Origin of the sequence: Scopulibacillus darangshiensis (assembly GCF_004341035.1) — a bacterium.
GTDB classification, from domain to species: domain Bacteria; phylum Bacillota; class Bacilli; order Bacillales; family Sporolactobacillaceae; genus Scopulibacillus; species Scopulibacillus darangshiensis.
On record NZ_SLXK01000003.1, the window covers coordinates 113,712 to 216,450 of the forward strand.

A 102,739-nucleotide genomic window follows, 5' to 3' on the forward strand; every position below is an offset into this window, starting at 1 on the left:
CCGGTGCAATCGGGGTTATTGCAGCGGCTAATGCCACTTTTGCCAGCCAATTAATAATACTTGCCGTTTTTGGCGCCGCGATGATGTATTGTTTAACACTCGTGTCATTGTTTATTTTAAGACGGAAAGAACCTAATCTTAACAGACCGTTTAAAGTCTCTTATCCATGGGTCCCCGGCATCGCCATTGTGATGGGTGCGATCTCGTTATTTTGTGTTGTCTATTACAGCATTTTGCCGGAATCCCTGCCGTTATTCAGCCTGAATGTCCCGTTACTAGCCATTGTGGCGATCATTTTCGCTTTCGCTATCGGCTACTACTATTTTGTGGGGCGGCATCGTTTACTTCCAATGGAAGAGGAATTTGGCTTGCTTGACATATTGGATGATGAAGATGCCGAGGAACAGCCGACATATGGAAAAAAGAACACAGGGAATTAAGACAGGAATGTTATAAAATTATTCTTTGAGAAGCATGGGGGATAGAAAATGTCGCAAATTTTAGGGGACAAAGAACAAAAGGAAAAAGAGGCGTTAGTGAAAAAAGTCATGGCATTCAGGAGGCATCTTCACCGCCATCCAGAATTAAGCTTTTCCGAATACAAAACATCCGAATATGTTGCTGAAATATTGGAAGACGCAGGAATTGAAGTGGAGCGGCATGTGGCAGGAACAGGTGTGGTCGGCTTAATTAAGGGGCATGCTCCCGGTAAAACCATCGCGCTGCGGGCGGATATGGACGCGCTTCCTATAGAGGAACAAACTGGATTGGACTTCGCATCCGCAAACTCCGGTGTGATGCATGCATGCGGCCATGATTTCCATATGGCCATTTTGCTTGGGGCCGCCCTTTTTTTAAACGAGAATAAGGAAAAAATTCACGGTGCGGTAAAGCTAATTTTCCAACCCGGGGAGGAGAAATTAACAGGGGCAAAGAAAATGATCGAGGCCGGCGTCCTTGAAAATCCTGCGGTGGATGCGATCATCGCCTTGCACTGTTGGCCGGAATTGCCAGCGGGTATGATCGGGGTAAGAAAAGGGCCGATCACAGCGGCTGCTGATTTTATTGAGATTGACATAAAAGGAAAAGCTGGACACGCCGCCCACCCCGAACAATGTGTTGACCCGATTGTCATTGCCGGGCACATAGTGTCAATCCTTCAAACTGTTATTTCAAGAGAGGTCGCACCCACAGATCCAGCTGTTTTAACGATTGGACAGATTTCAGGTGGCACAGCACCGAATGTTATTCCATCAGAAGTCAAACTTACAGGAATGATTAGAACCGTCAACCCTGAGCTTCAGAAAAAAATGCCAGGCATGATAAAGCGGATTGTCACTAAAGCAGCGGAAAGTATGAACGGTGCAGCGGACGTTAGTTATACGTCTGCAACCCCGCCGTTAATCAGCGATGACAATATGGTAGCACTAATTGACGATGTCGTTACGAACATACTCGGGAAAGACCGCTTAGTGTATCTTGAAAACCCTTCGTTAGGCAGTGAAGATTTTTCATTTTATGCTGAAAATAAACCAGGTGTCCTCTTTCGGTTAGGAACACATAACGAGACCGAAGCGTCAAAGTTCCCTTTGCACAATTCCCGTGTTATTTTTGAAGAAAAGGCCCTCATGACAGGTGTTTCCGTCATAAGTGAGGCAGCAGTCCGCTATTTGATATAAAAATAGGGGCCAGGCCCTGGCCCCTTTTTCAGGCGACAGTATTTTTCTGCATTTGCTGTTCATTTTTTGAAAATACCCTCATTCTCAAAAATGGCATGATCCAGCGATCTAAACCAATTCTAGCGGAATTAAAGCCGGCAATTATAATAATTAATTCAAAAATAACCATTTGAGGATTTGTACTGGTCGCACCGGAAAACATATAAGCAAAGTTCATAGCGAGCCCTAAGAAAGCGGACAAGGTCGTAAATGTGCCTAGAACAAGACCGAGCCCCACTAGAAATTCACCCCAAGGAACCAATACATTGAACAGGCCAATGTTCGGAAGGGCGAATCCATTTAGAAATTCAGCCCACCATGTTTGGACGGACGGGTGTTCCCCTGTTGCTTGTGTGACTGCCCCATGCAAGAAACCGCCTGCATCAAACCCGCCGCTTAATTTACCTAACCCGGCTTGTATCCACTGATATCCTATGTATAGGCGAAGGACCGCCAGTATGCATGAAGCATAAATATTATCTTTCAACCATTTACCCATTTGAGATCGCCACCTTTGCTTTTAATTGATAACGATTATCATTATTAATTAAAATATTGTAAATGTCAATACCCTTAAAAAGAAAAACAAAACTTGATTTTGTCTTAAAATAAGATAATAATTTAAGGAAATACTTACAAACAAAAAGGAGAATGATGGCTATGGCGGAAAAGACATTTAAAGTCGTCGATGAAACTGGGATTCACGCGAGACCGGCAACCCTGCTCGTTAGTGAGGCAAGCAAGTTCCAGGCTGATATTCAACTCGAATATAACGGCCGCAAAGCAAATTTAAAATCAATAATGGGCGTTATGGCAATGGGTGTTCGCCAAGGTGCAGACATCAAGATTATCACTGAAGGCAGTGATGCGGAAGAAGCGCTTGAAGCGATCGATTCGAAACTTAGGAGCACAGGACTCGCTGAATAAAAATATGGCACACAAAAAACAGAACGGCGGATAGATAGCGTTCTGTTTTTTTTGTTATTTGTGCAATTATGGAAATAAAAACGGATAACTGGTCTGGAAGAACAAATGGATAAAAAGAGGAGAGGAAACGTCTTCGTAAAAGGGCGATGAAAGACAAAACGCACCCGGAAATTGTGGGAAATGTCTTTCATGAAGGCGATGAAAGACAAAACGTGTTCGGAAATCGCGGGAAATGTCCTTCATGAGGGTGGCTTTTTTTTGGTTATTCGTCACCCTTTCCTTACTGTTCACTTTTCCTATATGATGAGAATACTAACTAGATTTTCATTCGGCCTTTATTTTATGACTCGGGTGGTTTTATATTTATGACTCAGACACTGAAAAAACCTTGGCTGCTTATCGTGACGGTAGCTCTTGGAACACTTTTGAATCCGCTGAATTCATCAATGATTGCAGTAGCTTTGACAAGAATGCAAGAGGATTTTAATTTGGATTTTACTGACTTATCCTGGCTGATCTCCACATTTTATTTGGCGAGCGCGGTTGCACAACCCGTCATGGGGAAGCTAGGCGATATGTTTGGCTATAAGCGTCTATTCCTAATGGGATTAATTCTCGTTGCTGCAGCATCAGTCTTTGCCCCTATGTCGCCAAGCTACGGATTGCTGCTTGTCTTTCGAATGCTACAAGCTGTAGGAAGCTCGGCCCTTTTTCCAAGCGGTATGGCGATGATCCGAGCAAGTATTACAAAGCATCAGGCGAAGGCGCTTTCGGTGCTGGCTGTTTTTTCATCAACATCGGCTGCTTTTGGTCCGTCAATTGGCGGCTTCTTAATCCACTCTTGGGATTGGCAAGCGATCTTTTTTATCAACTTTCCGTTTATTATTGCATCGTTTTTGTTATCCATTTTTGTTTTGCCAGGTGGTCGAAGGGTTCATATAGAGCTGAAAAGAATCGACTTCGGAGGCATCGCTTTATTCATTGTCAGCATTGTGATGATTCTGTTGTTCTTGCTTTCATTTTCGGGACATATCCGCTGGTGGACGCTTCTTGTCGCGATTGTCGCCGTCATTTGCTTTTATTTTTATGAAAAGAGGCGGAAGGAGCCTTTTATTGACCTTTCTTCATTAAAAGCGAACGTTAACGTCTCGTTTATCTATTTGCAATTTATCCTGGTAAACTTAATTTTTTACACGATTTTCTTTGGGATCCCCACCTTCCTTCAGCAAGCTCAGCATTATAATGAAAGGGATACAGGGCTAATTATGCTTGCGGTTGCGGGATTTGGCGTCGTGATTTCACCAGCAGCCGGCCAGTGGATCGACAGGAGCGGTTCAAAACCGCCGCTTTTGGTCGGAGCTGTCACCATTTTAGCTGGGACGGCCATGCTTCTGACTGTTCATGATGACACATCGATTTGGTGGATGATTGTTGTTTTATCTGTCTTTGGCATCAGTAATGGCTTTAACAACATATCCATGCAGACAGCGCTCTACTCTTTTGTTAAGGCTGAAGAAACCGGTTCGGCTTCGGGGCTGTTTATGACGAGCCGTTATATGGGGACCATCCTTTCCTCGAGCTTAATTGGCATCTTTTTTAGTGAGAAAATTAACAGCAGTCATTTGCATATCATCGCTTATATCTGCCTAGCCGCAAGTTTGTTGATTTTAATTCTCACCATTAGGATGCCCGGAACCCATCGGCAAAGGGTGATAAAGGGGAGGGCACCCCGTAGGAATAATTGAGTTAATCAAGAAAACCTGTTATGATGTAAGAAGCATTTATTGTTTAAAATTGTAAAAGAATGCTAGAAGAAATACTTATTAACAACAGGAGGTGGCTGCCATGCTTGAAGCGCTGTTTAACATACCAAATGATCCCGCATTTTACACCTTGACATTGACGTTGTTTTTCAGCTTGTCATTAAGCGTGACATGGACCTTTCTGTTCAAATATTATGATTCAGATTCCCTGAGGCATCCTAAGTTTGTTGATGCAAAATATAGTGCCAGACTGGACGCGCAAAATCACATCGCCACAAATAACTCGGTCCGGGATTGGATTTCGCAATATATAAAAAGAAAGGTAAGTCCTGGCGACGATTCGGACGATCATCATTTCCTCCTCAATATCTCATAAAATGCAAACATTATTTTGAGGAGGACGATTATGATAGGTTTTTTCCATCACTATTTTGTTGAACCCTTTGCAAGTCTGATTCACCTTACCGCATCATTCTTTGATGGCAGCTATGGTATGGCAATTATTATCATCACGCTGGTGATTCGCCTGATCCTTTCACCATTTATGCTGAAGCAATATAAGAATCAACAGCAGATGAGAGTGAAGATGGACCTCATCAAGCCGGAAATGGATGAGATTAAGAAACGCATGAAGGAAGAAAAGGATCCCGCGGTTCAAAGGAAAATGCAACAAGAAATGCTTGAGCTTTATAAGAAGCACAATATGAGTCCGTTATCTTTCGGTTGCCTGCCGATCTTGATTCAAATGCCGATACTCATGGGCTTCTATTACGCCATTCGTGGGTCTAAGGAGATAGCGTCCCATACATTCCTATGGTTTAATTTGGGACATCCCAATATTATTTTGGCGATTGTGGCAGGTATTATATACTATCTGCAATTTAAAGTGCAGCAGTCTAATATGCCCAAAGCACAGGCACAATCGATGAAATGGATGGGCTTGATTTCACCGATCATGATTTTGTTTGTATCTATTAATGCGCCTGCTGCCCTGCCGTTATATTGGTCTGTTGGCGGCCTGTTCCTGATTGGACAAACACTCTTTGCTAAGGCATATTTGACCAAAAAGGAACCTGAAAAAGCGATTCAAACATAAAGAAAACTTGGCTTATCGCCAAGCTTTAATGGCGAAAGCCTTAGTTGCCCTTATACTTTATTCCGCTTTTTTGCTTTAGCGAACTTAAACATTCTTAAAGTATAAAGAAAGACCCAGAAGCCGGGGGAGAACCCGCTTCTGGGTTTTTTTAGTTAATCAGAAAGTATAACTTTCTGACGCACATAAGGGCAACTAAGCCTTTGGCTACGCCTATTAAAGGCTTGCCAATCGGCAAGTTTTCTTTAGGTTAGGCAACCATTAAAGGCTTTTCAGCAGCAGTTTCTTCAACAATGGTGTGATATAGCTAGGGATATCCGCGATGGTTGGGATCACCAGGCTTTGATTTCCATAAATCGTGGCCATTGTTTCTTTCTCTCTCTCCTGCGGCTCGCCATTTGATAAAAAGACACCGATCACTTCAATGCCTCTTCTTCTTGCCTCAATGACCGCTTCATGTGTATCGACTATACCGTTTTCGCTGTATGAAAAGGCTGAAGGTTCACCATCGGTAAAAATAAGCAGAACCTTGCGCTTTTCCTGCCTTCGGACTAGTGCCCTGACAGCAAGCCTAATGGCAAATCCGTCACGGTTATCTTCCTCCGGTTCCAGTTGCATCATGTGTGGCCCTTGTCCTGGAATCAGGGAACGATCATAGCTGATGACTTGGTAAAATGTGTTGGGTTGTTCTTGATCATCGGCAGACAGGGCATCCTCCCAAAATCCTGTAACAGAATGGGGAATATTGAGAGATCGGAGTGTCTCATGAAACAATGTCAGACCGGCTTTTGTTTCATCCATTTTATCAAACATTGATGCCGAACAATCGACAAGCAGGGAAAAGGCGGCATCCCATTGATTCGATTCCTCCTCCTTTTTATAAAAAAGGCGGGGGTTGTCATCCGTAAGAACTCTCAGCAATTTTTTATTTAAGCGGCCAAAATGCAGATCTGTCCTCGGGGCGGTGTGCTTTTGCTCAATCGCTTTCTTGATTGACTGCTGTAGCGGCTTTTGGACAGGTAAAATGTCTGCTTTGATGGCCTTATAGACATCAATTTCTTCAGGAGTGGGTTTCCTCCGTGGTTTCATAATGGCTTTTGCACGGCGGTTTGCGTCACCCAAGCTTTGGGATGATGATAATTTGGCAATGGGTTTGTCACCGCTATCCAACCCTTCCTGATCATCATAATTCTTCCCGTCGGAATCACGGGATGCCCCTTGTACACCCGCAAAAGCTTGATCACCGGAATCTCCTTGTCTTTCCCCTTCACCGATCAAATCTGTTTTCGTCCCTTCATCAAGGTCGAACTGCAGCATACTGTCACCTTCTTGCTCCTGTTCTTGCTGCCATGTTGGCATTTTTTCCTCATGCGCATCCTTTTCTTCTTTGTCTTCCGTTTCTTTAGACGTTGTACTCGCCAGTTCATTTTTCTTCTGACTAGGAGATTTGTCATCAGCTTGATTATGACTTTCTTCATGCATTGTAAAGTAGGATGCTGTCATATCGCCAAAGTCATCTGAAAGCTCTTCACAAAAGAACTGCACAGCTTTTTCAACCGCTTTTGTGTCAGGGAGTTCCCGGCAATGAAGGGCGACTTCCCTCATAGCTGGCTTGTACTTTGCGATTGCTCCGGGCAGGATCGTGGGTTTTTCTATCAGCTGAAGATAGAACGCGCAAAACAAAACATCAAGCCATTCTTTGCGTTCCTTATGATAGTTATAGCGCTCACGGAACCTTCTTTGGAATAAATCACGTCTAGCCTGAAAAGCATGGATCATGCCTGGGCGTTTCGCAAGAGCAGCTTCCTCAATTCTAATATCTTCTAAAAGACAGAACAGCTGCTTCCTAAAAGAGGGGGTGACCATTTGTTTTAGCTTATCAAAATAATCATTCACAATATGATAATCGGTAAAATGGGCATTTCCGAAAGCACGCAAATAAATATCACTTTTCATGCCATCTATTGAATGATTGTCAAGAAGGCGTGTCCAATAATGACTGACTGTAACAAGGTCCTGATCCTTTTTATAGTAGGAATGGAACGCAAAATCGACTTCCAAGCTACTGGAATGAGCTAGAGTTTTGGCCAAGTCGGTCAATTTTATTTTCAAAAAAGGATCGACGCGTTTTTCCATAAAATCAAGGAATTTCATTCGGTTTCATCCTTTAAACGATTCTGGGGATGAGACATCCTCATCGCCCAAATATCGTTTCACTAATATTGGCAACTGCCGCTTTTTCCCGGGTCTCATCCAATTTATCAACAATCGCCCGGCGGATCGCCCGCTGCGGCGGCATGTAGACAGATAAATCGCAAGCATCCAATAGAGATCGGGTTGAGGCGCCTTCCTCAGAAATTTGTCCTTCTTTTACCTTTGATGTCAAATCATGGCTGAGCGCCACAAATTGAGCAAGAAGGTCCTCTTCATCAAGCAGGGATTGGGATTTTAGCATCATCTTAAGGGCATCACCCTGCAGATATGGGACGTCAATCACAACAAAGCGATTTTTCAATGCCTCGTTCAACGGAGTGGTGCCGACATAACCTTCATTAATCGCCGCGATCACACCAAAATCGTTTTCCGCCCTTACCGTTTCACCCGTAAAAGGGTTTAAAACCATTCTTCTGTAATCAAGTGCCCCATTTAGAATGGGCAGTGTTTCGGCCTTGGCCATATTGATTTCGTCAATATAGAGAAGGTGTCCCTTCTTCATTGCCAGCTCTACCGGTCCTGAGACGAAGGTGATATGTGCTTTGCCTTCTTCATCGTAAGTCAGCGTTTTATAGCCCAAAAGCGCTTCAGCATCCAAATCAACAGAGCAGTTGATAGAATGCATCGGCTGATGAAAAAGATAGGATAAATGTTCAGCTAATTTGGTTTTGCCTGAACCGGTGGGTCCCTTCAAAAGCACGTTTTTCCCTAAGGAAAGGGCGATGGCAGCATCTGTTATAATTTTTTCGTCCGGTGCGGTGTAGCCTTTATTGCCAATGAGACCAAGGTCTTCAGCACCTGTTTTTTTTCGGTTCTCTTCATTTATACTAAATACCCGGTCTTTGATTACTGAGGGTAAATCATGTAAATCCATTTGTTGGTCAAGCATGGTGAATCCTCCATTTCCATGTTCCAAAAGTCAATCATATCATACTATAAGTGAATGGTTGGATGCCATTTATCAAAATTTCAACCTGTTGCCACAAGAATGACACCAATGACCATTAAACTAGCAAAAAGAATTTGCTTTTTGCCTGCACTTTCTTTAAGGAAGACCACCCCGAATATGACACCTATTAATATACTAACCTCTCTGATAGGAGCGATATGACTGACCGGTGCTATCGCAAGCGCTGTTAAAACGAGTATGTAGGCTAAGGAACTTAATGTCCCGACACCAAGTGCGTGCCACCTATAATGATGCCACACAGCCTTTATCTTATCTCTTTGCAATAATGCTGAAGGGGTTAGAAGAATGAATTGTCCAAGGGTATTGAAATAATCGTAAATGAGCGGTGCGATGAGAAGGGTGCTGACGGCGTATTTGTCCCAAACTGTATACATTCCGATAAACAGACTGACTAATAAGCCATAGGCCACACCTGTAAGGTTGGCATGGCCTTTTATCACATTCATGCCTCCGGAAATCAAAAACACGGAGAGCACGATGATGACAGTGCCTGATAAAACAACCAGCGAAGGCCGTTCATTGTAAAAAATAACAGCCAAACCCGTGGCGATCATCGGTCCGACGCCTCTTGCTATAGGATAGACAACTGAAAAGTCACTTTTAGCATACCCTTTTTGCAAGGTTAAAAAATAGAAAATGTGAATGATCGTTCCGATGGTAACAAAAAGCCAGTCAATTGTACTGAAATGAGGCTTAGTCCATATAACTAAGCCAATGGCAAGGGGGGTGTAAATGACCGTGCCCATCAAAGTCAGCAGCCAAATAAAGATATGACCGCCGCCCGCTTTCTTGGAAATGAGATTCCATGTTGCGTGAATAATTGACGAAAGCAGGACCAATACCAAAGCTAACGTGTCCACGAGTGTCACATCCTAACTTCTAAAATGCGATTTTGGGATTATATATTTAATTGATATGTTGCGCCGAAGACCTCTATTATTTGCTTTTGGCCATTCCCTGAAACAGCGGCTAAAAAGGGACGCTCCCCTCGTGTATGCAAGACATCTTTAACCACTCCGGGACCGATTGGCGTGCAAAATATAAGGCGGGTCCCTTCCAGATCGACCTCGGCACATTCAGCTTGGAGCAGGGTGTTTTTACATTTTTGGGTGACACGTAAATCAAACCAGTTTTCCCAGTTCGATAAGGTCTTCTCCAAATCATGAACAGCGACAGCCACCCTTTCCAGTGATGCCCTTTGGGCAGCATGTTGCTTAAGTATGCCCTGGCATTTAAGAGCTGCTCTGCGGTCTTGATCAGACTGCTGCCAATCAATGATAAATGGCAAGTTGTATCGGTCTGGGGATGCCGGATCTTCGATGAAAAGCATCGTCCATTCTAAGAGTGTCCCATCACTTTTCTTACGGCTGCCAGCGACAGGTCCATGACATACGAGACCCCTGCTTTTAAGTTCAGCTGCTGTTTTTGCCATATTATTGGTCCTTAATGCGATCCGGTAAAAGCCTTCCCCTGACGCTTGTTCGGCCACCAGTTGCTGGATAAGGGTGTTATCCTGAACACTGCCCGCAATGTCCTTGTTATCGAAACCAATCCATTCAATATAGGACAAATCAAAATGGCAGATGCCGTTGTATGTCCCCCAATTAGGATGGCGGCCGCCGTTCAACGCATGGAAACCGAGCGCTTGCAGTTTTTGTACTGCTTTTTCCGGCCTTTCAGTCATATGGACAAGGTGGTCAAATGATAATGTCATGTCAATTCCTCCTTTTTCGTGCCTGGCACTAAAAAAAAAGATTGCTCACTAAAGTGTTGTAACCTATAATAAGTATAGTAGTTTAGTAGATATAATGAAATAATGATTTGAGAACAGGCTCAGCAAAGTAATATTTGCTGATTAAAAGGGAAGCCCGGTGAAAGTCCGGCACGGTCCCGCCACTGTAAATGCGAGCAACCTACCAAAAAGCGTCACTGTCATTTTTTTAAATGTATGGGAAGGCGTAGGAAGTGATGACCATGAGTCAGGAGACCTGCCTGTTCGAAAACGCCAAAAACCTACGAGGATAGGAAGGTGGTACAGCGGACGGATATTACTGGAAAGGACCCAGTATTTACATTTGCGCAGGCCAGCATCTCCTATAAGGGGATGTTTTTTAATTTGCAAAATTTTAACATATATTCATAATGAGGAGCTATCACATGAAAAAACGATTATGGTTACTGCCAATATTCCTAATTATCCTTGTCCTTGCAGCTTGCGGGGGGCAAAAAACAGAAGGCCAGTCAGATAAAAAGGCCGAAAGTCAGAAGCATGCCGAACAATCCAAGCAAGAGTTTCCGGTGACGGTAACGGATGCGAACGGCAAAAAGCTTACTATAAAAGAAAAACCCAAACGGATCGTTTCCCTTATTCCCAGCAATACTGAAACAGCGTTTGCCCTAGGTCTTGGTAAAAAAATTGTCGGTGTGTCCGATTATGATAATTATCCTAAAGCAGCGGCAAGCAAAGAAAAAGTTGGCGGCAAGGATATTAATATTGAGAAGGTCGTTTCTTTAAAACCGGATCTTGTTCTGGCTACTGCTTCTAATGCCCATAATTCAAGTGCTGGGTTGAAACAACTGCGTCAAGCCGGCATTGAAGTTCTCGTGGTTAATGATGCGGCATCATTTGCAGATGTCTATAAATCTATTCATTTGATTGCCAAAGCAACTGGAACAGGAAAAAAGGCTAAAGAAATTATTGATGGCATGAAAGAAAAAGTCGCAGAAATAAAAGTGAAGGCTGATAAGATCCCGAAGCAGGATCGTGTAAAGGTATGGATCGAAGTCTCAGCTCCGCCAAATATTTTTACAGCCGGCTCAGGGACGTTCATGGATGAAATGCTTGATATTATAAATGCCAAGAATATTGCAGCTGAAAAAAAAGGCTGGGTGAAATATTCAGGTGAATCGGTTGTAAAAGCCAATCCGGATGTCATTGTGCTGACATATGGTTATTATGTTAAAGGCGCAGTTAAGCAGGTCTATAACCGAAGCGGTTGGAGCGGCGTCTCCGCTGTTAAAAATAAAAGGGTATATAATGTAGAATCAGATCTCGTTTCTCGTTCGGGCCCAAGGCTTGCCGAGGGATTAGAAAAAATGGCCGAGGCGGTTTACCCGGACGTTTTCAAAAAATAAGCTATGTTAAATTCAGTGATTGCCGCAACATTTGCAGTTCTTTTAGACAAGATGATCGGCGACCCAAAATGGCTGCCGCATCCAGTGATTTTGATCGGCAAAATAATCAGTTTGTTTGACCAGAAATGGAATAAAGGGGCCTGCAGGAAGATCAAAGGGATGTTATTTCTCGCTATCTTAATTCTGATTGTATTTATAGCAGCTTATGCCATATTAACCGCTGCCTACCGGATTCATCCCATGATTGGGATAATCATCGAAACGGTGATGATTGCAACAACCATTGCCCAAAAGGGATTGAAGGATGCAGCATTGAACGTTTACAAACCGCTCGCCCGCGGGGAGATAAATCAGGCTCGAAGGGACTTAAGTATGATAGTTGGCAGAGATACAGAAGGGCTTGCTGAGCAAGAAATTACCCGGGGTGCGATCGAAACTGTCGCTGAAAATACAAGTGACGGCATCACGGCACCGCTGTTCTGGGCCATGGTCGGCGGGGGTCCGTTTGCGATGATCTATAGAGCTGTTAACACGTGTGACTCAATGGTTGGCTACAAAAATAAGACGTACGAACAATTTGGATTTGCCTCTGCCAAAATGGATGATATTCTCAACTGGATTCCAAGCAGGGTGACAAGTCTGTTAATGGTCATAGTCAATCGTCCGGCGGCAGGCCAAACTCGCAAGGCGTGTTGGATGGTTGTAAAAAGGGATGCGAAGAAGCATCCAAGTCCAAACAGCGGCTGGGGAGAGACGGCAGTGGCCGCTCTTCTCGGCATCCAATTGGGAGGGGAAAATCGCTACCAAGGGGTTGTCTCAAACCGGGCTGTTATGGGCAGAAAGCTTGTTTCATTACAAAAGGAACATATTATTAAGTCTATTGCGATTATGAATAGCACAACGATTTTTTTCGTCATGTTTCTTTGGGTGATGACTGGTTTGTCGCTGCTTATTTATAATTGGATGGGAGTTGTCCTGCAATGAAGCTGCCGGCACACGGCGCAAATCCAACACACCTTTTGGAGGCGCTTGGCTTAGAACAGACAAACCATGCTTTGGATTTTAGCGTTAATATCAATCCATTGGGTCCGCCCGCGATTCTTAAAACAGTGTGGCATGAATTATATCAACACATTTCGGGATACCCGGATCCAAACGCTAGGGAGCTAAGGGACCTGATATCTCAAGAAACAGGGTTGAAATCAACACAGATATTGGCGGGGAATGGGGCAGCAGAACTGATCCAGCTGCTGGCAAGATTTTTAACCGGGAGCGAGGTTCTCGTCGTTGATCCCACGTTTTCTGAATACGCATCATCTTGCAAATCACTCCATTGTCGGATTGAATCCTTTGCCCTCTCTGAAAAGGAGAGGTGGCAATTAAGAGCTGATCTGATATTACCACATTTACAAGGGAAGAGGGCACTGTTTCTTTGTCACCCCAATAATCCAACAGGCGCCATCTATTCCTATTCCGAAATCTTAAAACTTATTCAAGGAGCACAGAAGGCTGGCGTTATGGTCATCATTGACGAAGCCTTTTACGATTTTTGTGAGAACGATATCACAGTTGCCCCGCTCGTCAAACTGTACAAAAATTTAATTGTGCTTCGATCCTTGACGAAAATGTATGCCATTGCCGGTATCAGGCTCGGTTATCTCCTGGCTGATGAACAAGTTATTAATAAGCTTAAAGCCTGCCAGCCGCAGTGGAGTGTTAACGCCTTAGCACAGTCGATCGGCAAAATGTGCATACAAGACCAAGAGCACCGAAAAACGACAGTGGATTATATAGCTCAAGAGAGAGACCGTGTCACAACCCGCCTCAGGGAACTTGATTATGTCATCTCTGACAGCTCGGTCAATTACTTTCTTTTTCGAGACCGAAAAAAACAGCGGTTGGATCATTTAATTGTCTATCTTATTAAAAACGGTGTCATTCCTAGACATACAGCTAATTTCATCACTTTGGATAATCAATATTTAAGATTTTCTATTAAAATGAAGGAAGAAAATGATCAATTGCTTGCCATTCTAGAGAAGTGGCGCTATGACAGTTTCGTAGACAAAAGGGTGTGATCATAATACTTATATTTGTTACCGGAGGGGTAAGAAGCGGCAAAAGTTCTTTTTCGGAAAAGCTTGCCGTTCAGACAGCTCCAGATTCTGACCATTTGCATCTTATTGCAACGAGTGAAAACAATGACAAAGAAATGGCTGATAGAATTAGGCATCACCGGGAACTGCGACAGTATAGCGGAGTGGAGTGGCAAACATGGGAACAGCCGCGCGCGCTTAATGAATTGGCTAATCGCTTCAATTCAGATGATGTTATCCTGCTTGATTGCTTAACGACATGGTTAAGCAATCAACTCTTCGACCCTGGATTAGACGAGACCGAATGGAAAAGGGAAGCTTTCCAGAAAGATGTGTACACAGATATTTTGGATAGTATAAAAGCAATTGAAGAGAATGGCTCAATGCTTATCATTGTTTCGAATGAACTATTCTTCGACCCGCCTGCAAACCATCACGGCGTCACGGTTTACCTTAGGCTATTAGGGCTTCTGCATCAACAGCTTGTTTCGATTTGTGACCAAGCTTTTCTGATAGAAAATGGCTGTCCCGTGAAAATGAAAGGTTAGCGCCATTCATAAGGAAGGAGGAACAACCATGAAAGGGATCATGCTGCAAGGAACATCTTCAGACGTTGGAAAAAGTGTCTTGGCTACGGCATTTTGCCGGATCTTATCCCAGCTCGGCTATCGTGTTGCCCCCTTTAAATCGCAAAACATGTCAAATAACTCCTATGTGACGGATGATGCAAGAGAAATTGGCCGGGCCCAAGGTGTCCAAGCTGAGGCTTGCGGCATTAAGGCCACGGTACATATGAATCCTATTTTGCTAAAACCTAGAAGTGATCAGACATCTGAGGTCGTATTGCTTGGAAAATCATTTAAGACCTATTCAGGAAGCGATTACCGGAGCAGATTTTATCAAAAAGGATGTGAGGTGATCAATGAATCACTTGCTATCCTTAGCCAAGCTTATGATTTAGTCGTCATTGAGGGTGCGGGAAGTCCTGTGGAAATCAATTTGAATGACCGCGAATTAGTAAATATGAGGGTTGCCGAAATGGCCGATGTCCCTGTTTTTCTCATCGCCGATATCGAACGGGGCGGGGTATTTGCAAGCATCGTCGGTACACTTGAATTGCTCCAGCCTGAGCATAGGGAGCGCGTTAAAGGCATTATCATAAATAAGTTTCGGGGAGACATTGCTTTGTTTGAAAGCGGCGTGACCTGGCTTGAGGAACGGACTGGGATTAAGATTGTCGGTGTTGTTCCGCATCTTGACAATCTTAAAATTGAAGGCGAAGATGCCTTGTCCATGACCGCAAAATTTGAAACGGCCGGTTCAAAGCCTTTGGACATCGCCGTGATCAGATTGCCTCACGTTTCTAATTTTACGGATATTGAACCTTTCTTATATGAGGATGAAGTTTCAGTTCGTTTTGTGGAAACGTTAGATCAATTTGGACATCCCGATGCGGTGATTATCCCTGGGACAAGGAGCACTATTAATGATTTGCGTTTGCTTAAAGCCCGCAAGCTAGACCGCCGAATTATCCATTATGCGGATCAGGGCGGTTGGATTATTGGCCTTTGCGGCGGCTACCAGATGCTTAGCAAAAGAATAGCGGATAAAGCTGGAACTGATACGGGTTTGGCCGGCAATGAAATCAGCGGACTTGGCTTATTGCCGATGACGACAACCTTTTTTGCTGAAAAAACAACAGTTAAAAGTAAAGGTCAGCTTCATCCGCTGACAGGTTTGCAAGGGATCGTTATTAAAGGGTTCGAAATTCACCTTGGGGCGACATCGTTTGATAAGAATTGTCAGGGTGTCGTACCTTTTATATGTCATAATGACGGCAGTGAGGAAGGAGCTTATGCCCGTGATGGCCGAATAATAGGCAGCTATTTTCATGACCTCTTTTATAATGATGATTGGCGAAATCATTGGCTGAACAACATACGGAAGGAAAAGGGGATATCGCCAAAACAAGTGACGGTCCAAAATCAGCGCGAAGCTGGTTATGACAGACTTGCAAGCCAGATCCGGCAGGCGCTTGATATTGATTACGTTGTCAAGGTGATGGAGGATTGGCAGAAGGAGCGCGAACATCGATGCGGAAGTTAAGGGAAAGCGTGGATGGGTTACTGCTCGCATTGCAATTTTTCACCATCTTCCCGGTGTCTAAAGACATCGATCTTGACAATGGCCGCCTGAGGTGGTGTATCCGGGTTTATCCGCTAATCGGATTGGGGTTCGGCCTGATTTTAGCTTTAGTCCTATGGCTCATGCAAGGATACACCCCTTTTTCTAGCCAGATTATGGCGCTAATAATATTGACACTATCCATTGCTTTAACGGGAGGCCTGCATATTGACGGTTGGATGGATTGCAGTGATGCCTACTTTTCTTTTCGTGACCGTAACAAGCGTCTTGAGATTATGAAGGATCCGCATGTAGGAGCATTTGCCGTCTTATCATTGTTATTTATGTTAGCTTGGCGATTTCTGCTCATTGGTGAAACAATCTATGATGTTAAGCTTACTGATTTAGCTCTTATTATCCTAATTCCCTTTTTATCTCGAACTGTGATGGGTTATGTGATGATATTTACCGAGCCGGCAAAAAAAAATGGGCTGGCAAGCTTTTTTAAGAAGGCAATATCCGCACGTGACAGCTTTTTTTATTTAGGTTATGCGATCGTTTTGTTTATTTTAGCAATGCTCTGCTCGCAGCACCTAGTTTTTCAAGTGGTTGTACTAATGGCAGCAGCAGTTATATTTGGACTTGCTGCACACCGGTTTATAAGCAAACAATTCGGTGGCATAACGGGGGATACACTTGGTGCGACTGTTGAAGGAGGGGAAACGTGGCTATGGATGATCTTGTGGCTGTTACATGTCTTCGTCACGGCTTAACCGAAAAAAATAAGAAAAAGGCTTATATCGGCTGGATGAATGCGCCGCTTAGTGCTGAAGGAAAACAGCGTTTGAGAAAAGGGTTGGCAAGCTATCCCGCGGCTGATGCTGTTATTTCCAGTGATTTGGCCAGATGTCTTGAGTCAGCGGCTCTGATTTACCCTCATCAACCAAAAACAATTGATCGCGGGTTTCGAGAAATGAGTTTTGGCGATTGGGAGGGGAAGACATATGAAGAATTGAAGGACTTGGATGTGTATCGGGCCTGGCTTGAAAATCCGCTCCAAACAAACCCGCCAAACGGTGAACGTTATTCAGTATTCAAATGCCGTGTTATAGAAAGCTGGAAATTTGCTGTAAAGGCCTTCAATGATACCCAAATTAAGCATTTGGTCATTATATCACATGGCGGACCGGTCAGAGTGTTGCTTGAATCGTTCGCACCTGAAAGCAAACCTTTTTGGGAATGGAAGGTTGAGCCTGGCGCCGGTTACAATTTATTTGGCATAAGAAGGCAAATAGTGGAGGGGAAGCGATGCACTTCGTTACAGGCGGTGCCTATAATGGCAAACGCAAATGGGTAACCGGACATTATGGGTTGGCCAATCGATCAGATAGCCTTTGGCTGTCAGCCTATCCCCCGTTGAAGGCAGACATCCTGTCATATAGGAAGGTTGCTACGCTAGATACCTTAGCCGAAACAGAGGGCTTTCAACCGATAACGGTCATTGAAGGTTTGGAACGCTTTATTCAGCAGTTACTTGCGCAAGAGAAGAATGATGATCTTTGCCGTGAGAGGTGGAGGAGTGTTTTTCACATGTGGCGGCGCTGGGAAATCGAGAACAATCAACGCCGTATTGTTATAATAGGAACAGATGTAGGAAAAGGTGTTGTGCCTGTTGAACGTTCACTTAGACGTTTTCGAGATTATGTTGGCTGGTGCTATCAGGATATAACAGACTTCTCAAAGCGGGTCGATGTTATTTGGTATGGGGTAGCAAACACATTGAAAATGGAGGGGAAGTAACATGAGAATTTACACAAGAACGGGTGATAAAGGGCAAACAAGCATTATCGGCGGACGGGTAGATAAGGATGACCTCCGTGTCCAAGCTTATGGTACAGTCGATGAAGCCAACTGTTTTGTCGGCCAAGCGATGGCGGAGCTTGATCAAGAAACTTTTCATGATATTCTTGAAGATTTGGAAAAAATTCAGCATGAAATGTTTGATTGTGGCGGTGATTTGGCTAATAAAGCCCACAAACGGCCATACAAACTTCAAGAAGAGATGATTGATTATCTCGAAAAGAAGATAGATAAATATACCGAGTCAACACCAAAGTTGGAACGGTTTATTTTACCTGGAGGAACGAAAGCGGCAGCTGCCATTCATATTGCGAGAACTGTCACAAGGCGGGCTGAACGCCTGGTAGTCAGCTTGGTGAAGGAAGACGATAATGTCGCTCCTTTAGCACAGCGTTATCTTAACCGTCTTTCTGATTACTTCTTTGCATTAGCCAGGGTTCTGAATCATCGCGCCGGCCAAAAGGACGTGGAATATATCAGAAGTGCCAAAGTTTTTCGCGATGGAAAGCGGAAGGAAAAAGAATGATGACGATACAAAAGCTTGATAAACAAAGAGGAGAAGAAGTCCGGCAATACCATCAGACATTAACAAAACCGCAAGGCAGTCTTGGAAGATTAGAAGAATTGGCTGTACAGTTGGCAGAAATAACCGGCCAAGTGTTTCCGGCTGTCACCCCGCCCGGTGTCATCGTATTTGCCGCCGATCATGGCTGTACATCGGAAGGCGTTTCAGCATACCCAAAAGAAGTGACGGCGCAAATGGTTACGAACTTCTTATCAGGCGGGGCGGCGATCAATGTGTTAAGTCGGTCGATCGGCGCTGCTTTGAAAATCGTTGACATTGGCGTGGCAGCCGACATTGATGGTATAGAGTTAAGCACGCGAAAAATCAAACGCGGGACAAACAACTTTTGTGTTGAAGACGCGATGACAAGAGAAGAAGCGATTGAAGCCCTTAATATCGGTAGGGAAGAAACAGAAATGATGATCCGTCATGATGCTATTAAATGTCTTATTACCGGTGAAATGGGGATCGGCAATACGACATCCAGCAGTGCGATCATGGCTGTTTTAAGCGGAAAACCGATTGAGACGATAACAGGACCCGGCACTGGCATTGATACCGAGAAAATCAAGCACAAACAGCAAGTTATAAAAAAAGCTATAAGATTGAGAAGTCCGGATCCAGACGACCCAATTGATGTGCTGGCAAAAATCGGAGGTTTAGAAATTGGCGGTATGGCTGGTGCCATGCTTGCTGCAGCCGCTCACCGCATCCCTATTCTTGTAGACGGTTTTATCAGCACGGTAGCAGCGACTCTTGCAGAAAGGATTTCGCCTGGGGCGGCTGATTACATGATTATCGGGCACCTTTCAACAGAGCCCGGCCATGATTTAGTCATTCAAATGCTAGGCAAAATGCCTTTGCTGGATCTCGGCATGAGATTGGGGGAAGGGAGCGGTGCCGCTTTAGCTTTTCCGCTGCTAGAAGCTGCAACGAATATTTTAAGCGGGATGGCAACGTTCGATTCCGCAGGAGTAACCAACAAAGAATAAAAATGACGGGAACACGCCGGAAAATACATCCAGGCGTGTTTTCTATTGACCGTCAAAAAAAGCATTAACCACTTCTTCGACTTTTTCCGGATCAGGATCCATTCCGGTAAATTTAAATGGCATTTCCTTAATGAATACCCCGTTTTTATAGACATGAACAGCAGCCTTTTGCAGCATCACACTGTATTCTACATCGAATGTATAACCATTTCTTTGTATGGCACCCATAGTCTAATCTCCTTTCATTGCTATTTTTCCAAACAAATGCATCGTTATTCAATCATCGATCTGACTATCAACCGGTTTGAAAAGTATGAAAAGTTAGATTTATGTTAAAATAGAGTGATGAAAATAAAAAGGATGGGGATAACTTGAAAATGAACGGAGACAATTTCTCATGTTCCGAACTTCTTGAGATTATTCTGGATAATACATATGAGGGTGTTGTTGTTGTAAATAAAGAGGCGAAAATAACGAAAATGAACCGTGCATATAAAAACTTTCTAGGGGTAAAGGATAAAGATATTATCGGACAGCCAGTAACAAATATTATTGAGAACACCCGAATGCATATAGCTGTCCAGACAGGTATAGCAGAAAGAGAAAAAATTCAAGAGATACAAGGGCAAAAGATGGTTGTTCATCGCATCCCAATGTTCCAAAATAATGAAGTTTGCGGCGCCATCGGGATTAATATCTTTGAAGGTGTATCAGATTTGTATCAAATTTTGGATAATGTGAGTAAATTAGTGAGGCCATCCAACAGCCCGGATCGGTGTGATGAAGATCCGGATGAAAGCCCATTGACATTTGAACCGATTATTGGGGAAAGCAATCTATTAGTTGAATGTAAAAGCATGGCAAGAAGAGCAGCAAAAACAAAGGCCACAGTTCTTATTACTGGGGAAAGCGGTACGGGAAAGGAGCTGTTTGCAAAAGCGATCTATCAACTGAGCTCATTTGCTGATGGTCCTTTTACCAGTGTGAATTGTGCTGCTATTCCAGAAAATCTGCTAGAGTCTGAACTCTTTGGTTACGAAGAAGGCGCATTTACCGGAGCCAAAAGAAACGGCAAAATAGGTAAATTTGAACAGGCGGATAACGGGACGTTATTCTTAGATGAAATAGGTGATATGCCAATTCATATGCAAACGAAAATCTTAAGGGTCCTACAAGAGAAAGAAATTGAAAAAGTCGGCAGCAATAAAAAGAAAAAAATTAATGTCAGAATCATTGCTGCCACAAACCAGAATCTTGAACAAATGGTCAACAAGGGAACATTTCGCAAAGATCTGTATTACCGCCTGAATGTGATTAACCTCAATATCCCTCCCATTCGTGAAAGAAAAGCGGACTTACCGATTCTAATTACCCATTATCTTAATAAATTTTGCAAAGAATATGGCTTCCTAACAAAGTCCCTGACCCAGCCTGCTGCAGAAAAATTGATCAGTTATCACTGGCCCGGAAATGTCAGGGAAATTATTAATGTCTCTGAACGCCTGGTAACGCTGGTTGAGGATGACATGATCCATTTCGACGATTTGCCTGATGATATAAAACAGTATGGCTTTCGAAAACCCCCTTTATTGGCTGATGCCCATCGTTCACTTGATTTTAAAAAAGATAAATTGGAAAATGAAAAGGCTATGATCGAAACGGTCTTAGGCAGGGTTAACGGAAATAAATCAAAAGCAGCCGCTATTCTAGGCATTCACCGGTCAACACTTTATAAAAAGTTAAAAAGGCATGATGACTATGTAGAAAAAAGGCGACATTAAAAGCGACAATGTTGCCTTTTTTCTACACTAATGAGAGGGAGACTTCGGAAAAATACAATAACTGCTTTTGGCATAGCAATTGCATGTTCAAACGTAATCACAAATAAAGGGGGAGAGTTATGACAAGCTATAAGCTGCAAATGCCGAAAGCAACATTCTACGGTGCGGGGGCATTGCAACACTTGGGTGCGGAAGCTAAAGGTTTAGGGGACAAAGTTTTAATCATCAGTGATCGCATGATGGAAAAGCTGGGGTATGTCCGAAAATGCGAAGAATACCTTGAATGTTCAGGACTTGCGCATGTTAAATACTTGGATATTAGCTCAGAACCGACAGACATCTTCGTCTACGAGGCTCTGGAGCTGTTAAAGCAGGAAAACTGCGATGTGCTCGTTGCAGTAGGTGGAGGCAGCTGCATAGATACAGCTAAAGCTGTCTCTATATTAGCAACGAACGGCGCTGTGATCAGTGATTACATGAATAATAAGAGGGTGGCTGAAAAGAGGGGAATCCCGATCATAGCCATTCCAACGACAGCCGGTACTGGATCTGAGGCAACCGATGTCACGGTGATAACAAATACCAAAACAGATACGAAAATGATGATCAAGCAGCCGGCATTTTTGCCAGAAAAAGCTATTGTTGATCCGGAATTAACACTGTCATCACCACAAGGTGTCACATCAGCGACTGGGATTGATGCACTCACCCATGCGATTGAAGCTTACCTCTCCCGGCAGCATCAGCCATATACAGATCAAATTGCTCTATCCGCCATTAAGGTGATCATGGAGAATATCGAGAGCGCCTATAGCAATGGAGAAGATATTAGAGCCCGGGAAGGAATGGCCTACGGTGCCATGCTTGCTGGGATGGCATTCTCCAATTCATCCGTTTGCTTAGTCCATGGCATGTCACGTCCGATCGGTGCATTATTCCATGTGCCTCATGGCATATCAAATGCCATGCTGCTTCCCATCGTGCTCACATACAGCCAAGAGGGTTGTATTGACCGATTAGCAGGCATTAGCCGCTTCCTTTATGAAGATTTGAAAGGGCTTTCAAAATTTGAGCTTGCAGAAAAATTTGTTCATGACGTAAAAAAGCTTTGTTTTGCGTTAGATATTCCGAGCCTAAAAGCATGGGGGATTAATGAAAAAAGTTTTTATGGGTCACTGGACAAAATGGCAAGTGATGCTATTGACAGCGGTAGCCCGGCTAATAATCCGAAAGTGCCGACAAAAGAAGACATTATGAACCTTTATAAAGAAGCCTATCATTATGTTTTTGAATCCAAGGCGTATTTAAAACATTAAGGGGGTACACGGATGTTAAGTGCAATAGGTCTTATTGTTTCCTTGGGACTGCTCATTTACCTGACAATGCGGGGAATTAACATTATTGTCGCGGGTATTATTTGTTCTGTGGTCGTTGCTGTGACAGGGGGACTTAATTTAGAAACGGCGATGGCTAAATATTACATGGACGGTTTTACCGGCTATTTCGCTTCATGGTTCTTAATCTTCCTGTTGGGAGCGGTGTTTGGCAAAGTTATGCAGGATACGAAAGCCGCCGACTCGATCGCTGATTGGGTTAGCAGAAGAATGGGGCCGGGCCGTGCTGTTTTTGCGGTTGTCGCTGCCTGTGCCATCATGACATACGGCGGTGTAAGCTTGTTTGTCGTCGGTTTTTCGGTTTATCCGATTGCCGTGTCATTGTTTAAAAAGGCGAATTTACCGCATCGGTTTATCCCGGCAGCGCTTGTATTCGGTTCCGTCTCTTTTACAATGACATCCCCGGGATCTCCCGAAATCCAGAACTTAATCCCAACCAAGTTCTTTCATACGACACCAACCGGCGGTGGCGCGATTGGCTTTATCATTGGTTTTCTTATTTTAATTGCCGGCGGCTTTTGGCTTGGGTATATGGTGAAGAAGGCGGTTGCCAAAGGGGAAGGGTTTGATTGGTCACTTAGCTCATCAAAAGAATCATTGGAGGAAGTATCAGCGGCAGGTGAAAAGGCAAATGTTGAAGATACAGGAGAAAAGACGCCGCTGCCGAATCCATTCCTATCGATCTTACCATTGATTATGGTTATTATAATTTTAAATATTACTGCACAATGGCTTTCTTCTACCTCAGCTGCGATGGTGTCCCTTTTACTGGGGATTTTATTAACCTGGGTGTTAAATCTGAAATTTGTCCCCCATTATTGGCCATCATTGGCCAGCGGTTCGCAAAATGCATTAGTGGCTGCAGCCAACACTTGTGCAGTAGTGGGTTTCGGAAGTGTCGCGGCCAAGGTTCCGGCCTTTCAATCAATAGTTGATTCTCTTGTTGATATTCCCGGTCCGCCTCTTGTTGGCCTTGCCATCGGTATTTCTCTTATTTGTGCTATTACTGGGTCAGCATCCGGGGGTCTTGGCATTGCCTTGCCGATCTTAGCGCCGATCTATTTGGCAAAAGGACTGGATCCCGGTGCCATGCATCGTATTTCAACATTAGCATCTGGTGGATTGGATTCTTTGCCCCATAATGGTTATATCGTGACAACGATTAGGACAATTTGCGGGGAAACCCACAAACGTTCTTATAAGCCGGTCTTTTATTTAAGCGTTGCCCTGCCGACTGCGGCTTTGATTCTAGCTGTCATTTTATATTCGATTTTCTAATAGCATGCCTGCGGCAGGAAAGAAAACGCGAGAGCCTCTTGGCTTTCGCGTTTCTTTCTCTATATATTTTTTTCCGCGCATGGTTTTTGCTTGTGGCGTAACTTGTTTTCCAAATTAACGAGCCATTTGGTTTTGGAAACGGAATAAAGGATGAGAGATGCCCAAATGAGAACAAAGGCTGCAAGTTGATCCTGATTAAACGTTTCATGGTACACAAATGTGCCGAGAATCAGCATCAGTGTTGGAGCGATATATTGGAAAAAGCCGATCATAGATAGCGGAATGCGATTAGCTCCGCTGGCAAAAAGAAGCAGTGGTACAGCAGTGACAATACCCGCCCCGATTAATAATGCGGACAATCCGGGTGCAGCAAGACCGAAGTTTGTGTTTCCGCCTTGAAAGCCAAGTAAATAGATTAAAGCAAACGGTGTGATGACTAGTGTTTCGATCGTCAGCCCAGTCATGGCTCCCAGATGGACAAGTTTTTTTAACAGGCCATACAGGCCAAAGCTAATGGCAAGGACCAGTGCAACCCAAGGCATTGTTCCAACGTGCCACGCCATGACAAGCACACCGATGAAAGCAATCGCAAAAGATATGATTTGCCAAAATGATAATTTTTCCTTTAAAAAGATCATGCCTAGCAGGACACTGACAAGAGGATTAATATAATAGCCAAGGCTTGCCTGAACAACATGGTCATGTCCAACTGCCCATATATATGTGTACCAATTGATGCTGATCACAACCGAAGCAGCGGATATGATCAACAGCTTCTTGGGTGTTAAGAGCATCGCGCGAAGCTCTGAAGCAAAACGTTTTAATTTGCCTGTGAAAAGTAATATAACAATCATAAAGATAAAGGACCATACAATACGCTGGGCTAAGATCTCGCCTGCTGGAGCGCCATCAATTAATTTCCAATAAATCGGCATAACGCCCCAAAGGACATATGCAGCGATGGTCGCAATCGCCCCAAGCATTTGGTCATTAGCGTGCTCTGATTTCATTATTTGCAAACCTCCTTCTGCCTTTACATGATGCCAATAAGAATAGTTTAGAAGGCTAATATAAAAAACACAAGAAAAATGTTTTAAGAATCGAAAAAAAATAGCGCACCCCATTATGAGGTGCGTAAAGGAGATCCGTATAATAGTGAAGCCCCGTTAAACTTCAAATGTCCAGTTGAATGGATCATCAGCCCTCCCCAATTGGATTTTTGTTATTGTGTCATAGATCTGAAAGGATAATTGGCCGATTTTATTGTCATTAACCGTTATGCTTTCATTCCCCCATTTTAATTCGCCAACAGGTGAAATGACAGCTGCGGTACCTGAACCAAACACTTCTTCTAGATCACCATTTGCGTGAGCTTTAAAAATATCTTCCAGAGAAATGCGTTCCTCGCGGACAGGAACATCCCAATGTTTTAACAGCTCAATCACAGAGTCTCTCGTAATGCCGCTGAGAATGCTGCCATTTAGCTTAGGGGTGATGACCTCGCCATTTATTTTAAAGAAGATGTTCATACTGCCGACTTCTTCGATATATTTTTTCTCCTTAGCGTCAAGCCATAACACTTGCTCAAAGCCAAGTTCTTCGGCATTATTTTGCGCTTTTAGACTTGCCGCATAATTGCCGGATGTTTTAACATGGCCAACTCCTCCTGGCACCGCGCGGACATAATAGTCTTCTACATAGATCTTAACAGGATTTAACTGGCCGGAATAATAAGCGCCAACTGGTGATAAAATGACCATGAATTTATAGGAATGAGAAGGTCTTACCCCCAAATACGGTTCAGTAGCAATGATAAATGGCCGGATATAAAGGGAAGTTCCTTCACCATTTGGTATCCAATCTTTTTCTAATTCCACCAATTGGTGGATCGCATCCATTACCAAATCCTCATCCAAGGTAGGAATACTCATTCTTTCACAGGATAAATTAAGCCTCTTAATATTTTTAAGCGGTCTGAATAACAGTGCCTTCCCATCATCTGTTCTATAAGCTTTTAACCCTTCAAAAACAGCTTGCCCGTAATGAAATACCATAGCGGACGGATCGAGCACCAAAGGTTCGTAAGGTGTAATTTTTGGACTGTGCCAGCCTTTTTCTGTCTCATAGTCCATCGTAAACATATAATCCGAAAAGTACTTTCCGAATCCCAAGGCATCAACAGATGGCTTTTCCTTTTGGCTACTCGTTTTAACACGTTCGATCATTTGATTCATGGTGAGCATCTCCTTCTCGCGGCTCTATCTGATTTTTTATAGACGATTATATCAATTGTTATAATAAAAACAAAGTGTTAAATGTCTGGAAATTTATAAAAGCCTGATTGAATGAAGCATCATAAGATTTAAAAAAAGGGTATATAGGGCGTTAGAGCGAAGTAGGAATGAAAGGATTGAGGGGTGTTATTATGGATGAAGAGGACCGAAAAAAGCCGTTCAATGATGCAATGGAACATTTAACGAAAATTGACGGCTACCCAACGGAACATTCAAGTCTCAACAAATTACCCAAACCTATTCGGTATCTTGGTTACTTTTTTATAGGGTTCACCCTAGTTGCTTTTATTATGGCATTGATCGGCAATTTTTTATTATAATTTTCTTTTTCTGTTAGAGAATATTTTCAGTATCGTGGCGAAAATAAGGGCGCTCACAGATGTGAAAAATAAATAGACACCAATTGCTGCCAAGAATAACCCGTGCCAGCCGCCAACAAGAATAAAGCTGATGGGAAAAAGAACAAGAGAGAATATGAGCATAGGGATGAATATGACGTAACTGAGATTTTTTCGGTTCGTCCTTTTCTTTTGTATATGATGAAATAAGCTGACAACAAATATAGCACAGATCATGCATATTATAACGATTTCAATCTCCAAGAACGTCCACCTCACTTTTCCCTTTTTTATAGGGCTATTCCTAATGGCAAACCACTATGCCAGGTAACGGAATTTACTGAATTATCCCATCATTTGTTTGGTGAAGGAATTTAGTCCTATTTTAAAGAACTTATTATTTTATTAACAGTAATCTGTCAAAAGGAAATGAAAGGGAAGGGGTGTTAATAATGCCTGAAATTAAGCCTTATGGGTCATGGGAATCACCAATTTCAACAGATCTAATTGTTTCCGATGCGGTAATGTTATCAGAGGTTCAGCTTGAAGGGAAGGATATTTATTGGTTAGAATTCCGGCCTTCTGAAGGTGGTCGGGGTGTCATTGTCCATCAATCTGCAGATGGTATTAAATCTGATGTGACGCCAAAACCATGGAATGTGCGGACAAGGGTCCATGAATACGGCGGCGGCAACTTTTTCGTTAATGACAAGACGGTTTATTTTTCAAATCTTGAGGATCAGCGGCTATACAAGGTTTCAAAGGGGCAGGAGCCAGTACCGATTACACCCGTAGGACAAATGAGATATGCCGATGGTATTTTTGATAAAAAGAGAAATCAGGTTATTTGTGTTCGCGAAGACCATTCATCCTCAAATGGGGAGCCTAGGAATGAAATTGTGAGGATAGGCATAGATGATGGGGAAGTACACGTTTTGTTATCCGGGAATGATTTTTATGGCTCACCAAGGCTTAATTCTGACGGGTCAAAGCTCACATGGCTGACATGGAACCATCCGAATATGCCTTGGGATGGCACGGAATGTTGGGTTGCAGCCTGCCATGATGATGGTACTTTGGGGAATGCCAAACGGGCAGCCGGCGGACAAGAAGAATCTATTATTCAGCCAAAATGGTCGCCAAATGGCAAATTGTATTTCGCATCAGATCGTTCGGGCTGGTGGAACCTGTATGTCTATGATAACGAAAAGATAAGGCCGATTCTAAGCATGGAGGCTGAGTTTGGGACGGCGAGGTCCACTCTAGGAACCTCCTCATATGATTTTATTTCAGCCAAAGAAATCCTATGTTCTTATACACAAAACGGCAAATGGTCAATGGGACGTTTGACCATTGACGATGGCGAGATGTCACCAATAGATCTTCCTTATAATTTTATAGGAAGCATAAGAATAAGCGGTGCTACGGCGGCATTTATTGCTGGTTCGCCGATAGAATCCAACGCAGTCGTAGCGCTTAGCCTGCCGACAATGGAGCAAACGATCCTGCAGCGTTCGTTCACTGTCACTATTAGTGAAGGTTACCTGTCTGTACCCGAAATGATCGAATATCCAACTGAAAATGGTCTCACTGCTCATGCCATCTATTATCCGCCGAAAAATAAAGATTATAGAGCAGAAGAGGGTGAACGGCCGCCGCTTTTAGTAAATAGTCACGGAGGCCCCACATCCGCGGCGGCATCTACTTTAAGTCTGGCACTTCAATATTGGACGAGCCGGGGATTTGCTGTCCTGGATGTCAATTATGGCGGGAGTACCGGCTATGGCCGTGCTTATCGCGAGCGTCTGAATGGCCAGTGGGGCATTGTCGATGTTGAAGATTGCATCAATGCTGCCCGTTATCTCGTGGATCAGGGGAAAGCGGATCCGGATAGGACAGCGGTGCGGGGCGGCAGTGCCGGCGGCTATACAACATTATCGGCGCTCACCTTCTATGACTTTTTTAAGGCGGGAGCGAGTCTTTTTGGTGTCAGTGATTTAGAGCTGCTGGCCAAAGATACTCATAAATATGAATCTAGGTATCTAGATAACTTAATTGGTCCTTATCCGGAAAAACAAGAGATTTATAAGCAACGTTCACCCATCCATTTGGCCGATAAACTTTCAAGTCCGGTCATTTTCTTCCAAGGCACTGAGGATAAGGTAGTGCCAGCAAATCAGGCTGAACGAATGGCAGATGCTTTGCGTGAAAAAGGTGTTCCTGTTGCCTTAATCATGTTTGAAGGTGAGGGGCACGGATTCCGTAAAGGGGAAAATATCAAGCGGTCGATGGAAAATGAACTGTATTTTTATTCTCAAATTTTTGGTTTTGACGTCGATCGGTCCATTATACCAATCGGGATTGACAATTGGCGGTCATGAACCAATGGTCTTGAAAGCATATATAAATAAAGGCGGCGAATGAGAGATGAGCATAACATTAAGAGACTATTTTCCTGAAACCGATGAAAAGACAGTGATCGACTTTCATTTAGAATTAATGAAGGAGCACTTTAGGCTTTGGGCGGAAATTAACGGTGAGCCTTATAATAAAGAGCAGTCGGATCAGGCATTGGTTGATAGGGCTGAAGCGGATTCATACGCTAAGGAATTGCGAGAGAAGTATAGCAAGAAAAGCTGCCGGATGTGGGTCTTGGTTGACGCCCCGGAAGAAGTTCCCGTTGGTTTCCTTTACGTTGAAATTCGCCCGAACTGGCATACTGGCAAGCTTAGCGGCGTGATTAACGAAATATACATTGATCCGAATTATCAAGGGAGGAGACTATCTTCCCAATTGATAAAGGAAGGGGAAGCATGGTTTCGGGAAGAAGGCATCAGCCGCAGAGAGGTTTTCTGTACCAGCAATAATCTTGCTGCTGTTAAGCTTTATGCCTCATTTGGCTATAAGGTGGCTGATTATCGGATGACAAAATGGGATGGGACCGAATAATATGAAAAAGATCTATTTGATAAGACATTGCCGTGCTTATGGTCAAGCGGAAACGGCTGATTTAACGGAAGAAGGAAAGCTGCAAGCAAAGGAACTAGCAGAAGCTCTTAAACCGAAAGATATTCAATACATTGTAAGCAGTCCGTATGTGAGGGCGATGGAAACCATCGCCCCGTTTGCAACGGAGGCCGGTATCCCAGTTGTTGCCGATGAACGGTTGATTGAACGAATCTTAGCGGATGAGCCTCTGGATGATTGGTATGAGCGGTTAAAAGCAACCTTTACTGATTTGAATTTAAGTTATCCAGGCGGTGAATCATCACAGGAGGCGATGAGTCGAGGTGTCGCTGTTATTGAAAGCATTATGGGACGCACCGAATCCTCGGCAGCAGTTGTCACCCATGGCTGCCTTTTGGCATTAATTTTAAAACATTTTAATCAGGACCTAGGATTTGCTGATTGGGAAAAGTTAACCAATCCGGATGTTTATGAATTAAATATTGAGGGACGGAAAGTGAACATTAAAAGATTGTTGCATTGAAGCAAGCCGATGAATACAACTTAGGAGGACATCATGAAAATTACTAAGATGACATTGGAGGAAGCCTTTGAACTCACCCAGTGGCGTTACGAAGAACCATATAATTTCTATGACCTGGATGACAGCGCCCAAACAATCAACGAATTTATGGATGGGTCGTGCTACTCTGCACGGGATGAACATGACGCGCTGATTGGCTTTTACTGTTTCGGCATTAATGCACAAGTGCCCGGGGGAAGAAAAGAAGGACTGTATCAGGGAGAACACGTCATTGATATTGGTCTCGGCATGAAGCCGGAACTGACCGGAAAGGGGTTAGGGCTGTCCTTTTTCCAAACAGGCATGGACATTGCAAAAAATGAGTATAATCCGAAAGGAATCAGACTTAGCGTCGCTTCATTTAACAAGCGCGCAATCAAGCTGTACACGAAAGCAGGTTTTAAACAGGAAGGTGAGCCCTTCCTCAGCCGAGGCAATGAGTTTATTATAATGACTTTGGATTTACAGCCGAATCGCCCTTAGGCGTTCGGCTTGGGTTTTTTTTGCGAGGAGATCTTGTAGGGTTGAAGAAGTGACGCAAGCTATAGTGTTATCGACATCACTATGATAAATTAATGGTAAGATCGAGTATGGGACGGAGGGATAAAATGGCGGACATAACAATTAAAAAACTGAACAACCTCACCGAACTGGAAGCGGTCAAGCAATTAGAGGAACATGTCTGGAAATCAGACATTATACCGGTTCATCAGACTCTGACAGCAGCAAAAAATGGCGGGATCATACTTGGCGGATATGATGGGGACAGGCTGGTCGGTTTCAATTATGGGTTCCCTGGATTTAAAAACGGCAAGATCTATTTATGCTCCCATACGACAGGAATACATAGTGACTACAGAAGACAGGGGATCGGTTATGCTCTAAAGGTTAGACAAAGGGATGAAGCGCTGGCACAAGGGTATAAATTGATTACCTGGACGTTTGATCCGCTGGAGAGTGTAAATGCTACGCTTAATCTTACCAAGCTGAATGGGATAGGTGCATCATACGTAGAAAATCTCTACGGTGAATTGGACGATGCTTTAAATAATGGCTTGCCGACCGACCGCTTTCTTGTGGAGTGGTGGATTGACAGCCCCCACGTACGTGAAAAGGGGAGGGTTCAAGACCAGTCCCCACTGCTTGCCGGGCTCAAACAGCAGGCCGGCTTCCCCGCTCTGGATGATAGAGACGGCGGCCCGTTAGACCAAAGTGATTCATGGCTCGTGCCGCTGCCCACCATGTTTCAAAAGATAAAAAAAGAAGCGCCGGATTTGGCGAAAGACTGGCGAATGAAAACCCGAGCTCACTTCCAGCGGTTGATAGCCAATGGTTTTGTTGCGGCTGAAATATTAAAGGGCCAAGACCCGAATGTATGCCATTATCTCTTTGTTAAAAGGTCACAATTAAATTTATGATAGGAGTCTAGTTATGGCAGTGATTCCACTAGAAAAAATAATATTGCGTAAAGTTAAAATGCGGATGAAAAACCCCTTTACAACAAGTTTCGGAACACTGCAGGACAAGGAATTTTTCATTGTTGAAGCTGTTAACAAGGAAGGCCAAAGCGGCTGGGGAGAATCCGTTGCGTTTTCCGCTCCGTGGTATACGGAAGAGACGGTCAAAACAAATGAACATGTGATTAAGGATTTTCTGATACCATTATTGCGTAAACGACCGCTTGAACATCCCGATGAGGTGAGCGAACGTTTCTCCCCGATACGGAGAAACAATATGGCAAAGGCAGCTCTCGATGGAGCGATTTGGGACCTTTATGCAAAGGAACAAGGCCTGCCGCTTTCACTAGCCTTGGGCGGTGAGAAAAAGCAGATTGACGTCGGTATCAGCATCGGCATCCAAAAAGATATTAGCTTGTTGCTTGGAAAGGTCGGTGATGCGATCGCTAAAGGTTTCAAGCGGATCAAAATAAAGATCAAGCCCGGCTTCGATGTTAATGTGATAAAAAGAGTGCGTGAGGCTTTTCCGGAAACACCGCTGATGGCGGACGCCAACTCAGCTTATACTTTAAAAGACATTGATCATCTAAAACAGTTGGATCACTATAATCTAATGATGATAGAACAGCCGCTTTTACATGATGACATTGTCGATCATGCAGCATTGCAAAAGGCATTAACGACCCCAATTTGTTTGGATGAAAGCATCCATTCTTTGGATGATGCCAAACACGCGATATCTCTTGGCAGCTGTAAAATAATAAATGTAAAAATAGGCCGGGTCGGCGGTTTGACTGTCGCCAAACAGATTCACGATTATTGCAGAACTAAAGACATGCCCGTCTGGTGCGGTGGGATGCTTGAGGCCGGTGTAGGGCGGGCCCACAATATCGCTCTGACCTCATTACCCCAATTCATCTTGCCGGGTGATACCGCGGGATCATCGCACTATTGGGAAAGGGACATCATTGAACCTAAAGTCATTGTTCGTGATGGCGTTATAGAAGTTCCGCAAACACCCGGCATTGGCTATGCGATTGATCAAGAGGCGTTAGACGCTTTTACAGTTTCAAAGGATGTATTTGATGTTTAAATAAAGAAGGGGCTAGGACCGGGACTAAAGACTCGGTCCTGATCTAGACCCAACACACCTTCCTGGACTAGGCGAAGAACACCAATAGCTGAGACCATCTTGCTTATTGGGCTGGCATGAAAGAGGGTATTAGCATTAACTTTACGATGTGTCCCAGCTTCCAACACCCCGTAGCCCTCGCTTCTCACTATTTTGCCTTTTTGGAAAACAGCTATTTCAATACCAGGAACATGAAAATGATTCAGTACCGCTTCTATGTCCTAAGGCTGACTTTCTTCTTTTTCCATTAAATTTACTCCTCCACAACCTTTTAAGAATATTCTACACTTTTATTAATCAAATGTACAGAATATATGTTCGTATCCTTTGAAAGTATTTTATAAACAAGTATAGGGAGGACAATCCCTTTAAAAAATCGAACACTTTAAGTGGGGGTTATTTTAATGTACGATTTTCTAAGGAGAGATTGATATGCAGCTACTTACTGATTTAAGATCTATCATTAAAGACGACACAAGAGTGACAGCTAACGAAACGGTTATTAACAACCACGGCCAAGATTTAACATATCATCAGCCATCCAATCCCGATCTTGTCGTTTTCCCGAAAACGATGGAAGAGGTCCAGCAGGTTGTCGTCTATGCCCATAAAAATAATATACCGGTCGTTCCTTATGGAGCCGGAAGCAGTCTCGAAGGCCATGCGATTCCTATTAAAGGCGGCATCAGTCTGGATTTTACGGAAATGAATAAGATTGTTGAGGTCAGACCGGATGATTTTATTGTCAAAGTCGAGCCGGGCGTAACCAGAAGGCAATTGAACAAACACTTGAAGAGATACGGCTTATTTTTCCCGGTTGATCCGGGTGCCGATGCTTCTATGGGTGGGATGGCCGCTACGAATGCCAGCGGCACAAACACCGTCAAATATGGGGCGATGAGACAAAACGTCCTGGGGCTCGAAGTTGTGCTTGCCGATGGAAAAATCATCCGGACTGGCGGTATGTCATTCAAAACATCAGCAGGTTATGATTTGAAGGATTTGTTCGTCGGTTCAGAAGGGACGCTTGGTGTTTTTACTGAAATCACACTGAAACTCACCGGCATACCTGAGGTGATCCAAGCTGGAAAGGCGGTCTTTAAAACGGTTGAAGAGGCGAGCCAGGCAGCTGAGAATATCCTTAAAGCAGGAATTCGCGTGGCACGAATGGAGCTTGTTGATGAAAAAACCATCGAAGCGGTTAATAAATTCAGTGATACGGATTACATCGAATCGCCGTCCCTTTTCCTCGAATTTGACGGCAGCAAGGCTGCAGTTGAGGAAGACATCCGCTTTACAAAAGAAATAATTGATGAGGCAGGTTGTGTGACATTTCAATTTGAAACAGATGAAAAAGCCAGAAATCTTCTGTGGCATGCTCGCCATGAAGCAGCACTCTCCGTTGTCAACCTTGTACCAGGCAAACGGCTGACGTCATCAGATGTGTGTGTGCCAATTTCTGAATTATCCCAGGCGATTTCCGATACCCGTCGGCTCGTTGACACGTATCACTTCCAAGCCGCCGCTGTTTTCGGTCACGTGGGTGACGGGAACTTCCATGTGTTGATTGGTATAGATCCAAATGATGCTGAGGAGGTTGCTGCTTATAAGGATCTAAATCGCAAAATCGTTGCCTACGCATTGGAGCGAGGCGGCACCTGTACCGGTGAGCATGGCATTGGCATGGGAAAAAGAGAATTCCTGCGCATGGAGCATGGCGCGGCGGTGGATGTGATGGGATCGATAAAGCGAGCGCTCGATCCGGAGAATATCCTTAATCCTGGAAAGATTTTTTAGGAAATGGAATATCGTTTTATATGGAAGGCTATTAAACATAAAGCAACCTAGACTATGGAGGACTTTACTTATGAATGAAAGATTAAAACAGCAAATCGATTTTATCGTTGAAATTGATAAACTAAAAGAAGTCTATCGCCAATCAATATTAGTTGATCGCTCACGGCGGGAAAATGATGCCGAGCACACGTGGCATTTAACCATGATGGCTCTTATTTTACAGGAGCATGCAAACGAGCCGGACCTTGATCTTCTTAAGACGTTGAAAATGCTAATCATTCATGACCTCGTTGAAATCGATGCAGGCGATACCTTTGCATACGACGAAGCGGGGTACTCTGATAAGCGCGAGCGGGAGGAGCGGGCGGCTAAGCGCCTTTTTGGCATGCTGCCTAAGGAACAGGGCGAGGAAATGTACGAGTTATGGTTGGAATTTGAGGATAGAAGAACAATCGAGTCGCAATATGCAAATGCCATGGATCGGTTTGAACCGATTTTACTTAATTATATGACTGAGGGTGCTTCTTGGAAGAAACACGGCGTCACAAAACAACAAGTGTTTGACCGTAATAAACCTGTGCAAGACGGCTCCGAAGTTCTATGGCAGTTCATCACATCGCTTATCGACAGTGCTGTTGAAAAAGGTTATTTAAAGGATTCATAAAGAGATGCACCGGCTTCAAAGAGGGCGAATGATGCCCGTGGATCGGTAAAATGGCCGCCGACGGTAACGAATATGAGCTATTTGTACTGTCCATCATAAAAAAAAGAAAGCCCCATCATTTAACTATCGTTTGTTTTGTTAGGCATCGTTATATGGAAAGATTTATAATAAAAATAATTAAGGGGGGGTTAAATCATATGAAGTATGATTTTAACATTGAAACTGAACGCTTCAATACAGCTTCGGTAAAATGGGATGAAACGGAAAATTTATTTGGTGATAAAGACATATTGCCTATGTGGGTGGCGGATATGGACTTTAGGATCCCTGATGAAGTTGTTGAAGCGTTGAAAAATCGGGCTGAACACGGGATTTTCGGTTATACAACAAGATCCGAGTCTTACTTAAATGCTGTTGTCGACTGGATGAAAGAGCGACACCAATGGGATGTGAAAAAAGAATGGTTATGCCATAGTCCCGGAGTTGTAACTGGGCTTAGCCTAATAGTCGACGCTTTCACCAAACCAGGCGATAAAGTTGTTATTCAACCGCCGGTGTATTATCCTTTCACCAAAGTAGTGCTCAAGCACGGTCGCGACCTTGTTTTTAATCCTTTAAAATTTGAGGATAACCGTTATACCATGGATTTCGATGATCTGGAGAGGAAGCTCGACCCTGACGTCAAGCTTCTCATCCTTTGCAGCCCGCATAACCCTGTTGGCCGGGTTTGGACCAAGGAGGAGCTCACAAGGTTAGGTGAGATCTGTCTTAAGCATGGGGGCATCGTCGTTTCCGATGAAATTCACTTTGACCTTGTTTTTAAAGAGCATCAGCATGTCCCATTTGCGACAATCTCTGAGGCGTTTGCCAATAACGCAATTGTTTGTACCGCGCCAAGCAAAACATTTAACTTGGCCAGCTTGCAAACGTCAAATATTATCATCCCAAATGATGGACTTCGCGAAACATATACAGCTCAGCTTGAAAAGTATTCATTGGGAATGCCGAACGCAATGGGCATGGTTGCAGCAGAGGCAGCCTATCGATATGGGGAAGAATGGCTTGATCAGTGCATTGATTATGTCAAAGAAAACCTTGACTTTATGACCGATTATATAAGTAAAAATATACCAAAAATCAAAGTCATCCAGCCGGAAGGTACATACCTTGCCTGGCTTGATTGTCGCCTATTAGATCTTGAGGAAAAGAAGCAGGAAGAACTCATGCTTAAAAAAGCCAAAGTTGCCTTTGATGAAGGGTATATCTTTGGCCAAGGCGGAACAGGGTTCACCCGAATTAATCTCGCTTGTCCCCGTTCGATATTAGTTGAAGGATTGAAAAGATTGGAGCAAGCGGTAAAAAACCATTAGTATACGCTTTACCATTTTAATTGGAGGGTTTGCCTTGGAGAAACTTAAAACAATTTTAAATCGTATCGATGGAAAAGGCTATAAAGCATACAAAGACATCAAAGGCTCGTACATCTTCTCAAAATATAGACTGACTATTGACGCTGTCCAAGGTGACCCTTTTGCTTCACCAAGTAAAATTCGACTTGAGATACCAAGAACGAAAACAAGCCTTGCCTCATCGGACTGGACTAAAACCAAACCAAGGAAAATCCGCTGTGAGGATTTGGTTAACCGCTTTATCCATCGCGCGATCCGCAAACAGTCACAATCCGCCCACGGCACCGGCAAAAGCGGATTGATTATGATTGATGCTTCTGGACAAGAGGTCCTTGAGAGAAGTGCAGTATCAATCTCAGAGGATGCCATTACAATCTGTTTATCAATCGGCTTGCCGGCAAGGGGACGCCGCATACTTGCGAAGCAGGCTGAACAACTGTTTTTTACATCACTGCCAACCATAGTTGACGAATCCGTTTTTACCTTGCAACAACATGATATAGATAAGGTTGTTAGGCTTTGTGATCAGCAGGAAGCCATCCGTGACTACATAAAAGCCAATGATCTTCTCGCTTTCATTGCGGATGATGCGATTTTGCCAAGGGAAAGCGGGGTCAGTGAACGGCCTTTAAAATCGGGCAAAGTGATCCCGTTCAGGAGTCCTGATACACAGACGGTTAGCATTCCTGTCCCGCACAGGGATAATCCATTATCCGGCATGGCTGTTAAAAAAGGGATTACACTTGTTGTTGGCGGAGGTTTTCACGGGAAAAGCACGCTATTGCAAGCCATTGAAAAGGGAATTTATGACCACATTGAGGGCGACGGCAGGGAGTTCGTCATAACGGATGCTTCTGCCGTGAAAATTCGCGCGGAGGATGGACGAAGTGTCAGTCACGTCGATATCTCGCCCTTTATATCCAATTTACCATTCGGTAAAGAAACGACGTGTTTTTCAACTGAAAACGCCAGCGGCAGCACATCACAAGCAGCAGGCATCATTGAAGCATTGGAAGCAGGGGCAAATGCATTGCTCATGGATGAAGATACATGCGCTACGAACTTTATGATCCGCGATGCCCGGATGCAGGCGCTCGTTGCCAAAGCATCTGAGCCGATCACACCTTTCATCGATAAAATTAAACCTCTTTTTAATAACCATGGCGTGTCGACGATTCTCGTCATGGGCGGCACAGGCGACTATTTTGATGTCGCAGATCAGGTCATAAGGATGGAAAATTATAGCCCATTCGACGTAACCAAAGAGGCAAAGGAGATCACTGCAAACATGGTTTTTAACAGGCAAAATGAGGGCGGCGGCTCCTTTGGGGGAATAAATTCCCGCTGTATTATGCCCGGAAGCCTTGATAGCAGAAAAGGGAAAAAGAACAGTGTGAAAACGAGGGGCAAACACACCATACAATATGGATCAGATACGATCAATCTGGGCCAAGTTGAGCAGCTGGCGGACGAGAGCCAGACTCGAATGATCGCGGAGATTTTATATTATATAGAGCGGGAAAGTGTATTAAATAACGTTAAAGATTTGGCATCACTTTTGGACTTAATCGAGGCAAAGATGGATCAAGAGGGGCTTGGTTCTTTTGTAGTCTTTAAGGGCCATCCGGGAGAATTAGCTAGGCCGCGAAGGTTCGAGATTGCTGCGGCGATTAATCGGAAGAGACATATTAGAGTGAGGGTTAGCAGTGGGAAAAAAGAAAAAGAAGAATAAAGACTTAGGACCGAAGCGAAAACGGTTAAAGAGAGAGGCAAGATTAAAACAAGCGAGGATTTGGGTTGATAACTATGAAGGTAAAAATATTATTAAAGGCTACCGAAATTGGTTTGCGGTTGATTTAGAATGTGCTTTGAAAGAATTGGAAATGGTTGGGTATCCCGTAAGCATTAAACAAAAAGAATATGTCAAACGTGCGACGGCAGAACGCCAAAGGGAAAGGCAACTCCGGAAGGAAAGAAGAGATGCTCATAAACAAGCCCTGCTGGATGATGATTGGAGCGATGAGACTTTTGCCTTTATAGCAGGCTACACACCAGGGGGTGCACCATTCGGAATAACTCATGAAGAAATAGAAAGGGAAGAAAAACGCGCTGAGGAAGAGCTGCAAAAAGAAATAAGAGAATGGGAGAAAGACTTTGCGGATTGTGATGATAAAGACAATGGTTCTTTAGATAAAAACAAGGATAAAGATTTGGATGTCTCAGATGAGGATTTGCCTTTTTAAAAATACAAACTTGTGTGATGTTAAAAAAGGCATCAAAAACTTTATATTTAATCCGGCACAATGTATAATATTAGTATAATCTTTAATAATAATGTATATAAAAATTGATAATGAAGGTGGTTGTTTATGTCACACAAATTGTCCAACCACGATAGTAAATCCTACATTGATAATGAAAAGCAAATTAATCATTATATACAAGAGGCGAAAGCGACTTTAGCAATTGAAGGACTTAATTTGAATAACCAGGCCGCCAAATTAATTAAAGAAAAACTGTCAGGGAAATTATCAGAAGATGATTTTCTAAAGCGGGCTTTGGAACTTGCCAAAAATGGATAAACAGTCAAGGTATTGTTATCCCGGTACAACAATTTTAATAAACAAGCCGGATATTATGGTTCAAATGAACTGAATCAATACGAAATATTCGTCACGGGCGCTCGCATAATTGAATTGCAGGGGCGTCCGATTTTTGGTATTTCCCAAAAGATTGGATGTAAGTAAGTTGACGCTGCATTTTTATATTTCCTGTAACCTAATCCCCCCAAATACATTTTTCCAAAACACCTGTTTCTCTAGATTTATGCACCGAAATTGCTATCATTAAATAGAACGTTAGGTTTTTCACATCCATATGGAAGGGTGACATGATAGTGGGTCAAAATTATGATAATTTGTGGCAGCGGGTATTGGATATTATGGAGGAGCGGATTAGTAAACCAAGCTTTAATACATGGCTAAAGACGACCACTGCAGTAATTTCCGGGAATCATCATATCGTTGTTCAGGCTGATAACGACTTTTCACGCGATTGGTTGGAATCACGTTATGCTTCAGACATCAAGAAGGTCATCTATGATTTAACTGGCCTTACATATGACATTTCCTTTGTAATGAAGGAAAATGCTGAGCGGCCCCTAAATGACATCGATAAAAAAGAACAGTTCCCACTGACCAAGCTTAATCCCAAATTTACATTTGATAATTTTCTCGTCGGGAGCTCAAACCGATATGCCCTTTCCGCAGCCGCTGCGGCAGCTTTACTGCCGGGCAGGGCTTACAATCCATTGTATATATATAGTAAAACGGGTCTTGGCAAAACACACCTGCTACATGCCATCGGTAACAAAATAAAAGGGGAGAACCCCAAGGCAAAAATCATATACATCACTGCCGAAGGGTTCGCTAACGATTTTATAGAAAGCACTGCGAAAGGTGCGATTAGCGAATTCAGAGCAAAATATCGCCATACGGATGTTTTGCTTTTTGATGATTTTGAGCATTTATTTGGCAAGGAACAGACTTTAGATGAGTTCCTGCACACATTTAACTCTCTTTATAGCGATACAAAGCAAATTGTCATAACATGTGACCGCCGAGTTGAAGACTTCCCGCCGGTGAAGGATAAACTTTTATCCCGCCTTAATTGGGGGCTTAGCGTTGATATTCTATCACCAGATGAGGATTTGCTGGTGAAGTTGATTTACTTTTATTGTAAAACAAATGATTTTACCATGTCTAAGGAGCCGTATGATATAATCCGCGAGCTAGATATTCAAAATGTTCCCGAGTTGTTTTCTTCACTCAGAAAGGTTGAAGCTTTATTAAAAGCGGAGGAAGAACAACTAACCATAGAAAAGAGAAATCTAAGTCAAGAGTTAACGCCGGTTAAAACTAACGATGCGAATCAAATGAATGATTTGCAACAAAAAATTTCTGATCTGCAGGCCAGGGTTGAAAAACTTGAAAAAGGAATTTTAAAACAACAAACCTATTGATTCCGCAAGCCTCCTGAAAAGGAGGTTTTTTACATGGATAATCTCTAAAAAATTGATAATAATACCAGTGTAGACGATCTTTATTCAATAAAAAAGCGCTGTCATTCGGCAATTTTTTTATAATTTTTATTGGGATTTATTTGAATTTACGATAAAAATTGCGAAGATAAAATTTTAAAAAAATAGGGTTTAAACCCTTGGTACATAAGCTTCCTTTATTGCTTTTTGCCCTTAAAGGAAAAATACTATTGCTATAAATTAAACACTTCATAAAATAAAAACATTTCGTTTTTGTGTCTACAGCGTGAACAAAATCCTTTATAATAAAAAATGCCCAAAAACAACGAGCTTAGACAACTTGAGGGGGAAATTATTTGAATACTGTAGCAACTGCAAATGGACAAGGTAAATTAAAACATCCAAAAGGATTGTACTTGCTGTTTGTGACAGAAATGTGGGAACGGTATAGCTACTATGGAATGAGAGCGGTTTTAGTTCTTTATCTGACAACGGCACTAATCAGCGGCGGTCTTGGAATGGATCCCGGGAAAGCATCATTGCTCTATGGTTATTATACCGGTATGGTATATTTGACACCGATTATTGGCGGCTGGTTAACCGACCGTTTTATCAGTATGAGAACAGCCATTACAATCGGCGGCGTGACCATGGCGATCGGCGACTTTTCACTGTTCTTGATCAATGCACAATGGGGCGTTTATCTCGGTCTGATTTTACTGATAATTGGAAACGGATTCTTTAAGCCGAACATTTCCACACTTGTCGGTGAATTATACAGTAAAAACGATGTTAGAAAAGACTCAGCTTTTACGATTTTCTATATGGGGATCAACTTGGGTGCACTTTTTTCTCCATTGATTGCAGGGATGATTTATCAGCATTGGGCGCATTCAACAACTGGAGGAATCGAGCATTTCGGATTTAAATATGCGTTCTTGGCATCATCAATTGGTATGATCGTTGGACAGCTTGGTTTTAATATACTGGGCAAAAAGTTTTTGGGTGACGCGGGAACAAAGCCTGCCAAAGAAAAGGTTAAACCTAAGAAAACTGAAAAGGCAAAACCTTTAACAAAAGTAGAGAAGAGACGTGTCGTTTCCATTCTCATTTTGGCTTGTTTTGTCATTGCTTTCTGGGCTGGATTCGAACAAGCAGGAAGTTCATTTACGCTGTACACTCAAAAGTTTATTGATCGTGACGTGAATGGTTTCATAGTTCCGACATCATGGTTCCAATCACTAAACCCGCTGTTTATCTTGATCTTAGCACCGATCATGTCTGCACTTTGGGTTAAGCTTGCAAAGTCCAAACGAGGCGACTTCGGTGTGCCAACCAAGATGGCTTTTGGATTAATTCTATTAGGCCTCGGATTTTTCGTCCTCGTACCGGCTGTTATGCAAACTGGCAGTGATGAAGCGCACATCGTTGTTAAGGCGAACCTTTTATTCATGGTCTTCACTTATTTGCTTCACACCCTTGGTGAGTTGTGCTTGTCACCTGTTGGTTTATCGGCTGTTAGTAAATTGGCACCGGTAAAAATCGCATCGCTCATGATGGGGATTTGGTTCATTAGTAACTCGGTTGCCAACATGATCGCGGGTAAAATTGCTGAGGAGACCCAGAAGCTTGGTTATCTAGGGCTTTACCAATATACAGCTATCGCTGTTATAATCCTAGGGATCATCCTGCTTGCCCTTTCCAAGCCAATTCAGAAATTAATGCATTTGGACAAGTCCGAAGTTTAAACAAGACAGAAAAGATAGACCTCTCATTCGGGTCTATCTTTTTTTGTTTTATAACTCACTCCATTTGTTTGTCGGTGCCGGGGGTTGATAATCTTGCAGCAAGGTGATCAAACGGTCAGGTTTGCTTTCGCATATCAGCAGCTGTGCGTGGGTTGCGGGAATAAAGCCGCTATCGACACCATTTTTGATCATTTGCACCAACGGGTCATAGTAGCCGTTAATATTCAGGAGACCGATCGGTTTATTATGTATGCCAAGCTGACCCCAGCTGACGACCTCCATTACCTCCTCTAACGTTCCATAGCCTCCGGGCAAAGCGATAAAGGCATCCGAGAGTTCACCCATCTTTGCTTTCCTTTCATGCATGCCGGGCACTTCATGAAATTCGGTCAGTTCGGTATGCACAATTTCGCTGCGGAAGAGCCCTGTCGGCATCACCCCAATCGCTTTTCCGCCTTGCTCTAAGACAGTGTTGGCGACACGTCCCATCAATCCCATTTTAGAGCCGCCGTAAACTAAGTCAATCCCTCGATCGGTTAGTTCTTTTCCAAGCCATTCAGCCGTTTCTCCATATTTCGGCTGCAGCCCGGCATTTGATCCAGCAAAGACACATACGCGTTGCATTGAAATCAGCCTCCCTTTATAACTTTAGTTTAAGGCTTTATGTTGGAAAAAACCATAAGAAGGAAGTTTGATTTTAATATGTAAAAGATTTATGTTGCAAAATTAAAAGAATCAAATTATTTGTCAATTTGCTATTGCATGTTGAAAGCGCTTTTTCTATAATTTAATATAATCAGGTCATCAGATGACCGGATAATATGATAAGGAGGTTTGGCTTTTATATTTTATATGAAAGAAGGGGTTTAGTTGCACTGGACACAAATCTATAATCCGCTCGGTAACATGGCTTTATCTTTTGTTGTTGCTTTAATACCGATTCTATTCTTTTTTTGGGCTCTTGCTATTAAAAAGATGAAGGGTCATTATGCAGGATTGCTGACAGTATTAATCGCGGTGATAGAGGCTGTTGTTGTATACAAAATGCCTGTAAAACTTGCATTTGAAGCGACGGTTTTCGGCGCTCTAGAAGGGTTATGGCCGATCGGATGGATTATTGTTACAGCCGTTTTTCTGTACAAATTAACCGTTAAGTCCGGTCAGTTTAAAGTGATCCAAAATTCAATTGCTTCGCTGACGGAGGACAGGCGCTTGCAAGCCTTGCTTATTGCTTTTTCCTTCGGTGCATTTTTAGAAGGTGCTGCGGGATACGGGACTCCCGTTGCCATTGCAGGGGCGCTTCTAACGGGGCTTGGGTTTAATCCATTTTATGCTGCTGGTCTTTGTTTGATTGCGAATACAGCACCTGTTGCTTTTGGGGGTATTGGCATTCCCATCATTACAGCCGGACAAGTCACGGGAATCGATCCTGACATTTTAAGCCAAATGATAGGAAGGCAGGTCCCGCTGCTTTCAATTTTTGTTCCGTTTTGGCTTATATTAATAATGGCCGGCTGGAAGAAAACAATTGAAGTGCTGCCTGCTATCCTCGTTTGCGGCGTATCATTTGCCGTTGTTCAATATTTCACCGCCAATTTTCTTGGACCAGAACTGCCTGATGTGGCTTCAGCGATTGTAAGTCTTATTGCACTTGCTGTATTCTTAAAATTCTGGCAGCCTAAGACGACGTTTCGCTTTGCGAACGAAAAAAGCCGGAAGACGGTTGAAAGCACTTCAGCAATCGAACATGCTGCGGCCCTTGATTTGAATAAAAAGTATACATCTTTAGAAATTTTTAAAGCTTGGTCCCCCTTTATCGTTTTAATTATTTTTATAGGGCTTTGGGGAGGATTTGGAACAGTTAAAAAGCTTTTAAGTTATTTTACCTTAGAACTTCCGGTTATCGGTCTAAACAACATGGTGCAAAAAGCCCAGCCGATTGTTGATCATGTCACACCCTATGCCGCCGTGTATAAGTTTGATATTTTGGCGGCTGCTGGGACGTCCATCTTAATCACGGCGGTGATTAGTAAATTTATACTTAAAATGACTTGGCGAATGTGGGTTGAGACACTTATAGAAACATTGAAAGAACTGCGTTTTCCGCTGTTAATGATCGTTTCTGTTCTAGGGTTTGCTTATATTGAGAATTATTCTGGGATGAGTGCAACCCTTGGCTTAGGTCTTGCGTCCACAGGTGTATTGTTTCCTCTATTTGCGCCTATTCTGGGTTGGCTTGGTGTTTTTCTTACGGGGTCTGACACCTCATCAAATGCCCTGTTTGCCAATTTACAAAAAATAACTGGACAACAGATAGGTGTAGATCCAACGCTTTTGGTAGCGGCTAACTCGACTGGAGGTGTAACAGGGAAGATGATTTCACCTCAATCGATCGCTGTTGCGACCGCTGCGACAGGTCTAATCGGAAAGGAAGGAAACCTCTTTCGATTTACTATAAAACATAGTTTGCTCTTTGTAGCGATAGCAAGTTTAATCACATTTCTTCAGGCCTATGTGTTTAGCTGGATGATTCCATAACTGATGAAATGAGTCACAATCTGTTTGTCCCTTTAACGGCATTCCAGTAAAATAGTTAAAAAGAACATTTTTATGGGGTGAACCGTTTGCAATATAAACAAATAAAAAGTAAGAAAATTTATGAGGTCGTAGCAGATGAACTGGTACAAATGATCAAAAAAGGCACATTAAAACCTGGCGACAAGCTCGATTCGGTTCAACAGCTTGCTGAAAATTTTCAGGTCGGACGATCGGCTGTCCGCGAGGCATTAAGTGCTTTAAGAGCCATGGGACTTGTTGAGATGAAGCAAGGGGAAGGCACTTATATTAAGGAATATGACCCGGGTGCTCTATCCCAATCTATTTCCACAGCTGTCTTAATGAATCAAGGGGATGTTAAAGACCTGCTGGAAATACGGAAAATATTGGAGGTTGGCGCCGCTGGTTCCGCCTCTGCGAGTTGGCAAGAAAAGGATCTTGATATAATTGAAGAAGCACTTAGTGAAATGAAAATGGCCTCCGGCGATCAGGAATTAGGGGAAAAGGCTGATTTGACATTTCATATGGGGATTGCGAATGCCTCACACAATAAACTATTGGTTCATCTCATGAACAGTGTATCAGAAACAATGGCTGAAACAATGAAAGAAACCCGCCGCATCTGGATATATTCTAAAGAAACAACATCCGAACGTCTATATCAAGAGCACAAAAGTATTTTCGAAGCAATTGAAAGGCGTGATGCAACGAAAGCACAGCACCTGATGTTGGCTCATTTGGTTGAAGTAGAAAAGGTCCTGATGGCGTATTTCGGTGAAACAGATGAAAATGCTTCTTTAAATTAAGGAATGACTACATTATAATAGTGGTAGCAAAGTCATCAGATGACCTGATGTATTAGTTCGGTGGGTTGGCCAGAAGAAGGGACTGAGCAAAATGAAAGTATCGCTGTTCATCACTTGTCTTGGGGAAATCTTTTATCCAAATGTGGGTAAGGACGTTGTTGAAATACTGGAACGTGAAGGCTGTGATATCGACTTTCCAGCCGGACAAACGTGCTGCGGGCAGCCGGCATATAACAGTGGTTACAAAGAGGATGCCGCTAAAGCAGCCAAACAAATGATTCGAAGCTTCGAAGATTCCGAGTATGTGGTGACACCATCAGGTTCGTGCGCTGCCATGGTTCGGGAATACCCTGGACTATTTGAAGAAAATACGGTGTGGCATAACCGTGCAGAAAAGGTTGCTGCCAAAACGTTTGAACTGACACAATTCATTGTTAATGTTCTTAGGAAAGAAGATCTTGGCGCAAGTTACAATGCCAGGGCCACCTATCACACATCATGCCATATGACCCGGCTTCTCGGTGAAAAAGAAGCGCCTTTCAAACTATTAAAACATGTCAAAGGTCTAGAACTTATTCCCCTGTCTAATAGTTATGATTGCTGCGGATTCGGCGGGACATTTGCTGTAAAAATGGGTCCGATCTCCGGGCAAATGGTTGATGAAAAAGTCAGGCATGTTGAGGAAACAGATGCAGATATTTTAATTGGCGCCGATAACGCGTGTTTAATGAACATAAAGGGTCGAATCGATCGCAGAGGGAAACCAATCGAAGTGATGCATATTGCACAAATTCTGAACCATCGCGAGGAAGGGGAGGCATAAACATGGGGATGAAAATCGGAAATCACCCATTTTTTGATAGGGTGGATGAAGGGATTAATAACTCGTTTATGCGCCATGCCGTATCTTCCGCTCAGGACAGGCTGCGGGGTAAGAAGCTGAACGTCACTGTTAATGATCAAGATCTGGGTGATTGGGAAGAATGGCGGAGTGCAGGTGAAGAGATACGCCGTCATACATTAGAAAATCTCGATTTTTACTTAGGACAGTTAAGCGATGCGGTCGCAGAAAGAGGCGGGCACGTCTTTTTTGCCGAAACAGCAGAGGAAGCCAATAAATACATCCAAGAGGTCGTGGGAAGGAAGAAAGCGAAGAACGTTGTTAAAGCAAAATCCATGGTGACTGAAGAGATTGGGCTCAATGAGGCCTTGGAAGAGGCAGGATGCCATGTTCATGAGACTGACTTAGCTGAATACATTTTGCAAATTGACGATCATGATCGTCCTTCACATATTGTGGTGCCGTCACTTCACAAAAATAAAGAACAAATCCGTGATGCATTTAGGGATAAGCTTGGTTATGAAAAAACGGATAAACCCGAGGAACTGGCGGGTTTTGCCCGGGAACAATTGCGTCAGGTATTTCTGGATGCCGAGGTTGGCATCACAGGTTGTAATTTTGCTGTCGCTGAATCCGGTTCCGTGGCGTTAGTGACAAATGAGGGCAACGCCAATATGGTGACAACATTTCCCGAAACCCAAATCAGCGTCATGGGCATGGAGCGGATCGTGCCGACATGGGAAGATCTTGATGTTCTAGTAAATTTATTATGCCGAAGTTCAGTCGGCCAGAAGATGACCAGTTACATCACAGCATTAACACCAGGGGTTAAGGAAGACAGTGTGGATGGCCCTAAGGACTTCCATCTCGTTATTGTTGATGGAGGTCGTTCAAATGCGCTCGGAACAGAATTTCAATCCGCGCTGCATTGCATTCGCTGTGGCGCTTGCGTGAACGTTTGCCCTATTTATAGGCATATCGGCGGTCATGCCTATGGCTCGATTTACCAGGGACCGATTGGCGCGGTGCTTTCACCAATTCTTGGAGGTTATGAGGAATACGGTGAATTGCCTTATGCCTCAAGTTTGTGTGCTGCCTGTACAGAGACTTGTCCTGTGAAAATTCCGCTGCATGAACATTTAATCAAGCACAGGCAAAATTATGTCGCTGGACAGGGAAGGTCAAAAGCGAGTGAACGGATCGCGATGAAAGCGTTTGGTATCGGAGCTGGGTCACCTTCACTTTTCCAAATGGCAGCTAAATCAGCCCCATTCGTGACAAAACCTTTTGTCAAAGACGATAAAATACCAAAAGGACTAGGCCCGCTTAAGCAATGGACCGAGACCCGCGACTTTCCAGCCCCAAGCAAAAGCAATTTCCGCAAATGGTTTGAAGGACACACAAAAAAGGGGGAGGCCAATGACTGAGGGCACGATTCACCATCGAGACACTTTTTTAAATAACATTGCCGAGAAGCTGGGACGGGAGCGGAAGCTGTCAGTGGATCGGCCGCTAAGGCAGAACCAGCCCCAGTGGGCAGTCTACGAGGGATATACCCAAGATGATCTGCTGGCCGTTTTCAAAAAAGCGTGTGAAGCGATCCATACCGATGTCCGTGAGACGGATGCCGCATCACTCACCCAAGCGATAGAGGATGTGATAACAGAGAAAGACGGGTCAATTGTTATTCCAAAGGATCCTAGGTTTTCATCGTTTGGTTTGGAGGGGATGCTTGCGCGGCACAATGTCCATGTTTGGGATGTATCCTTGGGACAAGAAAATATCAAACGGGCCGAAAAAGCGATATATGGCATCACATTCAGTGAGAAGACTTTGGCTGAATCGGGAACTGTTGTTCAATATAATGATAAGGATATGGCGAGGTCAATAAGTCTGCTGCCGGAGAACTATATCGCGATCATTCCCAAAAGCTCACTGGTGCCGCGAATGTCGCAACTGACCCGGGATATCCATGAAAGGGTTAAGGCGGGGGAAAAGGTGCCGACATGCGTTAACCTCATTTCCGGTCCAAGCAACAGCGCGGATATCGAAATGAATTTAGTTGTGGGTGTCCATGGCCCGGTTAAGGCCGAATATATTGTGGTGACGGATCTTTAGGTCAGAATTTCCGCAAAAAAAGGTTTAACGGGATATATCATGTGGAATCCTTTAACTATACTAATGAAATATTGGAGGATTTTATTTTGCAAATGCACCCCAAGGAACATGTCGAGCAGCTTGAAGAACAAGCTAAGCGTGAACAAAAGGAAAACGATAAGGCCAAGCGTGTCGTACAGGATGTTAAGCGGAAGAACCTTAATGAACTGAAAAAATGATTTCTAAGCCTCTCAGGTAACCTGAGGGCTTTTTCTATTCTAGATCCTTCAACAACCGCATCCGATAAGCATTCATTGCCGTTATCCCGAGATGGTCAAGAAACCTGTTATTTGCAATCGCACCGACGATTGCCCCAAAACCGGGGATAAGCTGCAATAGCTTGGCAAGGTCAATGTAATCCCGGTATTCTTGCTGAAAGGCTTGCCAGTCAAGGTTCTTTAAAGATGGAAATGTTTTGACGGTTTCCTCCCAGTTTTTCAGTTTTAATAAGGTGTCAATTCTTTTTTGCTCGCTGGAAAACGCCACTTGGAATACGTGCAAAATATACAAACGCTCGCGGTAATCTTTAACATCAAAACCATAGATGCTTGCCGTGTCGAATAAAAATTTGATTTTGATCGACAGCAGCATTGGGAAATCAGCCAATCCCCATAGAAGTCCGCCGAAACCCGTCCCCGCCCCCTCGATGGCCGCAAGGCGTTTATACGTTTTTATTTTCTCTTTGACAAGGCTTTCGCGCGCCTCAAACGTCATATCCTCGGCAGGTTGTCTTTTTGTAGTTAAATCAGAGCCGAATAGCACGGTATGCACCATGCCTTTGATGCTTTCAGTTAAAACATCGTGAACCTTTTGTGGAATTTTATTGTTGATTTTCTGTTGAATAGATTTAGCTGTTCGTCCAAACATCGATGAACGCTTCATCATCTCGTGTTGCCAATCCATGCATTCTTTCTGTGCCCAGAGTTCATAATTCATCGGTTTGCTCCTTTAAAATAATCTGCCTTTATGCTACGATTTCGCTAGCCGTAAAGTTTCACGGGATAAGAGGCTGGGAATAGATAGTATGGGATTAATGAGAAACGCGAAAGGTACCTAAATTCATCTTGGGATACGAATAGATGATAGGACTAATAATATGTCCTTTTACATTGCACCAGGAGTTGATGACGTGGTTTGGCTGTTGCTTTATACCTTATACCCCTTACTTTGTGCCTACTTGCTTTGGTTTGCACCTGATTTGATCGATGTGATTTTAATTGTTATTTTCAAACAGCCGCCTGAGCCTTGGCTTAATGCACTGTTTTACATAGCCGTCTTTGTAGTCTGTATGTTTTTTATCAGAGGGATCAGGAAGGATTTTAGCTTTTCAAAAGACTGGCCGATTTATTTGAAGATTGTTTGTCTGACACCGGTCATTATTAATGCGCTTATTGCGATTGGCATGCTGATATCAGCTTTATGGGTCCTATTTATTAATTATGTGTGGCCATGGCTTAAAATAGCACTAATCTTCTTCGCGAAATTTATTTTGCCGGTCTTATTGATTATTGCTATCGTGATCGCTGTCATTGCTTGGAGGCAAAAGCTGAATACGAACCACGAATGATTATTGAAAATAAGACTTTGGTCGTAATTGTAAATCCATCTCCAGTGCGTATGCTAATCACAGTACAATAAGGTAAAATAAGTGGTGAAGAATGAATAATGAATAGATTATTTTTTAGTTTAAATAATAATCTTAAGTGGAATGGCAATACCAAATGGTTTTATAAAGGAGATTTTGCATTATGGGAAAACTTCGCCGTTCACGGTCCGACCGTGTTATTGCCGGCGTTTGCGGGGGACTGGCAAAGATATTACATTTGGATTCGACGATCATTAGGGTTGTTACCGTGCTGTTATTAGTTTTCACAGGCTTTTTCCCTGTTGGACTGATATACATTCTGATGGTCTTTTTAATTCCAAAAGAAACGTATGCTGATTAGAAGCAATCATCAAACATAATTACTTAAAGTTAAAGGAGCCTTTAAATAAGGCTCCTTTAAACGTAATCGGTTTGGTGGTTTTAGTTATTTGGACAACGTCACCGTTTTATCCTGGCTTTTTGACCAATAGGCCATGCCTAAAGCAGACAGAAGCAAAACGCCTGTAACAAGGAAAACACTATGAATAGTGAAAAGGCCGCCAATAAACCCGCCAGCCATCGGCCCTAGCATGCTGCCTATTTGATTAGCTGTCTGGTTTAATCCGAAGGCACGTCCGCGGAACTCACTTGATGTGGATTGCACGACTAGCCCGTTAATCGCGGGGAATACCGCACAGAAAAACACGCCGTATACAAATCGGATGATGGAGAAGCTCCAAATATCGTTAAAGAGGATTTGCGCAAGTGTACCAAACCCTCCGCCAAATAACCCAATGATCAACACAGTGCGAAAGCCGATTTTATCCGCTAATTTACCCCAAAAAGGGCCGAAAATCATACTTGCGATGCCGGGCAATGAAAAAATGATTCCTGTTAATAAAGAAGCATTATTAGCTGAACCGCCTAATTTCACAATATAAAGGGGCAGGACAGGTTCAATTGTCATCACGGAACAAGTCGTCACGATCGTCAAAAACAAAACAGTTAAAAACCGGCGATTTGCGGCCGCAGCCTTCAGGTCATTAAAGACTGAAATTCGAACTTTGCTCGGGGTGAATTTTTCTTCCGTCACCCAGAATATCACCATGATTGTCGACATTAATACTATAAAACCAGCACTGGCAAAGGCTAATCTGTTGCCAACGAGCGCCGAAATACCGCCTCCTAGAAGAGGGCCGATCACGCTGCCAGATGCTGTTGCTGTTGAAATCATCGCCAGGGCATAGCCCACTTTTTTATCCGGTGTGTTCGTGCCGATCAATGCAATTGTCCCTGGAATAAATCCGGTTAGAAGCCCCTGCATAATCCGCAGGGTAAGCAGTTCATAAGGATTTGTCACAAAAGCTGTTAAAGTGTATATAAGAAAAAGAAAAAAGCCTGCCCGAATAATCATCGGTTTCCGACCGAATTTGTCCGAGAGCGCCCCCCAGATCGGTGAGGCAATGGCACCGGCCAAAAAGGCGGCACTAAATAGCAGTCCTGACCACATCGCTGTATGCTGATGGACGCCCATTTGGAGAAGAAACAGCGGCAAAAAGGGTATGACCATTGTATAACTGGATGATGTAAAAAAGGCCCCAATCCAGAGTATTAATAAATTTCTCTTCCAAATTTCCAAGGTGACTCACTCCAGTTTCCTTTTTTCCCCCAAAAAAGTAATCAATGCTTTCTCTATGATTTTAACTTTATTACGAATATTTGAGATTGCAATCGTGATTTAAATGAGATATTTGGCGTAATTTGGAGAGAATCGAGGATGATGGCGTTTACATGCCCTGATATTGGAAAGCTAGGGCAAGTATTCTTGTCCCCAACTATCCATGTGATGTGTTTTATGCCAAACCCGGTGCGATCGCTTTAATAATGAATTGAAGAATAAAGAACAGGACGATGCCAAGAAAGAATAAGGAAGCAACTGGCCGATCATCACTAGCGTTGACGACAGGCAATAGATCCGTCCCCGCCACATAAAGAAAGATTCCGGCACTAAATGACAGCGCAAGCGTCGTAATATCTTCCTGGGGAAGAGAAAATTGATTGATCAAAAGTGCGGCAAAAGCTCCCACAATGGTGGACATACCCAGACCAAGCGTTGACCAGAGTGCCTTTTTCTTATCTTTGGATGAAGAAAAAACAATGGATGAAATGGTAAGGCCATCGGGAATTTTATGGAGCAAGACCGCGATCATAACGGTAATGCCTAATTTTATGCTGACTTCAAAGCTTGCAACAATGGAAAAGCCATCAAAAAAAGTGTGGATCATCATGCCGCCGAAGGCCCCAATAACGGTACTATTAGAATGATCGGTATGGTGAACTTCCTCCCCGAAATGAAAGTGCGTGGCCACAAATTGCTGGAAAAAGAAAATACAAAGGATGCCAAGTAAAATAAAAGCGGGACTCCATGGATGAGAAGGAACCACTTCAGGGAGAAGATCCAACACAGTCAAGGCAATAAGCAGACCAGAACTGAGTGCCATTAATCCAAGCAAGCCTCTCCTAGACCAATCTTTTTTTATAAAAATAATCAATCCGCCCAAAATATTTGCAAAGGCGGCCAAAAGTGCAAAAAGTATTGCTTCCATTATAAACCTCCAAGAATTCTAAATCGTAATTATTTCTATTTATGAAATTTACCACTTCATTTGAAAAAATGCAACCCATAATACTTGGTTAAAAAAATAAAAAGAGCCCTCAAATATTGAGAGCTCGTTGAAATTTATGTATAAAACCTCTTAATATTGTTAAATAGACATTTTGGAAATGAATCATGTAGTATATAGATTGTAAAGAATAAATTTAACAAAAAATGAATTTTTGTCTCTATTAGGGAAGGTAGGCTGGATAGATGTCCGATAACTTAAAAAAAGATGAGGCTGCGCTTGAAGCCATCGAGGAAGCCAAGCAGGCGGTGATTAATGCAATCGCGGAAACGATGGATTTGTATGGTGTGACACCTTCGGCAGGCCGGCTGTATGGCACAATGTATATAGAAGGCGAGATGACGCTTGATCAAATGAAGGACCGTCTCGGCATGAGCAAACCAAGCATGAGCACAGCGGTGAAGAAGCTGCAAGGTAATGCGATGGTTCAGAAAACGTGGCAAAAGGGTTCGCGAAGGGAACTGTTTAAAGCTGAAAAGAATTTCTTCAAGTCCTTTGTTGCCTTCTACTGTAAAAAGTGGGAGAGAGAAGTGGAAATGAACCTTGAAGCGATTGATGAAGCAGCTAATGGACTTGCAGGTGTGATTAATAATGATCAAATCAGCCGCGGGATCAGGGATTACGCTGAGAATCTACATGGGCAGATTGTTGAGTCAAAAAGGTATTACAATTGGTTAAACCGCTTGATTGATTTAATTGAAAGCGGGGAAATATTTGATTGCCTCCCAATTGAAGAAGATGACAAATAAGATGAAGGAATGAAAAATCCCTACTTTTGAAGGAATTGATAACTTTGTCTTAGTCATCTAACATAATTATATAAGGATGTTATTACCCAGTAGAAAGGGGAGGAAAATGATAAACTTAGGTCGTTTGTTTACTATTTCTCTTGCTGCTATCTTACCTTTTATGATTAATGATCGAGTTAAGGCTTCTACAGATGGGGTAAAAGATTCCACGAAAACAAAAATTCCAGAACCAAAGGTTGTTCAAGGGCCAAAGGCAAAAAAACTGCCTATAACGGGTGTGGTCGGAAACGGAAATGATGAAACACCAGGTGAATGGTATGCAGGAGCGACACCGGCCAATTTAAGAGCTGATGCTCCTGTCCTATTGTTTGTTCAGGGATTGAACAGTACTGCCGACGTCTGGTGGGAAGATAATAACATGTATGATACCGCATATAATCAAGGCTACCAAACCGCTTTTGTTCAATTATATGATGCCGGCGGGACTTCGGCTAGCATGTGGAAGAATGGACAGCTTTTGTCAGAGAAGATTAAGGAAATATCTGAGCACTTTAATCACAAACCCATTACGATTGTCGCACATAGTAAAGGCGGTGTTGACAGCCAAACGGCCTTAACTTATTACGGTGCTTGGAAATATGTAGATAATGTCATAACGCTATCAGGTCCGCACCATGGTTCTGAATTGGCAAACCTGGCTTATAGTTACTGGGCAGGCTGGCTTGCCGATATTCTTGGTTTGAAAGGTGAAGGCACATATGTCCTGCAGACCGGTTACATGGATCATTTTCGCACGCAGACAGATGTACAGCTCCGTGTTACTGAAAATGATTATTACACGCTTGGAGGGACGGATTGGGGATCGGCGTTCTCGGCAACGTGGCTGGGAGGGCTCTATCTGTCTCGTTATGGAGCAAGTGATGGCGCTGTAAGAGTGACGAGCAGCCGGCTTCCGGAAAAAGAAGGACGTCAGGTTGCGATAGGGGACTGGAACCATTTTAGTATTCGGACGGGTGTGACGTTTCCAGTATTCCAGGATTATTTGATGGGGGATTTGGCTGAAGAATCTGCAGAGAGATTTACCGGTAAATCCGCTGAGGCAATAGCTGGTGCCAATCGTTGGATTCATGGCGGCAAGCTTGCGGGCGCTGTAAATGAAAGCATTTCGATACCAGTGGAAGATGATGTTAAATCTCTGACAATTGATCTTTTAACAAAGCATCCATTGTCAAAAACAAAATTATTTGATTCAACTGGCAAACAGGTCAAGGCTGATATTAAAACCACCAAGACTGACAATGTATACTTCCGCGGAACCATTCACAATTTTTTTACACTCCAACACCCAAAACCCGGTAACTTGCAGCTTAAGCTTACGGCTTCACAGGATGACGCTTATCTGCTGACCGCCGACTTTGCCACTAATAAAAAAATAAAATTGCAAAAGATAGATATAAAAAGGTCCAAAAGTCTGTCAAAGGATTACAAGCTTAGCTTTCAATTGAAAGCTAACCCTAGCCGAATCGATCCTCAAACTTTGAAGGCAGCCTACCATATCACCAAGACAGGCGATCACGAACATACGAAAAGCTTTATGGTAAGTGGAACGGCGGATCTTTCAAAAGAAATGACATTAACGGAACCCAATCAGGTTTATAATATTACCGTTGATATAGAAGGTCTCACGAATTTGGGCAACCCCTTTAAAAGGACATTTATTGATTCTGTTTATACCGAATAGCGGGATGAATTTGGAGCGGCATGACTTTAAGAAGTCATGCCGCAAATTTTATACTGATCGGTTAAGAGGGAAGGTTTTTTCTTCATGTTGTCGAAATATGATACTAATGTTAATTATAAAGGAGATTAAAAAGTGGATACTTTGATCAAACAGTATGATTGGGTTCGGCTGACGAGGGAATCATTATTTCAGTATTGTGAAACCATGACGCCTGAGGAGTACATACAGGAATTAAAAGGGTTTGGCTGGGGTTCAATCCGTAATCTCCATGCCCACGTTGCTGAATGTTATCATTATTGGCTCGGTCATTTTGCCCTGAAAAATGACATGACACCGGTGGAGCCACATCATGTTAATAATGTTCAAGAAATGCGCCAAGTATTTGAAGGGGTCAATAACCTGACCCGGGAATTTCTCCAAAAATTTGAAGGGAAGTGGGGTCTTGCCCTGACTCGTCGCCGGCATGATGAAGAAGCGACTTTTACTATACTTTGGCTCTATACACATACCATTACACATGAATTCCACCACAAAGGACAAATAGTATCAATGGGCCGACAATTGGGGCATATTCCGCCTGACACAGATCTTATCGAGCCAGTAAAAGATTAGTAAACTAATAGAAAGTCAGTGTTTGGTCCCTTATATTACGTTATAAAATGGTTTGTCGGATACAAGGCATTTCGTCTTATGATGAAAGCATGGGAAAGCCCTCGAACGACATAAAAAATTTACGAAAATGAAACAATGGATTAATCTGGCGTTGCTATAGTTGAATGAGAACATTTTTAATGCCAAATAACAAGGACAGGAGATGATTTCTGAAATGCCCGTCGAAAACTATGGTGTTTTAAAAGGGAAAGCGATAAAGTCGAAGCCCGGAAGCGATGACAGCCCCCACTATCAGGTTCTTGTTCAGGATGGAACAGAGACACTTTACCGTCTGGCGATTAATATCAAATCACAAGCCCATCCATCCGAAGTGTTATATTTTGTCAGTGAAGATTTTAACTCGGAAGACATTACAAAATTGCCTAAATTAGAAGAAGGTTTTACACCAATCAGCAAAAATAATCCGGATATTGCCCTTGATTATGTTAAAGGAAAATTATTTGATGCTAGTAAAATGATTCCCTTGCCCGCAGACGAAAAAGGTCCCGACAATGACTTGAATGATAAAATCCAACATTATATTAAACGGGCGATCGATGAAAAAGCAGACCTTTATGCCTTTGGGGCAAGATGGGGGCCGGAACAGGATAAGAAAGATAAATATTTCGGTTTTTTGCCCGGAAATGGCATACATGACATCCATATGAACCAAGGCAATGAGGGTCAATGGAAAAACGACAACGGGTCATGGCAAGACGGCGGCATTCTCATTTACTTTGATAAAAAAGATCAATGGATTGGCATTTTCCTAGCCTTTCAATCACAATCCTGGTGCACGGACGAAAATGGAAATGCCACAAAACCCGTGGGAGAATGCGACCACAAGCATGATGTAAATTAAACTCGTAGTAAACAAAAAGGGAATCACAAAGGAGGATAGACATCGGTTGATAAAAGGTCCGTTTTTTAATGGAATGGACATTAATTAAGATTTTAGGATTTTATCGGACTGTCATTCCGCTTCTCTTATTTTTTTAGTTTAATTCCTTTTCAATAGCTTCTTCAATTTGTTTTGGCGCCGTTTTTGGAGCGTATCGCGACACAACTTGGCCATCCCGATTCACCAAAAACTTTGTGAAATTCCACTTTACGTTTTTGGATACAATGCCAGGTGCTTGATCAGTTAAATATTGAAATAAAGGATGCGCATCACTGCCCCGGACATCGATTTTACTGAACATAGGAAAGGTGACACCATAGTTCAGCTGGCAAAATTGCTCTATGTCTTCATTCGAGCCGGGTTCCTGGTTCATAAATTGATTGCTTGGGAAACCCAAGATTTCAAACCCCTGATCATGATAAGTATCATATAGCTTTTGCAAACCCTCATATTGGGGTGTGAACCCGCATTTACTGGCTGTATTGACAATGAGCAGGACCTTTCCTTTATAATCAGCTAATGACTTTTCCTCACCTTGGATGGTTGTTGCTGAAAAACAGTGAACACTCACCATGGATCGCCTCCGTTCTTTGCTAGAAACATAGCACCAATTCAGGGTTGTGTCAAAAGTTATCTCGTAATTTAAGTCAAAATCTTGACAACAATAATGGAGCCGGTTAGAATTATTTAATAATTACAAAGTGCGAACAGAAAAATCTCTTATCCAGAGAGGTGGAGGGACTGGCCCTGTGAAACCTCAGCAACCGCAGTCAGGTGGACTGCATGGTGCTAATTCCGTCAGAGTATGACTCTGAAAAGATAAGAGGAGGATCTTTCTTAAATGAAGCCTCTTCTTAGGAAGAGGTTTTTCTTTATCCAAAGGAGGATCCAAGCTGGTGGAAGATAAGAAAGCAAAAATCAGAGAAACATGGTTGAATGACCGTTTGGACTTATATTTATACGCCAAGAAAATTGGAGACCAAGATTGGCAAAATGATCTATTGAAACAATTGCATGAAGCGGAAACATCGATAACCAAGGCCATTCAGGCTGATATGGAATATCATTTGTGGGATGAATTCGACCGGATCAACAAACAGCTGCTGACTATTTATCAACAGTTACAAAAAGAAGAACGTCAATTTGAAATAGAACAATTAAAAGAGAAAGCATGGCAGTTAAAAAATGCCCGTATTAAAATATCAAAGCAAATTGGGGAACTGGGGTAGCCCAAAATATAAATTTAAGTATTGGTGAATAATAAAATCATAACTTAAGAAAGGTGTGATTTTATTGGTTAAACTGTTCATAAATGCAACGGCCGCCATCCTTTTGTCGGCGATGATGCTTAGCGTGGCCCCGGTGCAAGCCAAAGAGACGAATCATCCTGGGAAGTCCCCAACCCAGCTGACAGAACAACAGAAAAAGGAAATATCAGCACTGCATCAGGAGATGCTGGAGAAACGGAAAGAAATTATCAAGAAATATGTTGAATTTGGTGTGATACCGCAAGAAAAAGGGGACAAAATCATTAAACACTTAGAAAAGCGCCAGAGCAAAATGGCGCAAAACGGTTTTATCCCTAAATGGCATAAGCATCATCATTGCCGATAGATAGAGGGCCAGGACTGGGACTATATACCCAGTCCTGGCCCCTTTTAAAGGAAATAGATGGAATGATGGCGAATACATATATTGAAGGATGCAGTTTCAGGTTTATAAAAGGGGGAAAAGTTTTGAAGACATTTTATACCGAAAAATTAGACTTCCGGAATTCAGAAGTCATTGAGAAAGAATTTAAGATTTTGTTGGATGCGAAAATTGACTCAGCTGAAGAGCTGGAGAACTGGCTTCGGCAGCAATCAAAGCTGTATGATGCCCTGCAGGAAGGATTGAACGGCCATTATATTCAATTTCAATGCCAAAGTGACAGCGAAAATGCTAAGGCGGCTTACGAGCATGACCAGCAGAGTATTCAGCCGTTATTTAAGAAGTATAAAGCATTATTGGATGAAAAATTTTATCAATCACCATACAGGCTAGAGCTTGATCAGAGCTATTATGGCCTGTTAAATCAGCGAATAAAAAATGCCATGGATCTTTTCAGACAGGAGAACATTGCGCTTGAAATTAAGGAGGACCGGCTGAGTACGAATTATTTTGAGCATACCGGAAGTTTGACCGTTGAATGGGAAGGGAAAGAAAAGCCGCTGAGTCAGATTTATCCCTATCTCCAAGATAGCGATCGTTCTATTCGCCAAAAGGCGATGACAGCGATTTTTGAAAAAATGGAAACGAAATCTGATCAGCTGCAGACCATTTTAAGTGAACTGATTCAAATCCGGCAGAAGAAGGCCGAAAACGCGGGGTTAGCCAATTTTAGAGATTATATGTTCAAGAAATATGAAAGATTTGATTACACACCGGAAGATTGCAAGGAATTGGCAGAATCCGTACGTAAATATGTTGTTCCCTTAAAAGAAGAGATTGAAAGAAAGCAGAAAGAGCGGCTGAATGTTGATACATATCGGCCATGGGACATGAGAGGCGTCCCCGCTGACAAAAAACCATTAAAACCTTTTGAAAACGTCGATAGGCTAATAACGGGTGTGGCAGCCATTTTTGGGAACCTGGATCCCCGGTTTGCAGGCCTTCTTGGGGCTATGAATGACAAAGGGATGTTGGATTTGGAAAGCCGAAAAGGAAAAGCGCCTGGCGGATTTTGTGAGTCACTCCCACTGTCAGGCCACTCTTTTATTTTTATGAATGCCGCGGGCACACAATATGATGTGGCAACTCTGCTTCATGAAATGGGCCACTGTATCCATGATTATTTGAAAAAGGATATCATACCAAGTCAGTATAAGGACATTCCTATGGAATCAGCAGAACTCGCCAGTATGTCAATGGAATTAATGACAATGGATCGCTGGGATGAGTTTTACAGTAACCCGGAAGAATTGATCCAAGCCAAGAAGGATCAACTTGAAGACATTATCCGCTTCTTGCCTCATGGTGTGATCATTGATCAGTTCCAGCATTGGCTTTATGAACATCCGGAACATACCGCAACAGAGAGAAGCCAGAAGTATAAAGAGTTAACCGAACGCTTTGATTCAAGTTTTACCGATTGGTCGGGCTATGAGGATTGGATGGCAAATCACTGGCAGGCTGTTCTGCACATTTTTGAAGTGCCTTTTTATTATATTGAATACGTAATAGCTCAGCTCGGTGCCGTTCAGATGTATAAACAATACAAGGAAAATCCTGAACAAGCCGTTGAAAACTACAAAAAGGCTTTGAGTCTCGGAAGCACAAAATCATTGACTGAAGTCTATGAGGCAGCAGGGATCCGCTTTGACTTTTCGGGAGATACAATAAAGGAATTAATGGCTTTTGTGGCACAAGAGCTGGATGAACTGGAAAACTAGATAATGGGGGCGGGGTATATGGAAGATACAAAATTACTTATGATAACCGCGAGGGATGGCTTCAGTCCGCAAGTCGGCAGGTTGGTATCAATGATGAATTATGCCAGGTTTACAACCTTGCAAATGGTGGAAGGGCTAAGTGTTGAAGAGCTCGATTTCTTGCTTGATGATGCGGGGAACACAATCGGGATGCTGCTTGCGCATATGGCTGCGGTTGAAAGAGCTTATCAGATCTTGACCTTCGAGAAACGGGATCTAAATGACGATGATGAAAAGGAAATTGGATTGCCTCTGTTTTTAGGTCAAAAGGCAAGAGAAGAGATTAAAGGAAAAGAGCTGGATTATTATTTGCAAAAATTGGAGGCTGTCAGGGAAAAGACTTTGGCAGGTTTCAAAGAACGTGACGATGACTGGCTTGAAGAAATGACCCCGTTCTGGGAAGATCTCCCCGCCAACAACTATTTCAAATGGTTCCATGTCTTTGAAGATGAGATTAATCATCGGGGCCAAATAAGATGGATATGCAAAAGGCTGCCTAATTTAGAAGGAAAAGTCTCCGCGGAAGTATCGGAATAAAAAAGGAAGAGGATCATCAAATGAAGAATGGTAGAAGGCACTCGTGTTTGGTGTCTTCTTTTAGTTAACAATAAAAAGATTATGTAAAGTGGATAAGCATGTGGCATAATTGGGAAAAGCCTTGGCAAGAGAGTTTCCGTCAAGCGTGGTTATCGTATTGCAGCGGCTCAGTTCCTATCGGGGCAGTTATTGTTAACGGTAAAGGGGAGGAGATGATATTTTGGAGAAAAACAATAACTTTCCGCGTAATTCCTAGTGAGTGCGTATAAATCCCCAGACGAATTCAATAAAGAATTTAATTTTGATTAATGATTGGATTGCAGACGGCATATATATGACCTATGGACAAGGATAGGTGATATGATGCCAAAGCAATCCCTTTTAAAAGGAACACTGATTTTAACAATATCGTCGCTGTTTATAAAAATCATAGGATTTGTGAATGGTATCGTCATGTCGAGGACGCTTGGCTCTGAAGGCATTGGCCTAATTATGATGGCGATGCCTGGCATCGGCTTAATTTTAACTTTAACAACATTAGGTCTGCCGGTTGCGATTTCCAAGGTCGTAGCGGAATTGGACTCAAAAAATGATCACCGCGGTATTGTGAAAACGATGACGATTTCACTGACGCTTACGACGGCGTTAAGTGTCTTGTTATCGATCGCCGCATTTTTCGGATCAAAAATCTATGCTTCTTACTTTCTCACGGACCAACGGGCTTATTATGCTCTGATCGCTTTCATTCCCATGATCCCGATTATCGGTATTGCTGCCGTAATTAAGGGGTATTTTCGCGGCAAACAGAACATGACACCGATCGCTGTGTCCGATGTTGTGGAACAGATCATTCATGCGGCACTGCTTTACACTGTGATGATGCATTTAATGCCTTACGGGGTTAAAATAGCCGCTGTCGGCGCGATTTTGTGCAGCATTACAGGTGAAGCTGTATCACTGTTATATCTATTATTCCGTATTAATAGGGAGAAAATAAAAAAGCAGGAAAGGAAGAAGCCATTTTCCCAATCCAACGAAAAAGGAAAGGGTATTTTTCTGGATTTATTAAGGACAGGCATTCCGACAACGACGAACGAGTTTATCCACTCTGTGATAAATATCTTTGAGCCAGTCATAATTACCCAAAGCCTGGCAGTATCAGGGGTTGCAAGTAGTGTGGCAACCAAACAATACGGTGAGTTGTTGGGGTATGCGTTTCCGCTGTTATTCCTGCCTACTTTTATTCTTCATTCGCTTTCAATATCGCTGGTTCCGTCTGTAAGTGAAGCGAATGCAAAGAACAATACGGCCGTTATTCACCGCCAAATCAATCAAGCTTTGCGGCTTGCCTTAATTGTCGGGGTACCGTGGACCATTATCGCCTACTTGTTTGCGACCAACCTGACAACTGTCATTTATCATTCGCCTGAGGCGGGTGTTTACTTGAAAATAATGGCGCCGTTTTTCCTATTGCATTATTTCCAAATCCCCTTGGAATCGATCCTTATCGGGCTAGGGAAGGCCAATATTGCCCTTATCAATGATGTTTTGCCGACCATTGTGTCGCTTGCCTCAATCTATTGGCTCGCATCAAATCCGGAACTAGGAATAAAAGGTGTTGCCCTGGCCTTTAGCGCCAGCGTCATACTCGGGACAGCTTTGAACTTTCTAACCGTCTCTAAGCTGGTTGGTTTTAATCTCTATATCTCTGATTTGGTTAAAGTGATTTTGGCAGGGATTGTTATGGGCTTCGGAGCCATAACATCTTACCAATATTTCGGCGGTCAATACAGCAGTCCGTATCTGCCTTTAATTCTGACGTTGTCAATTTCATTAATGATCTATCTTCTTCTTTTGTACAGTTTTAGGGTTCTTAATTTTAAGAGAGTCTAGCTAGAAGCCTCCCGCAATTTCCGCCTTAGTTCCTTTAATTCGCTTTCAATATTATCAAGAACTTTTTCAGTCGGTTTGGCGTTGCCGCCGACTGATTGGAGTTTTTCAATATCACTTTGCACACGTACATAATCAGCCTTTAAGTCCGTGATCCGCTGTTCGATTTCTTCTCTTTTCATAGCTATCACCTCAGGAATTGTATTTTCTTCTATTTTAGCGAAAATGGGCGTCATACCCCAATGATATGCTGATCCCCATTACTTTCCTCCCCAATCTGCATATGTAAATCCAGGCATGTTGAATTTTAAAGAACATTGTTGACAAAATCTTTGGATGATTTAATAATATAAGTATGTTCTAATAATGAAAATCGTTTCCGTATAACGGAAAAACAAAGGAGATGACTAAATGTTTACACACGTTATTGTAAAAAAGTTGGGAAAAAGCTTTGTCAATGGATTAACCACTGCTAATTTAGGAAAGCCGGATTATGATAAAGCAGTTAAACAGCATGCAGCGTATGTCAATGCACTCAAAACATGCGGGGTAGAAGTGGTGGAGCTGGAAGCCGATGAGTGTTATCCTGATTCAACATTTGTTGAGGATACAGCTATCGTCACAGAAAAATGCGCCATTATTACAAATCCCGGGGCCGAAAGCAGGAACGGTGAAATTAAAAACATGGAAGGTGTATTAGAAACATTTTATGAAGAGCTTGAACATATCCAAGGCTCTGGAACACTAGATGGAGGCGATGTGCTTCAAGTAAATGATCATTTTTATATTGGGCTTTCCGATCGAACGAACAAGGACGGCGCATTACAGCTCAAGAACATTTTGGAGAAATACGGCTATAAAGCAGACATTGTTCCGCTGAAGGCATTTTTCCATTTGAAAACAGGTATTGCTTACTTAGATAATCAGAATTTGGTTGTTGCTGGTGAATTTGTCGACCATGAATTATTTAAAGGCTTTGAGAAAATAGTTGTCGATGATGATGAGGAATACGCTGCGAACTGCATTTATGTTAATGGCAACGTCATTATTCCAAAAGGCTTTGAAAAAGCAAAGGAAAAAATGATTGCTAAAGGCTACCCAGTGATTGAACTGGAAATGTCTGAATTTCAAAAGGTGGATGGCGGTTTGAGCTGTCTTTCCTTGCGGATGAAAAGATGAGCGGCCCCGATAAGGAACCGAACGGGCTAAAGCGGACCATGAAAAGCAGGCATATGTTCATGATTGCACTGGGAGGGGTGATCGGCAGCGGCCTCTTCCTGAGCACTGGTCTGACGCTTAATCAGGCGGGCCCCGGTGGTGCTGTGCTTGCTTATCTTATCGGCGGATTGACGATGTATCTCGTCATGCTCTGCCTTGGGGAACTATCTGTTGTTATGCCTGTAGCCGGGTCTTTTCAAATGTATGCTGCTAAGTTCATCGGTCCGGCAACTGGGTTTATGATTGGATGGATGTACTGGTTTAGTTGGGCGCTCACTGTCGGACTTGAGCTGACGTCGGCGGGGATCCTTATGCAGCGCTGGCTGCCCAACAGTCCTGTTTGGGTTTGGGTGATTGTTTTTGGATGTTTACTTTTCTTTTTGAACTCACTCTCAGCCAAAAGCTTTGGTGAATCAGAATTTTGGACAGCTGGCGTGAAGGTGATCGCCATTGTGCTGTTTATTATTCTTGGGGGAGCGGCGATGTTTGGGCTGATTGATATGAAAGGGGAAGCGTCAACACCATTATTTTCGCACTTTGTTGATGATGGCGGACTGTTTCCTAACGGTATCACGGCAGTTTTACTTACGATGATTGCTGTTAATTTTTCATTTCAAGGAACTGAACTGATCGGTATTACAGCCGGTGAGAGTGAAAATCCTGGTGAAACGATTCCAAAGGCGATTAAGAATACCGGCTGGCGTATTATCATTTTCTACGTCCTAACTGTTGTTATCTTGGCGAGCCTGATACCGTGGAAGCAAGCCGGAGCACTTGAAAGCCCATTTGTAACAGTCCTTGATAAAATTGGTGTTCCTTTCGCTGCAGACATCATGAACTTTGTCATATTGACAGCCATGTTATCGGTGGCAAACTCCGCATTGTATGCCACTACAAGGATGCTGTGGTCTCTTTCCAGCCAAAGTATGGCTAGTCCGATATTCAAAAAGTTAAAGCGCAATGGTGTCCCATTTAATGCTTTAATAGCCAGTTTGGCAGTAGCTGGACTGTCATTATTATCCAGTGTGTTTGCTGCTGATACAGTATATGCTTGGCTTCTCTCCGCTTCCGGGGTGACAGCTGTTATCGTTTGGATTTCTATCAGTGCCTCCCAGTTCTTTTTTAGAAGGCGCTTCGTTGCGGAGGGAGGCAAGCTTGAGGATTTAAAATTTAGGACCCCATTGTATCCTTTGGTCCCAATTCTAGGCTTTACATTAAATTCAATCGTTGTCATTAGTCTGGCTTTTATTCCAGACCAGCGTATCGTTTTGTACTGTGGCTTGCCAATTATCGCCTTTTGTTATCTCTACTATCATTTTAGAGTGAAAAAGGTAATAGAGAAGAAAAACGGGGAGCAATCAATGGGGATGTGATGAAGGGGGAGTTGACATGTACAATTGTCTAAAAGGAAAATCATTGCGGGAGCAGATTGAATATTTAACGAAAAGGTTAGTTGAAGTGCCAAGTGTGAATAGGACAGAAGGAGAAGCAGTCATTGCCGAAGAAATAAAGCAATGGATCGCCTCGTTTCCTTATTTCCATTCACGCCCAGGACAGCTCTGGGAACAGGCTATACGGAATGACCCCCTAGGGAGAAAAAATGTTTTTGCTCTAATAGAAGGTAAAGATCATTCCTCAAAAACGGTAGTTTATCATGCTCATATCGATACAGTTGATATCAAAGATTTTGGAGCAATGGAGGACATCGCTTTTAACCCTGATGCTCTGCTTGACTTTTTCAAGGGTTACCAAGCTGATCCAAAATTACAGGCTGAGGCACAGTCTGGTGAGTGGCTATTCGGCCGCGGCGCGTTGGATATGCAAAGCGGTGCAGCAGTTCATTTGGCTAATCTCCTTTACTTCTCCGAGCACTTAGATGAACTTTCGGGGAATTTGCTCGTCATGTTCAATCCAGATGAGGAGACCCAGCATCAAGGGATCATTGCGGCGATTTCAGAGTTAAAAAGATTGCAAGATGAATATGGTTATGATTATATTGCCGCGATTAACGATGATTTTACCAGTCCGCTCCATGAAAATGATCAGACTCGTTATATATATACCGGCGCGGCGGGAAAGCTGCTGCCTTCATTTTATATATATGGGCGTGAAACACATGTGGGTGAGACGTTGAAAGGCATTGATGCCACGCTTATTTCTTCCGAACTGAACGGCCGGATCAACAATAACATGGCTTTGGTAGACAACATTAGGGATGAAGTCATTATGCCGCCATCTTGTCTACACCAAAGGGATGGAAAAGCTGCTTATAATGTACAGACACCTTTTAAGAGTTGCCTATATTTTAACTATTTTTTGTATGAGGACAGCCCAAAAGATGTCATTGAAAAGCTTAAGCGGGTAGCTATTGATGCTTGCCTTTCGGTTGAAGAGAAACTGGAACAGAATTATAAAGTCTATTTGGAACGAAGCGGCGAACCAAAGTCTGATCTCTCGTGGCACATTGAAGTCAATACATTGGAGGAGTATGTGGACGAATTAGATGCAAAGGGTATTAACGTCCAACAGGTGATCGAAGCGGCGGTTAGAAAATCTGAGGGGCTTGAGCTCCGGGATCGGGCCTTTCAGATCGTTGAGGCGCTTCAACAGCAGGATTTTGAGAAAAAACCCCGAGTTATTCTATTTTTTGCGCCGCCGCATTTGCCGCACAGCTATTTAAGGACAGATCAAGAGCGTGACAGCCTTCTATATCACGCTGTCCAGAGTATTGCTGATCATTTTAATAACAATCTAAATGACGATCTTGCTGTTAAACGCTTCTTCCCGTTTTTATCTGACAGCAGCTATCTTGCGCTCTATGAGACAGATGAGGAGCTGGATGCTCTGATCCGCAATTTCTCGGGATGGCAATCACTTTATTCGCTGCCGGTCAAAGAAATCCGCGCCCTCGGCATTCCGTCCATTAATCTTGGTGTGTATGGAAAGGACGCTCATAAATGGACCGAACGTGTACACAAGCCTTATTCTTTTGAGACATTGCCCCGTATGATCAGGATGCTGACTTGCCTGATTTTGGAGGGTCAGGCTCAATTGCATCAGGAGCCTTTTCCAAATAAAATAATTTAAAATCAAAGGTGCTGGGACAAAACTAAAAGAGTTCATTCATATGCCGAACAATAAAATTGAAAAGTATAATAGCAAATGCGAAGCGTAGTCAAAATACGAAAGACTCCTACGGGAACAGCACGTGTCCGAAGCCCCCGCAAGAAAGCGGTTTTTGCTTTCTGAGGAGGCTAAGGCCGTGCCCGTGGAAAGCGAAGTATTTTGACGGAGCGCTTCGTTGTTTTTTTATTTATAAATGAAAATCCGAACTATTCAGATAGGATGAATGAGTTCGGGGTTTTTCTATGAGTAAAAAACTTTCTGTTTCTGCCTCTTTTATATGCCATTCCTGACTTAAAGGTTATATGTCTTCCTTTTTAAGAACGGTATTGTCCAGCAGGGTGCTGTCTTTTCTTCGTGTATACTTAAAGTAGTAAAACAAATAACATGCAGCCAGAAACCCGAATCCATAGTAAAGAGATGTGCGTTGTGTCGGATCAAAAGCAAGGAAGACAAATGTTGATAAACAAATCAGGATACAGAGAATCGGCACCAAAGGGAAGAAGGGAACCGCAAACTTTAATTCGCTCACTTTCCCGCCCTTTTTAATATATTGTTTGCGGAATTTATATTGTGTAATGGCAATAGCCATCCAAGTGAGTGTTCCCGCCATGCCGCTGACAGAAAGGAGAACGACAAACAGCGTATCAGCTGCTACAACGCTAGTAAGTAAAGATAATAATGCGAAGGCAAGCGTTATGCATAACGCGTATAATGGAACCCCTCTTCTTGACAGTTTAGTAAGAAAAGCTGGGGCCATGCCATCCAACGAGAGGGACCTGAGAATTCTGGTGCTGGCAAACAGACCGGAATTCCCTACAGAAAGAACAGCGGTTAAGATGATAAAATTCATGATATCAGCGGCATATGGAATTCCTACCATGTCAAAGACTGTAACGAACGGACTTTCCAACACGCCAGCCGTTTTCCAAGGGATGACAGCTGATAAAACCACAATGGCTAATACATAAAAGAGCAATACTCGGAAGACCAGCGTTTTGATCGCTCTTGGAATATTTTTTTCCGGATCTTCTGTTTCTCCCGCTGCGATCCCCATGATTTCAGAGCCTTGAAAAGAATAGACGACTGTCATCATCGTAAGAAAGACGGCACTAATCCCTTTAGGAAAAAGACCTCCGTGTCCCGTCAGGTTTGACAAAAACGGTGCGGGTTTTCCGTCCATGTTAACGACGCCAAATATAGCCAAACCACCCACGATAATGAACACGATAACAGCTAGAACTTTAATGCCCGCAAACCAGTATTCGGTTTCGGCAAAGCCTCTTGTTGTCAGTGCATTCAAGGTGAACAACAGAATGATAAATACCGCACACCATATCCAAATAGGGGTATGGGGGAACCACCTTTTCATGAGCATGCCAGCCGCGGTAAACTCTAATCCCACCGTCGTGACCCAGCTCATCCAATATAGCCATCCTATTGCAAAACCTGTTGCCGGACCAATGTATTTTGCCGCGTGGGCTTGGAAGGATCCTGATACCGGCATGACGACTGAAAGCTCACCTAAGCAAACCATAGCGAGATACATTAAGAGACCGCCCACGAGATAAGCCACAACAGCACCGCCCGGTCCCGCCTCACCCACCGTAAAACCTGCTCCCAAAAAAAGGCCTGTGCCTATCACACCTCCCAGTGAGAGCATAAATAGGTGCCGGCTTTTCATTGAACGCTGTAATTGTATGTTATTATTTCGTTCAGATGCCATTAGTTTTCACCTATCCTTCATACAATTAATAGAGAGCGCTTTCAAAAACTTGGTTCTTGCGAATGGATCTCAATATATTCTTAGGGAATTACTTTTGCAAGGCATACGTTTCCAGTAATTTTTTTTGCATTAGCAAGTGAAAATGATGGACACAGTTTTCAGTTAATGAAAATCTCCCTTGGGTGTATGCACCTGTTTCCAGACCTTTTTGCACCTCTTCACAAATGTCACGGTCTTCCCGCCGAACGTGTTGATCAATGGCCAGCAGGTCTTCCTCTTCTTTACTCATTGTTTCGTTCATCAGGAAGGTTGTGTAAATATATTTAGTTGTTTTATGATCAATCGGAACGGATTTATGGATTGAAAGATTTGCCGGTCCAGGATCAAAGGACAGCCACATATTAGGGTATAGCCAGTAATAGCGCCCGCCTTTGCCTAACTTGTAATTGCTGTCAATTTCACCTTTCAGCGGGACCCCTTGATAGATATAGTTATCAAAAATAGTCACCTCATAATCATCCATATTGACCTGTTGTACTAATGATTTATGTACAAGAGGGCAGTGATCACACTCAAGATAGTTATCAATGCCTACTTTCCAGTTAGACTTACAAACGGTTTCCACTACTTTAACCTTTTTTAAATTTTCTAGATGAAATTTAGTTAGACTTTCGAAAAGGCCGCCAAAAGTACTTGACATGGGCTCGGCTTGCGGATCCAAGTTAACGAATATAAGCGATTCATTAATCTCAAGCCTTACTGTTTTTAAACAAAAATCATCATGGTTAAAGCTGTTCACGCCGGACATATTCGGCGCTCTATTAAGGCTGCCGTCGAGATGATATGTCCAAGCATGATATGGGCATGTAATGATGCTTTTATTTCCTTCACCTTCAAGCAATTTGGATGCACGGTGGCTGCAGACATTATAAAAAGCCCTTATCTCTCCATCTTTTGCGTGAGTAATGATAAGCGGCTTCCCCACAACCTCTGTTGTAAAATAATCTCCCTTTTGTCCGACTTGACTGATGTGTCCGACATACTGCCATGTTTTACTAAAGATTTCCTTGTTTTCAAATTCAAGAACTTCGGGATCAGTATAGAGCCAGCTGGGTAATGTGTGGGCCTCACTCAAATTCTCGCTCACTCTTAAATCTGAATATTGCATGCCTCATTCCTCCTCTTGAATTGTTCAATTTCTCTAATTGGGCTACTGTAAATTAATTATACAGTCAAAATAATCTGAAATATATAGTTACTTTAAACAAAATAAATTCGAAAAGATCCAAGAAGGTTTGTTTCATTTGCCTATTTTAAAAGTGATTTTTAAAAAAAGAAGGTAAAAATTTTTCCTGTGTCTAAATTACATAATAATGAAGAAGGGACGGGGACGGTAAAATGAGGATTTTGGAATATATTGCTCAGGATATCGCTGACAAAACACACGCCATTTTAGGTTGTCCGATAAGCATAACCGATAAAGAAGGGTATATTATTGGCTCAACTGATCGTAGCAGGCTGGGTATTTTTCATCGGCCGTCTTTAGAAGTGTTAAAGAAGAACAAGATGGTGAATTGCAAATTGCAAGAGGGGAATGACATCCTCCCAGGTGTTTCTGTTCCGCTTTTGTTTAATAACAAACCGATTGGTGTCGTTGGCATCGTCGGTGACCCGCAAGAAATGAGTAAGTACGTTCAACTTGTTAAAAGCCAGGTTGAAATGATGTGCCAAGAAGCATTTAAAACAGAAATGTTAGAGTTGGAATCGAAAATGATTGAAGTTATGGTTAAGCAAATTATCCACTGTAAGCAAGGTGAAACCACCGATCATATTTTACAATACGCAAAGTTATTAGATTATAATCTTGAATCCGAATATACGTGCATGCTGATCGATATTGAATGTCTTTTTATTCAAGAAGACAAGGCGACAGGGAATAAAGAAAAGCTTCCTCAACAACATTTACAAAGAGATGTGGTCGACTTTATGAATTTGATTTTTCGGGATTCGAAGGACGATATTATCAGCCTCATCAATCCTGATCGGTTCATTGTAATAAAGGCGAAAACCTCGGAAAAAAATCAGTCATCCTTTATTCGATCATTGAAAGCAAAACAGCAAAAGTTTAATGGCTTTCTTGCTTCAAAACATCACTTTTCTTCAGCTATTTCCGTTGGGGATACAAAGAAGGGGATAAGCGGGATTTCCGAATCATATCATAACGCGGCAAAAGCTATGAAGGCAGGGAAGAAATCAGGTCAAGTTCCGAGAATTTTCTTGTATAATGATCGTGATATGACGTTGAAATTACTTCCAATGGAACTCATCACAGAGGGGCTCAAAAACAAAATACTAAATATAGTAACGCCTCTGATCGAACAAGACCAGAATCACGTTTTATCATCCACTTTTATTTCTTATTGTAAATGCAATATGAATTTAAGCAAAACAGCGAGGACCATTCATGTGCATCGAAACACGATTATTTACCGGCTTGAAAAAATCTGTGAACTGACAGCGCTTGAAACAAGCAATTTCGAACATTGCATGCTGCTATACACAGCCATTAAATATTATGATGACATGAATAGTTGATTTTTTTAACCTCGCGTAACGTTTGATGCCATTTTTTCGTTTTTATAGATAACGGTAAAATTTTTAAGCAAGGAGGAAAGTCACATGGAGCGATCCGTTAACCAAAAGTCTCCGCTTATAATTGAAAATGGCTTTGATAAATCAGTTAAGCCATATTTTAATCAATTAAAAAAGTATTGTCTGTCCCTCACAAATTCCAAGTGGGACGGGGAAGATTTGTTTCAGGATACACTTATGAAAGCATTCAAAAAATGGGATCAGCAGCCGCGGGATATTTCCAAGGCATATTTGTTCCGTATTGCGTCAAACACATGGATTGACAACCACCGGAAGCACGCGCCAGAAATTGATGCCTATGCCGATTTGTTAACCATACCCGGTGATAAATCAATGGACAAAGCAGCTATTGAAGAAGCGATGAGCATTTTATTGAAAAAATTGACTCCGAAACAACGTGTTGTCCTTTTATTGACTGAGGCTTTTAACTATACCCATCAGGAAATTGCAGAAATGATTGACTGCAAAGAGGGAGCGGTCAGGGCCGCATTGCACCGCGCCCGCAAAAAACTTAAATTTATAGATGATAAGGATGCCTGGGATTTTGAATGTCAAGAGGATGCGAGAACGTATGCACAAGTGTTCTACAGCGGTGCACCTGAAGGTTTCGCGAAGCTTTATAGAGAGGAAACAACGGTTATGGGAAGCAGGACAAAAACCATGGGTTCATTGGAAAAAACTTCTCTCTCAACAATCCTTATCAAAAATGTTGCCGGCACGCATGCTTCTTATTGCTTGGTCCCTATTCCAATGGCAAATGGTGAAACGATGTATATGCCGTTTTACCAAACAGAAATTAATGCCTTACTAGCTTGGCTTGAAGAAAATGATGCGCATCCTAACGCAGCTTAAGGAGTGATCACATGTCAAATGTTATACCTTACGTGATTGAACAGACAAATCGCGGTGAACGGTCATATGATATTTATTCGCGCCTGCTTAAGGACAGGGTTGTTTTCCTTGGAACAGAAATCGAGGATAACATGGCTAATACGATTGTTGCCCAGCTTCTGTTTCTGACGGCGGAAGATCCGGAGAAGGATATTTCTCTCTATATTAACAGTCCCGGCGGGTCGGTATCAGCAGGGCTCGCCATTTACGACACGATGCAGTATATTAAGCCTGACGTTCAGACGATCTGTACAGGGCTTGCCGCATCCATGGCCGCTGTACTCTTGACGGCAGGCGCGAAGGGAAAAAGGCTGGCGCTTCCTAATAGTGAAGTGATGATTCACCAGCCGCATGGCGGAGCCAAGGGTCAGGCAACAGATATCGAAATCAGCGCCCGCCGCATTTTGCGTATGAGAAGAAAAACTAATGAAATTATTGCTGAAACATCCGGACAGCCGATCGAGAAAGTTGAAAAGGATACAGACCGGGATTTCTTCATGACAGCTGACGAAGCCAAAGAATACGGTGTGATTGATAAAATTGTGACAAGGATCGGTGAGTAAATGAGGCTTCTCATACTTGGCGGAACGCTCTTTCTCGGGCGCCATATCGTAGATAGCGCACTTGATAAGGGTCATCGGGTGACATTGTTCAATAGAGGGAAGCAAAATCCGGAGCTCTTCCCTGATGTTGAAAAGCTGCAAGGCGACCGCGATGGCAATCTTGAGTCGCTTAAAGAACGAAAGTGGCATAGTACAATAGGCATCAGATAAAATATCAATTATTTACAGCGTACCAGTCCTATAGGGACTGGCACGCTGTTTTTTAATCGTTAAGGAACTATAAAAAGGTCGCCTTGCGGACAACTTATTGTGGTTTCAGATAAATCATCAATTATTTGTATAAATAATGATGATTTCTAGAAAAATTAGAGTTAATTTTTATAATAGCCGTTTATTTTCTTCTACCCGAATAGCGAGTAATCCGGCATCTCAGCAGTATTCGCCTCAACCGCCACCGCCGCAGATGCTTCCCCTAAGGAAGCAAATTCTTCACAAAAAGGGAAGTTCATCCGATATTTGCTAAACATGTGTTTTATACTCCTGATTTAATGTCTAAAATCCTTCCGTTCTAAAAATCAAGATTTATGAAATTCATTGAATTATAAAATCTGTCATATTTAATGGACTCATTAAGTAAATTATCATGAGGTTAATTTGTAACCCTTACTAACTAAATGATCTCCCGAAGGAGAAGGTCAATTTATGAAAAAAGCCGATGCTGCTTACATCAAAAAAATCAACCGTAAAATTGTATTAGATTGTATTAGGGAAAATGGCCCCGTTTCACGTTCACAAATTTCAAATTTGGCTTCCATAAGCAAGCCGACCGTATCGTGTCTTGTTGATGGATTATTAAAGGAAGGCTGGATTCTGGAAGGCGAGGCCGGCGGCTCTTCAATCCATGGCGGCCGAAAGCCGATTTATCTGCGGATTAATGAAACAGCCGCCTACATTATTGGTGTTGATATAGGAGGCACCAAGGTCGCTTCAGGGATTACAGATTTGTCGGGAAAGGTCCTAACATGGCGCTGGTTTAAGACAAGCGAACCTCAAAATGGCCAAATATTAAACCGTTTACAACATGATGTATCATCAATGATCGCTGAACTGAAGATTCCTGAGGATAAAATTATGGGAATGGGCATAGGCAATCCCGGCATCACGGATGTGGAGAAGGGCATTGTTAAGGAAGCACCGACATTGGGATGGGTTAATTACCCTGTAAAAGCGGCGGCAGAGGCCATTTTTGACTTTCCGGTATTCGTGGATAACGATGTGAATGCGGGTGTATTAGGGGAGCAATGGATAGGCGCTGGCAGGGGCAAAAGGAACATAATCTATTTGGCAATAGGGACTGGAATAGGAAGCGGCATTATTCTAAACGGTGAGTTATACAGAGGAACCAACTGTGGTGCCGGGGAAATCGGCTATATGGTCACAGATAAAAAAGATGCTGAACACTTCAATCCTATCTTTAAGGGTTTTGGTTATTTAGAGAGCGTTGCGGGTGGATCCTTTATTGGGAAAAAAGCCGGCAGTATTTTCAGTAAAGACCTGACGGGAAAAGATGTTTTTCAATTAGCGGGAAAAGGAGAACGGGCAGCCAGACGGATTGTTGATCAAGCAACTGAACACCTTGCTTTTGCAATAGTTAATGTGGCAGCTTTGTTTGATCCTGAATTGGTCATTTTAGGAGGTGGTGTGGCACAATCGCTTGGCGAATGGATCGAAAGGATAAGAGAAACTGTAAAAAAATATGCACCAAATCATCCGGAAATTAATATGACATCTTTTGGAGAAGAAGCGGGAATTATTGGCGCAGTTTCACTTTTTCTTAAAGAACATGATTCCATCATAACATTCTAGAACGCGAGGGGGAATTGACCATTGAAATGGCGAGCTTCAGGTTTAATGATTGCTATTACCTTGATGATCAGCCTGCTTTTGTCTGGCTGCTCATCAAACGGTAATGCGGGAGGATCTGGTCAAAAGGAAAAAGGGCCGGATGGCAAAAAATTAGAGGACACACTTGTTGTCTACTCACCGCATGGCAAAGATATTTTGGGGGATTTTGAGAAGCAATTTGAGAGCAAATATCACGTGGACATGAAATTTCTTGATATGGGGTCGCAAGAAGTTCTGGATCGAATCCGATCTGAAAAAAATAATCCTCAAGCAGATATTTGGTGGGGAGCGCCGTCTGAGTTATTTTCTCAAGCGAAAGATGACGGTCTTCTCGAGAAGTATAAACCAAGTTATGCCGGTGCTCTGGATGGTATGTTTCACGATTCTGATTGGTACTGGACGGGAACATTTAAAACACCTGAAGTGATCATGTATAACACGAAAGAAGTCTCGAAAAAAGGGGCTCCAAAAGATTGGGATGAGCTGCTCGATCCCAAGTGGAAGGATAAAATCATCATCCGTTACCCCCTAGCTTCCGGCACCATGCGGACCATATTTTCAGCCATGATTTATCGCACTTATAAAGATACCAAGAGCCCGAAAAAAGGATACGAATGGCTTAAAAAGCTTGATGCCAACACAAAGAAATACGCTGCTAATCCGGAAATGATGTATAACAATGTTGCCAAAGGGGTAGGGCCGATTTCTGTATGGGATATGCCTGACGTCGTCATGTTGAAAGAACAGAAAGGGTATCCATTCGATTACGTTATACCAAAGAGCGGAACGCCTGTCTTAACAGATGGGATTGCCATTGTGAAAAACGCGCCTCATTTGGAGGCAGCAAAGGCTTTCTATGAATTTGTCAATACAAAAGCTTCTTTAAAAAAATTAGCTGAAAAATATTATCGCATTCCAACGCGCAGTGATATCAACCAACTGCCCCGCTGGATTGACGAAGCTGACATTAAGCCAATGGACATTGATTGGAAGGTCTTTAAGGAAAAGTCGAACAAATGGATGGAACATTGGGATCAGCAAATCAAAAGTAAATCAAAGAGCAAAGAATAAGAATGATTGATTAAGGAGTTGTTCTCCATGTCTTCCGTATCTTTAGAAGCTGTCCAAAAAACATTCGGCAAGACTACAGCAGTCAATGACCTGAACCTCACCATTCATGAAGGGGAATTCTTCACGTTTCTCGGTCCAAGCGGTTGCGGGAAAACAACGACTTTAAGAATGATTGCTGGATTCTATTACCCTACCATTGGGACAGTGCGTTTCAATGACAAAGATATGACAACCGTCCCGCCGGAAAAAAGAAATACAGGGATGGTCTTTCAAAACTATGCGCTGTTTCCCCATATGACTGTTTTTGAAAATGTTGCCTTTGGATTAAAAGTGCGGCGCTTGCCCCGGGCAGATATTAGAAAAAGGGTTATAAGCGTTTTGTCGAAAGTGAGATTGGGTCATTATAGTGATCGGCAAGTCAGTCAATTAAGCGGCGGTCAGCAGCAACGCGTGGCATTAGCCAGGGCACTTGTTGTTGAGCCGGAGATATTGCTTCTGGATGAACCATTGAGTAATTTGGATGCCCGCTTGCGAGATGACATGAGAAGCGAGATTTTGCGATTACAAAGAGAATTCGGGATCACGACCATTTATGTAACCCATGATCAGGTCGAAGCATTATCCATGAGCGACCGTATTGCCGTCTTTAACTTTGGCGTCTGTCAGCAAGTCGCCACACCAGAAGAAATATATAATAAACCGGCCAATGACTTTGTGGCCCAATTTATTGGAGAAACGAATGTGATGCCTGCTTCCTTAATATATAAAGACGAACATCATGCTGTTTTTAAATTGGAACCTGCTGGGCAAAAAATTAAAGTCAAAAAGACAAACTGTCATATCTCCCAGGATAAAGGTCACCTTGCATTATCCATTCGTCCTGAAGGTGTTAACATCCTCAAACAGCATTGTGAAGGGGACAATATCTTTAAAGGAAAAGTTGTCTTCATTCAATTTACTGGGGCATTATTTCACACACACATTAAAATCGATAAACACCTTATCATCCGTGCAACACAATTAAATACGGAGGCTAATATTTCTTTTAATACGGGTGATGATGTTTGGGTTCATTTGCCTCAGGAAAATGTAAGGGTTGTACCAAAGATTGAGGTGACCGCAAATGCGTAACCCCGAAAAGAGAAAGACAGTCTATTTGCTTATCCCAATTGCGGTCATTCTCATTGGGTATGTCCTGTACCCGGCGCTATCTACTCTTTTTGAAAGCTTTCAAAATAAAGGCGCTGTAACGATTGCCAACTATACCGATTTTTTCAGTGCCAAGACATCTTCTAATTTAATAGCACTATGGCATTCTGTGTATATTTCAATTTTGTCTGTCATTATCAGTGCCATTATTGGCATGACGCTTGCTTTCATTTTTAATAAGTATAATTTTCCAGGGAGAAAACTTTTCTCAGGGATCGCGATCATGCCCATTGTCCTTCCTTCCCTTGTTGGTGTGATGGCCTTTATGTTTTTGTATGGTGAGGCGGGGCTCGTTCCTAATGCGATAAAGGATCTTTTTCATTTAAAGGATATCCCTTTTAAAATTGGGGGAATAACTGGCATTCTGATTGTGCACGCCTACACCATGTACCCTTATTTTTATATGACGGTATCGTCCGCCCTTAATAATATTGACCCTTCCCTTGAAGAGGCAGCCTATAATCTAGGGGCCGGCAGGTGGCGTGTATTTTGGGAAGTGACATTTCCGCTGTTAACACCGGCTCTCATCGCAGCCTCTTTACTCGTTTTTATGGTGTCAATGGCATCCTTCAGTGCGCCTTTTTTATTAGCTGGAGGTTACCGAGTGCTCAGCCTGCAAATTTATTTTTCCAAAATGAATGGCAATCTTGATATGGCCGCCACTCAATCGATCATATTATCCGTTGTGTCGATTGCCTTCCTCTTATTTATGCGCTGGTTTCAAAATCGCAAGGACTATCGCATGGCAAATAAAGGCATAGGCGCACATCAGAGTGAAGTCAATCATCCGTTTATGAAAATAGTGATGGTAACCATAGGTGCCATTGGCATGGTTATTTTGCTCTTGCCGCATGCAACGATTTTAATGATGTCACTTGTTCCGCAAGGGGCCTGGACTTGGCAAACATACCCGACCAAATTTAACTTCGAGAATTTTGTCTTATTGTTTCAAGATCCCGAAATTCTGCATCCGTTAAAAAATAGTTTAGTCATTTCATTCATTGCTGTTTTAGGAGATTTTATTTTTGGGATGATCACGTCGTATGTTCTAGTGAAAAGAAAGTTTATAGGCAAAAATCTGCTGGATATATTAGTCATGATTCCATGGGCACTGCCCGCCACTGTCGTGGGTATGAACCTTATTTTAGCCTTTAACCATGCTTCAGTCTTTTCGCTGGGCAAAATATTGGTAGGGACGTTTTGGATCTTGCCATTAGCCTATTTCATCCGTTTTATACCACTCGTTGTTCGCTCGACCAATGCTGTTTTGGAGCAACTGGATGATTCCATTGAGGAGGCGGCACGCAGTCTTGGAGCAAAATGGTTTTATACCTTTCGCAGGATTGTCATGCCGTTAATCTTGCCCGGCGTGCTTGGAGGGACGCTGCTGGCATTCGTTCAGGCTGTTGGCGAGTTTCCGACATCTGTATTGCTTTATACATTAGATAATCGTCCGATATCAATCGAAATCATGAATCAGCTCAGGATGTTTAATACCGGTCAAGCGGCAGCTTACGGGATGATACAAGTTGTTCTTATTGCTGTTGTCCTTTTTATTTCTAACAAATATCTAGGTGTTAAATCAGAGAATACCCTGTAACAAAATGAAGGAGTGGTGTGATGATATATGGTTAAAAGAGACGCGTTTATTAAATCTGAAGGCTGCACTTTTCCGGGTTGTACCTATGTCGAAACGTTATTAAAACCTGTGTTCAATGATCAAAAAGAAAATTTGTTTGAGGCTATGATGGCATTGCATAAGGCTCATGTTGTCATGCTTAATGAAAATGATTTGCTTGCGAAAAAAGATACAAAAACCATTCTTTTAGGGCTCAAAGAGCTCAATAAGATGAATATGGATCAGTTAAAATATGATCCTGATTATGAAGACTTATTTTTCCTGGTAGAAGCTAAGCTCGGCAGTCTCATAGGGGATGAGCTTGCGGGAAAAATACATATTGCCCGCAGCCGTAATGATTTAGGTGAAGGGATGTATCGTTTTGTGATCAGAAACCACCTGTTATCACTCATTGCTGATACGAACCTTTTATGTGAGGCATTGCTTGAGCAGGCTGAAGAACATAGTGAGACAATCATGCCCGCCCATACCCATACACAGCCAGCTCAGCCAACAACCCTTGGCCATTATTTGACGGCTATTTTTGATAACGTGCAAGGTGACCTTGGCCGCTTATGGCATGCATATGAGACTGTGAATCAATCCCCTTTGGGAGCAGCGGCCATTACAACAACGAGCTTTTCAATAAGCAGGGAAAGATTGGCGGAGTTGTTGGGTTACAAGGGACTTGTGGAAAATTCATATAATGCCATCGCAACTGGTGATTATTTGCTCTCATCCGCTCAATCTATTATCAGTTTGATGGTGAATACCGGAAGATGGATTCAGGAGTTTCTCAGGTTTGCGAGCAAAGAAGTAGGTTTGTTAAAAGTTGCGGATCCATATGTTCAAATTTCGAGCATTATGCCGCAAAAAAGAAATCCAGTTTCCATTGAGCATTCCAGAGCACTGGCAAGCAGTTCAATGGGTGAGGCGATGACAGCTATTCAAATGCTCCATAATACACCTTATGGAGACATCGTTGACACAGAGGATGACATGCAGCCGCATCTTTATAATAGTTTCAAAAAAGCCTCACGGGTTATGCGGTTAATGCATGCTGTAATTAGAACAATGTCTATTGATCATGAACATGCAGCTAATGAAGCCAAGAAAAATTTGATTACGATTACAGAACTCGCGGATGTCTTAACGAGAGACCATGGCATGTCTTTCCGGATGGCCCACCAAAAGGCAAGTCAAATAGCTAAACTATCTTTGAAAAAGGATAAAGAACTATACGAATGGGAAGCCGAGGAGATTAATCACGTTCTTTCAGGTGTAAAGCTTACAGGAAAGGAGTGGCAGGCTATTGCGGATCCAAAAGTTTTCATTGAACGCCGCTCCATTTGCGGAGGTCCTTGTCCCTCGGAAGTAAGAAGAATGATTAACAACAGAAAGAAAGTCCTTAAACGGGAAGAAGAGAAATACCAGCAAGTCCAATGTGAGTTAAAGGCAGCAAATAATGAGTTGGAAAAACAGGTTAACATACTAATACAAAATTAAAGGAGAGGTGCAAGTGATTAAGAAAGCTCTTAATGTCATCTTAAGTTTCGTCTTCATTTTCTCCATGTTACCTCCAAACAATGATGCAAATGCGAGGGGTAAAACAGAGAAAGAGGACTCTGTCGATCTATGGGAAGCGGTACGCCCATTAACAACTACAGCAAGCTTTCTTAATACAGGTGCTCATCCCGATGATGAGCGGAGTCACCTTGACGCCTATTTGTCACGTGGCAAAGGCGTACAGACGGGATTGTCCCTCGCGACACGCGGCAAGGCAGGCCAGAATGAAATTGGCGATGAATTGGGCAATGGTCTCGCTATCATTCGAACACACGAACTAGAAAAGTCATCAGCATTATTAGGGGTCAACCTTTTCATCCTTAATCATGGATTTAATGATTCAATTTACGATTTTGGCTTCTCCAAGTCCCCAGAAGAAACACTTAAAAAGTGGGGCGGAGAAGAGGCTTATAAGCGTCTAATAAAAGTAATCCGGACATTCAAACCGGATATTGTAATGCCCTCTTTTCGGGACGTTGATACCCAGCATGGTCACCATCGGGCTGTGACCGAATTGACCTTAAAAGCATTTAAAGGGGCGGCTGATCCGGATGTATTCCCCGAACAGTTAAAGGATGGCTTAACAACTTGGCAAATTAAAAAGCTTTATTTGCCTTCAGAATCAGACAAAACAACAACGACACAAATACAAATCGGGATAAAGGATCCTATTTATGATATGACTTATCCGCAGCTTGGCGAGAAAGCGCGGTATTTTCACAAGTCCCAAGGCATGGGCCGTGATGTTGGCGATGGTCCCGAAACAGTCAACCTTCAGCTGGTCAAATCGGCGGTCGGGGCGATTCCGAACCATGAGTCAGGTATTTTCGATAGCCTTCCGTATAATTTCTCCGATTATGCCAAACAACTGAAAAAAGGCGGCCATGCTTTTAAAGGAAAGCTTAACCATTTACAGAAAGAACTCAATAGCATTTTAAAGGCCTATCCAAATGACGGCAAAGTATTTGATTTAAGTCATCAAACACTTAAGGATGTTAGAAAAATGAAAAGGCAATTAGCTCATTTCAAACCAATGGCTAAGGAAACTAGGGAAACGCTTCTTCATAAGCTCGATGTTAAGGAGCGGCAATTAGAAAAGGCGAGTTTTGTTGCATCGAGGCTTAAGGTTAATATTAATGTGAAAGACCCGAAACTGACAAAAGGTGATGCCACTAAGGTGGAAATAACCTATGCGAATAATGGCGAGAAGACCATTAAAAAGATTAAAACAAACCTTCTGATACCGAAAGAATGGCGGATCGAAGGGAAGCAGAAATCATTGACGCTTAAGCCTGGAGAAGAAACCAAGCGGGTTTACACTGTAAAAGTCCCGAAAAATGGCAAGCTCTATGACTTTTTTGCCAAGCCGTCGATTCAAGTGGAAATTAATTATCAGCATAAGCATGTCACATCTGCTTATACACTGACACCCAAAAAAAGAGTGGCTGTTTTACCAAAAGTTTCGGTAAAGGCGGATCCTGAAAACCTGGTCATTAACACGTCTGAGGTTAAGGACAGTGTAAATGTCAAAGTGAATGTTCATAAATATGCTGAGGGGAAAATGCGGACAAAGCTGTCACTAAAGCTGCCGTCAAGTGACTGGAAGCTCGATCACCCTGACCAAACTATAACCTTTGCTAAAGATGAAACGGACAAAACAGCCCAGTTTACGATTCATCCTCCCAAAAATATTGAAAAAGGCAAGTTTAACATCAAAGCGATTGCCAAAATTGATGGCATAAAATTGAATACAACAGTCCAAAACATAACGTATCCGCATATTGGAACAGATTATTATTTATATCCTGCAACAGTTGAAGGCGCAGCTTTTCCACTGAGCTATCCAAAAGATCTAAAGGTAGGTTATATTGACAGCGGATTTGATAAAGTAGCAGATGCCTTGTCAGATATCGGCATCAATATAACCAAACTAACCGAAGAAAACCTAAAATCGGGTGATTTGTCTAAGTACGATACGATTGTAACAGGTGTGCGCTCTTATTTATCGCGGGATGATTTGCTAAAGTATAATGGACGATTGTTGGATTATGTAAAAAATGGCGGTCATCTTGTTGTGCAGTATAACAAACCGGGAGACAATTGGAATCCTGATACATCGGCGCCATATCGTCTTGTCATCGGCCATCCTTCCATTGAATGGCGGGTCACCGATGAACATGCGAAAGTGAATATATTAAGGCCAAAATCGCCGCTTTTTAATAAACCAAATCAAATAACAGGTGAGGACTGGAGCGGTTGGGTTCAGGAGCGCGGTTTATATTTTCCTATGGAGTGGGATGACCATTTCAAGACGTATCTTAGCATGGCGGACCCTGGTGAAGACGCCTTCAACAGCGGAATCCTGATGGCTGATTACGGAAAAGGAACCTATCTCTATACGAACCTCGTCTGGTATAGAGAGATTCAAAATCAGGTTCCCGGCGGTTATCGCATTTTCACAAACCTGATTAGCTATCCTTTAACGAAGTAAAGAAAGCTGGGGCAGTGTATAAAAACATCCAAATGAGAGACCCTTATCACCAAGGAGGGTTTTGTTTGGAAAACAAAAAACCGAAGAAACAAAGTTATGAATCGGACGGCGTCATGAACCCAAATGATCCTAAGGCAAAAGCGGATGAAGTTAAGAAAAAGGAAGAAGCTAACATGTTCTTTAACGTCACGGAATCTAGCGAATAATATTTCTTATAAATGAAGGGACCTACTTGGTCTCTTTATTTAATTATCCAGAATTTTTTTGCCATTTAATATGGGAATAACGGGAGGACATGATAATATAAATAGAGAGTCATATAAAAGTTACATAATGGAGGGGAAAGCATGAAACGGTTTGACAGAAGAGTGGCAATTGTCACAGGGGCAAGCAAAGGCATAGGGAGAGCTGTTGCTGAAAACTTTGCTAAAGAAGGGGCTAAGGTGTGTCTCGTCGATATAAATGAACAGGTCCTTTCAAACACAGTGTCCGAACTAAAGGAACAAGGCTTTCAAGTATTCGGGCAAGTGGCGGACGTTGCAGACTCCGCCCAAGCAGACGCAGCGGTTGAGGCGGTGCTTAAGCAGTACAACAAGCTTGATATCCTTGTCAATAACGCCGGTGTTCTCCGTGATAATCTCTTATTTAAAATGACTGACAGCGACTGGGACACGGTCATGAATGTCCATTTGAAGGGTTCCTTTAATTTTTCCAGAGCAGCACAAAAAGCGATGGTAGAAAACAAGTTTGGAAGAATCATTAATACGTCCTCGACCTCAGCGCTTGGCAACAGGGGCCAGGCCAATTATTCTACAGCCAAAGCTGGGCTTCAGGGTTTAACGAAGACCATGGCGATCGAACTAGGTCGATTCGGGATTACAGTAAATGCTGTTGCTCCGGGGTTCATTGAAACGGACATGACAAAAGCCACAGCCGAAAGGATCGGCATATCCTTTGAAGATTTGATTGAACATAGTGTCGGCACCATCCAGGTTGGGAGAAGCGGAAAGCCAGGAGACATTGCCAACGCCGTGTTATTCTTTGCCATGGAGGAATCGTCATTTGTCAATGGACAGGTCCTCTATGTCGCGGGCGGACCAAAAGCATAAAAAGGGGGGAAACGCCATGTTTGAAGAAACGATAGGCAAACGATCCAAAAGGTGCATAAACGTTGTTGAAAGAGGGGCGGTGAAAAAATTCGCCGAAGCAATCGGTGATCCCCATCCCATTTATGTGGATCGGGATTACGGGCGGGCATCCAGATATAAAAACAATATCGCTCCGCCAACTTTTCCAAGAATTTTTGATTATGGGACAATTGAGGGGCTCAGGCTTCCTGAAGCAGGTCTCATCCATGGTTCGCAGGATTTTGAATACAATCGTCCGCTAATTGTTGGCGAGGAGATCGTCTGTTTTTCCAAGGTTGAAAATTATTATGAGAAATCCGGAACTAGCGGCACATTGGGATTCCTTGTCATAAAAAATTTCGGTGAAGACAGCGGGGACAATGTTATTTTTACCTCCACAACGGTCATCATCATAACCGAAGCGGTGCGAAAGGGGTTGAAAACATGAAGATAGCAGAATACCAAATTGGTCACACGTTGCCATCAGTTCAGCTTCCTCCTGTTTCCAGAATGGACCTAATTAAATATTCCGGTGCCTCGGGTGATTTTAACCCGATTCATACCATTGATGCTGAGGCTGAGAAGGCTGGACTTCCCGGCATCATTGCCCATGGGATGTGGACAATGGGGAATTTGAGCAAGCTTTTTACCTCATATCATGAGGAAGGTTTTATTAAAACATTTACAATTCGCTTCTCCGGTATGGTTTTCTTGGAAGATGTCATCACTCTGAAGGCTGAATTAAAGGAAAAAGTGAATGAATCCTCATTGTTCTCTGTCACAGCAGAAAATGGGCAAGGCCAAGCAGTCATTAAAGGGAATGTAAGCTTTCATTTATACCAAGATTAAATACTTTGGATGCTTATTGAAAGGATGACATGTATGCGAACAAAACTGCCTGCACAGATTGCCGATCAGATCACCTTGCCAGTGATTGCCGCGCCAATGTTTCTTGTCTCTAGCCCAGAACTAGTCATTGAGGGATGTAAATCAGGCATTATCGGTTCCTTTCCATTACTGAATGCTCGGACTACAGAGATCTTGGAAGACTGGATGAGGCAAATAACGAGTGAATTGGAAAAAGCCAAAAAGGATCTTCCTAAGAAGAAAATAGCTCCATGGGCGGTGAATCTTATTGTCCACAGGTCAAACCGCCGTTATGAAACCGATCTTGAACTCATTAAGTCATACAAACCTCCAATTGTGATTACATCATTAGGTGATCCCGCTCGGGTAGTTGATATTGTTCATGAATATGGCGGTCTGGTTTTCTCAGATGTCAGCAACCTCACCCATGCCAAAAAGGCTGCCGATAGGGGATCTGACGGTTTAATTCTAGTATCCAGCGGCGCAGGAGGCCATGCCGGAACAATCAACCCAATGGCCTTTGTGGCGGCGGTTCGGGAATTTTGGGATGGGACGATTATTCTGGCAGGTTCCATATCCAAAGGTCAAGACGTGCTTGCCTCGGAGGTTCTCGGGGCAGATCTTGCCTACATGGGCACGCGGTTTATTGCAGCCTCGGAAAGCATGGCTAAAGATGGATATAAGAACATGCTCATTGATGCTTCAGCAGAAGATATTATTTATACTGATGCTGTCAGCGGGGTAAATGCAAACTTTCTCATTCCAAGCATTTTGAATGCTGGACTTGACTTGCAAAAGCTTCGCAAAAAAGAAACGATCGATTTTTCTCATCTTGATGAAGCGAAAGCATGGAAGAACATATGGTCAGCGGGTCATGGTGTGGGATCAATAAAGCAAATCCAGCGAGTGACTGAGATCGTTAGGGATCTCAAGCGTGAGTATAGCGTGGCCAAGGAGTGCTTAAATGGTGAGGAGTCATTATAAAATTTAACTGGCAGCCTTAAGTGAGGCTGTCAGTTTTTTTTTTTTTTTGAAAGCGGCAAAACTTATCTAACAATATTTCTTTTGTTTTTGAAAAAATGTGCATAAACTATCCGCTTTTTGTTATTATAAAGGTAAATTATTGTGCTTAGGGGTTTGATTATGAAAAATGAAAAATTAAAAAAAGTGATTGAAGCAGCACGGCTCTATTATATGCTTGATTATAATCAAAATCAGATTGCAAAGACGCTTGGTGTATCGCGGCCTACGGTTTCCAGATTACTGCAAACAGCGAAAAGTGAAGGCATTGTCCAAATCACTATCGTCGACAAAACCGAAGATGATGAAACGTTATCCAAAGAACTTGAACAAAAGTTCAATTTGAAAAAAGCAATCGTCGTTTCTATCCCGCAATATGAGGATCACTATTTAAAGAATCATTTAGGCGAAAAAGCAGCCGGTTTTTTAGCAGAAATCGTCAAGGATGGTGATGCCCTAGGGGTAACCTGGGGAACAACACTTTATCATGTAGCGGTTGAGCTTAAACGAACATACGTCAAGGACGTTAAAGTCGTTCAATTAAAGGGCGGAAGCAGCCATTCTGAGACTAACACCTATGCCTCTGAAATCCTCTACCTTTTTGGAAAGGCTTTCAATTCATCGCCGCTCAACCTGCCGCTTCCTGCTATTGTCGATCATGTGGTAGTCAAACAAGCGATGGAGGCGGACCGGCATATCCGCAAGATATTGGATGCTGGCAAGCAAACAAATATTGCCATATTCACATGCGGACCGATAAAATCCGAATCGCTTCTGTTCCAGCTCGGTTATTTTACTGAAGAGGATTGGCAAATGATATCTACAAAGGCAGCAGGGGATATTTGCTCACGGTTTTTCGATAAAGAAGGTAAAATTTGCAATCCAAGCTTAAATGAAAGAACTCTAGGCATTGAACTTGAAGAACTGAAGAAGAAAGAGTACTCGATTCTGGTGGCTGGAGGACCGCAAAAAGTCAACGCCATTCATGGTGCGTTAAAAGGCGATTATGCCAATGTCCTTATTACCGACCAATTTACGGCACGGGTTTTATTGGAACGTGATTAGTTAGGGATAAAAATGGAGGATCTTGTCACACTATTCAATGACAGTTCAATGGTATGTTTTACTATTGTTCAATATGCAATTTACATTTGTTCATTTAAGTGTTATATTAACTATGCTACTTCTTAGGTTTAGACATGACGATTAGTTTAAATGAAAGCGTTCACCAATATGAAAGCTCGTACTATAAGTAATGGGGGGAATAGCAATGCGAATGGTTGATTTAATTGAAAAAAAGCGTAATGGTGAAGAATTAAATAAATCGGAAATTCAATTCATTATTGAAGGCTATACCAATGGGGATGTTCCCGATTATCAAATGTCCGCATTTGCCATGGCCGTCTTCTTCCAAGATATGACTCACGATGAAAGAGTAACTCTGACGGAAGCGATGGTTCAGTCCGGTGATCAGATTGACCTAGCAGACATACAAGGCGTTAAAGTGGATAAGCACAGTACCGGAGGAGTCGGTGACACCACAACGCTCGTTTTGGCTCCTCTCGTTGCATCCGTGGGTGTCCCTGTCGCAAAAATGTCAGGGAGAGGGCTTGGCCATACCGGCGGAACGATTGATAAATTAGAATCTGTTCCCGGTTTTCACGTTGAAATTTCGAACGATGATTTTATTAAATTAGTCAATACGAACAAAGTTGCAGTCATTGGGCAAAGCGCGAACCTGACCCCAGCTGACAAGAAATTATATGCTCTGCGGGACGTAACGGGAACTGTGGACTCGATTCCGCTGATTGCAAGCTCCATTATGAGCAAGAAAATCGCAGCCGGCGCGGATGCGATTGTATTAGATGTTAAAACCGGCAACGGGGCTTTTATGAAGGATCTTGATGATGCAAAAGCCTTAGCCGAAGCAATGGTCGGGATCGGTAATGGCGTCGGCCGTAACACCAAGGCTATCATTTCTGATATGAGCCAGCCTCTCGGGTTCGCTGTCGGCAACGCTCTTGAGGTCAAAGAAGCCATTGATACATTAAAAGGCGAAGGTCCTAAAGACTTGCATGAACTTTGTCTCACTCTAGGCAGCCATATGGTTATGCTCGCCGGCAAAGCGCAGGATCAAACCGAAGCGCGGAACATGTTAGAGGAAACGATGAGAAACGGCAAAGCGCTTGAGACGTTCAAAACATTTCTTGCATCACAAGGCGGAGATGCTTCTGTCGTCGATGAACCGTCCAAACTGCCAACCGCTCAATACACCATCGACGTTCAAGCAAAACATGACGGCTATGTGTCAGAAATCATCGCTGATAAAATTGGCATCGCGGCAATGAACCTTGGTGCAGGAAGAGCGACCAAAGAATCAAAAATTGATTTGGCTGTTGGTCTGGTTCTCCGCAAAAAAGTCGGAGATGCTGTTAAAGCGGGAGAGCCTCTTGTCACCATTCACAGCAATACCAATAATGTGGACGATGTGATGGCTCAGGTGCATGAAGCTTATAAGGTTGTAGATGAAAAAGTTGGCGCACCAACATTGATTTATACGGAAATTCATTAATTTTTTTGATAATCATTGAAAGGACGGATACCATATGACAACGAATTTAGCTGGAATGATAGACCATACATTATTGAAAGCTGACGCGACGAAAGAGCAGATTGTAACATTAGCCGAGGAGGCAAAGACATACAGCTTTGCCTCAGTTTGTATTAATCCGACATGGGTTAAAACTGCTGCAGAAATATTAAATGATACACCCGAGGTTAAGGTTTGTACGGTAATTGGTTTTCCGCTTGGGGCAACAACATCAAAGGTTAAAGCCTTTGAAACAACTAATGCCATAGAGAACGGAGCGACCGAAGTGGATATGGTCATCAACATGGGTGCCTTGAAGGCAAGGCAATATGATGTGGTTGAAAAAGACATCCGGGCTGTCGTTGATGCTGCTGAGGGCAAAGCTTTGACGAAGGTCATTATTGAAACTTGCCTGTTAACCGATGAGGAAAAGGTTAAAGCTTGTGAACTAGCGGTGAGTGCCGGAGCGGATTTTGTCAAAACATCAACAGGCTTTTCTACTGGCGGCGCAACTGCCGAGGATGTTGCTTTAATGCGAAAAACCGTCGGATCGAACGTCGGTGTAAAAGCGTCCGGCGGTGTTAGAAGCCTTGAGGATGCCGAAGCGGTTATCGAAGCCGGTGCAACACGGATCGGCGCAAGCGCTGGTGTGTCCATTATTAAAGGTCAAACATCAACATCGGATTATTAATCTCTAAGGGTCTTAAAATGTAGGCAGGTTGGTTTCGGCATGGCCGGAACAAACCTGATTAAAATCCTATTGAATGGAGAAGATCATATGGACAACAAGAAGTTAATTGATGAGGCAATCAGAGCAAGAAAGCAAGCATATACACCCTATTCAAAATTTCAAGTAGGGGCAGCGGTTCTAACAAAGGATCAAAACACTTTTCTCGGCTGCAATATAGAAAACGCATCTTACGGATTAGCGAATTGTGCTGAAAGAACGGCAATTTTCAAGGCTGTATCAGAAGGAAAAAGAGAGATAGAGGCTATCGCTGTCGTAGCTGATACAGATGGACCGGTTTCACCGTGCGGAGCCTGCCGGCAAGTTATGGCGGAATTTTGTGATAAGGACACCAAGATTATATTAGCTAATTTGAATGGTGATACTTATGAAACAACGATCGACGGTATACTCCCCGGCTATTTTAAATCAAAGGATATGGATCGTTAATAGGCTGGGTTTTGTAAGCGAATTCAGATATGGAATTAAGTGTGCATCTTAGAGCGTGTCACACTATAAGTGGAGGAAGCTATGAAATATATTATTGCAATTATAGGCCTTCTGATTGTATTGGGACTAGCGTTACTTGCGAGTAACAATCGGAGGGAAGTTAAATATAAGCCGATCATTTTGATGATCATTATACAATTAATTTTATCAGCCATTTTATTGAATACTAAATTTGGATTGGTATTAATTAAGGGCATTGCCGATGTCTTCAACAAGCTGCTTGAATACGCCGGTGAAGGTGTCGGATTTGTTTTTGGCGGCATAGCAAACAACGGCCAAGCGCCATTTTTCTTAAATGTCCTATTGCCGATCGTATTCATTTCGGTTCTCATTGGTATTTTCCAATGGCTTAAGATTTTGCCATTAATTATGCGCGGCATCGGCTGGGTATTAAGTAAGGTTAACGGCATGGGGAAGCTGGAATCTTATAACGGGATTGCTTCCGCTATGGTCGGACAATCAGAGGTGTTTATCACTGTAAAAAAGCAGCTCGGTAAATTACCGGCTAATAGGCTGTACACACTTTGCGCATCAGCCATGTCGACTGTTTCAATGTCAATCGTCGGTGCTTATATGACAATGCTGGAACCAAAATATGTCGTAACAGCTCTTGTGCTTAACCTTTTTGGCGGCTTTATCATTTCATCAATCGTCAACCCGTATACCGTTGAACCGGACGAGGATATTTTATCTGTGGATGAAGAAGAAAAGCAATCCTTCTTCGAAATGCTCGGGGAATATATCATGGACGGGTTCAAAGTGGCCATCATTGTCGGTGCTATGTTGATCGGGTTTGTTGCTCTAATGGCAGCCATTAATAACGTCTTTGATCTGATTTTCGGCATCACCTTCCAGCAAATTCTTGGTTATATCTTTGCACCGGTCGCTTTCATCATGGGTGTCCCATGGGCTGATGCCGTTCGCGCCGGAGGCATCATGGCAACCAAGCTTGTCACCAATGAATTCGTCGCCATGATTGATTTGACAAAAATAGACTCCAGTTTCAGCGAACGGACTCTCGGAATTATTTCAGTATTCCTCGTCTCCTTCGCCAACTTCTCATCCATTGGAATTATCGCCGGAGCAGTCAAAGGCTTAAGCGAAAAACAAGGTAACACCGTTGCGCGCTTTGGCTTGAAATTGCTTTATGGGGCGACCCTGGTCAGCGTTTTATCCGCGATCATCGTCAGCTTCGTTTTATAGAATTGGTATCAAACCACTCCCGCCAAGCTGGGAGTGGTTTTTTGGGTGCTTGGGGGCTGACGTAGGGACAGAGCCGAGATGTTTATTTTCCTTTGGAGGTTATGCGTCGTTCTGGACGTGATATGCGTCTTTATTTCGATATACGCGTCCTCGTTCGGGAAATATGCGTCCTAATTTTGATATATACGTCGACCTATGATGTTTTTGCGTCTTCAGGAGATTATGCGTCGTTCTGGACGTGATATGCGTCTTTATTTCGATATACGCGTCCTTGTTCGGGAGATATGCGTCCTAATTTTGATATATGCGTCGACCTATGATGTTTTTGCGTCTTCAGGAGATTATGCGTCGTTCTGGACGTGATATGCGTCTTTATTTCGATATACGCGTCCTCGTTCGGGAGATATGCGTCCTAATTTTGATATATACGTCGACCTAAGTTGTTTGTACGTCCTCTGTATGTTAATAATCATTCTCTCAGAATATTTATCAACTAAATGATTCCCACCATTTGGATTTGGGATGTGGGAGATGATATACCCTTCCTTTGCCGGATCCAGTAAAAGGAAGGTTCATTGATTTTAATAATTTATAAGCAATATTACGCGAAGATATAGACAGAAAATCACAACATTGTTGGTTGGTTATCGTGCCATGAATAAGTAGATAATCCATAATGGCTTGCTCGTGGGCATTTTTGGAGGTTGCTTGACAACGGGGGCAAACCCAATTACGGAACTCCCGATCCATTGGAATCCGTCCACATTCAGGACAAATGACACCACCAATGATGTCCTTGCCTGCAAGGCCGTATAAAGCTAAGGGGTCAGGCTGCCATGGGTTATGATCCTTTATAAGCTTTGTTGACATTTTATTAACACATTCAGTGTCAATCATGCACCGGTGATGTTTTTCTTCTAACTCTTGAATTCGATCGAGGAAATTCTCCGCTAGGATGACTTTAGTTAGAATATGTTTATTTTCAGGGTCTGTTTTAAGGATAACTTTGGGGTGGCTCATAACAACCGTGGTTTCAATAGGCATAATGGGGAAACCGTTTTTCTTCACCCAGTGTTTGTATTGGAGCAGTTGCCTATTGACTTGTGCTAAGGGATTTGCGAAGCGTTTTTCGGACCCTCCACTTATTCGTATCATTTGGTTAAAATGTTTATCAAAATAGATGGTTCCGGAATGATTTTTCACCTCAATAATGTGAATAAAAAAAGGGGAAAGAAGCAAAATATCCATTTGGTAAAACAGCCCAATATCATTGTTTAAACGGATTCCTCTAAGGATGTAGTACCGGCTATCTTTTAAAAGGTTTAAGTAATAGGTCATCGATTTTTCACCGCTATACCCTGACCGATAATAAGTTAATTCCTCTTCAATTTTCAACTTTAAGGGATGCCCTTTAGGCAATCTTCTAAAAATCGCCTCAAGACACAAGATAATTACTGGAATGGAAAACTCTTTAACAATCAATCGCAAACACCTGCCTTTATGGAATTTAATATGTCATTCCATATAAACCCTGTATTTCCTGCATACAAAGTTTGGTTTTTTATGTTTTTTCTATTTTATCGGAAGAGGGTTTTTCCAGGGGGAAGGTTAAGCGCTTTGCCCCTCTTTTTTGAATTGATTAAACTGGGCTTCTACCTTTTGGAAAGTTTTGTTGCAAAGAAAGTAGATCAAATATGCAGAAAGGCTTCCAACTATAAATAAAGTAATAGGGACGGTGTAGACAATAACCATACTAATAAGCAAAATTAATATAGAAGGCAGTGTCACAAATGGCTGACTAACTGATAATAGAAATGAATTTCTTATAACGGCAGTCCATTTTACATTGTAATTAACAATGACCGGAAATATATAGACAGAAGTGCATAATGATAAGAAGCCAATAAGAGAAAGAAGGGAAAGAGTGATTACTTTAAAAGGATTGTCCATTAAAGAGGTAATATTAAAATTTAAGATCAATAGCAAAGTGAAAATGAACGCAATAACCCCAATCAGCAGACTTTGAATAAAATTTTCTTTGAATAGGGTGAAAAAGCAGTTAAATAATTTGACATGTTCGCCTTTTATCCACTTTCTTACAACACCAAACATAGCAATTGTAGCCGGAAAAATAGTGATTATTGGGATACACATGATTAACCAAAGCAAATTAAGAAGAAAGAAATTACTAAACTTATCTAGAAAGTTATACAAGCCGCCTTCTATGCTAAAAATTTTCATTACACTGCCTCCTTTATATCAACTGTAACTGTATCTATTTTATCAAACATAAAGTGAATGGGCCAACAATTAATTGATAATTTAAAATAGTCTTGACCCGGTACAATATAAAGACGTTCATACAATAGTAGAAGGGGTAAATGGCGATGCCAATAGGTCGGAACATATATTGCTTGGGAAGTAAATAGCAACAATTGGTGGGGAGATGGAGAAATCAAATTCTATCGCGATGGGGATTCCGCTTGCGAAATGGTAATCCTAACGTATAACAAAAATGTCACGAGATATATTAACAATAGGGTAAAGCACGAACGGAGGTCAATGATGAATAAGGTCTTCTTCATATTAATGGTCATCGGTGTGCCGCTTTCGGTTATCGGCGGGTTTTTTGATTGGAATTTCATACTCATGTTTTTCATCTATTGCATGACGATCATCAGTTTGGCCAACTACATACGACGATCAACAGAATGTCTTGCTGTTGTAGTAGGCGAAACGGCAGGCGGGCTGTTGAATGCGACGTTTGGCAATGCAGCGGAAATTATCATTGCCTTTTTCGCCCTGCGGGAAGGACTTAACACCGTTGTCATTTCTTCTATAACTGGTATGGTCCTTGTTAATCTCCTTTTTGCCGGTGGCTTGTCGATGCTGATTGGCGGCCTTCGTTTTAAAAAACAAGAGTTTGACGTCTTCAAGGCACGGCATAACACCGGCCTATTAATGTTTGGGATCGTTGTCACCTTCGTCTTGCCATTTATTTTTGTCAGCCGCATTGATAAAACGGATATAAAAATCTTATCAACCGCCTTTGCTATTGTTATGCTTATCATTTACTTGCTTGCATTATTTTTTAAGCTCGTTACCCATAAAAGTGTCTTTACAGGAAAAAAAGGTGAGGATGGCGAAGAAGAAGAGCCTGAATGGGGCAAGTGGAAGGCGATGATCATCCTGGGGCTCGCAACCGTTGTCCTTGCTTATGTCAGCGAAAAGCTCGTTGGCACCATTGAGCCAGTTGGCAACACGCTCGGCTGGAGTGATGTGTTTATCGGCATTATTGTTGTGGCGGTCGTTGGCAGTGCGGCGGAATACGTGTCGTCCATTTCAATGGCTTATAAAAATCGCATGGATGTGATGCTGGAAATTTCGATCGGGTCCACCGTCCAGACGGCAATGTTTGTTGCTCCGATTCTTGTGCTCGTTTCTTGGTTCTTTAACTTTTTGCCGCTAGTCTTTAATACATCGGAGCTTGTCGCCATGATCCTTGCCGCGTTCATGACCGTCACCATTGTCAACGATGGCGACTCAAACTGGTTCGAAGGCGCCCTCCTTGTCGGTACATACATCGCCATGGGATTTGGGTTTTATCTTCTATGATGATGACTTGATGCACCTCTACAAACTTGGAAAGGTGTTGTAAGAATATTTATAGACAACCAAAAGGTATATACCGCTTTATTGTCGAAATATCATACATCCGATAATAAAACTGGGGTGATGATATGGGATACACACTTGTTAAAAACGGGACACTGATCGATGGGTCTGGCGGGGAGACTATTTCGAATGCGGCGGTGTTAATAAAGGACAACCTTATTGAAGCGGTCGGCAAGTTGAACGAAATTAAGCAACCCAATGCTGATATTGACATTGTGGACGCCGAAAATGGTTTTATACTTCCAGGATTGTTCGATACCCATGTTCATATGATGATGGAAGCAACTGATATCAGTAAGAGCTTGACGACACCTTTTTCTTTGAATTTTTATCAGGCAATAAATTACATGAAACGGACGATTGATACAGGAATTACATCCGTTCGTGATGCTGGTTTTACGGATTTTGGTGTGAAAGAGGCAGTGGAAAAAGGACTGATTCTAGGGCCGCGGTTGCAGATTAGTATTAATCCTTTAACAACAACAGGCGGGCATGGAGACTCCTGGATGCGTTCAGGCATTGATGTCACTCGTGTCACTTATCCGGGGATGCCGAGCGGCCTTTGTGACGGGCCTGAGCAAGTGCGCCAAAAGGTAAGAGAAATGTTAAGAGCCGGGGCTGATATTGTTAAAGTGCACGCTACCGGGGGAGTGACAAGTCCAACTGACCATCCTGAATTCACTCAGTTTTCACAAGAGGAATTGGAGATTATGGTTCAAGAAGCAAGCTTCAGGCGCGGGGTAAAAGTGATGGCACATGCGCAAGGAGCCGAAGGGATCAAAAATGCTGTCCGTGCCGGCATCCATTCCATTGAACATGGGATTTTTCTAGACGATGAAGCGATCGAATTAATGCTTGAGCATGGCACTTATCTCGTACCGACACTGCTAGCTCCTGTTGCCGTGCTGGAAGCTGGCGAAAAAAGCAGCGACATGCCGGAATACGCGGTGCAAAAGGCTAAGGAATCAGTTGATATCCATCGTGAAAGCATTGCTAAAGCTCACAAATCTGGGGTCAAGATTGCCATGGGAACAGATGCCGGCGTGATGCCGCATGGCACTAACCTTCGCGAACTTGACTTGATGTGCAAGATCGGCATGACACCGATGGAGGCCTTGGCTGCAGCAACAAAGGTTGCCTCCGAGTGTCTAGGGTGGGAAGATCATCTTGGCACAGTTGAGGCAGGCAAACTGGCCGACCTTGTCATAACCAAAACCAATCCGATTGCAGATATCAGTTCATTGGAAGACACCAATAACATCGTGAAGGTCTTTAAGGAAGGACAAATCAAGAAGGATTTAAGTCGGGCCGCTGACAAGACCGCAGTATTGTAGGACAGCAACTCTAATAGGGGATGTGATTGGAAAAGGGGAAACCGAGGAAAATTCATATCATTGGATCGGTTGGAAGCGGGAAGTCAACATTAGCAAGGATGCTGTCAAAAAGATAATCACTACATCTGGCGCCTATATAAAACAGCGGTGGAATTAAATTGGCGTCCGTGCAAATAAGTAAAGGCAACAGAAAAGGACATTTTGTAATGTCCTTTTCTGTTGTCGCAGAATCAATTCTCCTCCCAACTAACTGGGTGCTTGTTGAGTTGTGGTTTAAAGCCAAGCTCCTTTGCTGCGGCAAAAATAAACTCTTTTCTGAAAAAGTAGCTTCTATGGTAGGTGATCTTGTTATTCTCAACTTCTTGGTACTGGATATCATGAATCAACGGACCGTCTAGCTCATCGGCAAAGACAACAATGACATGCTTGCCCCAGAGCATGTATTCTTCTGCTCGGTTTCCTGGAATACCATATTGATAAGAGACTGTACTCGTCTACGATCCTGTCAAATTCTTGCTTTAATTCCCTTGATTTTTCAACAAAAGCAGTTGATTTCTGGTTAGACGTTTTCATAAAATCCCCCTCGCTGTATTCATCATGTACAACGATTAACCTACACAAAATTATATGGTATTCTGAAAATCTTTTTAATAAAATTCATACACTTTAGCAAAATTTGAGTATTGAGTTTTCGCTAAATTATTTAGTATAATTTAACCTAACTAAATTAGTTAGGTGGGTTATGAATGACGAAAAATAAAATTAAAGAAGTTGCCTGCAAGCAATTGGCGGAAAGTGGCTATGAACGTGCAACCCTATCGAGCATTGCCAAAGAGGTTGGGATCAAAACACCGTCCATTTACGCATTTTATAAAAATAAAGAAGATCTGTTTATGGCAGTCTATAAAGATTTGTTGGAAGATTATTATTTTTATATAACAAATTCTGTTCAGAACATAACGGATGGAACGGTAAAAGAAAAGCTTTATCAAATCATAAAGGAGTTATGCCATTATCATTTAAGTCAACCAGAAAAAACGGCTTCATATACGAAGCTTGCTTTCGTTCTTCCTCCGACCTTAAACGATGATGTGAGAGAAACGTTTAGTGAGATGGAGGTAGTTCTTTCGGAATTGCTGAGGGATATTTTTTCGAAAGGCATTGAACAGGAAGTTTTAAAAAACCAACCTGTTGATGATTTAATCGCTTCATTTCTATGTTTGATGGATGGTATTTTTTTAGAATTGATCTATTATCAAGAAGCAAAATTTAAAAGGCGTGTCGAACAAACTTGGAGCATCTATTGGAACGGAATTTGTAAAAAACTAGACGAATAGGGGGCATCACCATGAAAGGGGAAAAAGTTGTTTCAGATTACGCACGAGAGGCGGTACCGAAGGAGCTGCAAAGATCGTGGTTTTCGATGTTTTCGGTATTAATAGCCATTGGCGTTGACTTATCTTCCGTTATCTTAGGCGCAGAACTAGCGAAAGGGATGCCGTTAAATCAAGCGATTTTATCGGTTAGTATCGGATCGTTTCTTTTGGCAATTTTATGTACTATCTGTGCTCTTGTTGGTTCTTCTACCAACCTTTCTACATCAATGATTACAAAGTATGTTTTTGGAAAATATGGCGCAAAGGTATTTTCCGTTGTTCTCGGTATTTCTTTGCTTGGGTGGTTTGGCGTGCAAGTAGGCTTTTTTGCAAATAATGCCCACACAGTTTTACAAGATGCCTTTCACTTAACAATTAGCGTAAAAGTCCTTTCGTTAATTGGCGGATTACTAATGATGACGACATCTATTTTTGGATACCGGGCAATTGAGAAATTGAGTGTCTGGTCTGTGCCGCTTTTATTAGGATTAATGTTGGTTACATTATTCTTAACGTTAAAAGGTCACTCTTTATCCGTTAATGTTCCGAATGCCGGAGGATTTACGTTTGGCAGTGCGATTTCACTTGTCATTAGTATTTTTATTGTAGGAGCAACGACGCAGCCGGATATCACGCGCTGGGCAAAAAGCAAGAAAGATGCGATCATAGCTACATTTTTCGGTATTTTTATTGGCAATAGCTTTATGATTATCCTTGCCATATTAATGTCAAAGGCAATGGGCACCGAAGATATGATGAAGATTTTTATTGCATTAGGGTTGGCGGTTCCAGGAATATTGGTGTTGACGCTCGCACAATGGACGACGAATACAACGAATTTGTATTCTTCTTCACTGGGTTTTTCATTGATTTTTACGAAAATTTCAAAAGAGTGGCTAACCGTTATTTTGGGACTAATCGCTACAAGCTTAGCGGTTCTCGGTATTTATGATCAATTTATTTCATTTTTAAATATTTTGGCGATCGTGATTGCTCCTATTGGCGGCATTTATGTAGCGGAATACTTTTTTGTAAAACAAGAGTTTCAACGCTTTATCAATAAGTTAGAGGCGAAGAAAGCCGTGCCCCGTTCCATTATCGCCTGGATGGTAGGCATGTTAATTACTTTTTCCACAACTGAACCGCCAACAGGCTTAGGACTATTTTCACTTACAGGCATCTCATCACTGGATGGATTTTTAATAGGATTAATTGTTCAAACCTTGTTAGGAAAATTGTTTAGCCAAAAGAATTCTTTTCAACAAGTTAATGTCAATCGGGAAAAAGAGGAGTTTAAGAAATGAGATACATTGATGAACAAGCCATTGAAAAAATCGCATTAGGTGCCGCTGTCTTAGGTACGGGTGGCGGCGGTGACCCTTATATTGGCAAATTAATGGCAAAGGAAGCGATTCGAAAATATGGACATGTGACGTTAATTTCATTAGATGAACTAAGGGATGACCACTTGGTAGCACCGGTATCAGGTATGGGTGCCCCTACCGTAACGATTGAAAAAATACCTTCAGAGCATGAAGTGACAGCTCCACTGGAGACATTGGAAAAGGTAACAGGAAGAAAAGTGGATGCGGTCATGCCGATTGAAGTAGGCGGGATCAACTCTTTATTTCCGATTATTGCAGCTGCGAAAAAAGGATTGCCAATATTAGACGCAGACGCGATGGGGCGTGCTTTTCCGGAAGCACAAATGGTGACGTTTCATCTAGATGGCTTTGAACCATCACCAGTTACAATGGCGGATGATAAAGGCAATGCTGTCGTGCTTTATCCAAAGGATGGCGTTTGGTCTGAAAGATTAGCACGGGTGCTCACCATTGAAATGGGGGGAAGCTCATCAGTTTGTGATTATAATTTGCTAGGTATGGATGTTAAAACGTCCGTCATCCCAGATACACTTTCCTTGGCAGAACGAATTGGTGAGTATTTATTAGATAATCAAGTAAAAGAACAACTAAGAATCAATAAAATGTTAGAAGAATTAAAAGGACATCGTCTATTTGAAGGGAAAATTGTGGATATTGAACGCAGGCTTAGCGGCGGTTTTACGAGAGGAACGGCAACGTTTGAGGGAATCCGCGATTCTTATGGAAGAACATTTACGCTTTATTTTCAAAATGAACATCTTGTCGCGAAGGAAGCCGAGCAATTATTATGTACGACACCTGATTTAATTGCTGTATTAGATATAGAGACTGGTTTTCCGATTACAACGGAACGAATGAAATATGGTGCGCGTGTCGTAGTTGTTGCTTTTCCTTGTCATGATAAATGGAGAACGCCAAAAGGGATTGAGACAGCAGGACCACGCTATTTTGGCTATGATTTTGACTACCAACCGGTTGGGGAGCTACTGAAGGAGAGATAAATAATGTATCGATTAGGAATAGATGTTGGCGGGACTAATACAGATGCCGCTTTACTGGATGACCAATTATCAGTCATTCATACTGTAAAAGTACAGACTACAAAAGATGTGGAGAGCGGCATTTTTAATGCTATTAAAAAAGTAGTCGAGGAAAGCAAGATTGATAGACGCAGCATTAAATACGCGATGCTTGGAACGACCCATTGTACAAATGCGATTGTGGAGCGAAAGCGCCTAAATAAAGTCGGTGTGATCCGCATTGGGAAGCCTGCGACCACTTCCATCCCTTTATTTACTGATTGGCCAGAGGACTTACGAGAAAAAATTGAGGCAGCTTCTACTATTATTTCAGGTGGCTATGAATTTGACGGCCGATTAATTAGTGAGTTAAAAAAAGAAGAAGTGTTGGATTTCTGTAGAGAGTCAAAGGGGAATGTGGAGAGTGTCGCGATATCAGGTGTGTTTGCTCCAGTTAATAAGGAACAAGAACAAATCGTTGCAGAATGGGTCAAGGATGAGCTTGGCGATATACCTATTTCCCTTTCTCATGAAATTGGCAGCATCGGTTTATTGGAACGGGAAAATGCGACGATTTTAAATGCGGCATTAATGACAACAGGCCAATTGATTGTGAATGGATTCGCTAAGGCATTAAGGGAACTCGACATTGAAGCGGAGTTGTTCTTTAGTCAAAATGACGGCACGCTAATGAATGACGTCTATGCGCTTCGTTATCCGATATTAACGATGGGATGCGGACCGACAAACTCCATTAGAGGATCGGCTCGTTTATCGGGAGTTCAAGACGCGATGGTACTTGATGCCGGTGGAACAACAACCGATATAGGCGTCTTATCAAATGGATTTCCAAGGCAGTCGTCATTATCTGTGAACATTGGCGGTGTGAATACAAACTTCCGCATGCCTGATATTTTATCAATCGGTTTGGGTGGCGGGACATGTATTCGTGAATCGAACCAATTAATTACAGTTGGTCCCGATAGTGTCGGCTATGAAATAACGCAAAAAGCAATTCTTTTCGGAGGAGATGAACTTACGGCTTCCGACGTCGTAACTCGATTAGGACAAGCATTTGAGGGTCACGAAGAACAAGTTGCACATTTACCGATCGATTTCTGTCAGCAGGTGTATGAAAAAATGACGGAGATGCTTGAAGATGCGATTGATCAAATGAAAACGAGCTCAAAAGAAGTATCGTTAATTTTATCAGGCGGAGGAAGTGTTATTGTTGCCGATTCGCTAAAAGGAGTTTCGAATGTTATTCGTCCTGATCATTATGATGCTGCAAATGCGATAGGTGCTGCTCTTGGGCAAGTTAGTGGAGAAATAGAAAGAATTTATAGTTTAACCAAGTTGAGCCGAGAGGATGCCATCCGGGACGCCAAAAAACTTGCTACAGAAGAAGCAATGAAGGCAGGAGCGGATGAGAGCACTGTGTCAATAGTATCTGTCGAAGATATTCCACTTGCTTATTTGCCGGGTAACGCTTTATTTATCAGGATTAAGGCGGTTGGTGACCTTGTAAGTTAATTCAGGATTTAACATTGGTGTTTTCGTAACATATGAAGGAGAGGCTGCTCATAAGTGCCATTATTGTCTTATGAGACAGGCTCTTTTTGTTTCTATATTTTACTTTTAAAATGGCTGGATAGTCATTTATCAAATTTCAATAAAAATATATATTTAACTTTTGGGTAAATCCATTCCAATCAAAGAAGGGTATAGGCCGGTTTGAATCGAATGACTTAACCGAAAGCCTGTAAGGAGAGGAAGAACAATGGATACATATTATGCAGTCATTTTCAGAACAGAACAGGGTTCAGTTGGATATGAAAATATATCAAAAAATGGATTAATTAGTAGGTTCTCAGCCTGGATTTATTGATGTCGAGAGTGTAAGGAACAGCGCAGGTTATGGCATTACCATTTCTTATTGGGAGTCCTTAGATGTAGAATAACGCCGTATTTGGGTAAAAGTAAAAAAGTTACTGGGAATCGAAATTCTTACAGATATTCTTCCGATTTAGCATTTCCTAACGATTAAAAATTATTATCCTTATTTGAAGGGAAATGAAGTTATTTGGCGAATTATTTATATAAGAACAATTGTTCGTAACGAAAATGTCATATAAAGAAAACTCGCCGATTGGCGAGCCTTTGGCGAAGACAGAGGCGTAGTTGCACTTATGTGCGTCAGAAAGTTATACTTTCTGATTAATCAAAAAACTAACCCTGCTTTTCAGCAGGGAATTAAGTTTAATGGTCAGCCTTTTCAAGGGCAAGTTTTACGCCGAATCCTATTAGTACAGTGCCTGATATTCCTTGTATGAATTTTTGTGTACGCGGTTTTTTCATAAAAGCGCTAATCTGATTAATTAAAAAGACATAAAGCAAAAACCAGATGGCTGTCAATATGGCATAAGTCAATCCCATGACAAGAAATTGGAGAAAAGTGCTGCTACCTGTGTCAACAAACTGTGGCAAGAACGTTAAGAAAAAGACAGCGACTTTAGGATTTAAAATGTTTGTCAGAAAGCCTTGGCGAAAACAAGATGGTTGCTGACCGACACCTTTGGGCTTTGTATCATCAGCTGCATGTCTTTCATTTTTCATTAATGACAATAGAGCTTTAATACCCAGAAAAATTAAGTAAAGGGCACCAATATATTTAAACCTGAAATATTCATAGTCTAATGTCGATGTCCCAAGAAATTGGGTTATATCAGGGTTTTCAATGCCATAACTTTCACCTAAAAAATGAAAGGGTTAAAACGTGAAAAAGAGCCCTAGCTTTGGTAATGTCATAGTTGTCGAGACCAAAACATACCAAAGGAGGCTCTTATTATGACTAGTGTAACTGACCAAGCTATGGAATTCAATAAACGTGTCAAAATAAATTTTGACGGCGGCGATCTAACCAGCGAATCAGGCCTATTGTTGTACAAAGAATTTGATGAAAAAATGGGCCTAAGTGACTTGATAAGA

General features: G+C 42.5%; 101 protein-coding genes, 3 pseudogenes and 2 riboswitches (1 of these 106 running past the window's edge). Of the genes and pseudogenes, 81 read left to right on the top strand and 23 right to left on the bottom strand.

The genetic code is table 11. The features are described from left to right. Both eat and EV207_RS03820 read left to right on the top strand, forming a co-directional pair. On the top strand, positions 1-440 hold the final stretch of the coding sequence (eat, locus tag EV207_RS03815) for an ethanolamine permease (RefSeq protein ID WP_279389163.1). 991 nt of this gene lie to the left of the window's left edge; the window shows 440 of its 1,431 coding nt (coding positions 992-1,431); its start codon lies off the left edge, out of view; its stop codon occupies positions 438-440. A gap of 48 nt (positions 441-488) precedes the next feature. After that, complete coding sequence (locus EV207_RS03820) at positions 489-1,679, top strand: M20 metallopeptidase family protein (RefSeq protein WP_132743818.1); 1,191 nt, start codon at positions 489-491, stop codon at positions 1,677-1,679. 28 nt (positions 1,680-1,707) lie between these two features. On the opposite strand, the gene EV207_RS03825 is transcribed toward EV207_RS03820, so the two are convergent. After that, entirely contained in the window at positions 1,708-2,217 is a 510-nt protein-coding gene (locus tag EV207_RS03825) for a DoxX family protein (protein WP_132743820.1), read from the bottom strand. 161 nt (positions 2,218-2,378) lie between these two features. Between EV207_RS03825 and EV207_RS03830 the strand changes: the two genes are divergently transcribed. The 4 genes from EV207_RS03830 (at position 2,379) to yidC (ending at position 5,504) form a co-directional block, all read left to right on the top strand. Continuing rightward, complete coding sequence (locus tag EV207_RS03830; RefSeq protein WP_132743822.1) at positions 2,379-2,645, top strand: phosphocarrier protein HPr; 267 nt, start codon at positions 2,379-2,381, stop codon at positions 2,643-2,645. A 365-nt stretch (positions 2,646-3,010) separates the two neighbouring features. Next, positions 3,011-4,390: an MFS transporter gene (locus tag EV207_RS03835; protein WP_132743824.1), complete on the top strand. Its 1,380-nt coding sequence runs from the start codon at positions 3,011-3,013 to the stop codon at positions 4,388-4,390. Between the two features lie 100 nt (positions 4,391-4,490). Continuing rightward, entirely contained in the window at positions 4,491-4,784 is a 294-nt protein-coding gene (locus EV207_RS03840; RefSeq protein ID WP_132743826.1) for a hypothetical protein, read from the top strand. A gap of 30 nt (positions 4,785-4,814) precedes the next feature. Beyond that, positions 4,815-5,504, top strand: a complete 690-nt coding sequence (gene yidC / locus EV207_RS03845) for a membrane protein insertase YidC (protein WP_132743828.1) — start codon at positions 4,815-4,817, stop codon at positions 5,502-5,504. A gap of 258 nt (positions 5,505-5,762) precedes the next feature. Here yidC and EV207_RS03850 read toward each other — a convergent pair whose 3' ends face one another. The 4 genes from EV207_RS03850 to EV207_RS03865 form a co-directional block, all read right to left on the bottom strand. Then, complete coding sequence (locus EV207_RS03850; RefSeq protein ID WP_132743830.1) at positions 5,763-7,655, bottom strand: vWA domain-containing protein; 1,893 nt, start codon at positions 7,653-7,655, stop codon at positions 5,763-5,765. 40 nt (positions 7,656-7,695) lie between these two features. After that, complete coding sequence (locus EV207_RS03855) at positions 7,696-8,604, bottom strand: ATP-binding protein (RefSeq protein WP_132743832.1); 909 nt, start codon at positions 8,602-8,604, stop codon at positions 7,696-7,698. A gap of 80 nt (positions 8,605-8,684) precedes the next feature. Further along, a complete protein-coding gene (locus tag EV207_RS03860) occupies positions 8,685-9,545 on the bottom strand; it encodes a DMT family transporter (protein WP_165886825.1) in 861 nt (286 codons plus the stop codon). A 38-nt stretch (positions 9,546-9,583) separates the two neighbouring features. After that, entirely contained in the window at positions 9,584-10,399 is an 816-nt protein-coding gene (locus EV207_RS03865; RefSeq protein ID WP_132743836.1) for a VOC family protein, read from the bottom strand. Between the two features lie 98 nt (positions 10,400-10,497). Next, a riboswitch (cobalamin riboswitch) is annotated at positions 10,498-10,695 on the top strand. A 147-nt stretch (positions 10,696-10,842) separates the two neighbouring features. Here EV207_RS03865 and EV207_RS03870 point away from each other — a divergent pair. The 10 genes from EV207_RS03870 to cobT are packed head-to-tail and all read left to right on the top strand — an operon-like array spanning position 10,843 to position 19,457. Next, positions 10,843-11,820, top strand: coding sequence for an ABC transporter substrate-binding protein (locus tag EV207_RS03870; RefSeq protein ID WP_207902911.1), 978 nt, complete (start codon positions 10,843-10,845; stop codon positions 11,818-11,820). A gap of 3 nt (positions 11,821-11,823) precedes the next feature. Beyond that, complete coding sequence (cbiB, locus tag EV207_RS03875; RefSeq protein ID WP_132743840.1) at positions 11,824-12,804, top strand: adenosylcobinamide-phosphate synthase CbiB; 981 nt, start codon at positions 11,824-11,826, stop codon at positions 12,802-12,804. Beyond that, positions 12,801-13,898 carry a threonine-phosphate decarboxylase CobD gene (gene cobD / locus EV207_RS03880; protein WP_132743842.1) on the top strand — a complete coding sequence of 366 codons (1,098 nt, stop codon included), beginning with the start codon at positions 12,801-12,803 and terminating at the stop codon, positions 13,896-13,898. The genes cbiB and cobD overlap by 4 nt, the downstream gene beginning before the upstream one ends. Beyond that, positions 13,895-14,464 carry a bifunctional adenosylcobinamide kinase/adenosylcobinamide-phosphate guanylyltransferase gene (locus EV207_RS03885; RefSeq protein WP_132743844.1) on the top strand — a complete coding sequence of 190 codons (570 nt, stop codon included), beginning with the start codon at positions 13,895-13,897 and terminating at the stop codon, positions 14,462-14,464. Before cobD ends, EV207_RS03885 begins: the two co-directional genes overlap by 4 nt. A gap of 28 nt (positions 14,465-14,492) precedes the next feature. Next, positions 14,493-16,022, top strand: coding sequence for a cobyric acid synthase (locus tag EV207_RS03890; RefSeq protein ID WP_132743846.1), 1,530 nt, complete (start codon positions 14,493-14,495; stop codon positions 16,020-16,022). Continuing rightward, positions 16,010-16,813: an adenosylcobinamide-GDP ribazoletransferase gene (gene cobS / locus EV207_RS03895; RefSeq protein ID WP_132743848.1), complete on the top strand. Its 804-nt coding sequence runs from the start codon at positions 16,010-16,012 to the stop codon at positions 16,811-16,813. The genes EV207_RS03890 and cobS overlap by 13 nt, the downstream gene beginning before the upstream one ends. Continuing rightward, positions 16,771-17,397 carry a histidine phosphatase family protein gene (locus EV207_RS03900; RefSeq protein WP_243646940.1) on the top strand — a complete coding sequence of 209 codons (627 nt, stop codon included), beginning with the start codon at positions 16,771-16,773 and terminating at the stop codon, positions 17,395-17,397. The genes cobS and EV207_RS03900 overlap by 43 nt, the downstream gene beginning before the upstream one ends. After that, complete coding sequence (locus tag EV207_RS03905) at positions 17,349-17,840, top strand: bifunctional adenosylcobinamide kinase/adenosylcobinamide-phosphate guanylyltransferase (RefSeq protein ID WP_132743852.1); 492 nt, start codon at positions 17,349-17,351, stop codon at positions 17,838-17,840. The genes EV207_RS03900 and EV207_RS03905 overlap by 49 nt, the downstream gene beginning before the upstream one ends. A 1-nt stretch (position 17,841) precedes the next feature. After that, a complete protein-coding gene (locus EV207_RS03910; RefSeq protein ID WP_132743854.1) occupies positions 17,842-18,426 on the top strand; it encodes a cob(I)yrinic acid a,c-diamide adenosyltransferase in 585 nt (194 codons plus the stop codon). Beyond that, complete coding sequence (gene cobT / locus EV207_RS03915) at positions 18,423-19,457, top strand: nicotinate-nucleotide--dimethylbenzimidazole phosphoribosyltransferase (RefSeq protein ID WP_132743856.1); 1,035 nt, start codon at positions 18,423-18,425, stop codon at positions 19,455-19,457. Before EV207_RS03910 ends, cobT begins: the two co-directional genes overlap by 4 nt. A 42-nt stretch (positions 19,458-19,499) precedes the next feature. On the opposite strand, the gene EV207_RS03920 is transcribed toward cobT, so the two are convergent. After that, complete coding sequence (locus EV207_RS03920; RefSeq protein WP_132743858.1) at positions 19,500-19,685, bottom strand: DUF5370 family protein; 186 nt, start codon at positions 19,683-19,685, stop codon at positions 19,500-19,502. Between the two features lie 149 nt (positions 19,686-19,834). Between EV207_RS03920 and EV207_RS03925 the strand changes: the two genes are divergently transcribed. From EV207_RS03925 to EV207_RS03935, 3 genes are all read left to right on the top strand, one after another. Next, positions 19,835-21,238, top strand: a complete 1,404-nt coding sequence (locus tag EV207_RS03925; RefSeq protein WP_243646942.1) for a sigma-54 interaction domain-containing protein — start codon at positions 19,835-19,837, stop codon at positions 21,236-21,238. 119 nt (positions 21,239-21,357) lie between these two features. After that, complete coding sequence (locus EV207_RS03930; RefSeq protein WP_132743862.1) at positions 21,358-22,554, top strand: iron-containing alcohol dehydrogenase; 1,197 nt, start codon at positions 21,358-21,360, stop codon at positions 22,552-22,554. A 12-nt stretch (positions 22,555-22,566) separates the two neighbouring features. Next, entirely contained in the window at positions 22,567-23,910 is a 1,344-nt protein-coding gene (locus EV207_RS03935) for a GntP family permease (RefSeq protein ID WP_132743864.1), read from the top strand. A 59-nt stretch (positions 23,911-23,969) separates the two neighbouring features. On the opposite strand, the gene rarD is transcribed toward EV207_RS03935, so the two are convergent. Then, the gene (gene rarD, locus EV207_RS03940) at positions 23,970-24,920 is read right to left on the bottom strand and encodes an EamA family transporter RarD (protein ID WP_207902912.1); all 951 of its coding nucleotides are present in this window, start codon (positions 24,918-24,920) and stop codon (positions 23,970-23,972) included. A gap of 156 nt (positions 24,921-25,076) precedes the next feature. Further along, positions 25,077-26,144 (bottom strand): branched-chain amino acid aminotransferase, encoded by a 1,068-nt coding sequence (locus tag EV207_RS03945; RefSeq protein WP_132743866.1) that lies wholly within the window; start codon positions 26,142-26,144, stop codon positions 25,077-25,079. A gap of 191 nt (positions 26,145-26,335) precedes the next feature. Here EV207_RS03945 and EV207_RS03950 point away from each other — a divergent pair, with 191 nt between their 5' ends. After that, entirely contained in the window at positions 26,336-26,524 is a 189-nt protein-coding gene (locus EV207_RS03950; RefSeq protein WP_132743868.1) for a hypothetical protein, read from the top strand. Here EV207_RS03950 and EV207_RS23855 read toward each other — a convergent pair. Then, positions 26,519-26,779 carry a YesK family protein gene (locus tag EV207_RS23855; RefSeq protein WP_424511345.1) on the bottom strand — a complete coding sequence of 87 codons (261 nt, stop codon included), beginning with the start codon at positions 26,777-26,779 and terminating at the stop codon, positions 26,519-26,521. The genes EV207_RS03950 and EV207_RS23855 overlap by 6 nt on opposite strands. A 215-nt stretch (positions 26,780-26,994) precedes the next feature. Between EV207_RS23855 and EV207_RS03960 the strand changes: the two genes are divergently transcribed. From EV207_RS03960 to menC, 6 genes are all read left to right on the top strand, one after another. Next, positions 26,995-28,923 carry a S9 family peptidase gene (locus EV207_RS03960; RefSeq protein WP_132743872.1) on the top strand — a complete coding sequence of 643 codons (1,929 nt, stop codon included), beginning with the start codon at positions 26,995-26,997 and terminating at the stop codon, positions 28,921-28,923. Positions 28,924-28,969: 46 nt separating this feature from the next. Further along, on the top strand, positions 28,970-29,491 hold the full coding sequence (locus EV207_RS03965; RefSeq protein ID WP_132743874.1) for a GNAT family N-acetyltransferase: 522 nt from the start codon (positions 28,970-28,972) through the stop codon (positions 29,489-29,491). Position 29,492: 1 nt separating this feature from the next. Then, a complete protein-coding gene (locus tag EV207_RS03970) occupies positions 29,493-30,032 on the top strand; it encodes a histidine phosphatase family protein (RefSeq protein ID WP_132743876.1) in 540 nt (179 codons plus the stop codon). A gap of 33 nt (positions 30,033-30,065) precedes the next feature. Next, positions 30,066-30,554 carry a GNAT family N-acetyltransferase gene (locus EV207_RS03975; RefSeq protein WP_132743878.1) on the top strand — a complete coding sequence of 163 codons (489 nt, stop codon included), beginning with the start codon at positions 30,066-30,068 and terminating at the stop codon, positions 30,552-30,554. Between the two features lie 125 nt (positions 30,555-30,679). After that, positions 30,680-31,489: a GNAT family N-acetyltransferase gene (locus EV207_RS03980; RefSeq protein ID WP_132743880.1), complete on the top strand. Its 810-nt coding sequence runs from the start codon at positions 30,680-30,682 to the stop codon at positions 31,487-31,489. 13 nt (positions 31,490-31,502) lie between these two features. Then, complete coding sequence (menC, locus tag EV207_RS03985) at positions 31,503-32,621, top strand: o-succinylbenzoate synthase (RefSeq protein WP_207902913.1); 1,119 nt, start codon at positions 31,503-31,505, stop codon at positions 32,619-32,621. Here menC and EV207_RS23860 read toward each other — a convergent pair. Further along, positions 32,618-32,878, bottom strand: a complete 261-nt coding sequence (locus EV207_RS23860) for a serine hydrolase (RefSeq protein ID WP_132744009.1) — start codon at positions 32,876-32,878, stop codon at positions 32,618-32,620. The genes menC and EV207_RS23860 overlap by 4 nt on opposite strands. A gap of 214 nt (positions 32,879-33,092) precedes the next feature. Here EV207_RS23860 and EV207_RS03995 point away from each other — a divergent pair, with 214 nt between their 5' ends. The 8 genes from EV207_RS03995 to EV207_RS04030 all read left to right on the top strand — a co-directional run bounded on the left by EV207_RS03995 (position 33,093) and on the right by EV207_RS04030 (position 42,317). Next, a complete protein-coding gene (locus EV207_RS03995; RefSeq protein WP_132743882.1) occupies positions 33,093-34,457 on the top strand; it encodes an FAD-binding oxidoreductase in 1,365 nt (454 codons plus the stop codon). Between the two features lie 70 nt (positions 34,458-34,527). Next, complete coding sequence (locus EV207_RS04000) at positions 34,528-35,121, top strand: HD domain-containing protein (protein ID WP_132743884.1); 594 nt, start codon at positions 34,528-34,530, stop codon at positions 35,119-35,121. Positions 35,122-35,318: 197 nt separating this feature from the next. After that, positions 35,319-36,491 (top strand): MalY/PatB family protein, encoded by a 1,173-nt coding sequence (locus tag EV207_RS04005; protein ID WP_132743886.1) that lies wholly within the window; start codon positions 35,319-35,321, stop codon positions 36,489-36,491. Between the two features lie 34 nt (positions 36,492-36,525). Then, positions 36,526-38,262, top strand: coding sequence for an ABC-ATPase domain-containing protein (locus EV207_RS04010; protein ID WP_132743888.1), 1,737 nt, complete (start codon positions 36,526-36,528; stop codon positions 38,260-38,262). Then, a complete protein-coding gene (locus EV207_RS04015) occupies positions 38,237-38,773 on the top strand; it encodes a hypothetical protein (protein ID WP_132743890.1) in 537 nt (178 codons plus the stop codon). The genes EV207_RS04010 and EV207_RS04015 overlap by 26 nt, the downstream gene beginning before the upstream one ends. Before the next feature lie 126 nt (positions 38,774-38,899). Then, positions 38,900-39,112 (top strand): hypothetical protein, encoded by a 213-nt coding sequence (locus tag EV207_RS04020; protein ID WP_132743892.1) that lies wholly within the window; start codon positions 38,900-38,902, stop codon positions 39,110-39,112. 314 nt (positions 39,113-39,426) lie between these two features. Continuing rightward, positions 39,427-40,551, top strand: a complete 1,125-nt coding sequence (locus EV207_RS04025; protein ID WP_165886826.1) for a DnaA ATPase domain-containing protein — start codon at positions 39,427-39,429, stop codon at positions 40,549-40,551. A gap of 374 nt (positions 40,552-40,925) precedes the next feature. Then, a complete protein-coding gene (locus EV207_RS04030) occupies positions 40,926-42,317 on the top strand; it encodes a peptide MFS transporter (protein WP_279389164.1) in 1,392 nt (463 codons plus the stop codon). Positions 42,318-42,365: 48 nt separating this feature from the next. On the opposite strand, the gene EV207_RS04035 is transcribed toward EV207_RS04030, so the two are convergent. Beyond that, positions 42,366-42,941 carry an LOG family protein gene (locus tag EV207_RS04035; protein ID WP_132743896.1) on the bottom strand — a complete coding sequence of 192 codons (576 nt, stop codon included), beginning with the start codon at positions 42,939-42,941 and terminating at the stop codon, positions 42,366-42,368. A gap of 246 nt (positions 42,942-43,187) precedes the next feature. Here EV207_RS04035 and EV207_RS04040 point away from each other — a divergent pair, with 246 nt between their 5' ends. The 6 genes from EV207_RS04040 (at position 43,188) to EV207_RS22935 (ending at position 48,856) form a co-directional block, all read left to right on the top strand. Next, complete coding sequence (locus EV207_RS04040; RefSeq protein WP_132743898.1) at positions 43,188-44,855, top strand: L-lactate permease; 1,668 nt, start codon at positions 43,188-43,190, stop codon at positions 44,853-44,855. Positions 44,856-44,941: 86 nt separating this feature from the next. Beyond that, positions 44,942-45,679, top strand: a complete 738-nt coding sequence (locus EV207_RS04045; RefSeq protein WP_132743900.1) for a FadR/GntR family transcriptional regulator — start codon at positions 44,942-44,944, stop codon at positions 45,677-45,679. A 91-nt stretch (positions 45,680-45,770) separates the two neighbouring features. Further along, positions 45,771-46,502, top strand: a complete 732-nt coding sequence (locus EV207_RS04050) for a (Fe-S)-binding protein (protein ID WP_132743902.1) — start codon at positions 45,771-45,773, stop codon at positions 46,500-46,502. A 2-nt stretch (positions 46,503-46,504) separates the two neighbouring features. Next, a complete protein-coding gene (locus EV207_RS04055; RefSeq protein ID WP_132743904.1) occupies positions 46,505-47,947 on the top strand; it encodes a LutB/LldF family L-lactate oxidation iron-sulfur protein in 1,443 nt (480 codons plus the stop codon). After that, positions 47,940-48,638, top strand: a complete 699-nt coding sequence (locus tag EV207_RS04060) for a LutC/YkgG family protein (protein ID WP_132743906.1) — start codon at positions 47,940-47,942, stop codon at positions 48,636-48,638. Before EV207_RS04055 ends, EV207_RS04060 begins: the two co-directional genes overlap by 8 nt. Positions 48,639-48,679: 41 nt before the next feature. Then, positions 48,680-48,856: a hypothetical protein gene (locus EV207_RS22935; RefSeq protein WP_165886827.1), complete on the top strand. Its 177-nt coding sequence runs from the start codon at positions 48,680-48,682 to the stop codon at positions 48,854-48,856. 34 nt (positions 48,857-48,890) lie between these two features. On the opposite strand, the gene EV207_RS04065 is transcribed toward EV207_RS22935, so the two are convergent. Then, positions 48,891-49,613, bottom strand: a complete 723-nt coding sequence (locus tag EV207_RS04065) for an EcsC family protein (RefSeq protein WP_132743908.1) — start codon at positions 49,611-49,613, stop codon at positions 48,891-48,893. Between the two features lie 193 nt (positions 49,614-49,806). Here EV207_RS04065 and EV207_RS04070 point away from each other — a divergent pair, with 193 nt between their 5' ends. Further along, the gene (locus tag EV207_RS04070; RefSeq protein ID WP_132743910.1) at positions 49,807-50,244 is read left to right on the top strand and encodes a hypothetical protein; all 438 of its coding nucleotides are present in this window, start codon (positions 49,807-49,809) and stop codon (positions 50,242-50,244) included. A 181-nt stretch (positions 50,245-50,425) separates the two neighbouring features. After that, a complete protein-coding gene (locus EV207_RS04075; RefSeq protein ID WP_132743912.1) occupies positions 50,426-50,623 on the top strand; it encodes a PspC domain-containing protein in 198 nt (65 codons plus the stop codon). Positions 50,624-50,707: 84 nt separating this feature from the next. Here EV207_RS04075 and EV207_RS04080 read toward each other — a convergent pair whose 3' ends face one another. Both EV207_RS04080 and EV207_RS04085 read right to left on the bottom strand, forming a co-directional pair. Continuing rightward, positions 50,708-51,901, bottom strand: coding sequence for an MFS transporter (locus EV207_RS04080; protein ID WP_132743914.1), 1,194 nt, complete (start codon positions 51,899-51,901; stop codon positions 50,708-50,710). A gap of 214 nt (positions 51,902-52,115) precedes the next feature. Continuing rightward, positions 52,116-52,868 carry a ZIP family metal transporter gene (locus EV207_RS04085; protein ID WP_132743916.1) on the bottom strand — a complete coding sequence of 251 codons (753 nt, stop codon included), beginning with the start codon at positions 52,866-52,868 and terminating at the stop codon, positions 52,116-52,118. A 263-nt stretch (positions 52,869-53,131) separates the two neighbouring features. Here EV207_RS04085 and cudC point away from each other — a divergent pair, with 263 nt between their 5' ends. The 4 genes from cudC (at position 53,132) to EV207_RS04105 (ending at position 56,949) form a co-directional block, all read left to right on the top strand. Continuing rightward, positions 53,132-53,695 carry a choline uptake/conversion transcriptional regulator CudC gene (gene cudC / locus EV207_RS04090; RefSeq protein WP_132743918.1) on the top strand — a complete coding sequence of 188 codons (564 nt, stop codon included), beginning with the start codon at positions 53,132-53,134 and terminating at the stop codon, positions 53,693-53,695. A 106-nt stretch (positions 53,696-53,801) separates the two neighbouring features. Continuing rightward, positions 53,802-55,436: an esterase/lipase family protein gene (locus EV207_RS04095; protein WP_165886828.1), complete on the top strand. Its 1,635-nt coding sequence runs from the start codon at positions 53,802-53,804 to the stop codon at positions 55,434-55,436. A gap of 132 nt (positions 55,437-55,568) precedes the next feature. Next, positions 55,569-56,048 carry a DinB family protein gene (locus EV207_RS04100; protein ID WP_132743922.1) on the top strand — a complete coding sequence of 160 codons (480 nt, stop codon included), beginning with the start codon at positions 55,569-55,571 and terminating at the stop codon, positions 56,046-56,048. Positions 56,049-56,262: 214 nt separating this feature from the next. Next, complete coding sequence (locus EV207_RS04105) at positions 56,263-56,949, top strand: YukJ family protein (protein WP_132743924.1); 687 nt, start codon at positions 56,263-56,265, stop codon at positions 56,947-56,949. Positions 56,950-57,082: 133 nt separating this feature from the next. On the opposite strand, the gene EV207_RS04110 is transcribed toward EV207_RS04105, so the two are convergent. Continuing rightward, on the bottom strand, positions 57,083-57,562 hold the full coding sequence (locus tag EV207_RS04110) for a glutathione peroxidase (RefSeq protein WP_424511343.1): 480 nt from the start codon (positions 57,560-57,562) through the stop codon (positions 57,083-57,085). A gap of 143 nt (positions 57,563-57,705) precedes the next feature. Next, a riboswitch (SAM riboswitch) is annotated at positions 57,706-57,814 on the top strand. 70 nt (positions 57,815-57,884) lie between these two features. On the opposite strand from EV207_RS04110, the gene EV207_RS04115 reads away from it, so the two are divergent. From EV207_RS04115 to spoVB, 5 genes are all read left to right on the top strand, one after another. Then, positions 57,885-58,217: a hypothetical protein gene (locus EV207_RS04115; RefSeq protein WP_132743926.1), complete on the top strand. Its 333-nt coding sequence runs from the start codon at positions 57,885-57,887 to the stop codon at positions 58,215-58,217. A 64-nt stretch (positions 58,218-58,281) separates the two neighbouring features. After that, positions 58,282-58,602: a YckD family protein gene (locus tag EV207_RS04120; protein ID WP_243646933.1), complete on the top strand. Its 321-nt coding sequence runs from the start codon at positions 58,282-58,284 to the stop codon at positions 58,600-58,602. Positions 58,603-58,724: 122 nt separating this feature from the next. Further along, entirely contained in the window at positions 58,725-60,419 is a 1,695-nt protein-coding gene (locus EV207_RS04125) for a M3 family oligoendopeptidase (protein ID WP_243646934.1), read from the top strand. A gap of 18 nt (positions 60,420-60,437) precedes the next feature. Continuing rightward, entirely contained in the window at positions 60,438-60,995 is a 558-nt protein-coding gene (locus EV207_RS04130; protein WP_132743928.1) for a DinB family protein, read from the top strand. A gap of 360 nt (positions 60,996-61,355) precedes the next feature. After that, a complete protein-coding gene (gene spoVB, locus EV207_RS04135) occupies positions 61,356-62,888 on the top strand; it encodes a stage V sporulation protein B (protein ID WP_132743930.1) in 1,533 nt (510 codons plus the stop codon). On the opposite strand, the gene EV207_RS04140 is transcribed toward spoVB, so the two are convergent. Beyond that, a complete protein-coding gene (locus EV207_RS04140; RefSeq protein ID WP_132743932.1) occupies positions 62,885-63,067 on the bottom strand; it encodes an SE1832 family protein in 183 nt (60 codons plus the stop codon). The genes spoVB and EV207_RS04140 overlap by 4 nt on opposite strands. 229 nt (positions 63,068-63,296) lie before the next feature. Between EV207_RS04140 and EV207_RS04145 the strand changes: the two genes are divergently transcribed. From EV207_RS04145 to EV207_RS04155, 3 genes are read left to right on the top strand one after another with little or no spacing between them, the layout of a single operon-like run. After that, on the top strand, positions 63,297-64,064 hold the full coding sequence (locus tag EV207_RS04145) for a dimethylarginine dimethylaminohydrolase family protein (RefSeq protein WP_132743934.1): 768 nt from the start codon (positions 63,297-63,299) through the stop codon (positions 64,062-64,064). After that, entirely contained in the window at positions 64,061-65,476 is a 1,416-nt protein-coding gene (locus EV207_RS04150; RefSeq protein ID WP_132743936.1) for an amino acid permease, read from the top strand. The genes EV207_RS04145 and EV207_RS04150 overlap by 4 nt, the downstream gene beginning before the upstream one ends. A 16-nt stretch (positions 65,477-65,492) precedes the next feature. Continuing rightward, entirely contained in the window at positions 65,493-67,190 is a 1,698-nt protein-coding gene (locus EV207_RS04155) for a M20/M25/M40 family metallo-hydrolase (RefSeq protein ID WP_132743938.1), read from the top strand. Positions 67,191-67,527: 337 nt separating this feature from the next. Here EV207_RS04155 and EV207_RS04160 read toward each other — a convergent pair whose 3' ends face one another. Continuing rightward, the gene (locus EV207_RS04160) at positions 67,528-68,952 is read right to left on the bottom strand and encodes an amino acid permease (protein ID WP_132743940.1); all 1,425 of its coding nucleotides are present in this window, start codon (positions 68,950-68,952) and stop codon (positions 67,528-67,530) included. An 88-nt stretch (positions 68,953-69,040) separates the two neighbouring features. After that, the gene (locus tag EV207_RS04165) at positions 69,041-70,120 is read right to left on the bottom strand and encodes an aromatic ring-hydroxylating oxygenase subunit alpha (RefSeq protein WP_132743942.1); all 1,080 of its coding nucleotides are present in this window, start codon (positions 70,118-70,120) and stop codon (positions 69,041-69,043) included. Positions 70,121-70,350: 230 nt separating this feature from the next. On the opposite strand from EV207_RS04165, the gene EV207_RS04170 reads away from it, so the two are divergent. From EV207_RS04170 to EV207_RS04185, 4 genes and pseudogenes are all read left to right on the top strand, one after another. Continuing rightward, positions 70,351-71,547 carry a CdaR family transcriptional regulator gene (locus EV207_RS04170; RefSeq protein WP_132743944.1) on the top strand — a complete coding sequence of 399 codons (1,197 nt, stop codon included), beginning with the start codon at positions 70,351-70,353 and terminating at the stop codon, positions 71,545-71,547. A gap of 84 nt (positions 71,548-71,631) precedes the next feature. Continuing rightward, positions 71,632-72,456, top strand: a complete 825-nt coding sequence (locus EV207_RS04175; RefSeq protein WP_132743946.1) for an RNA polymerase sigma factor — start codon at positions 71,632-71,634, stop codon at positions 72,454-72,456. 11 nt (positions 72,457-72,467) lie between these two features. Beyond that, positions 72,468-73,058, top strand: a complete 591-nt coding sequence (gene clpP / locus EV207_RS04180; RefSeq protein ID WP_132743948.1) for an ATP-dependent Clp endopeptidase proteolytic subunit ClpP — start codon at positions 72,468-72,470, stop codon at positions 73,056-73,058. Continuing rightward, positions 73,059-73,244: pseudogene (locus tag EV207_RS04185) on the top strand (NAD-dependent epimerase/dehydratase family protein); the annotation flags it as partial. A gap of 215 nt (positions 73,245-73,459) precedes the next feature. On the opposite strand, the gene EV207_RS23655 reads toward EV207_RS04185, so the two are convergent. Next, positions 73,460-73,585 (bottom strand): hypothetical protein, encoded by a 126-nt coding sequence (locus EV207_RS23655; protein WP_279389165.1) that lies wholly within the window; start codon positions 73,583-73,585, stop codon positions 73,460-73,462. A 175-nt stretch (positions 73,586-73,760) separates the two neighbouring features. On the opposite strand from EV207_RS23655, the gene EV207_RS04190 reads away from it, so the two are divergent. From EV207_RS04190 to EV207_RS04260, 16 genes are all read left to right on the top strand, one after another. Beyond that, complete coding sequence (locus EV207_RS04190) at positions 73,761-74,924, top strand: ROK family transcriptional regulator (protein ID WP_132743951.1); 1,164 nt, start codon at positions 73,761-73,763, stop codon at positions 74,922-74,924. A gap of 21 nt (positions 74,925-74,945) precedes the next feature. After that, positions 74,946-76,034, top strand: a complete 1,089-nt coding sequence (locus tag EV207_RS04195; protein WP_243646935.1) for an extracellular solute-binding protein — start codon at positions 74,946-74,948, stop codon at positions 76,032-76,034. Positions 76,035-76,061: 27 nt separating this feature from the next. Further along, positions 76,062-77,165, top strand: a complete 1,104-nt coding sequence (locus EV207_RS04200; protein WP_132743953.1) for an ABC transporter ATP-binding protein — start codon at positions 76,062-76,064, stop codon at positions 77,163-77,165. Then, complete coding sequence (locus EV207_RS04205) at positions 77,158-78,843, top strand: ABC transporter permease (protein ID WP_132743955.1); 1,686 nt, start codon at positions 77,158-77,160, stop codon at positions 78,841-78,843. Before EV207_RS04200 ends, EV207_RS04205 begins: the two co-directional genes overlap by 8 nt. Before the next feature lie 27 nt (positions 78,844-78,870). Then, positions 78,871-80,367: an argininosuccinate lyase gene (argH, locus tag EV207_RS04210; protein WP_132743957.1), complete on the top strand. Its 1,497-nt coding sequence runs from the start codon at positions 78,871-78,873 to the stop codon at positions 80,365-80,367. Between the two features lie 13 nt (positions 80,368-80,380). Continuing rightward, positions 80,381-82,918, top strand: a complete 2,538-nt coding sequence (locus tag EV207_RS04215; protein ID WP_243646936.1) for a PIG-L family deacetylase — start codon at positions 80,381-80,383, stop codon at positions 82,916-82,918. 65 nt (positions 82,919-82,983) lie between these two features. Continuing rightward, positions 82,984-83,124, top strand: a complete 141-nt coding sequence (locus EV207_RS22940; RefSeq protein WP_165886829.1) for a hypothetical protein — start codon at positions 82,984-82,986, stop codon at positions 83,122-83,124. Positions 83,125-83,265: 141 nt separating this feature from the next. Continuing rightward, positions 83,266-84,027 carry an SDR family NAD(P)-dependent oxidoreductase gene (locus EV207_RS04220; protein ID WP_132743959.1) on the top strand — a complete coding sequence of 254 codons (762 nt, stop codon included), beginning with the start codon at positions 83,266-83,268 and terminating at the stop codon, positions 84,025-84,027. 16 nt (positions 84,028-84,043) lie between these two features. Next, positions 84,044-84,493, top strand: a complete 450-nt coding sequence (locus EV207_RS04225; protein ID WP_132743961.1) for a MaoC family dehydratase N-terminal domain-containing protein — start codon at positions 84,044-84,046, stop codon at positions 84,491-84,493. Then, a complete protein-coding gene (locus tag EV207_RS04230) occupies positions 84,490-84,894 on the top strand; it encodes a MaoC/PaaZ C-terminal domain-containing protein (protein ID WP_132743963.1) in 405 nt (134 codons plus the stop codon). The genes EV207_RS04225 and EV207_RS04230 overlap by 4 nt, the downstream gene beginning before the upstream one ends. Positions 84,895-84,927: 33 nt before the next feature. Continuing rightward, positions 84,928-85,896 (top strand): NAD(P)H-dependent flavin oxidoreductase, encoded by a 969-nt coding sequence (locus EV207_RS04235; protein WP_132743965.1) that lies wholly within the window; start codon positions 84,928-84,930, stop codon positions 85,894-85,896. 159 nt (positions 85,897-86,055) lie between these two features. After that, positions 86,056-86,997 carry a sugar-binding transcriptional regulator gene (locus EV207_RS04240; protein ID WP_132743967.1) on the top strand — a complete coding sequence of 314 codons (942 nt, stop codon included), beginning with the start codon at positions 86,056-86,058 and terminating at the stop codon, positions 86,995-86,997. A gap of 205 nt (positions 86,998-87,202) precedes the next feature. Continuing rightward, entirely contained in the window at positions 87,203-88,504 is a 1,302-nt protein-coding gene (locus EV207_RS04245) for a pyrimidine-nucleoside phosphorylase (RefSeq protein WP_132743969.1), read from the top strand. A gap of 34 nt (positions 88,505-88,538) precedes the next feature. Beyond that, positions 88,539-89,213 (top strand): deoxyribose-phosphate aldolase, encoded by a 675-nt coding sequence (deoC, locus tag EV207_RS04250; protein ID WP_132743971.1) that lies wholly within the window; start codon positions 88,539-88,541, stop codon positions 89,211-89,213. A gap of 87 nt (positions 89,214-89,300) precedes the next feature. Further along, positions 89,301-89,699: a cytidine deaminase gene (locus EV207_RS04255; protein WP_132744023.1), complete on the top strand. Its 399-nt coding sequence runs from the start codon at positions 89,301-89,303 to the stop codon at positions 89,697-89,699. An 81-nt stretch (positions 89,700-89,780) separates the two neighbouring features. Continuing rightward, positions 89,781-90,962: a NupC/NupG family nucleoside CNT transporter gene (locus EV207_RS04260; protein WP_132743973.1), complete on the top strand. Its 1,182-nt coding sequence runs from the start codon at positions 89,781-89,783 to the stop codon at positions 90,960-90,962. Between the two features lie 489 nt (positions 90,963-91,451). Here the strand turns inward: EV207_RS04260 and EV207_RS04265 are convergent, their stop codons facing one another. Both EV207_RS04265 and EV207_RS04270 read right to left on the bottom strand, forming a co-directional pair. Then, complete coding sequence (locus EV207_RS04265; protein ID WP_132743975.1) at positions 91,452-92,444, bottom strand: nuclease-related domain-containing protein; 993 nt, start codon at positions 92,442-92,444, stop codon at positions 91,452-91,454. A 126-nt stretch (positions 92,445-92,570) separates the two neighbouring features. Continuing rightward, positions 92,571-93,203, bottom strand: coding sequence for a YesL family protein (locus tag EV207_RS04270; protein WP_132743977.1), 633 nt, complete (start codon positions 93,201-93,203; stop codon positions 92,571-92,573). 324 nt (positions 93,204-93,527) lie between these two features. On the opposite strand from EV207_RS04270, the gene cax reads away from it, so the two are divergent. Next, a complete protein-coding gene (gene cax / locus EV207_RS04275; RefSeq protein WP_132744025.1) occupies positions 93,528-94,577 on the top strand; it encodes a calcium/proton exchanger in 1,050 nt (349 codons plus the stop codon). 125 nt (positions 94,578-94,702) lie between these two features. Beyond that, positions 94,703-95,971 carry a metal-dependent hydrolase family protein gene (locus EV207_RS04280; protein ID WP_132743979.1) on the top strand — a complete coding sequence of 423 codons (1,269 nt, stop codon included), beginning with the start codon at positions 94,703-94,705 and terminating at the stop codon, positions 95,969-95,971. Positions 95,972-96,201: 230 nt separating this feature from the next. On the opposite strand, the gene EV207_RS04290 is transcribed toward EV207_RS04280, so the two are convergent. Next, positions 96,202-96,411 (bottom strand): hypothetical protein, encoded by a 210-nt coding sequence (locus tag EV207_RS04290; protein WP_132743981.1) that lies wholly within the window; start codon positions 96,409-96,411, stop codon positions 96,202-96,204. 306 nt (positions 96,412-96,717) lie between these two features. On the opposite strand from EV207_RS04290, the gene EV207_RS04295 reads away from it, so the two are divergent. From EV207_RS04295 to EV207_RS23865, 5 genes and pseudogenes are all read left to right on the top strand, one after another. Continuing rightward, positions 96,718-97,308 (top strand): TetR/AcrR family transcriptional regulator, encoded by a 591-nt coding sequence (locus tag EV207_RS04295; RefSeq protein ID WP_132743983.1) that lies wholly within the window; start codon positions 96,718-96,720, stop codon positions 97,306-97,308. Between the two features lie 11 nt (positions 97,309-97,319). After that, on the top strand, positions 97,320-98,651 hold the full coding sequence (locus EV207_RS04300) for a cytosine permease (RefSeq protein ID WP_132743985.1): 1,332 nt from the start codon (positions 97,320-97,322) through the stop codon (positions 98,649-98,651). Further along, on the top strand, positions 98,648-99,733 hold the full coding sequence (locus EV207_RS04305; RefSeq protein ID WP_132743987.1) for a DUF917 domain-containing protein: 1,086 nt from the start codon (positions 98,648-98,650) through the stop codon (positions 99,731-99,733). The genes EV207_RS04300 and EV207_RS04305 overlap by 4 nt, the downstream gene beginning before the upstream one ends. A 3-nt stretch (positions 99,734-99,736) precedes the next feature. Beyond that, entirely contained in the window at positions 99,737-101,284 is a 1,548-nt protein-coding gene (locus tag EV207_RS04310; RefSeq protein WP_207902914.1) for a hydantoinase/oxoprolinase family protein, read from the top strand. A gap of 326 nt (positions 101,285-101,610) precedes the next feature. Next, a pseudogene (locus EV207_RS23865) lies at positions 101,611-101,703 on the top strand (antibiotic biosynthesis monooxygenase family protein); the annotation flags it as partial. Between the two features lie 307 nt (positions 101,704-102,010). Here EV207_RS23865 and EV207_RS04315 read toward each other — a convergent pair. Next, a pseudogene (locus EV207_RS04315) lies at positions 102,011-102,427 on the bottom strand (LysE family translocator); the annotation flags it as partial. Between the last annotated feature and the right edge of the window lie 312 nt (positions 102,428-102,739).

Excerpts from the sequence above, each read along its gene's own strand:
- EV207_RS03820 (WP_132743818.1), top strand. The coding sequence starts at position 489 with ATGTCGCAAATTTTAGGGGACAAAGAACAAAAGGAAAAAGAGGCGTTA.
- EV207_RS03825 (WP_132743820.1), bottom strand. The coding sequence starts at position 2,217 with ATGGGTAAATGGTTGAAAGATAATATTTATGCTTCATGCATACTGGCG.
- EV207_RS03830 (WP_132743822.1), top strand. The coding sequence starts at position 2,379 with ATGGCGGAAAAGACATTTAAAGTCGTCGATGAAACTGGGATTCACGCG.
- EV207_RS03835 (WP_132743824.1), top strand. The coding sequence starts at position 3,011 with ATGACTCAGACACTGAAAAAACCTTGGCTGCTTATCGTGACGGTAGCT.
- EV207_RS03840 (WP_132743826.1), top strand. The coding sequence starts at position 4,491 with ATGCTTGAAGCGCTGTTTAACATACCAAATGATCCCGCATTTTACACC.
- yidC (WP_132743828.1), top strand. The coding sequence starts at position 4,815 with ATGATAGGTTTTTTCCATCACTATTTTGTTGAACCCTTTGCAAGTCTG.
- EV207_RS03850 (WP_132743830.1), bottom strand. The coding sequence starts at position 7,655 with ATGAAATTCCTTGATTTTATGGAAAAACGCGTCGATCCTTTTTTGAAA.
- EV207_RS03855 (WP_132743832.1), bottom strand. The coding sequence starts at position 8,604 with ATGCTTGACCAACAAATGGATTTACATGATTTACCCTCAGTAATCAAA.
- EV207_RS03865 (WP_132743836.1), bottom strand. The coding sequence starts at position 10,399 with ATGACATTATCATTTGACCACCTTGTCCATATGACTGAAAGGCCGGAA.
- EV207_RS03870 (WP_207902911.1), top strand. The coding sequence starts at position 10,843 with ATGAAAAAACGATTATGGTTACTGCCAATATTCCTAATTATCCTTGTC.
- cbiB (WP_132743840.1), top strand. The coding sequence starts at position 11,824 with ATGTTAAATTCAGTGATTGCCGCAACATTTGCAGTTCTTTTAGACAAG.
- cobD (WP_132743842.1), top strand. The coding sequence starts at position 12,801 with ATGAAGCTGCCGGCACACGGCGCAAATCCAACACACCTTTTGGAGGCG.
- EV207_RS03890 (WP_132743846.1), top strand. The coding sequence starts at position 14,493 with ATGAAAGGGATCATGCTGCAAGGAACATCTTCAGACGTTGGAAAAAGT.
- cobS (WP_132743848.1), top strand. The coding sequence starts at position 16,010 with ATGCGGAAGTTAAGGGAAAGCGTGGATGGGTTACTGCTCGCATTGCAA.
- EV207_RS03900 (WP_243646940.1), top strand. The coding sequence starts at position 16,771 with ATGGATGATCTTGTGGCTGTTACATGTCTTCGTCACGGCTTAACCGAA.
- EV207_RS03905 (WP_132743852.1), top strand. The coding sequence starts at position 17,349 with ATGCACTTCGTTACAGGCGGTGCCTATAATGGCAAACGCAAATGGGTA.
- EV207_RS03910 (WP_132743854.1), top strand. The coding sequence starts at position 17,842 with ATGAGAATTTACACAAGAACGGGTGATAAAGGGCAAACAAGCATTATC.
- cobT (WP_132743856.1), top strand. The coding sequence starts at position 18,423 with ATGATGACGATACAAAAGCTTGATAAACAAAGAGGAGAAGAAGTCCGG.
- EV207_RS03920 (WP_132743858.1), bottom strand. The coding sequence starts at position 19,685 with ATGGGTGCCATACAAAGAAATGGTTATACATTCGATGTAGAATACAGT.
- EV207_RS03925 (WP_243646942.1), top strand. The coding sequence starts at position 19,835 with ATGAACGGAGACAATTTCTCATGTTCCGAACTTCTTGAGATTATTCTG.
- EV207_RS03930 (WP_132743862.1), top strand. The coding sequence starts at position 21,358 with ATGACAAGCTATAAGCTGCAAATGCCGAAAGCAACATTCTACGGTGCG.
- EV207_RS03935 (WP_132743864.1), top strand. The coding sequence starts at position 22,567 with ATGTTAAGTGCAATAGGTCTTATTGTTTCCTTGGGACTGCTCATTTAC.
- rarD (WP_207902912.1), bottom strand. The coding sequence starts at position 24,920 with ATGAAATCAGAGCACGCTAATGACCAAATGCTTGGGGCGATTGCGACC.
- EV207_RS03945 (WP_132743866.1), bottom strand. The coding sequence starts at position 26,144 with ATGAATCAAATGATCGAACGTGTTAAAACGAGTAGCCAAAAGGAAAAG.
- EV207_RS03950 (WP_132743868.1), top strand. The coding sequence starts at position 26,336 with ATGGATGAAGAGGACCGAAAAAAGCCGTTCAATGATGCAATGGAACAT.
- EV207_RS23855 (WP_424511345.1), bottom strand. The coding sequence starts at position 26,779 with ATGATCTGTGCTATATTTGTTGTCAGCTTATTTCATCATATACAAAAG.
- EV207_RS03960 (WP_132743872.1), top strand. The coding sequence starts at position 26,995 with ATGCCTGAAATTAAGCCTTATGGGTCATGGGAATCACCAATTTCAACA.
- EV207_RS03965 (WP_132743874.1), top strand. The coding sequence starts at position 28,970 with ATGAGCATAACATTAAGAGACTATTTTCCTGAAACCGATGAAAAGACA.
- EV207_RS03970 (WP_132743876.1), top strand. The coding sequence starts at position 29,493 with ATGAAAAAGATCTATTTGATAAGACATTGCCGTGCTTATGGTCAAGCG.
- EV207_RS03975 (WP_132743878.1), top strand. The coding sequence starts at position 30,066 with ATGAAAATTACTAAGATGACATTGGAGGAAGCCTTTGAACTCACCCAG.
- EV207_RS03980 (WP_132743880.1), top strand. The coding sequence starts at position 30,680 with ATGGCGGACATAACAATTAAAAAACTGAACAACCTCACCGAACTGGAA.
- menC (WP_207902913.1), top strand. The coding sequence starts at position 31,503 with ATGGCAGTGATTCCACTAGAAAAAATAATATTGCGTAAAGTTAAAATG.
- EV207_RS03995 (WP_132743882.1), top strand. The coding sequence starts at position 33,093 with ATGCAGCTACTTACTGATTTAAGATCTATCATTAAAGACGACACAAGA.
- EV207_RS04000 (WP_132743884.1), top strand. The coding sequence starts at position 34,528 with ATGAATGAAAGATTAAAACAGCAAATCGATTTTATCGTTGAAATTGAT.
- EV207_RS04005 (WP_132743886.1), top strand. The coding sequence starts at position 35,319 with ATGAAGTATGATTTTAACATTGAAACTGAACGCTTCAATACAGCTTCG.
- EV207_RS04020 (WP_132743892.1), top strand. The coding sequence starts at position 38,900 with ATGTCACACAAATTGTCCAACCACGATAGTAAATCCTACATTGATAAT.
- EV207_RS04035 (WP_132743896.1), bottom strand. The coding sequence starts at position 42,941 with ATGCAACGCGTATGTGTCTTTGCTGGATCAAATGCCGGGCTGCAGCCG.
- EV207_RS04050 (WP_132743902.1), top strand. The coding sequence starts at position 45,771 with ATGAAAGTATCGCTGTTCATCACTTGTCTTGGGGAAATCTTTTATCCA.
- EV207_RS04055 (WP_132743904.1), top strand. The coding sequence starts at position 46,505 with ATGGGGATGAAAATCGGAAATCACCCATTTTTTGATAGGGTGGATGAA.
- EV207_RS04060 (WP_132743906.1), top strand. The coding sequence starts at position 47,940 with ATGACTGAGGGCACGATTCACCATCGAGACACTTTTTTAAATAACATT.
- EV207_RS04065 (WP_132743908.1), bottom strand. The coding sequence starts at position 49,613 with ATGAATTATGAACTCTGGGCACAGAAAGAATGCATGGATTGGCAACAC.
- EV207_RS04075 (WP_132743912.1), top strand. The coding sequence starts at position 50,426 with ATGGGAAAACTTCGCCGTTCACGGTCCGACCGTGTTATTGCCGGCGTT.
- EV207_RS04085 (WP_132743916.1), bottom strand. The coding sequence starts at position 52,868 with ATGGAAGCAATACTTTTTGCACTTTTGGCCGCCTTTGCAAATATTTTG.
- cudC (WP_132743918.1), top strand. The coding sequence starts at position 53,132 with ATGTCCGATAACTTAAAAAAAGATGAGGCTGCGCTTGAAGCCATCGAG.
- EV207_RS04095 (WP_165886828.1), top strand. The coding sequence starts at position 53,802 with ATGATAAACTTAGGTCGTTTGTTTACTATTTCTCTTGCTGCTATCTTA.
- EV207_RS04105 (WP_132743924.1), top strand. The coding sequence starts at position 56,263 with ATGCCCGTCGAAAACTATGGTGTTTTAAAAGGGAAAGCGATAAAGTCG.
- EV207_RS04110 (WP_424511343.1), bottom strand. The coding sequence starts at position 57,562 with ATGGTGAGTGTTCACTGTTTTTCAGCAACAACCATCCAAGGTGAGGAA.
- EV207_RS04130 (WP_132743928.1), top strand. The coding sequence starts at position 60,438 with ATGGAAGATACAAAATTACTTATGATAACCGCGAGGGATGGCTTCAGT.
- spoVB (WP_132743930.1), top strand. The coding sequence starts at position 61,356 with ATGATGCCAAAGCAATCCCTTTTAAAAGGAACACTGATTTTAACAATA.
- EV207_RS04140 (WP_132743932.1), bottom strand. The coding sequence starts at position 63,067 with ATGAAAAGAGAAGAAATCGAACAGCGGATCACGGACTTAAAGGCTGAT.
- EV207_RS04145 (WP_132743934.1), top strand. The coding sequence starts at position 63,297 with ATGTTTACACACGTTATTGTAAAAAAGTTGGGAAAAAGCTTTGTCAAT.
- EV207_RS04150 (WP_132743936.1), top strand. The coding sequence starts at position 64,061 with ATGAGCGGCCCCGATAAGGAACCGAACGGGCTAAAGCGGACCATGAAA.
- EV207_RS04155 (WP_132743938.1), top strand. The coding sequence starts at position 65,493 with ATGTACAATTGTCTAAAAGGAAAATCATTGCGGGAGCAGATTGAATAT.
- EV207_RS04160 (WP_132743940.1), bottom strand. The coding sequence starts at position 68,952 with ATGGCATCTGAACGAAATAATAACATACAATTACAGCGTTCAATGAAA.
- EV207_RS04165 (WP_132743942.1), bottom strand. The coding sequence starts at position 70,120 with ATGCAATATTCAGATTTAAGAGTGAGCGAGAATTTGAGTGAGGCCCAC.
- EV207_RS04170 (WP_132743944.1), top strand. The coding sequence starts at position 70,351 with ATGAGGATTTTGGAATATATTGCTCAGGATATCGCTGACAAAACACAC.
- EV207_RS04175 (WP_132743946.1), top strand. The coding sequence starts at position 71,632 with ATGGAGCGATCCGTTAACCAAAAGTCTCCGCTTATAATTGAAAATGGC.
- clpP (WP_132743948.1), top strand. The coding sequence starts at position 72,468 with ATGTCAAATGTTATACCTTACGTGATTGAACAGACAAATCGCGGTGAA.
- EV207_RS23655 (WP_279389165.1), bottom strand. The coding sequence starts at position 73,585 with ATGTTTAGCAAATATCGGATGAACTTCCCTTTTTGTGAAGAATTTGCT.
- EV207_RS04190 (WP_132743951.1), top strand. The coding sequence starts at position 73,761 with ATGAAAAAAGCCGATGCTGCTTACATCAAAAAAATCAACCGTAAAATT.
- EV207_RS04200 (WP_132743953.1), top strand. The coding sequence starts at position 76,062 with ATGTCTTCCGTATCTTTAGAAGCTGTCCAAAAAACATTCGGCAAGACT.
- EV207_RS04205 (WP_132743955.1), top strand. The coding sequence starts at position 77,158 with ATGCGTAACCCCGAAAAGAGAAAGACAGTCTATTTGCTTATCCCAATT.
- argH (WP_132743957.1), top strand. The coding sequence starts at position 78,871 with ATGGTTAAAAGAGACGCGTTTATTAAATCTGAAGGCTGCACTTTTCCG.
- EV207_RS04220 (WP_132743959.1), top strand. The coding sequence starts at position 83,266 with ATGAAACGGTTTGACAGAAGAGTGGCAATTGTCACAGGGGCAAGCAAA.
- EV207_RS04225 (WP_132743961.1), top strand. The coding sequence starts at position 84,044 with ATGTTTGAAGAAACGATAGGCAAACGATCCAAAAGGTGCATAAACGTT.
- EV207_RS04230 (WP_132743963.1), top strand. The coding sequence starts at position 84,490 with ATGAAGATAGCAGAATACCAAATTGGTCACACGTTGCCATCAGTTCAG.
- EV207_RS04235 (WP_132743965.1), top strand. The coding sequence starts at position 84,928 with ATGCGAACAAAACTGCCTGCACAGATTGCCGATCAGATCACCTTGCCA.
- EV207_RS04240 (WP_132743967.1), top strand. The coding sequence starts at position 86,056 with ATGAAAAATGAAAAATTAAAAAAAGTGATTGAAGCAGCACGGCTCTAT.
- EV207_RS04245 (WP_132743969.1), top strand. The coding sequence starts at position 87,203 with ATGCGAATGGTTGATTTAATTGAAAAAAAGCGTAATGGTGAAGAATTA.
- deoC (WP_132743971.1), top strand. The coding sequence starts at position 88,539 with ATGACAACGAATTTAGCTGGAATGATAGACCATACATTATTGAAAGCT.
- EV207_RS04255 (WP_132744023.1), top strand. The coding sequence starts at position 89,301 with ATGGACAACAAGAAGTTAATTGATGAGGCAATCAGAGCAAGAAAGCAA.
- EV207_RS04260 (WP_132743973.1), top strand. The coding sequence starts at position 89,781 with ATGAAATATATTATTGCAATTATAGGCCTTCTGATTGTATTGGGACTA.
- EV207_RS04270 (WP_132743977.1), bottom strand. The coding sequence starts at position 93,203 with ATGAAAATTTTTAGCATAGAAGGCGGCTTGTATAACTTTCTAGATAAG.
- cax (WP_132744025.1), top strand. The coding sequence starts at position 93,528 with ATGAATAAGGTCTTCTTCATATTAATGGTCATCGGTGTGCCGCTTTCG.
- EV207_RS04280 (WP_132743979.1), top strand. The coding sequence starts at position 94,703 with ATGGGATACACACTTGTTAAAAACGGGACACTGATCGATGGGTCTGGC.
- EV207_RS04290 (WP_132743981.1), bottom strand. The coding sequence starts at position 96,411 with ATGCTCTGGGGCAAGCATGTCATTGTTGTCTTTGCCGATGAGCTAGAC.
- EV207_RS04295 (WP_132743983.1), top strand. The coding sequence starts at position 96,718 with ATGACGAAAAATAAAATTAAAGAAGTTGCCTGCAAGCAATTGGCGGAA.
- EV207_RS04300 (WP_132743985.1), top strand. The coding sequence starts at position 97,320 with ATGAAAGGGGAAAAAGTTGTTTCAGATTACGCACGAGAGGCGGTACCG.
- EV207_RS04305 (WP_132743987.1), top strand. The coding sequence starts at position 98,648 with ATGAGATACATTGATGAACAAGCCATTGAAAAAATCGCATTAGGTGCC.
- EV207_RS04310 (WP_207902914.1), top strand. The coding sequence starts at position 99,737 with ATGTATCGATTAGGAATAGATGTTGGCGGGACTAATACAGATGCCGCT.